Source organism: Pseudomonas sp. MYb185, from assembly GCF_002979975.1.
Classification (GTDB): Bacteria; Pseudomonadota; Gammaproteobacteria; order Pseudomonadales; family Pseudomonadaceae; genus Halopseudomonas.
In genome coordinates, this window is record NZ_PCQD01000002.1 from 228,903 (window position 1) to 344,245 (window position 115,343).

The following is a 115,343-nucleotide window of genomic DNA, read 5'->3' on the forward strand; positions in this document are numbered from 1 at the left end:
ATCGAATCCACCGGCATCTCCGAGCCACTGCCGGTGGCCGAGACCTTTACCTTCCGCGACGAGCAAGGTCGCAGCCTGTCTGATCTGGCGCGCCTGGACACCATGGTCACCGTGGTCGATGGCGTCAACTTCCTGTGCGATTTCCATGAATCGCAGAGCCTGGCCAGCCGTGGCGAGACCCTCGGGGAGGAAGACGAACGCTCGATCACCGACCTGCTGATCGAGCAGGTAGAGTTCGCCGATGTGATTCTGATCAGCAAGATCGACCTGATCTCCAGCGCCGAACGCGAGGAACTGATGGCGATCCTGCGTGGCCTCAACACCCATGCGGAGATCCTGCCGATCAGCATGGGGCAGGTGCCTCTGGAGAGAATCCTGGATACCGGCCGCTTCGATTTCGAGCGTGCTGCACAGGCACCGGGCTGGCTCAAGGAATTGCGTGGCGAGCACGTGCCGGAAAGCGAAGAGTATGGCATCGCGTCCACCGCCTACCGTGCCCGCCGGCCGTTCCACCCACAGCGCTTCTACGAGTTCCTTACCCGCCCCTGGGATAACGGCAGGTTGCTGCGTTCGAAGGGCTATTTCTGGCTGGCCAGTAAATACCGCGACGCCGGCAGCTGGTCTCAGGCCGGTGGCCTGATGCGCCATGGCCTTGCGGGGCGTTGGTGGCGCTTCGTACCGAAGGCACAGTGGCCGCAGGATGACGAGGGATTGCAGACGGTCCTCGAACACTGGCATGACCAGGCCGGCGACTGCCGGCAGGAGCTGGTATTCATCGGCCAGAACATCGATTTTGCACAACTGACCAGCGAACTGGATGCCTGCCTGCTGGATGACCAGGAAATGGCCGCAGGTGTGCAGGCCTGGGAGCAGTTGCCCGATCCGTTTGGTGCTTGGCACGACAATACCGCCTGATACGGTCCTCATCATTGCAGACTCGCCAGTCACCGCTATCTTGTTACACTGCCAGACTGCGCCGGTTCTGCCCGGCTGACTTCAACCGATGAGGACTCTTCAATGAGCGAGCTGGTTTCCTACAGTTTTTCCGATGGTATCGCCCGGCTGGGCCTGGACAACGGCAAGGTCAATGCCCTTTCGCCGGCCTTGTTCGAGGCCTTCCATGCGGCGCTGGACCGGGCCGAGCAGGATCGGGCAGTAGTGGTGATCAGCGGCAAGCCAGGCATCTTTTCCGGCGGCTATGATCTGCAGGTGATGACCTCCAGCCCCGCAGCCGCCAGGGAGCTGGTCGCCACCGGCTCGACCCTGTCCCGCCGGCTGCTGGCCCATCCGTACCCGGTGGTGGCGGTCTGTACCGGTCATGCAATTGCCAAAGGTGCCTTCCTGCTGCTGTCGGCCGATTATCGCATCGGTGCGGAAGGTCCATTCAAGATCGGCCTCAACGAAGTGGCCATCGGCATGACCATGCACCACGTCGGTATCGAGCTGGCCCGCGCAAGACTGACCCACAGCGCCTTCACCCGTTCGGTGATCAATGCCGAGCTGTTCTCGCCGACCGATGCGGTTACCGCAGGCTTCCTGGACCGGGTGGTGGCTGCCGAGGAGCTGGAAAGCGAAGCCATGGCCATGGCTGCTCAGTTGACCAAGCTGAACATGACCGCCCATCGCAACACCAAGCTGAAAAGCCGGCGTGCGCTGCTGGAGCTACTCGATCAATCCATCACTGAAGACAAGCAGCACGATCTCTGATGGATTCGATCACCCAGGCGGTGCTCGGCGCCTCGGTCCAGGGCGCCCTGCTGGGGCGCTGGCAGGGCCGGCGTGCGCTGCTGTACGGCGCCATGCTGGGCACACTGCCGGACCTGGATGTGGTGTTGGATTATGGCGACGCGGTGGCCAACATGACCTACCACCGCGGGTTCAGCCATTCGCTGCTGGTGACCAGCCTGCTCAGTGTGCTGCTGGCCTGGCTGATCCGGCGCTGGCGGCCGCACCCGGGCTATAGCGCCTTGCGCCTGTGGTTGTGCATCTGGCTGGTGTTGACCACGCACATCGTGCTGGATGCCTTCACCGCCTATGGCACCCAATTGCTGTGGCCCTTGCCAACATCGCCGGTGGCGATCTCCAGTATTTTCATCATCGACCCGCTGTATACCCTGCCGCTGTTGCTGGCGGTGGCTGCCGGGCTGGTGATCGGTCTGGGCAAGCGCGCCGGTGTGCGCCTGCAATATGCCGCCCTGGCCCTCAGCAGTCTGTATCTGCTCAGCACCCTGGCCGGCAAGCACATGGCCGAGCAACGACTGGAACAGGCACTGGCCACGACCGGCATCCAGGCGCAGGCCACCTTCAGTTCACCGACGCCCTTCAATACCGTGCTGTGGCGCGTGGTGGCGGTGGATGGCGACGATTACTACGAGGGACTGGTGAGCTGGTTCGATACCCAGCCACCGACGCTTGAGCGCTTGCCACGGCGGGCCAGCGAAGCGCACAGCGCCTTGCGGGACTCGCCCCAGCATCAGCGCCTGCGCTGGTTCAGTGGGGATCTGCTGCGCTATGACCTGATCGATGATCACTGGGTGGTAACCGATCTGCGCCTGGGCATGACCGGTTATCATCCGTTCCGCTTTGCCCTGGCAGAGTTGCAGCCGCAGGCAGCGCAGCCCCAACTGATCGACGTCACCGAGCTATGGCCAGTGCCCAAGGCAGACCTGTCCGCTCTTGGCCTGCTGCACCGCCGGGCACTGGATGAAAGCTACCCGGTGTCCATGGGCCGGCTGGCCGAAAGCCTGGCGCTGTCTCCCGCAACGCCCTGACCCTCTGCCAGCGATGGAGCCAGGCTAACGTGATCGCTGGCTGCTGATCAGCACGGTGGCGGTATCGCCCTCGTGCACCCACTCGCGCCAGATGGCGAGCAGCAATGCCATCAGTACCGGGCCAACGAACAGGCCAACCAGCCCCATGGTCGTCACCCCACCGATCAGACCGAAGAAGGTCAGCAGGAACGGCAGCTTGATTGGACCACCAACCAGCGAAGGGCGAATGGTCTTGTCGACAATGAACAGCTCGACAGAGCCCCAGATGAACAGCCCGACCCCGGCCACGGTACTACCGCTGCCCACCAGATACAGCGACACCAGGGTGAAGGCCAGCGGCGCACCGCCGGGAATCAGCGCCATGACACCGGTGATCAGCCCCAGGGCCACCGGCGACGGCACCCCGGCCACCCAGTAGGCGATGCCCAGTATAATGCCCTCACCAATGGCGATCAGGCCCATACCGATCACCGTGGCGGTAACGGTGGCCGGGACCATCCGCGAGAAACGCTGCCAGCGTGTCGGCAGCACCTCTTCACCCACGCGGTCGATCTGCGCCACCAGCAGATGCCCGTCACGGTACAGGAAGAACAGCGTTATCAGCATGAACAACAGCGCCAGGGCCAGGGAAAAGGCCTTGCCGCCCATGGTCATGATCACCCGGGAAATATTGCCCAGGTGCTGACCACTGGCCATCTGGATGATCTCGCTGATCGCATGCGGGTGGTTCAGGTACTCATTCCACTGTTCTGCCAACCAGCTGCCCACCAACGGCAGCGCAGCGATCCAGCCCGGTACGGCGGCACCATCGCGATTGGCCTCCACCAACCAGGCCATCCAGCTCTGGGCCTCCTCCAGGGCAAAGGAGAAGGCCATGGTCAGCGGTACGATCAATACCCCCAGAATCAGCAGGATGGCGATCGCCGCCGCCAGGGTCCGACGCCTGCCACACAACTGCAGCAGACGCTGATACAGCGTCCAGGTGGCGAAGGCGATGATCAGTGCCGCCAGCACCGGCACGATGAAGCCATGGAAAAAATAGATCCCGGCGATGATGACCAGGAATAACAACCAGCGCGCCGTAGAATGGGACGGCATGATCGATGGGGGTGGGGTTGTACTCATAGGCTCCCTTCATTGTCCGTTGATAGCCTCGGCCTGAAGTCCGCGATGCTTGCCCATCATAGCAGTACGTTGCGCACCGGCAGCGGGAATACTTTTACAGGCTGTAATATCGCGCCGTCGCCGCGCCAGCCATAAGCCCGCCTGATACTCGGTATGGCGCGCATCCTATCGCATCCTCTGCAATAATGGCGCGGTTTGCCCGCTACCAGGATATTCGACCCGATGGCAGTCCCTACCCAGAAAATCCGCGTTTCTCTCGCCATGGGAAGCTGCCTGCTGGCGATCTTCACCACCATTCTCGCCAGCCATATGCCGACGCCGCTGTATGCGGTCTGGCAACAGAGCTGGGGGTTTTCCGACACCGCGCTGACGGCGGTGTTCTCCGTGTATGTACTGGGCGTGGTGGTGACGCTGCTGAGCATGGGCTCGTTGTCTGACCAGTTGGGCCGGCGGCAGATGCTGGTGCCGGGGCTGCTGTTCATCCTGTCCGGGTCGATCACCTTCATGCTGGCCAGCGACATCTATCAATTGGGGACCGCCCGGCTGTTGACCGGCATCGGCACCGGCATGGTCACCGGCGCGGCGACCGCGGCGGTGATCGAGCTGGAACCGGATGGCAACTGGACCCGCAGCGCCGCCCTGGCCGCACTCGCCTTCACCCTGGGCGCAGCCACCGGCCCGACCATCAGCTCCCTGGCGTTGCGCTGGACCAGTCATGCCGAAGCCTGGCCCTTCCTGGTCGTGGTGACGCTCTGCATCCTGTGTATCACCCTGCTGCTGCGCGCGCCCTGGCCGGCCGGTCTGGGGCAGCGCCAGCATGACTTTCGTCTACGGGCCTGGCGACCGACACCGCTCAAGGTGCCGCGTCCGCTGCTGGGCACCTTCTTCTTCGCCGCGGCAGCCATCTGCCTGGCCTGGTCCACCGGCAGCCTGTATTCCTCGCTGGGGCCGTCCATGGCACGGGAGCTGGTCGGGGTCAGCGACCGGGCACTGGCCGGACTATTCGCCGCTGGCTGGCAACTGGTCGCCGGGATCAGCCAGTTTGCCTGCCAACGCCAGCCGCTCAACCGCCTGATCCTTGCCGGGCCGGGTCTGCTGATCGGCGGCCTGGCGGCCATGGCCGCCGCCGTGCTGCTGGCGTCGGTCTGGTTGTTCATCCTGGCGACCCTGGCCACCGCCATGGGTGCCGGCGCCATCGGCGTGATCGCCACGGTGACCATTGCCCGCTCGGCACCACCTGCCGAACGCGGCAGCATGACCTCGGCATTCTATCTGGCCGCCTACCTGACCATGGCCACCGTGGTACTGGGGATAGGTTTTGCCAGCGATTACGTGGGTCTGGTGAACAGCATGCTGGGCTTCACCGTACTGATATCGCTGGCCGCACTGGGCCTGATGCTGGCGCGCCGGCGGACTCAGCCATAGCGCCAGTGGCAGATTGCGGAGCCGTCAGAGGCTGACATAGCGGCTGATCAGCGCCCTCAGCGCCGCCGGCTTCACCGGCTTGGGCAGATAATCCAGGCCGTGCAGGCGAATCCGCGTAACCAGCTCATTACGGCCATCGGCACTGATGACCACCCCAGGCAGGTCCGGGTTGATCTGCTCCCGCAGCCAGGCCATCAGCTCCAGGCCGGTATCGCCGTCATCCAGGTGGTAGTCGGCCAGCACCAGCTCCGGTGTGAACCCCGCCGCCAGCACCGCCTCGACTTCACTGCGGTCACGGGCCACCGCGACATTGCACTGCCAGCGACTGAGCAGGCTCTGCATACCGGTGAGGATGGTCGCCTCATTGTCGATGCACAGCACCTGCGCGCCGCTCAACATCGGCGCATGGGACTGGTGCGTAGCGCGCGGATGGCGATCGTAGCGGGCGATCGGCACCGTCACACTGAACACACTGCCATGCCCAGGCCAGGAGCGTACCGACAACTCGTGCCCGAGCACACGGCACAGACCGTCGGCAATCGCCAGTCCCAGCCCCAACCCCTTCTCGGCCTGGGTACGATGGTTGTCCAGGCGCTTGAACTCCTCGAAGATGGTCTGCAGCTTGTCCCGCGGAATACCCGGGCCCTGATCCCATACCTCGATACGCACGCTGTCCGGCAGGCGGCGCATGCCCAGTACCACCCGGGAGTTGCCGGCATAGCGGAAGGCGTTGGTGAGGAAGTTCTGCAGCACCCGGCGCAGCAGGCGGATATCGCTGCGCACCCGCAGGCGGCTGCTGTGTACCCGCAGATCCACGCCCCGCTCGGTGGCCAGGGCGCCGAATTCGATGCGCAGCGGCTCGATCAACTCGGTCAGCACGAAATCGCTCCACTCCGGGGTGAAGCGTCCTGATTCCAGGCGCGACAGGTCGAGCAGATCCGAGATCAGGTCCTCCGCCGAACGCAGCGAAGTATCCAGATGGCGCACCAGCTCCTGGGCTTCGGCCGGCAGATGCGGCTGGTGGGCCAGCGACGCCGAGAACAGCCGGGCCGCATTCATCGGCTGCATCAGGTCATGGCTGACAGCGGTCAGAAAGCGGCTCTTCGACTGGCTGGTCTGCTCGGTCTGGGCCTTGGCCTGGAACAGCGCCTCGTTCAGTTCGGACAATTCCCGGGTACGCTCGACCACCCGCTGCTCGAGCCCCTCGTTGGACTCCTTGAGCGCCCGCTCGGCTTCGCGGAAGGCGGTGATGTCGGTGAAACTCATGACAAAGCCGCCGCCGGGCATCGGGTTGCCGATGATCTCGATCACCCGGCCATTGGGGAACAATCGCTCGGAGCGGTGCGCAGTGCCCCGGCGCATCCAGTTGACCCGCTTGTCCACATGCATCTGCGGGTTACCCGGGCCACACAGGCCACGCCGCGCGTTGCACAGGATCAGATCGGCGATCGGCCGACCGATGGTGATCAACCCTTCCGGGTACTGGAACATCTCCAGATAGCGGTGGTTCCAGGCCACCAGGCGCAGTTCCTTGTCCACCACGCTGATGCCCTGGGTGATGTTCTCGATCGCCCCCTGCAGCAACCCACGGTTGAACTGCAGCACCTCCGAGGCCTCGTCGACGATGCGCACCACATCCTCGAAGTGCATGTCCCGGCCTTCGATCGCCGCCTTTACCACTACCCGCGCCGAGGACGCGCCCAATACCCCGGCGAGCAGGCGCTCGGTCTGGGTGATCCAGCTGCTGTCGGCCACCTGCCCCGGGTTGAAGGCCACATCCTGCGCCTCGGCAAAGCGCTCGAAACCAGCCCTGGCACGCTCTTCACCGACGAAGCGCGAGGCCAGCGTCAACAGGTCGTCCACCGTGACCCGCAGCATCGCCCGGCTGGGACCATCGTCCCACTGACCACCATCCAGGCTGACGAAACGACTGGCCTGCCAGTGTTCCAGCACCCGGGTGCGACTGAACAGCGATACCAGCACGAACACCATGAAATTGCAGCTCAGTGCAATGATACTGCCCAGCGTCAGGCTGTCGACCGGCAGGCCGAACGCATCGTCGTACATGCCCCGCAGCACCGGCCAATCGGTCACACCGACAATATCCAGCAACGGCAGAATCAGCAGGTAGCACCACAGACTGACGCCCACCAGCAGACCGGCGAACACCCCACTGCGGTTGGCCTGCTTCCAGAACAGCGCGCCGAACATGGCCGGCGCCAATTGCGCGATGGCGGCAAAGGCGATCTGGCCGGTATTGGCCAGGCTGCCGGCCGACCCGATCATGCGATACACCACATAGGCCAGCAGCAGGATGATCAGGATACTGCTGCGCCGCACGTTCAGCATCCAGCCACGGAATTCCTCATAGGAACGCTCGGGCTGGTTCTTGTTGCGCAGCAGCAACGGCAGTACCACGTCGTTGGAGACCATGGTGCTCAACGCAATCGCCGCGACGATGACCATGCCGGTCGCCGCCGATGCTCCACCAAGGAAGGCCAGCAGTGCCAGCACTGGCCGGCCCTCCATCAGCGGCAGGTTGATGACGTAGGAGTCGGGCAGCAGCGTGGTACCGAAATTCAACTGCCCGGCCAGGCTGATCGGTATCACGAACAGCCCAGCCAGCAGCAGGTAGGCAGGAAACACCCAGCGCGCTACCCGCAGGTCACCCGACTGGATGTTCTCCACCACCGCCACCTGGAACTGCCGCGGCAGGCAGATGAACGCCAGAATCGCGATAAAGGTCTGGAACAGCAGGTTGACATGCATGGTTTCGCGCTGCCAGTAATCGGCCAGCTCGGGGCTGTTGCTCGCCCGCTCCAGCAGATCGGTGATACCACCGAACAGGCTGAAGGTAACGAATACGCCAACGGCGAGAAACGCGAGCAGCTTGACCAGCGACTCGAAGGCGATGGCCAGCATCATGCCCCGGTGGTGCTCGGTGGCATCCAGGCTACGGGTGCCGAACAGGATGGTGAACAGCGCCAGCACCAGGGTCACCACCAGCGCGGTATCTTCGGCACTGTGCGCCCCCTCGACCAGCGGCTCGGCGCCTGCGCCGGTCAACAGATTGAACCCCAGTACGATGCCCTTGAGCTGCAGGGCGATGTAAGGCAGCACGCTGACCAGACACAGGGCCGCCACTATCACGCCCAGGCTTTGCGACTTGCCATAACGCGAAGCGATGAAGTCGGCGATGGAGGTGATGTTCTCCTGCTTGCTGATCGCCAGCATCCGGGCAATCAGCCGCCAGCCGAGGATGAACAGGATCATCGGGCCAATGTAGATCGGCAGGAAGTCCCAGACCTGGCCTGCGGCCATGCCTACTGCGCCAAAAAAGGTCCAGCTGGTACACCAGACCGCAAGCGACAGGCTGTATACCCAGACCCGCAGGCGCGGCCCGAATTCACCGGTCTGCCGATCGCCCCAGAAGGCGATAGCAAACAGACAGGCCATGTAGATCAGGAATGTGGACGCAACCAGCCCACCGGAAAGCATCATTGACGGCAATCATCTCGGTATGAAGAATGCGTAGTCTGGCAGGCAGCGTCTCCTTTGCACAGACGCAGCGGCTCATACCTAAGTCGAAGCGCGGCTCAGTTGCCTGTCAAAGCTGCGATGGCTGACGCTCCGACTGGGCCAGCTCCATGTGCTGCAGCGCCATGGCCGCCTGGGTGCGGGTGCGCACACCCAGCTTGCGAAAAATCGCGGTCACATGCGCCTTGACGGTAGCCTCGGAGACACTCAGCTCATAGGCGATCTGCTTGTTCAGCAGCCCATCGCAGACCATGCTCAGCACCCGGAACTGCTGGGGAGTCAGGCTTGCCAGCTGGGCGCTGATGGTCTCCTCCTCCATGGTCAGTGGGGCGGCATCCTCATGCACCTGCGCCGGCCAGCAGACATCGCCATTGAGCACGTCCCGCACCGATTGCTGGATATTCTCCAGGCTGGAGGATTTGGGAATGAAGCCGCTGGCACCGAAATCCCGTGCGCGCCTGACTACCGCCGCCTCTTCCTGGGCGGAGATGACCACCACCGGGACGTGCGGATACTGGCTGCGCAGCAATACCAGGCCGGAAAAACCGTGAGCGCCGGGCATGTTCAGATCGAGCAGGACCAGATCCCAGGCACTGCGCTGCTCGAGCAATGATTGCAGTTCGGCAATGGATCCGGCTTCTGTCAGCTTGATATCAGCGTCCAGGCCAATGCTCAGTGCCTGGAACAGCGCGCTGCGAAACAGCGGATGATCATCCGCAATCAGAATCTCATAGGTTGGCCCCATGCCTTGCTTCCTGCCGCTTGTATGTTATGTATCGAGATGAGTCATATCGCAGCGGTACAGCCTGACACTGGTCGTCGCATCAGTCAATTTTGTTTGCCGGAACCTTTACCCCGCATGTCTGTCTTTCTCAGGTTCGGTGGCGCATAATTCGCCTTTTTCTCCGGCAGCACAAAGGTTTGCATGAACCGCCACATCTATCGGGCCGACGCCCTGATGCTCTGCGGCATGCTGGTGGCCCAACTGGTGCCGATCTATCGGCAACGCCGGCTGGGCCGCGCCAGGGCTCAGCCGCAACCGACCACCGGATGCTGAATAAAAATCCTTGTGATTCCAGAACCAGCGCCGGCAACGATGGTCACACATGTATCCTGACAGAAGCACACCGCACGGTGGAGACCTTATGCGTTACCTGATTGTATTGACCGCACTATTGATCGCCATGCCTAGCCAGGCTGTGTCGCTGCGTGACATCCGCCTCGAGGAAACCCTGAAGAATGTCGCCCAGCAGAGCAGCAAGGACACCCCGCGCCAGATCAACGCCAATATCGTGGATGAAGGCTTCAGCGCCGAAGGCAAGGAGCTCATCAACCACCTGACCGTGGATACCGAATATGCCGCGCGCATGCAAGGCGATCCGCTGATTGTACGCAGCCAGCTGCAGAGTAGCGTGTGCGCCGACCAGCGCTTCCGCCGGCTGCTGGACATGGGCGCGACGCTGACCTACCACTTCGTGCTGGCCGACTCCAGCCAGCCGGTACTGACCCAGAGCTTCGTGGCTGATCATTGCCAGTCCATGTGAACGGCACCCTTCTCCGCATCCCAGCTCCGCTCTGACGCATTCCCGCCCCTCATGGCTCCTGCCAGGCTGTGTCCGATCCATAGTAGACTGCTGTATCAGCGTGCCGCAGTCGGAGCAACGCTGGTTTGACTCGAGGAGAAAGGCATGTCAGAGGATACCCGCGCCACGGATTATCTGAGCCGGCATTGGCAGACCGGTAGCAGCGGTGTGCAGCAGAAGGTCGATGAATTGCTTGCCCTCGCTCACGGCGGCGGTGAGAACACCCCGCTTTACCGCGATATGCTGCTCAGCGTGGTGCGCATGGCTCAAGCCGATCGCGATCGCTGGGATGCCAAGATCATGCGCCAGACCCTGTACGAACTGGAGGAAGCCTTCTCGCGCCTGGAACAGTTCAAGCGCCGGCGCAAGGTCACCGTCTTCGGCTCCGCGCGCACTCCCCTGGATCGCAGCCTGTATGCGCTGGCCCGGGACATGGGCAAGGCACTGTCGGAGCATGACTACATGACCATCACCGGGGGTGGTGGCGGCATCATGGAAGCTGCCCACGTCGGTGCCGGGCTGGACAACAGCCTGGGCTTCAATATCACCCTGCCCTTCGAGCAGAAAGCCAACCGGGTGGTCAGCGGCACCAGCCACGACCTGTCGTTCCGCTTTTTCTTCCTGCGCAAGCTGTTCTTCGTCAAGGAGGCCGATGCGCTGATCCTGTGCCCCGGCGGCTTCGGTACGCTGGATGAGACGCTGGAAGTGCTGACCCTGATCCAGACCGGCAAGAGCCCAGTGGTGCCGGTGATCCTGCTGGATGAACCCGACGGCAACTACTGGAAGGGATTGACCAGCTTCTTCCGTGACCAGTTGCTGGCCGAAGGCTACATCCTCGAGGCCGATCTGAATCTGCTGCAGCTGGCCAACTCACCGCAACAGGCGATGCGGCATATTCTGGCGTTCTACAGCAACTATCACTCCTCGCGCTGGCTGCACGATGAGTTCGTGCTGCGCCTGAATCGGCCATTGAATGACGCGGCACTGGCACGGTTCAACGAGAGCTTCGCCGACATCTGTGCCGGTGGTGGCTTCGTCCAGCAACTGAGCGGTGATCCGCAGGGCGACGAGCCCGAACTGCAGTCATTGGCCCGTCTGACCTTTCCCTTCAATGGCCGCGCCCAAGGGCGACTACGGGCACTGATCGATGCGGTGAACACAGCGGAAAACCTGCTGTAACCAACCCGCTGTTCCAGCCGGGCTGCGATTACTACCAGCTCGATGACAATTGCAATCGGTCCTATCCGTTCCGTCATTGCGAGCCACGCCGTGGCGCGGCAATCCAGCGGGCTGAGGCATCCACGGGGCCTGGTCAACTGGTATCTGCCGGCAGGCATGGTGTCATGGATTGCTTCACCCTGCGGGTTCGCAATGACGGGAAGGGAAAGGAGGGAGAATGGGGGTAACGTGGCGGTGTCGTGGCCGTTGTCAGCGAGGAAAATGGCCACCAAAACCGCGATACTGCATGAAGCGCTGCTGCCGGGCCCGTTCTTTCAGATCCTCGGCCGGCCCCTCGGGAAAGCGCTTGGCAAACGCCGTTTGCGCCAGCGCACTCCAGTCCCAGGCCGCATCCTGCAGCACCTGGTCGATCAGACTCTCGGCCACGCCACGCTGGCGCAATTCCTCACGCAGGCGCACTGGGCCATAGCCGCGCTGGCTGCGGGAATAGACGTAGGCTTCACAGAAACGCGCATCACTGAGCAGCCCCTCACTCTGCAGCCGCTCCAGCTCGATCTCCGCCATCTCGGCGGCTGCGCCACGCTGGCGCAGCTTGCGCAGCATTTCACCATAACAGTGTTCGCGCCGGGCCAGCAGGTCCAGAGCGGTCCGGCGGATGGCCGCCGGAGTATCCAGGCTGCGCTTGGCAAACATGCTTCAGGCGCCCGGCTCAGCCGTCGATATCGGCATTCTCTTCGACCGCTGCCGCGGTCTTGCTGCTCGGCTTGGGCAGCAGCTCGTCGCGAATGGCCTTCTCGATCTCGTCGGCAACCTCCGGGTTCTCCGCCAGGAACTTGGCCGCATTGGCCTTGCCCTGACCGATCTTGCTGCCCTTGTAGCTGTACCAGGCACCGGACTTCTCGATCTGGCCGATCTGTACACCCAGGTCGATGATCTCGGCATTGTGGTAGATACCGGTACCGTAGAGGATCTGGAACTCGGCCTGGCGGAATGGCGGCGCCACCTTGTTCTTCACTACCTTGACCCGGGTTTCGCTGCCGATCACCTCGTCACCTTCCTTCACCGCACCGGTGCGGCGAATGTCCAGACGTACCGAGGAGTAGAATTTCAGCGCGTTACCACCGGTGGTGGTTTCCGGGTTGCCGAACATCACACCGATCTTCATGCGGATCTGGTTGATGAAGATCACCAGGCAGTTGGCGTTCTTGATGTTGCCGGTGATCTTGCGCAGCGCCTGGGACATCAGGCGGGCCTGCACGCCGACGTGGTGGTCACCCATGTCACCCTCGATCTCGGCCTTGGGCACCAGGGCCGCCACCGAGTCGACGATGATCACGTCAACCGCATTGGAACGCACCAGCATGTCGGTGATCTCCAGCGCCTGCTCGCCGGTGTCGGGCTGAGATACCAGCAGGTCATCCACGTTCACGCCCAGCTTGCCGGCGTATTCCGGGTCCAGTGCGTGCTCGGCGTCGACGAAGGCGCAGGTGGCACCGTTCTTCTGCGCCTGGGCGATGACCGACAGGGTCAGTGTGGTCTTGCCGGACGACTCGGGGCCGTAGATCTCGACGATCCGACCCTTGGGCAGACCGCCCAGGCCCAGCGCGATGTCCAGCCCCAGCGAACCGGTGGAGATCGACGGGATCGCCTGGCGCTCGTGATCGCCCATGCGCATGACCGCGCCCTTGCCAAATTGACGTTCAATCTGACTCAAAGCCGCCGATAGCGCCTTTTTCTTGTTGTCGTCCATTGTGCATCCTCTTGGTATGGCGGGTACGCGAACGTCCCGGATAAGATTAAGTACTGTATATATGGTCAGTATTATTTCACAGTTGTCCGGGCGCGCCTACCCCCTCATGCAGCATTATGCCGAGCGGTTCACAGCCAGCTTCTCGGTCTCGGCGATCAGCCCCTGCAGGCCGTGCAGTACCGCTTGTGCGCGCACATCACGGCGGCTGCCCTGGATGCGTCGGCACTGGGTGAGCACACCCCGGTCACGCACCGCCCAGGCGAACCAGACGGTACCCACCGGTTTGTCCGGCGTGCCGCCGTCAGGCCCGGCGATACCGCTGACCGCCACCGCCAGATCCGCCCCGGCCGCCTCCATGGCACCCTCGGCCATGGCCCGAACCACCGGCTCGCTCACCGCGCCGAACTGCAGCAGATCCTCCTCGGACACGGCCACCCAGCGTACCTTGCTGTGATTGGCGTAGGTGACGAAACCGGTATCGAACCAGCCGGAGCTGCCGCTGACGCGGGTGATTGCCTCGGCAATACCGCCACCGGTACAGGATTCAGCCGTAGTGACCCGCAGCCCCAGCTGGCGCAGGGCATTGCCCAGGCGCGCGGCAGCGGAATCGATCAATGGGTCATATTGCGACATCTGCATCTCCTTCAGTATCTTGCTTAAAAGATGGCACCGCTTTGTTAGACTATGCCGCCTCTTGCACTATTCAGATTATCGAACCAGGAACCTCCATGAGCCGCGCCGAGAAATCCGTTACCCATACGCCGATGATGCAACAGTACTTCGGCATCAAGCAGCAGCACCCCGATCAGCTGCTGTTCTATCGGATGGGCGATTTCTACGAGTTGTTCCATGATGATGCAAAAAAAGCCGCACGTCTGCTGGATATCACCCTCACCGCCCGGGGCAACTCCGCAGGCCAGCCGATTCCCATGGCCGGCATCCCCTTCCATGCCGCCGAGGGCTATCTGGCCAAGCTGGTCAAGCTCGGCGAATCGGTAGTGATCTGCGAGCAGATCGGCGATCCGGCCACCAGCAAGGGGCCGGTCGAGCGGCAGGTAGTACGCATCCTGACCCCCGGCACGGTCAGCGATGAAGCGCTGCTGGATGAGCGACGCGACAACCTGCTGGCAGCACTGGTCGGCAGCGAACGGGCCTTCGGTCTGGCCACGCTGGACATCAACAGCGGCCGTTTCACCGCCATGGAGCTGAAAGGCTGGGAAACCCTGCTCGGCGAACTGGAGCGGCTGGCCCCGGCGGAGCTGCTGATCCCCGACGACTGGGAAGCCAATACGCCGATCGAGCGTCGCCGCTCGGTGCGCCGTCGCGCGCCCTGGGAGTTCGACCAGGACAGCGCGCACAAGGCGCTGACCCAGCAGTTCGGCACCAAGGATCTGGTCGGCTTCGGCTGCGCCGACCTGAGCCTCGGCCTCGGTGCAGCCGGAGCCCTGCTCGGTTACGCCAAGGAAACCCAGCGCACTGCCCTGCCCCACCTGCGCAGCATCGCCCAGGAGCGCTTCGAGGACAGCGTGGTGATCGACAGCGCCAGCCGGCGCAACCTGGAGATCGACTGCAACCTGGGTGGTGGCCGCGACAATACCCTGCTCGATGTGCTGGACCACACCGCCACCGCCATGGGTAGCCGCCTGCTGGCCCGCTGGCTGAACCGCCCGCTGCGCAGAATGGCGACCCTGCAGGCCCGCCAGGACAGCATCGCCGGGCTGATCGAAGACTACCATTACGAGACCATCCACCCGGTGCTCAAGGGCATCGGCGATATCGAGCGCATCCTGGCGCGGGTCGCCCTGCGCTCGGCCCGACCGCGGGATCTGGCGCGACTGCGCGACGCCCTGGCCGCGCTACCGGAACTGCAGAGCACCCTGGAGCCGGTGACCACCTCGCATATCCGCGAGCTGGCCGAGTCAGTGTCCACCTACCCGGAACTGGCGCAGTTGCTGCAGCGGGCGATCATCGACAACCCGCCAGCGGTGATCCGCGATGGCGGCGTGATCAAGGAAGGCTATGACAGCGAGCTGGACGAGCTGCAGAACATCAGCGAGAACGCCGGCCAGTACCTGATCGACCTGGAAACCCGCGAGCGCGAGCGTACCGGCCTGTCCACCCTGAAGGTCGGCTACAACCGCGTGCATGGCTATTTCATCGAGCTGTCGCGCGGCCAGTCGGCACAGGCTCCGGCCGACTATATCCGCCGGCAGACGCTCAAGGGCGCCGAGCGCTTCATCACCCCAGAACTCAAGGAGTTCGAGGACAAGGCGCTGTCGGCCCGCAGCCGCGCCCTGGCACGGGAAAAACAACTGTACGACGAGCTGCTCGATCGCCTCAACGAAGACCTGGCCCGCCTGCAGGACAGCGCCGCCGCGCTGGCACAGCTGGATGTGTTGAGCTGCCTGGCCGAACGCGCCATCAGCCTGGACTACTGCCGACCGCAGTTTGTCGCAGACAGCGGGCAGCTGTGCATCGAACAGGGCCGCCACCCGGTGGTGGAGAAGGTGCTCGACAGTCCCTTCGTCGCCAATGACCTGAGCCTCACTCCCGAAACCCGCATGCTGGTGATCACCGGTCCGAACATGGGCGGTAAGTCGACCTACATGCGCCAGACCGCGCTGATCGTGCTGCTGGCCCATATCGGCGCCTTCGTTCCGGCAGCCAGGGTCGAACTGTCCCCGGTCGACCGCATCTTCACCCGTATCGGCTCCAGCGACGACCTGGCCGGTGGCCGCTCGACCTTCATGGTCGAAATGAGCGAAACCGCCAACATCCTGCACAACGCCACCGATGCCAGCCTGGTGCTGATGGACGAGGTGGGGCGCGGCACCAGCACCTTCGACGGACTGTCACTGGCCTGGTCCGCCGCCGAATACCTGGCCAGGGTGCGTGCCTTCACCCTGTTCGCCACCCACTATTTCGAACTGACCGCCCTGGCCGACAGCGACCCGACCGTGGCCAACGTGCACCTGAACGCCACCGAGCACAATGAGCGCATCGTGTTCCTGCATACCGTACTGCCCGGCCCGGCCAGTCAGAGCTACGGTCTGCAGGTGGCGCAACTGGCCGGCGTGCCGCGGCCGGTGATCGAACGCGCGCGCCAGCACCTGGCCAACCTGGAACAGCAGAGCCTGAACCAGTCCTCGGCCAGCCATGCCGCCAGCAGCCAACCAGTGCAGAACGACCTGTTCGCCACCGCCGCCCATCCACTGGTGGAGGCCATGCAACAGCTCAAACCGGACGAGCTGACTCCCCGGCAGGCACTGGAACTGCTATATCAATGGAAAGCGGAACTGGCGTGAAACACCACAAATGATATTCATTATCATTAAACATGCTCAGATATGCCGCAAACGTGGTAAAAGTTGCATGCTCGCGCTGCACCAATATCGAAACATCTGGTAGAATGCGCGCCATCTTTGTGACGCGCCTTTCTGGGAGAGACCTGCCATGACCTTTGTTGTGACCGACAACTGCATCAAATGCAAGTACACCGATTGCGTTGAGGTCTGCCCTGTCGATTGTTTCTACGAAGGTCCGAACTTCCTGGTCATCCATCCGGACGAGTGCATCGACTGCGCCCTGTGCGAGCCCGAGTGCCCAGCCAACGCGATTTTTGCCGAAGATGAGCTGCCAGAAGATCAGCAAGGCTTCATCGAACTGAACGCCGAGCTGGCCGATGTGTGGCCGAACATCACCGAGAAGAAGGATGCCCTGCCCGACGCCGAGGAGTGGGATGGCGTGCCGGACAAGCTGGAGCATCTGGAGCGCTGAGTTCAGAAGTTTTCAGTGTGAATGAAAAAGGCTGACCCGCGGGTCAGCCTTTTTTGTGGCGCTTCATTTACAGGAGCGCTCAGCGCGAGCGTGGCATGCCCAGCCCGAACTGGGCAATCAGCTCACGCTGAATCTCGTTAGTACCCCCGCCGAAGGTCAGCGTGACGCAGGCACGCACATCGTACTCCAGTTCGCCCTGCAGAAAGGCTGCGGCGCTGCCCTCACGGACCAGTCCGTTGGCGCCTACCACTTCACTGAGCTTGCGCAGAATATCGACTACCGACTCGGAACCGAACACCTTGGTGGTCGAGGCCAGCGCCACGTCCATCTGTCCCTGGTCCAGACCAGCAGCGATGCGGAAGTTGATCAGACGCATCGCCTCGATCCGGGCATAGCACTCGGCAAGCAGGCTGCGCACCCAGGCCTGATCCATGGCGCGTCGTCCCTGTTCATCCTCGGCCCGGGCCCACAGGTAGACCTTGCGGAAGATACCCACCACCCGGTCCGACCAGGAGCCAAGCCCCAGCCGCTCATGGTTGAGCTGCGCAGTGACCAATTGCCAGCCCTTGTTCAACTCGCCTACCAGCATGTCCTTCGGTACCCTGACGTTGTCATAGTAGGTCGCTGCAGTCGGGTTGCTACAGGTGGGAATCAGCGTGTGTGAGAAGCCTTCGGCGTTGGTATCGACGATCATGATCGAAATACCCTTGTGCCGAGCCTCATCCGGGTTGGTGCGCGCCGCCAGCCAGATGTAGTCCGCCGAATGCGCACCGGAGGTCCACAGCTTGTTGCCGTTGACCACAAAATGATCCTCCTCCACTCGGGCCGAGGTTTTCAGCGTAGCCAGGTCGCTGCCGGCACCCGGCTCGGAATAGCCGATGGCGAAATGGATCTGGCCAGCAGCAATACCCGGCAGAAACTGCTCCTTCTGCGCCTGGGTACCGTGCGCCATCAACGCCGGCCCCACGGTACTGATGGTGACGAAGGGCAAGGGCGCACCCGCGATATTGGCCTCCTCGAAGAAGATCAGCTGCTCGGTCGCGCCGTAGCCCTGGCCACCGTATTCCTTCGGCCAGCCCACCGCCAGCCAGCCGTCCTGGCCCATCTGCCGGACCAGTCGGTTGGACGTCTCAGACCCCTCCGCACCGCGCAGTTCGCAGCGCAGTTCATCGGTCATCAGGTTGTTGAAGTAATCGCGCACTTCAAGGCGCAGTTTTTTCTGTTCCGCGGTCAGATCGACATACATGCTGCGCTCCTCAGGCCACGCCCAGAATCAGGCCGCTGGTCGGCACGCCGGTGCCGGCGGTAACCAGTACGTTTTCCACATTCGGCACCTGGTTCACCGAGCTGCCACGCACCTGGCGTACGCCTTCGGCGATACCGTTCATGCCATGGATATAGGCCTCACCCAGTTGCCCGCCGTGGGTGTTGATCGGCAGACGTCCGCCGCGCGCGTGATGGCCGGCACGGATGAATTCCTTGGCTTCGCCCCGGTCGCAGAAGCCGAACTCCTCCAGCTGCGGCAATACGAAGGGGGTGAAGTGGTCATAGATCACCGCGGTCTGAATCGCATCCGGGCCCAGGCCCGACTGGCGGTAGATCTCCTTGGCCACCACGCCCATCTCCGGCAGACCGGTGATGTCGTCGCGGTAGAAGGAAGTCATGCTCTGCTGACCTGCGGCAATCCCCTGGGACGCGCCCTTGATGATCACTGGTGTGTGCTGCAGATCACGCGCCCGCTCGACCGAGGTGATGACCATGGCCACTGCGCCGTCGGACTCCTGGCAGCAGTCGAGCAGGCGCAGCGGATCGCAGATCCAGCGCGAGTTCTGATGGTCTTCCAGCGTGATCGGCTTGCCGTAGAAGAATGCTGCCGGATTGGTTGCCGCGAAGTCGCGTACCGCTACCGCAATACGACCGAAGTCCTCGGTGGTTGCGCCATAGGTGTGCATGTAGCGACGAGCGAACATGCCCACCCAGGAGGCCGGGGTATGGAAGCCGTGGGGCATGTACCAGCCGTAGTTGACGTTGTCGAACAGCGGCGTATCGGCGAAGCCGTAGCTGCCGGTACCGAAGCGGTACCAAGAGCGCTCGTTCATCGCCCGGTACACCACCACGGTTTTCGCCACCCCGGTGGCCACCGCCATCGCTGCGTGCATCACCGGGCCGCAGGCGGCGCCGCCGCCATGCGGTACCTGGGAGAAGAATTTCACCTGCTCGCAGCCCAGCAATCGGGCAATCTCGTATTCCGGGACCTTGTCCACCGAGTAGGAGCTGAAGCCATCGACATCCTTGGGATCGATACCGGCATCGGCCAGCGCCGCCAGCGTCGCCTCCATCGCCAGGCGCAGTTCGGTACGACCGGAGTTCTTGGAAAACTCGGTGGCACCCAGGCCGGCAATCGCTGCCTTGCCGGAAAGCAATGCATCATTCATGTTCGCGTCTCCGTTATGCGGGCAGAACCAGGCTGACCGTACCGGCCGCGTGGTTACCCATGGAATTCTTGCCCTTGAGGGTGATGACCACTGACCGCTTGGCCTCGTCCCGCTCAGTCACTTCACCTGAGAAGGTCATGGTGTCGCCCGGGTAGTTGGGCACGCCCAGCTTGATGCGGATATCGCCGAAACTGACCAGCGGTCCGGCCCAGCCCTCGATGAAACGCTGCACCAGCGCGGTAGTGGTCAGGATGTTCATGAAGATGTGCGGCGAACCCAGCTCACGGGCGGCGTCGACATCATGGTGCCCGGGAAAGTAATCACGGGTGGCGATCGCACCGCCGTTGATCAGGGTCACGGTGACGGGAATCGCCAGCTCGGGCAGTTGCTCGCCGAGGCTGGTTTCAGCAAAGGTTCTGGTTTTCATCGAGGTCATATTTCCATCCAAGCTTGTCATTGTTGGCCAGCCAGTCACCGAGACGCTCGAGAGTGGCAGCGGAACCGCCCAGCACCAGGCTCAGGTAACGGCTCCAGTAGAGAAAACGGTGGATCGGATAGGTCAGGTCGACGCCGATACCGCCGTGCACATGCTGGGCCTTGTGGCCGATCAGGTGCGCGGCTTCGGTACCCAGGAAGCGGGTGGCGAAGGCTTCCGAGTCACTGGGCAGGCCACTGTCCAGCCGATAGCACAGCTGGTACAGCGAGGTGCGCAGGCCCTCGATGGCGACATGGCAATCCGCCATGCTCATCTGCACCGCCTGAAAGGTGCCAATCGCCCGACCGAACTGCTCGCGCTGGTTGACGTATTCCACGGTGCGCCGCACCTGTTCCTCACTGACGCCCAGCTGCAGCGCAGCCACCGCGGCAATCGCCCGCTGCTCGAGCCAGGGCAAGGCCGCAGCCGGCAACAGCTGCGCAGGCGCGACCAGCACATTGCGGCACAGCACATCGGCCACCGCCAGCCCGTGGTTGGCGACGCCTGCCACCAACTCCAGCCCTTCGCTGTGCGGGTCAAGCAGCACCAGGCGGGGGCCTTCTGCGGTCTCGACAGCCAGCAGCAGTTGGTTTGCCTGGGCAGCCACATCCACCGCATTGGCTCGGCCCTGCAGCAACAGACGGCCATCCTGTTCGGTCAGTCGCAGGCCCAGGCCATGACTGGACGCCATCCCCTGCAGGGAGAAACTCAGCAGCGCGCTACCGGCGGCAGCCTGTTCAATCAGCTGCCGCTGGCTATCGGCAGCGTATTCGGCCAGACAGGCCGCCGCCAGTTGGTGCTGCCACAGCGGCACCTGCCCCAGACCAGCGCCCTGAGCCTTGAGCACGCAATACAGATCCGTGAGGCCCATGCCGCTGCCACCGAAGGCTTCGGGAATGGCCAGCGCGTGCAGGCCGGTTTCGATGCAGGTCTGCCACAACGGCTGCATGAACGGCTGCGCATCCAGGTCGAACTCGCGCATGCGTTCATCGGTGCAGTAGTCGCGGAACACGCTATCCGCCATCTCGGCGATGGCGCGCTGGTCGTCACTCAATGAAAAATCCATGGCACGCCTCCTGTCAGCCCACCGGGCGGAATAGCGGCAGGGTCTGCCGGTCGTCGAAACGCTGGAATTCCACCTGCAGACGCTGGCCGATTTCCAGTTGATCCGGTTCGATACCCACCAGCCCGGCGATCAGGCGTACACCCTCATCCAGCTCGATAAGACCAATCGGATTGGGGTAGTCGAACGGGGGGACTTCCGGGTAGTGCATCACCACAAAGGAATACAGGCTGGCCTTGCCGCTGGCCTCCAGCGTGTCCCACTCGAAGCTGTGGCACTTGATGCACACAGGTGCCGGCGGATGGCGCAGGGTCTGGCAGTCGGCGCAACGCTGAATCAGCAGCTTGCCCTGCTCGCAACCCTCCCAGAAGAAGCGGCTGTCGTCACTCTTGCCCGGCAGCGGACGCTTGGCTTTGGGCGCCTCTTTTTTCGTCTCAACCGGTTTGGCCGCGTCGGGCCGTTGGGCCGGCTTGAACTTGAATACGCGGAATAGCTGGCGCCCCACCTCTTCATCGCTGGCGCCATTCTCCCCTTGGGAGAAGTAGGTCATCAGCACGGTAACGAAGAAACCGGTACCCAGCGGGGTGGTCTTCTCCTCGCTGACACTGTCCAGCTTGCTGGAGAAGTACAGCCGCTCACCGGCGACAATCGGTCGGTCGAAGTACAGGTCCGAGTTGACCGCCACCACCGCCGGATAGCCGTAGGGCTCGATGACCTTGAGCACCTCGAAGTTGTTCTCGGTGCTGGAGCCTTCGGGGAAATTCTCCTGATCCAGCCCACCCATGCCCCACACCTGCAGCATACCGGGCGGCGCGACCACATCCGCATGGCCCTGGGCACGAGCGAAATCCGGGTCGGTGTACAGCGGATTCTGGATACCCATGATCTCGCACCACTGCCGGATCATGGGCGCGTTCACCCGATCCCAGGCGTAGACACGGCCATATTCGCGTCCGACCATGGCCTGCACCTTGTCTATCAATTCTTGATCAGCCAAGTTCATCTCCTGATAGTTCTCTCGGACAATACCGGTAGCGGCATCATCGGGTTTCGTCACGCCTTGCCCGCGGTGGAGGCAGCCAGAAATGCCGGCCGTTCGCCGCCGCCGTGCAACAGCAGGTTGGTACCACTGAAATAGGCCGCCATCGGCGAGGCGGCATACAGACAGGCATTGGCGATGTCCTCCGGCTCACCCATGCGCCCGGCGGGGATGCCCGCGCCGACCGCAGCGATGCCGGCTTCGTCGCCATAATGCAGATGGGATTGCTCGGTACGGATCAGGCCGGGGCTGATGGTCAGTACCCTGACCTTGGGTCCCCACTCCACCGCCAGCGAGCTGGCCAGGGCCACCACACCGGCCTTGGCTGCGCCATAGGCGGCGGTACCCGGGGAGGGCCGCGACGCGCTGACCGAGCCGATGAAGATGATCACCCCGCCCTCGGCCTGCTGCTGCATCAGCTGATTGGCCTGCTGGGCGATATTCAGCGGTGCCAGCAGGTTCAGGCGGATGATGCTCTCGCTGAAGCGCGGCGAAGCGGTGGCGGCGTCGGCATGCGGGCTGCCACCGGCATTGTTGACCAGCACATCGAGACGACCGGCCTGCTGGTGAATCGCTGCGAATACCCCAGCCATGGCATCCACGTCACGCACATCCGCGGCAAGAAAACCTGCCTCGTTGCCTGCCGCCTGGGGCAATTGCTCGGGCGGCTGGCGACCGCAGACGAATACCTGGGCACCGGCAGCCAGGAACGCGCAGGCGATGCCGGCACCGATGCCCTTGGTGCCACCGGTGATCAGGACCACCTTGCCGCGGTAATCCAGTTGGCTGGGAAACTGCATACACCACCCCTCATTTGAAATCATGGCCTCACTCTATTTGCTCTGCCACCCCCGCCACTTCGTCTGAACGGACGATGAAGCACACCAGTGCCAGCCCAACAATCGACCTCGTTCCCTTTTTATCCGCATGCAAAGGCCCACCATGTCCCCATCCGATCTCTCCTGCGTCCTGCTCGATATGCCCGCACCAGGCGTGGCCAGACTCACATTGAACCGCCCGACGGTGACCAACGCCCTCAGCCTGGAGTTGCAGGCACTGCTGGCCGAGCAGTTCACCCAACTGGCCGCCGACCCGCAGGTTCGCTGCATCATCCTCACTGGCGGCGACAAGGTATTCGCCGCCGGTGGTGACATCTCCAGCATGGCCGGGGTCGGCCCAATCGATATCCTGCAACGGCACACCGAGCGCACCTGGGCGCCGATCCAGCACTGTCCCAAGCCGGTCATCGCCGCGGTGTGCGGTTATGCCTACGGTGGCGGCTGCGAACTGGCGATGCATGCCGACATCATCATCGCCGGGCGCGGCGCACGCTTCTCCCAGCCGGAAATCCGCATCGGCATCATGCCGGGTATCGGCGGCACCCAGCGGCTGGTACGCGCCGTCGGCAAGGCCAAGGCCATGCAGATGGCACTGACCGGGCGCCCGATCAGCGCCGAGGAAGCCCATATCGCCGGGCTGGTCAGCGAGGTAGTGGAAGATGACCTGGTACAGGCGACCGCACTGGAACAGGCCAGCCTGATCGCCGGCATGCCGCCCCTGGCGGCCGAGCAGATAAAGGAAGTGATCCTCGCCGGCATGGATGCCTCGCTCGAGGCTGCCCTGGCACTGGAACGCAAGGCCAACGCCCTGCTGTTTGCCTCGCAGGATCAGAAGGAAGGCATGCAGGCGTTCATCGAAAAGCGCCGACCGCATTTCACAGGTAACTGACAACAACGAAGAGGTGGATTCATGAGCGAGCTGTTTTCCCTTGAGGGGCAAGTGGCCCTGGTCACTGGCGCCGGACGCGGCATGGGCCTGGGCATCGCCGAAACCTTGGCGCGGCTGGGCGCGACCGTGGCGATCAATGACTTTTATCCCGAACGCGCCGAGGCGGCGGTGCAGCAGTTGACCGAGCAGGGTCTCAAGGCAATCGCCGCCCCGGCCGATGTGACTAACTACGAAGCCGTGCAGGGCATGGTGGCGGAAATCGAGGCACAGGTCGGCGGGATCGACATCTTCGTCTCCAATGCCGGCGTCCCGGTGGATGGCATGGGCTATCGCAAGTTCATCGAGTCATCCCGCGAGGACTGGACGCGTTTCGTCGACCTGAACATGTTCGGCTTGATGAACGCCTGCCACATCATCGTGCCCGGCATGATCGAGCGCGGTTATGGCCGCATCGTGGCCATCACCTCGGAGTCCTGGCGAGCGGGCTTGCCCATGGGCATCGCCGCCTACGCCGCCTCCAAGGCCGGCGCGGTCGGCTTTATCCGCCACCTGGCGGCGGAGACCGGGCGCAAGGGCATCACCGTCAACGCCCTGTCACTGGGTACCATGAACAACTGGGACTCCGACGAACTGGCGAAGAAGACCTGCTTCGTCCCGCGTGCCGGCTCACCCCAGGATGTTGGTGCCGGCGTGGCCTATTTCGCCTCGCGCGAAGCCAGCTGGGTCACCGGTCAGGTATTGCCGCTCAATGGCGGCAGCCTGACAGCCTGATTCCTGCTGAAACATAGAAGGGGCTGCAGTAGGCAGCCCCTTCATCTCAACGTCCCATGGCCCGTAATCGGTCCGGCGTAAACATGCTGGCCGGCATATCGCCCCTGTTCAGGATACCGGCACGCTCTCGCTCATTAGCCAGCGCGTAGCCTATATAGCCGCCACTATTCAGGTCATGGAAGAACGAGGTGCCGGACATCCAGGCACTGATATCCGGGTGGTAGTAATAGTTGAGGATGGCATGCTTCCACAGCACCCCCCGGCTGTCATAGTTATCCGCCATCACCGCATGCCAGGTATCCTCATCCAGATACAGCCGGCGCTTGCCATACAAATGCCGTGCACCGGCCTTGACCGTGGCTTCCAGCACCCAGACCCGGCGCAGCTCGTAACGCAGGAACTGTGGATCGGGATGATTGGGCTGCAGCAACTGGTCATAGCGCACCTCCTTGCCCTGCAGCTTATAGCCGTTGGCCGGAATATAGATTTCCTGCTTGCCGACCAGCTTCCAGTCGAAGCGATCAGGCGCGCCATTGAACAGACGATCCTCATCAATGGTCATCAGCCCGTTGCTGCCACCCAGGGGCTGGTCGTAGCCATAGCCCGGAGCCAGCCGCACCCGGCGCGTCCCGGTATTGTACGACCAGGCGGTACGCGCACCCTGGCGGTAGTTGTAGGGTTCATGAGCCAGGGAGATATTGCCACGCTCGGTCTGCGGTAACAGAGTCTCGGTAATGCAGTAGGCCGATACCGGATCGCTGGTACTGGAGCGCACGCCTGGACTCAGGTCGTTGGACGGCGACAAGCAGCGCCCCCGTGCCCTGCCCCAGCCAATCGAACCACTGGCGGTGACCGCGGCGATATCACGGATCTCGTCCTGGGTCCACTCACGGAAAGGCAGCTGATGGTTCCACAACACTTCCATGGCATTCTGCGGGATCGGGAAGGGAATGAAGCCCAGGCCACTGTAGCCCAGACCATCATCGACAATCTCGGCATTCAGAGCATTCCACTTGGCCCGCTCGCAGACCTCCTCGGGATAGGTAAATTCGCGCCGGCCTTCATACACTTGCATACGATAGCTATCGGGGTAGCGTTTGAACATCGCAAGCTGACCCTCGGTCAGATGCTGGGCGTACTGCTCGACGTTCTGCGCAGTGATGATCAACCTCGGCTGGTCAGCGGCGTAGGGATCGATCGGATGGGCACCACTGTGTGGTTCGGCATTCCAGCCCGGTACCTCACCGACATACAACCCCTTGTACTCGGGAATGGTCCCATCGGCATTACCGGCGCGCTCGGCACCGACACAGGTCAGGTCCCGTCCCAGGCGTTCGGCCTGCTCCGCCGTCACGGCTGCCTGGGCAGCATGGGTGGCCGTCAAGCCCAGGGCAACAGCCAGCGCTAATGCTATATTGTGTTTTCTCATTATTGTTCTCTCTCTATGACACTGTCCGCTGCCAATCAGAACGGATACTTGGCTGAAAACGTAAGGAAATCACGGTCGGACATATCCCTTCCTCTGGCCGGGTCCGCCGAGGACAGGAACGCGGTATAGGTGGTTTCCAGCTGTAGCTTGCCCAGGTAGGTGAAGCTGGCACCCACCGACAGGCGCTTGTCGCCCTTGCCACCGGATAGCGCACCCTGGATGGGCGTATTGCCGGCCACCACATGGGACCAGTTGACCGGTACATCCATATCCCAACCGGAAAACACTCCCGGGTAGGACAGCACCCCTACCAGCGTATAGGCCGTGCTGGAGCGGGTCTGCCAGCCGTCCTCGCCCTTGAAGGTGAAGTCCTTGCTGCCATTCATCCGGTCCACACTGTTGGCCCGAACATGCACCAGCTCACCGAGTAATATAGTGGAGTTGGCCCAGGGCATGTCCCCCAGTGCATGCATGAAACTGGCCTGTATCTGCTGACCCGAGCCACGGGTTACATCGCCGCTTTCCAGCTGGATCGGCACACCGGTGCGATAGGACCATTCACCGCTGACCTGAGTATCGCCAACGCTGGTGGACATGCTCATACCGGTCAGCTTGATATCCTCGAAGATCTCGATCTGGAAGTGCTCGAAGGTATCATCGAAGGAGAAAGTCGCCGGGTTGCGGTCGTGATAGCGCACATGGAAAAAACCCAGCTCGGTGGCGGGTACCGGCCGGTACATGGCGCGTATACCATACTGACCGCCGGAACGTGGCTCGTTGGTTCCGGCATACAACACCTTGTGATCCGGCCAGCCGGGAGCGGTGGGAATGCGCAGCATTTCCCGACCAGGGCCGGTGACATCGGAGCTGGACATATAAGCACCGACCGGATTCAGTTCGTTGCCCTTCCACTCATATTGTGTGTAGGCCGACAAGCCCAGTGACGGGCTGACCTCCCAGTTAGCCGACACCTGCCCCACTGGCAACAGGATATCCTTGACCTCGATGCCCGGCAGGTCCGCATTGACCACGTTGACCGAGCCCTGCACGCCGTTCACCCCAGGGTAGAATACCCCCTCCCCCCAGGCCACCACATGGCGTCCGGCCTTGAGATTGAGACGCTGCTCGTTGGCCAGGTCAAAGTCGCCGAACACATAGGCATCCAGGAAGCGGCTCCTCCCCCCGGCATACTTCCTGGCATCGCTGGTGAACCGGTCGTGGGCTCCTTCCTTGCTGACCGTTCCAGGGGAATTGTTATCATTCTTGCGATGATAGACATCATCATAAAAAGTACTGCCACGCAGCACTGCACCATAGTTGTCCTTTTGCCAAACCAATTCGCCCAGCGCCGTGAGCCGGTGACTGGTCAGACTGTGGCGCTTGAAGTTGTGGTTGCCGTCATCGGCGTTGGCATCACTGAGCAGCTTGGCATCCTGCCCGCGCATCCGTATACCCAACCCGTAGGTGGTGACCACCGACCAATCCAGGGTGGAGCCATCATTGAAGCTGATGGTTTCACCGGCGTGTGCCGGGCTGGACATGGCACTCGCTACCGCCAGGGCCAATGCGCCGGGCACCATTCTCAGCACTTTTCGGTAATTATTATTCTTGTATCCCATACCGTCCCCACTATATGAGTCAATTGCGTATTATTGTTGTTAGTTGCACAGGGCAGTTCTCAACCTTCGAACAGCTAACTGTTAACTCTCCCTGCGCCGTTACCCATCAGCTTGTATACAACCCTCCCTTCACGACTCTTTCATCCAGAATAAAGTTAGCTCCGGTCGCCTCGGCAAAGGCCGCAACATAAGCTTCGGCATCCAGGCAGATCTCTGGGCTGAGCAGCCCCTGACCGGTTATCTCTCCGCGGATATAAGCCTCCAGAACCAGCCGTGCGCAGGTCGGCGTCGGGTCGGCAGACCCTGCTTCCTCAGCACTGGTCGGCAGCTTTATGTGGTATTCCATGACGCTGGTGATCTCAGCATCGTCGCGCTGGCCTAGCACTTCGATGCGAAACGCTACACTGCGCGGCGCTGTGGACAGGTCCACCGCCAGAGCCTCAGCCGCTACCGAGCTGGAGAAGTACTGCGCCATGAACTGCATGGGAGAAATACCCAGGCCCTCGATCTTGTCGGTGGCAGCAAAGCCCAGATCGATAAAGGAGCGCCAGATCTGGTTACCGCGGTCGGGGAAGAAGCCGATGCGGTTACTGACCTCCTGCACCCCCTTGATGTAATGCGGCAGGGTGATGGTTTCACCATGCCCGATCAGGTATGCGCCCATTTCCCCGAATGGCGCCTTGTACTCCACATCCCGGCGTCCGCTCCAGCCCGGCTTGAGGCAATACTGGCCCTGCTCGAACTGGGTGACGCCGCCACTGGTGATATGCAGCATATGGTCGACCACTGCAGGTGACAGCGATTGCGGCGAGAACGGCACGACGGTGGAGAGGTGAATGGCATGGGTCTGGTCCAGCCGGTCGGCCAGCAACCGGGCCACCACGTTGGTCAATCCGGGGGTGGAGCCGCAGCCGATGATGATGCGGATACCGGCGGCCAGTGCCCGTGCGTGGTAGTCGCCCTTGAGCAACAGTGCCTCGGCCACATCGTGGTCATCGTTGATGTCGATATAGTCGACCCGGTTACGCAGCGCGGCCTCGACCACCGGCAGCGCGCTGCGGTAGAAGGGCCCAACCGCATTGAACACCAGTTGCACGCCATCGAGGGCGGCATCCAGCTGCTGCGGCTGGTTGATATCGACGCGCATGGCCCGCGCCGCCGAGCCGACTTCAGTCGCCAGTGCCGTGGCGGTATCGGCGTTGATATCGGCAATGACATATTCCACATCGGGATTGCCCGCCACTAATTGCCTGGCGACATTCGCGCCGACATTCCCGCAACCCAGCAATAGAATTTTCATGATTTTTCCCATTATTGTTTTAACTTGTCGCCGAGTACCCGGCAGATAGTTGCATCCCGCAACCGTTCTCTACCGGGTAAACAGCACTGAAGCAGCAGACAGCTACAACCCAGGCAAGGGAGTAAAGTCGAGAACACGATAACCAAGCGTCCAGACCGCCCACCAGTACCAGGCGGTACTGCGGTAACCAATAAGGTTGCAGATAAAAAGCAGTGAAAAGAGGCAATAACAACAGGGCCGCACAAACAGCGGAAGGAGTTAATAAATGGGGTATTTCAAAGAAAACTACTGCAGTAACGGAAAACTTCTGAATACCAGCCTGACAAGGTCGCTCTGTCCTCTTATACCCAGCTTGGCATAGATGTTTTTCGAGTAGTTACGCGCAGCCGACACGGCCACCTGCAGCTTATCCGCCGCGTCGGCCAGCGAACAACCAGCGGCCAACTGCATGGCCAGCCGCCCTTCCTGGGGTGTCAGGCCGAACAGCTGCGAAATGGCCGCACAGGCTTTGTCCGCATCGCTCATTTCCCCGACCCACAGGCCGCCGAACTCGGCGATATAGACTATGATACTGGGCACCCGCTTGCCCTGGAAGGTCGGCTCCAACACCGTGGGTGCTACCAGTACACCGAGAAAGCCCTGCCCTGGCGAGTTGAGGTTCAATAGGCTTTTGCCCGAGCCGACGGTAGGCGCCCGGGTGCGCGCCAGCAATGCCCGCTCCACCGCCCGCATCAGCTCGGACTGGGCGGCGGCCTCCCTGAACAGCAGGCGATCACTGATGCGTACCGCGTCATAACCATTGATGATCTCCGCCGCTGCCCGGTTCAGGCTGATCACCCGCGCCTCATCGTCCAGCAGCACACAGCCCAGGTGCATGTGGTTGAGACTGCTCTCGAAGATGCTGCGCTCAAGCATACACTGCTGCAACCGCACATACAGGCCAAGCGCCCTCGCCAGGTGTGGCAACAGTTGTTCGAACAGCTCCGCAGTTTGCTGTTCGAACAGGACGCTGCTGTTATCCGCCCCCTTGACTACATCCAGCCAACAGGACATGACCCTGTCAGGATCGGAAAAGCCCGCCCGGAACGCACCCTGAATACCAAGGCTGCGAATATAGGCCAAGCCTTCATCGCCGAGAAAGGCAGGTTCGGAGGTCAGCCCGGCACCCTTGATCTGTTGCTCGGGGTACAGCGTCTGCTCACCATCCAGATAGGTACGACAGACCCGCTCAACTTCCAGCCAGTCAATCGTGTCATCCGGCGCCACCGCACTGACATGCACATCACCCATCAGTTTCGGCGAATGGTGCAGGGTGATGAACACCGCCTTGGCCCCCAGCAACTGACGCACCCTGTCCACCAGTGACTGCCAGGGTGGCGATTCGTTGATACCCTCGTATATCAGTGCAGTTAGATCCAGCAATCGCTCTGATCCACCCACGGCTGTCCCGCTCATCCCCTCTCCCCTCGCCCACAGTGCATATCTGTCACCTTGACCGTGTCGGTACGTCCAGGCAACAAGCCAATCAGCGGCAATGCCAGCACGGTGCAGGCAGCACATAGCAACAAGGCAGGCGCATAGGATTGAGTAACATCCAGCAGATAGCCAACCAGCCAGGGGCTGAACGCTGAGCCTACCCCGGCGATCAGACTGCCGATACCCAGCAGAGCGCCGAAGTGCCGCTCTCCGACCATCCTGGCCATCAGCATCGGCGAGAACTGGTTGACCAGGTTGAAGGTAGCTCCCCAGCCCAGGGCGAAAACCGTGATGGCGACATACCCTACCCAGCCAGCGGACACCGACAACAATGCCAGAATACCGATGACGCCGGCAATATTGACTACCAACAGGATCCCCCTTGCATCCCAGCGGGTGCTGAGAAAGCCGAAGACAAAATGACCAATCAGCGCACAGATGCTGGTTACCGAAAACACCCCTGCCGCCTGCGCTGGGGTATAGCCGGTGTGAATCAGGTAAGGCACGACGTTGATGAAGATCCCCAGCACACTGAAGGTCAGAAGTATCTGCATACCCACCCAGAACCAGAAGCCTGGTAGCCGGAGGGCGGCAGCAAGCGGCGCCCCGGCCAACTCAACAGCACGCATGCCCTGTTCGCCAATAGCCGTCTGTTGGGGCAAGCGCGCCAGCCACAACAGCACCGGAACCACGATCAACAGCATCATCGCGCTGATCAGTTTCATTGCGCCATGCCACTGATGCTGCTCCATTACCCATGTCAGAAAAGGCGGGAAGCAGATCGCCCCCAGTGACCCACCGGACAATACCAGCCCCACCGCCAGCCCCTGACGCGGCAACGCGACCCAACGCAGCACCACGGCAATAGCCGGGACGTAGGTGGATATGCCGATACCAACCCCGCTGATCGCTACCCACATTGCCAGACTGCCGATATCCTGACTGAGCGCAGCGAGAAAATACCCGGCGCTCGCCAGGGTGGCGCCAGTGACCATGACCAGACGCGGTCCGAGCCGATCCAGCAACCAGCCGCCCACGGGCATCGCCAGGGTCATACTGAGCATGAAGAACGATGGAATATTCGCCACTTGCTCATTACTTGCGGCAAAAGCCTGCATCAATGGCATAGTGAATACACCGAAGGAACTCAGAGTCGAGCCAAACAATATACCCAGTGTCATCGCCATACCGGCAACCACACACCAGGCCTGGCGTTGATCCGGCATCAGATCACCCCCAGCCGCTGCGCCAGTCGCGCTGCCGGGATAAGCAGCTTGCGCACCAGCAGCTCGTGCTTGCCGGCAAAGCTGACCGCTTGCGGACGCTGCACCGGAAACGACAGGCTGGCCAGATCATCGGCGGCCAGCGCCTCACCCAGCAGCTTGCCGAGCAGCGGTGCCATGACGTTACCCCAGGCATTGAAGTGCATCAGGCCATATACCCCCGGCTGCACTTCATATATCCCTGGGAACTGTTGATCACGCATCGCTACTCGCCCGGTCCAGTAGGCCTGCAGCTCCAGCGGAAAGGCGCTGGCCTCGGGCCAGGTGCGATGAATCCATCGTAGGTGCTGCCGGAAATGCCAGGCCGCATCGTGCGGGCGCCGGGCACTGGGTATCGAAGCGGTAACCAACCGGTGCTGCTCATCGATAACCAGCGGATGCAGGTCCATTGGCACCTGGGCCAACGTCTGGCGTCCGGGCATGATGATCTCGCGCAGCGGCTCGGGTAACGGCGCCGTAGCCAGCGCATAGGCAGTCAACGGGTAATAGCAGTTGGTGAAGGCCGGCACTATGTTGGTGGGATAGGCATTGGTACAGAATATGACCCTTGCAGCTGTCACCTCCCCCCTGGCGGTGATCACCTTCCAGCGCTGCCCGACCGGTTGAATAGCAAGCGCCTCAGTATCGCCGTATACCCTGGCACCATGGCCGACTGCGGCATTGGTCAGGCCATTGCTGAACAACCAGGGGTTGATACGCCCACCGGAGGCATACAGCACGCCATGAGGGTAGCGCGCCGAGCCGGTCATACTCCGCATCTCCTCCGCACCCAACTCGTATATCTGCTGGCGGCCCTGCCAGTGGCGCATGCTGGCGTTGAAACGCTGTAACTGGGTGGGCGTCTGCATCGCATTCAGATAGCCGGACTGCACGGCATCGCAGTCGATTGCGTATTCACGTGCCAGCTGAAACGGCAAAGTGTGCCACTCATCGAACAGTGACAGAAAACGCCTCCCCCGGTCCGGAAAGCGCTCGAACACCTGAAGATTGCGCAACGTCGGCAAGACATGACCCGCGTTACGGCCAGATGCACCCCAGCCGGGCTGCCGCGCCTCAAGCACCACCACTGCAACCCCCTGCCTGGCCAGATGCAGTGCAAGACTGCTGCCGGCCAGCCCCGCGCCAATCACCACGTGGTCGGTGTCCAGTGACTCCTCCAGTGAGGGCCAACACTTGACCTGCCTGCCGGTCAGGGTCCAGCCGCTGTGATGAATACCGATATCACCGCTGCCCCAGCCTTCTCGGCCCGCTTGCTTGTTCTCCAATACAGTATTACTGGCAGCTATCACGCACCAGCCTCCGGTTTTCTTATTGTCGGGAGTAGCATGGTGACCGTCCAACAATACGGCAATCACCATGACATTGAACATACGTGGAAGACCAGCGACGCAGCCAGTGCCAAATGGCATCGGCCCAGCCAGTTGGGCAGGAACGGAAAACAGAGATGATAAAAGACAGCGGGGCACCGCCCTCACTGACAGATACCAGCGAAACCGATATCCATCTGTGTGCGAGCGAGCCCCGCAATACTGCTGACGCTCAGACGAGCCTTGTTCAGCGACCGGCGCGGCGGGCAGCCTCAGGACCGAAATCACGGGACGACAGCCCGCCCTGGTTGAGGAGATAGCCCCTGGGCTGCTCGTTGACCAGGTTGAACGCCAGGTGGCTGCGCGCCTGCAGATCGTGGTACAGACCCGCACCCGCCTGCCAGGTCTGGGCTTCCGGCGCGTAGTAGTAGTTGACCATCGAGGTGCGCCACAGACCGCCACGGGCGTCGTAGTTGTCCCCCATGACCATCAGCCAGCTATCCTCGTCCACGTACATGTGCCGCTTGGTGTACAGGTGCCGGTAGTTGTCCTTGATGTTGGCTTCCAGCACCCATACCCGCCTCAGCTCGTAGCGCATGTACTCGGGGTTGACATGGCCGGGTGTCAGCAGGTCTTCATATTTGACCTCCGGCGAGTGGATGCGATAGGCGTTGGCCGGTACGTACATCTCCTGCTTGCCGACGATCTTCCAGTTGTAGCGCTGGCCCGAGCCGTTGAAGATCCGCACCTCGTCCACGGTGATGGTGCCGCCGGAGCCGGGGAACTGCATGTCAAAACCGTATTCCGGCGACTGGCGCACGCGGCGGGTACCCGGGTCGTAGCGCCAGCTCTGGCGCGGCTCCTTGGTATGGTCGAAGAACTCGATGCCGGTGTTGATTTCACCCCGGTCGCGCTGGGGCAGCAGCGTCTCGTTGCGGTAATAGGACGAGGCCCCCGTGGTGGTGCCGATCTTGCCCGGCTCCAGTGGCGGCGCCAGGTTCTTTGATGCCACCTGGCCCCAGGTGATGCGGCCGTTGCTCAGCACATAGGCGTTATCCGATACCAGTTCCTCGGTCCAGGGGCGGTAGGTGAAGAAGGACGAGGTCCACATCAGCTCGAGGCCGGTTTTCGGGAAGGGGAACAGGATGCCGCCGGTGGTGGCCTCGACCCCCTCGCCATCGCTGACCAGCCTGGCCGACTTGGCATTCTGCAGGGTCGCCTCGCAGACGCTGTCCGGGAAGCGGAAGTCCCGGCGGGTTTCATATACCGGAATGGCAAAGGTGTCCGGATAGGCCTCGAACAGGGCCTTCTGACCCGCCGACAGGCGCTCGGCATGCTCGGCCATGTTCGCTGCGGTAATGGTGAACAGCGGCTTGTCATCGGGATAGGGGTCTACCGGATGCTGGCCGGGAATCGGCGCTTCCATGTGATCCGGCACGCCCAGCCATTTGCCGGTCCACTCGGTGATGCTGCCGTCGGCGTTGCCGGCCTTTTCGGCGCCCACGCAGGTAAGGTCCTTACCCAGGCGGGCGATTTCTTCGGGCGTGGCCGCAGCCTGCGCCAGCCCCGCACCGAGCAGCATGTTGGCGGCAACCACGGCCGCGCCCAGAGGTTTGATCATGCGCATGCAGTTAGCTCCCTCAGAATGTGTACTTGACGTTGAATGACAGGTAGTCGCGGTCGGCCATCAGGCGGCCGTGCTCGACGTCCGGCGAAGACAGGTAGTTGACCCAGGTGGTGCCGACCTCGAAGTTGCCCATGTAGCTGAAGTCCGCGCCCAGCGTCAGGGTCTTCTCATCACGGCCCAGGCCCTGGTAGGCGCTGCCGTCGAGGTTTTGCTGCCAGGTGCCCGACAGCGCCAGGTCCCAGCCGGTGAAGATGCTCGGGTAATCGAGAATCACGCTGAAGCCGGCCAGAGTGCTGGAGCGGGTCTGGGTGCCGTAGGTGTAGTCGTCGTCGGTGGAAATCACCCCGCCGGCGTCCATATAGAGCGTGTCGACGTCCATGATGCGCTGATTGACCACCTCACCCATCACCGTGGTCTGGTTGGCCAGGCTGTTGGGACCCATCATGTAGACGAAGTTGGCGCTGGTCATCAGCAGCTCACCGGTAGTCGGCGCACCGCCGGCCAGCACCACGGGTGCGTCCTGGCGCAGGCTGATATCCGAGCCGATCTGCACATCGCCCACCTTGGAGGTCAGGCTCAGGCCGGTCAGCTTGATGTCCTCGAAATAACCGAACTTGATCACCGGGCCGGCGGCATCCAGGTGGTCGATGCTGTCCAGCGACGAGTAACGGGTGGTGCCGGTCATGTCCAGGAACATGGAGGCCACGCGGTCGTGGTAGCGGTAGTGGTAGAGGCCGACTTCGGTGTTGAAATCGATGTTCCAGCGCACCCCCAGACCCCACTGGCCTGAGTCGCGCGGATCGCGGTCACCGGCACTGGCCACCACGGCGCCATCCGGCAGGCTGTCGATCACGCCCGGAGCAAAGCGCATGAACTGCGCGCCGGGGCCGAAGAAGTCGGTGGTGCTGAAGAAGTCACCCACCGGGTTGAGGCGGGTCTTTTCCCACTCCAGCTGGTAGAAGCCGGTGAACGCCAGGCGATCATTCAGCGCATAGGTGAAGGAGAACTGGTTGACCGGCAGGTAGGCATCCTTGGCTTCGGTGCCCGGTACGTTGAACTTGGTGGCATCCACCGGGGCCTGGCCCTGGCTGATGTTGGTCCAGAACAGGCTCTCGCCCCAGGCCACCAGGTGGCGACCCAGGTTCATCGACAGGTACTGTTCCTCGCCGATCGGCCAGTTGCCGTAGACATAGGCATCAAGCAACTGGAAGCGGCTGCCGCTCTCGCTGCGGGTCTTGCTGATGAAGTGCTGCTCAGCGCCGCCCTGGCCTACCAGGCGGTTGACAGTGGCGGCGGAGTCGTTGTCGTTGGTGCTCTTGTACACATCGTCGTAGAAGTGACTGGCGCGCAGCACCGCCCCGTAGTTGTCCTTGGTGGCGAGAATTTCGCCGAACAGGCTGACCCGGTTGTTCACCGGTGCATAACGGTCGAAGTTGCGGGTGCCGTCATCGTTGTTCAGTGCTTCCAGGTAGCGGCTGTCAGGGCTGCGGGTCCGGAAGGAATAGGTGTAGTTGGCGGTAATCTGCGAGTCGATGCTCAGTCCGTTACTGAAATCCAGCGAGGGCAAGGCGGAGGCCGTCGGACTGCTCAAGGCAAGCGCGACGGCCGTGGCCAGGGGCGAACTTCGCACTGCAAGGCGCGCGAGAGGGGTTTTCTTGTTATTCACTGTCTGCTCCTGATGTTGTTGTTCGCACAGTGGTTGCGAACCTGAAGTATCAGAATGCCAACAGCGAACCGCATACCTCATACAGAGTATGAAGCGCTTTCTTCCTCCTGCAGCTGGCGGGCCAGCAGCAACTTGTCCACCTTGTTCGAAGCGTTGGTGGGCAACTGGTCAAAGAACTCCACCCGCCGCGGCACCTTGTAGTTGGCCATCCGCTCCCGGCTCCAGGCGATCAGCGCCGGTGCGTCCAGGGCCTCGCCCTGGCGCAGCACCACGCAGGCGCAGCCAACCTCGCCCATACGCTCATCCGGCACGCCCAGCACCGCCACCTGGGCGATGGCCGGATGCTCGCTCAGGGCCGCCTCGATCTCCGCCGGGTAGCAGTTGAAGCCGCCGACGATGAACATGTCCTTGAGCCGGCCGGTGATGCGCAGGTTGCCCTGCTCGTCCAGGCTGCCGATGTCGCCGGTGTGCAGCCAGCCCTGCTCATCAAAGGTGCTGCGGGTGGCCTCGGGGTCGCCGAAATAGCCCTGCATCAGGTGGAAGCCACGCAGGCAGATCTCGCCGTTGTGCCCCGCTGCTACCGGCTGTCCCTGCGGGTCGAGGATCGCCAGCTCGGTACCGGGAATCGGCCGGCCGCTGGTGCCGGCAATGATCTCGGCCGAATCGTCCGGGTCGCAGATGGTGGCCAGCCCACCGCATTCGGTCAGGCCATAGGCGGTGGTGACCACCGCGCAGCCCAGCCCCTTGCGGATGCGCTGGATGAGCACCGGCGGGATGGTCGAGGCGCCGGTCACCGCCACCCGCAGGCTGGACAGGTCCTTGCGCCCCAGCTCGGGGTGATCGAGCATCGACAGGTACAGGGTCGGCGGCCCGGGCAGCACGGTGATGCGCTCCTCGGCCACCCGCCGGAACACCTCGTCGGCGTCGAATACCGGCTGCGGCAGGATGGTCGCCCCGCCAAGCAGGCAGGTCAGCCAGCCTGCCTTGTAGCCGAAGGAATGGAAGAACGGATTGACGATCAGGTAGCGATCCCCGGGCACCAGCCCGATGATCCGTACATATTCATTGAAGGCGCGCAGGGACGGGCCATGGGCACACATGACACCCTTGGACTTGCCGGTGGTGCCCGAGGTGAACAGCAGGTCCGACAGGTCCGTGGGGGCAATCGACCGGGCACTGGCCAGCGCCTGCTCCAGCGGCACCTCATTGGCTGCGGCAAGAAAGTCCGCCAGACTCTGGTCACCCGCCCGCTGCGGCTCGGCATCCAGTACCACCAGGCGCTCGAGGGTCGCCGGGCGGTGCTGGTTGAGCATCGCCGGGTAATCGGTACCGAGGAACTGCCCCTGCACGAAGGCCAGCCGGGCACCACTGCGGGCCACTATGTCCGCCGCTTCGGCGCCCTTCATGCGGGTATTGAGCGGCACCAGCACCGCCCCGGCGGCCTGCAGGCCGACCGCCAGCACCACCCAGTCAATGCTGTTGGGCGCCCAGATCACTACCCGGTCGCCCTGGGTGATGCCGGCTGCCAGCAGCGCCCGGGTCACTCGCAGCATGTGCTCGGGCAGCTCGGCGTAGCTGATCCGCCGCTCACCGTCTTCCAGCGCCAGGCGCTGGCCATGGCGTTCGGCCGCTTCCAGCACCAGCGCCGGGATGGACGCGGGCAGATCTTCAAAGCTCGGGAATACACTGGCCATGACTCGTTGTCTCACTTGTTCAGTCGGGGAAACGCAGGTGCACCCGGTCGCTGGTGGCTACCGCCTGGCAAGCCAGGGTCCAACCCTCGTTCAACTCCTGCTGGTCGAGCGCGTCGTTGTTCAGCAGGTCCACGGTGCCGTCGACCAGGGTGCACATGCAGGAAGCGCAGGAACCGACCAGGCAGGAATGCGGCGGCTGCAGCCCTTCCCGGCGCATGGCAGCGAGCAGCAACTCGCCCTGCTCGCAGTCGATTTCGTGGGTACTGCCGTCCAGCTCCACCACCAGCCGGGTGGCCGCAGCGCCGAGGTGTTCCACCACGGAAACGCTGGGCTGCTCGCTTTCGCTGGGCAGGGAGACAAAGCGCTCCACGTGTACCGCCCGGCTCGGCAGACCGGCCACGCCGAGGGCCTCGACGCAGGCATCCATGAAGGGCCCAGGCCCGCAGATGAAGGCCTCGGCGTGCTCGAAGCCGGCCGCCAACTGGGCCAGCTGCGGCACGCTCGGCAGGCCCTGCACGCTGTTCAGCCAGTGCACCACCTGCAACCGCTCGGGATACTCGCGTACCAGCCCCTGCAGCAGCTCGCTGAAGATCACCGATTTTTCGTCGCGGTTGGCATAGACCAACCGGATGCGGCCCTGGGCCTGACTGAGCACCGAGCGCAGGATCGACAGCACCGGGGTGATGCCGCTGCCGCCGGCAAACAGCAGGAAGTCGCCGTCCAGGCTGCGGGGCACGAACACCCCTGCGGGCGCCAGCACCTGCAGCCGATCGCCGGGCTTGACCTGATCGCACAGCCAGTTGGAGCCGCGCCCGTCGTCGACCCGCTTGACCGTCACCCGCAGGTTTTCCGCGGCAAAGGGCGAGCTGGACAGCGAGTAGCAGCGCGGTAGCCAGTCCTCGCCATGGGGAATGCGCAGGGTCAAAAACTGCCCAGGGCGATAGCGGAAGCGCTCGGCCAGTTCCGGTGGCACTGCCAACTCGAAGGAGCAGCTGTCATGGGTCTCGGCGATGACCGCGGTCACCGTCAGGGAGATATAGTCGGGCGTTGTCATATCAGATACTCATCACGAATTGTCCACTGTCGACCCGCAGCTCGATGCCGTTGACCGCGCGGGCCTCGTCCGCTGCCAGGTACAGCACCGCATCGGCCACATCCTCGGGCAGGCAGGCACGGTTCATCGGGTCGTGGTCGATGGTCAGCAGGACCGGATCAATGCCCTTCGGATAGCTACCCCGAGTCATGGGTGTCATGACGCCGTCCGGGTGCACCGAGTTGCAGCGGATACGGTACTTCTGTCGCCGGCAATGCACCGCCACGCTGCGCGTCAGCGCCGCCACCGCGCCCTTGCTGGCACCGTAGGCCATATAGTCGTCGCGGGCCGCCAGCGCGGCGATCGAGGAAATATTCACGATCGAGCCGCCACCACCGCTTTCCTTCATCAGCGCGATGGCGGTCTGGCAGCCGAGGAATACGCTGTCGGCATTGACCCGCAACAGCTTGTGCCACTGCTCCAGGGTCGCATCCTCGATGCTGCCAGGGATCAGGATGCCGGCGTTATTGACCAGCACGTCCAGACGCTGGAAGCGTTCACGCACCAGCTCGGCCAACGCCTGCCAGTCGGCCGGGGCGCTGACGTCCTGGCGCATGAACAGCACACTGGCGCCCAGCTCTGCAGCGACGCGCTCGCCATCAGTGGCATTCAGGTCGGTCATGATGACCCTCGCACCCTCGGCGACGAAGCGCCGTACTGTGGCCTCGCCGATACCACTGGCGGCGCCGGTGACCACCGCCGTCTTGTTGATCAGTCGATTGCTCATCCACGTCCTCCTCATTATTGCTGCGCTGCATGCAGCGCAGCAACGTAGCCGAATGTCATGGCCGGCCCCAGGGTGCCGCCGGCACCGGGATAGGTAGTGCCCATCACCGAGGATGAGGTATTGCCGATGGCGTACAACCCGGCGATCGGCTGGCCGGACTGGTGCAGGACCTGGGCCTGGGCATTGGTCAGCAGCCCACCCTTGGTGCCGATGTCCCCGGCATACATGGGCATGGCGTAGAAGGGCCCTTTCTCCAGCGGTGCCAGACAGGGGTTGGGACTGACATTGCTGTCACCGTAATAGCGGTCGAAGACGTTGCCACCCCGGTCGAAGTCCTCGTCCTTGCCGCTGCGGGCAAAGCCGTTGACCCGCTGTACCGTGGCCTTGAGGCCGGCGGCATCGACACCGATCTGCCCGGCCAGCTCATCCAGCGAGTCAGCCTTGTAGTAGACGTTGTTCAGCCAGTTCTTGCGCAGGCGGCTGTCGGGCATGATCTGCGCCGGCATCAGCGGCCCCATGGCATAGTTGAAGCGAAACTTGCTGTCGAAGACAACCCAGCCGGGAATGCTCTTCCCGCCCGTTTCAGCCTGATCACGGTACATGGCATCAACGAATTCCAGGTAGGCTATCGCCTCGTTGACGAAGCGCTTGCCCTGTTGGTTGACCACGATCGCACCGGGGAAGGCGCGCTCGGCGAATACCCCGCGGGCGCGGTCTTCGCCAGGCACCAGCAGGCTTGGTGCCCACCAACCCCAATCCATCAGGTCGGTAGCCGCACCCAGTTGCTGGGCCGCCTCCAGCGCTGCGCCAGTATTGCCACCGGCGGGTGTGGCGCTCCAGGTCACCTTAGTCGGCTGCGGCAGGTACTTGTCGCGCAGCGCCTGGTTCTGCTCGAAGCCGCCAGCACCGAGTATCACGCCCTTGCGCGCCTGCAGGCGCTGCAACTGTCCATCGCGCTCGACCACCACGCCGCAGACCCGACCATCCTCCTCGACCAGCTCGCGGAAGTCGGTATTCAGCCACAGGGGCACCTTCCTATCCAGCAGAGAGGCACGCAGGCTGGCGACCAACGAGCTGCCCAACGCCGCCCGGCGATCACGCTTGCTGTTGGTCTTCTTGCGCCAGCCGAAATCCAGCTTGTAGCGCAGCATCATCCACAACACCATCAACCGCCAGCCCCGGGTCTTGGACATGGCCTTGTGCGCATCCCGGGCAGTCCAGGAAATACGCCCCATCAGCAGGTTGCCCGGCGAGGCTTCACGCAGGTTCGGCAGTTCATCGCCAAGCTGGCTGAGATCGAACAGCTCCGGGTCCAGGCTGCGCCCACCCGGCAGCGCGCCCGGCAGGTGCTGGTAATAATCCGGATACTTGTCGGCCACGGCGTAACGGACGCGGCTGTGCTTTTCCAGCCAGCGGATCATTTCCGGTGCCTTGTCCAGGTAGGTACGCAGGCGCTGCTCGTCCACCCGGTCACCGACCGCCGCCTTGAGATAGGTCCAGGCCAGCTCTTCGCTGTCGTTACCGCCGATGGCCTTGAAATAGTGGTTGTTGGGAATCCAGATACCCCCTCCCGACAGCGCCGAGGTGCCGCCGTACTGTGCACTCTTCTCCACCACCAGGACCGACAGTCCCTGGTCGGCGGCAACCACCGCGGCAGTCATCGCACCGGCGCCCGAGCCCACCACTATCAGATCATATACTGCGTTGAAATCATTGTTGTTATGCATGTCGACACTCGCTGTTGCGGTCCGTGGGAAGGCCGCCGACCCGTTGGTCGGCGGCGTCCTGGTTCAGACGTAGGGGTCGGGGTTGGGCAGTCCCAGCTGCACGGCGCCATAGGCACGGGAGAAGGCCGCCACGTTGTTGGAGATGTGCCCGCGGGCCTGGTGCAGGTCGCGGAAGGTCCGCGCCACCGGATTGGTGTTGTACAGCCCCGAAGCCGCCATGCAGCGCAGCAACTGGTCGACCTTGTCGGCACAGATATTGGTTACATAGGCCGACTGGTAGCGATACAGCAGGCGGGTTTCCTCATCGGGGAACTCATCACGTTGGGCCAGCCCCATCAGGTGGTCGAAATTGCGTTCCAGCACCAGCTTGAGCTGATCCAGAGTCAGGGTCGCATCGGCCACCACTTCCTGCGCCAGGGGGTCTTCAGCGGTCTTGCCGCCATGCTTGCCGACATGGCGCTTGGCGTTGTCGCGGAACTCGTTGATCGCCCCCTGCAGCGCTCCCAGGCAGGAGCTGGAGACCGCGCGGGTGAACACCTGGGCGAAGGGAATGCCGTACAGCGGATTGGTATTGACCAACCGCCCCGGCGTGGCCTCCATGCTGGTGTTGTTGGTGCGTTGCACCCGGTGGGCGGGCACAAAGGCGTCTTCGACCACGATATCGTGGCTGCCGGTGCCACGCAGGCCCAGCACGTCCCAGTTGCGCTCGATGCGGTAATCGCTGGCCGGCACCAGGAAAGTACCGTGCTCGACACCCTCGCCGTTGGCGTCCGGTGGGATGATGCCGCCCAGCAGGGTCCAGCTGCAGTGCTCGCTGCCGCTGGAGAAGCCCCAGCGACCGCTGATCCGGTAACCACCCTCCGCAGGTGTCACCTTGGCCACCGGCATATAGGTTGAGCCGACCAGCGTATCGGGGTTCTCACCCCATACATCTTCCTGGGCCTGCAGTGGATAGCGGGCCAGTTGCCAGGGATGCACGCCCATCACCCCATAGATCCAGGCGGTGGACATGCAACCCTCGGCCAGCGCCATCTGAATATCGAAGAATCCGCGCGGATCCAGCTCGAAACCGCCGAAGCGCTTCGGCTGCATGGCCCGGAACAGTCCTGCTTCCTGCATATCGGCAACGGTCTCGACCGGTACCTTCTGGTCCCGGTCGGCCTGCTCAGCTCGCGCCTTCAGCGCCGGGATCATCTGCCGCGCGCTTTCCAGCAATTCGCGTTCTTTTTCACTTCGTTCGCGAGTGACACCCATCATTTGGTCCTCCAGAGACTCTCCGCAGCGCCTCTATGCGCGGCTGTTCCTGATTATCTGGAGCGACCCTCAACTACTCATCGTCAAAGCGGACTATGGTTGAAGTCAGGAGTGAAAAGAGCCTGGCAAGCAGACGGCGTCGAGAGCGCTCGCCGGATTGCAGTGCCGCGATGCACGCGCCTGCATTACCTGAACTGCCGTCGTCGGCGAGCAGGCGCTCGCCAACCCGGGAAGGTAGCGGGGTGTAGCGCCCCGGTCCGCGCTCGGGCGCTACGCCTGCGGCTGATGGTCGTCGGCGAGCGGGGCTCGCCAACCCGAGACGGGGTGTAGCGCGCCCGCGCTACGCCGGGCCGTGACTATCGGCGAGCAGCTGCTTGCTCTTGCCCTTCCATCAACTGGTGCGAAAATGTTGGGCCATGCGTTCCAGTTCACCGGCCAGGCGTTGCAGCTCGGCGGCAGCGGCCGCACTCTCGGCGGCACTGCCGGACATTTCCTGCACACCACTGGAGACCCCCTCGACACGCACCGCTATTTCTCTGGTAGCGGCGGACTGGCCCTTGAGCACCTCGGTAATCTCGTTCACCGCGATGATCACCTCACCGGTACCGGCACGGATCTGCGCCACCGAGCCGTCAGCCTCGCGCGCCAGCTCGACACCCGCCTGCACCCTGCCGACCGTCTGCTGCAGGCCGGCGGCCACGGCGCGGGTACCACTCTGCACCTGCTTGACCGTCTCGGCGATTTCCAGGGTCGATTGCGAGGTCCGTTCGGCCAACTGCCGCACCTCGGTGGCCACCACGGCGAATCCCCGTCCCATGTCACCGGCTCGAGCCGCCTCGATGGCGGCGTTCAGCGACAGCAGGTTGGTCTGTTCGGCCACCTCGTTGATCACCTGGATCACGCTGCCGATCTGCGCCGAGAAGCGCTCCAGATCCTGCATGTGCTCGGCGGTCTGCTGCACGGCACCGGCGATATCGGTCATCTCTGCGGTCATGCGCTGGATCAGCGCCTCGCTCTGGCTGGAGCGCGCCGCGGCCTGCTCGGTGATCTGCCGCGTCGCTTCGGCATGGCTGCCCACCTCATCGATGGATACTGACAACTCCTCCACCGCCGAGGACATGCTGATCACCGCATCGGACTGCTGCTGCGCCATGCGTGAGGCGCCATCGGACAGACCCGACAGGCGTACCGAGGAACTGCCAAGCAGTGTCACCTGCTCACGCACGCCACCAATCAACTGCCGCAGGTTGCCCTGCATGCGCGCGAACTCGGTCATCAGGTCGGCGATCTCATCGCGGCCACTGATCCGCACCTCGGCCGTCAGATCACCCGCGGCAATCGCCCGCGCATGCTCCGATACCGTACCGAAGCCCCGGCGCAGGCGGGCCAGGGTGAGCACCCCGGTAATGCTGCCAAGCACCAGCCCGACAATGGCCAGGGTCAGATAGATACCCACCGTCACCCGGTAACGCCGTTCAGCCAATAGAAAACCGGCCTCGGCCTTCTGCTGCTGGTGGGTACGCAACGCAGCCAGCGCAACCCGCGCCAGGCGCCCTTCCTCGGCCCCCACCTGGAGGAAGGCGCGCATGCCATTGACGCGGAAGTCCTCGATTTCCAGCAGTGCCAGCATGGCGTCCAGGTCTTCCAGCCAGAGCTGGTAATGCTCCTCGAACACCGCCAGCAGCTGCTGTTCCTGCTCATCCAGCGGGCGCCGGGTGAAAACCGCACGCCGCTCTTCGATCCGTGCGCTGTTGGCGCGGATTTCTTCCAGATATACGGACATGGCCTGGTCATGGGCAATCGACAGCTTGCCATCAGGGTCATACTGGAAGGCGATCAGCACCAGACGCCGGTTGTCATCCAGCAGGTGTTCGATCTCGGTGGTCTGGCCGATCACCGTCAATTGCTCGGCCTGCACCGCACGCAGGCTGTCACGGGAAGACTGCAGGCCGTACCAGCCCAGGCCAACCGCGGTATAGAACAGGGCACTGGCGAGCCCGGCCCAGAGCAGCAAGCGGGCGGCAATAGTCATACGCAAATGAATTCGGGGCATGGTGTGGCCTCCCAGCCAGGCATGCACAGCTCCCCTGTCCAGGGGAGCCGGAAGGTCAGAACAGCGAAATCAGCGGGTGATCTGGGCCTGCATCACTCCGGTGAAACCGGCGTGATAAGGGGGCAGCATGCCCCATTCGGCGCGCGGATCGACCGCCGCAGCCTTGAATACCGTGCGCACATGACTGAATTCGAGAAAGCCCTCATGACCATGATAGCGTCCCATACCGGAGGCACCGACGCCGCCGAACGGGGCGTTCTCCATGGCCGCGTGCATCAGCGCATCGTTGATACTCACGCCGCCGGACAGGGTATGCCCCAGCACGTAGTCCTGTTCGGACTGGTCGGTGCCGAAATAATACAGTGCCAGCGGTCGCTCGCCCTGGTTGATCTCATCGACCACATGGTGAATATCGCTGTAGCTGAGCACCACCAGTGCCGGCCCGAAGATCTCCTCGCGCATGATGCGGCTGTTCAACGGCGGATTGATGACCAGACTCAGCGGACGCTTGCCCGAGCCGGCATCGAAGACCACATCCGGGCATTGCACCACTTCCACGCCCATCTCGCGAACCTCGGCCAGATAGCCATCCAGCCGCTGCAGGTGCCGCTGGTTGACCACGCTGACCAGATCCGGATTGTCCGACACGCCGGGATACAGGCCGTTGAAGGCCTCGGCGAGCTGGCGGATGAACTCCTCCCGTTGCGCCACCGGCACGAACACCCGGTCCGGGGAAATGCAGATCTGCCCACCATTGGTGCCCTTGGCAATCGCCAGTCGGCGAGCTGCCTCGGCGATATCGGCGCTCTGGCCAATCACCACCGGCGACTTGCCGCCCAGCTCCAGGGTCACCGGCACCAGATTCTCCGCCGCCCGGCGCATGATGTCACGACCGACCTCGGTGCTGCCGGTGAATACCAGATGGTTGAATGGCTGGCTGGCAAAGGCCTGGCCCACCTCGACTCCGCCGGTGATGATCGCCAGCTCCAGCGGATCGAAGCGCTGGTCGATCAGTTGCGCCAACAGCTCGGCGGTACGTGGGACGATCTCCGAGGGCTTGAGTACCGCCCGGTTGCCGGCGGCCAAGGCGCAGGCCAGCGGGCTCAACAGAGTGAACAACGGCGCGTTCCAGGTACCGATGATGCCGACGCTGCCCTTGGGCTGATACTGCACCCAGCCCTGCGCGCCCAGCTGATCGTAGGGCGCGAATACCTGGCGCGGCTCATCCGGCATCCAGGCTTCCAGGTGGTCGCGGGCATGCTTGAGCGAGCCCAGCGATCCCAGTACATCATTCATCAGGCCAAAGCCGGGATGGCGGCCGCCGAAGTCGGCGTCCATGGCTTCGGCCAGTTGCTGATGGTGATCCACCAGCAGGTCGATCACCTGCTGGATGCGGCCACGCCGCAGCTCGGCGCTGACCGGCCCCTGTTGGTCGAAGGCGCTGCGCTGGGCAGCCAGCAAGGAAGGTAGTTGATCAATGGATTGCAGATGGGCACGCATGCAGCGGTCTCCTTTTTTGCCTGATCCTGCCTGTTCCAGGCGCTATTTTTGTAGTGTCCCGCACGATAGATGAGCCTCTCTGCCCTCACCTCGTCCATATGGACCAGTAGCCCCACCGCGCGTTAGTCCATAAAGACGATGACCCACCGCCGCCCCCGGCGAATACTGCAGCCACTGAACCTGGATGATACGAGGCAGACATGACTGCTCAGGCAAGCTTCAACCCCAAGGCGTTTCGTGACGCCCTGAGTACCTTCACCACCGGGGTGACCATCATCACCACCCGGGCGGCGGATGGCTCTCCCATTGGCATCACCGCCAACAGTTTCAACTCGGTGTCACTCAACCCGCCGCTGGTGCTGTGGAGTCTGGCCAAGTCCGCCTACAGCCTGGACGCCTTCTCCTGCACCAAGCACTGGAACGTCCATGTGCTGTCGGTGGAACAGGAAGCCCTGTCCGGTCGCTTCGCCTCGCGTGGCGAGGACAAGTTCGCCGGTATCGAACTGGATCGCGGCATCAATGACATTCCGCTGTTGCACAACTGTACCGCGCGCTTCCAATGCCGCACCGCCTTCATGTACGAGGGTGGCGACCACGTGATCTTCGTCGGCGAGGTACTCGGCTTCGACAAGAGCCACCTGCCGCCGCTGGCGTTCCAGAGCGGCCAGTATGCACTGACCGCACGCAAACCGCGCGAGGGCGTGCGCCTGTCACAGATAGAGCAGGTCGCTCCGGAATGCAGCTATACCGAAGATCTGCTGGGCTATCTGGCCGGGCGGGCGCATTACCAACTGGTCGCCTTTCTGCGCACCCTGCTGCAGAACCACAAGCTGGATGAGCATGCCTTTTTCGTACTCTCGGTACTGAGCATCCAGGACAACCTGACACTGGAGCAGATCAATCACTTCGTCGCCTACACCGGACGCGAGGTAACCCTGTCGATGCTGTTGTTCCTGCAGAAGCAGGGCTACATAGTGGCAGACGAGCAGTCCGGACAACAGCGCTTCGTTCTCACCGGCGAGGGGCGCGAAGTGTCACTCGAGCATGTGGCCCTGGCCAAGGCGGTGGAGGAAGAAGTCACCGAGAAGCTCGGCAGCGGCGATACCCAGGCGCTGAAGTTCCTGCTCAAGCGTCTGATCCAGGCCACCGATCCCGGCCTGCCCGATCTCTGGGCCACCGAAGGCCCGGCCATGAACGACTATCAACAGGTCTGAGGATTACCAGTATGTCCCTACTCGAACGTTTCACCCTGAAAGATAACGTAGCGCTGGTCACGGGTGCCGGCAAGGGCATTGGCAAAGCCATCGCCCTGGCCTATGCCGAAGCCGGTGCCAGCGTGGTCTGCGCCGCGCGCACCCAGGCCGATGTGGAAGCCGTCGCCGAGCAGATCCGCAGCCAGGGCGGCCAGGCCATCGCCGTCAGTTGCGACGTCAATGACGCCGTCCAGCGCGAGGCAGCGGTCGGCGCCACACTGGAGGCCTTCGGCAAGCTCACCCATCTGGTCAACAATGCCGGCGGCGGCGGTCCCAATAGCCCGCTGAAGCTGAGCTGGGAAGAGTTCGACCGCGCGCTGCACTTCAACGTCACCAGCGCCTATCACCTGATCCAGCTCTGCGCGCCGCACATGCTCGAAGCCGGCCAGGGCAACATCATCAATATCACCTCTGGCGCGGCGCGCTACATTCAGCGCAACTTCAGCCGCTACGCAGCAGCCAAGGCGGCGCTGACCCATCTGGGCAAGATGCTGGCCCAGGACTTCGCTCCGGTCATTCGCATCAATGCCATCGCTCCCGGGCCGATCATGACTGACGCCCTGGCCGGGGTGATGACTGACCAGATCCGCCAGATCATGGAAGACAACACGCCCCTGCGCGCCCTTGGCGAGGTCGAGGATATCGCCGCGGCCGCGCTGTATCTGGCTACGCCCGCGTCGAAATGGGTGACCGGCAAGGTCATCGAAGTCGATGGCGGCGCCGAATCCAGCGTCTTCCCCACCTGAACGGAACAGCATGATGGATGACCACCTGATCAAGGCGCTGGGCGATGAATTGCATGCCGCCCTGCGCGAGCGCAAGCCGCTGCAGCCGCTGACTGGCCGCCACCCCGAACTGACCCTGGACGATGCCTACCGGATTTCCCTGCAGTTCCTGCAACGCCGCGAGGCGCTGGGCGAACGGGTCATCGGCAAGAAGATTGGTGTTACCAGCAAGGCAGTGCAGGACATGCTCGATGTGCACCAGCCGGACTTCGGCTTTCTCACCGACCGCATGCAGGTCGCCGATGGCAGCGCCGTCAGCCTGGCCGAATACCGGCTGATCGCACCACGCGCCGAGGGCGAGATCGCCTTCATCCTGGCCGAGGATCTGAGCGGCCCCGGCGTCACCGCCAGCGATGTGCTGGCGGCCACCGAGTCGGTGGCCCCGTGCTTCGAGATTGTCGATTCGCGCATCGCCAACTGGCAGATCCGCATCGAGGATACCGTGGCAGACAACGCCTCCTGCGGCGTATTCGCCCTCGGCGAGGCGCGCATCGATCCACGCCAGCTGGATCTGGCCAGCGTCGAACTGAACATGCACCTCAATGGCCAGCCGGCCGGCAGCGGTCTGGGCTCTGCAGTACAGGGTCACCCCTGCGCGGCGGTGGCCTGGCTGGCCAATACCTTGGGTGAGCTGGGCATTCCCTTCCGTCGTGGCGAGATCATCCTGTCCGGCGCCCTAGCCCCGCTGGTGCCGGTCACTGCCGGCGATCAGATCGACATGCATATCAGCGGACTGGGTAAAGCCAGCCTGCGTTTCACTGACTAACGCCCGGAGAACACCATGAGCAAGAAGATCCGCTGCGCCCTGATCGGGCCAGGCAATATCGGCACCGACCTGCTGTACAAGCTCCAGCGCAGCGAGGTGCTGGAGCCGGTCTGGATGGTCGGCATCGACCCCACCTCCGAGGGCCTGAAACGGGCCGAGGAAATGGGCCTGAAGACCACCAGTGATGGCGTCGACGGCCTGCTGCCGCATGTCCGCGAAGATGACATCCGTATCGCCTTCGACGCCACCTCGGCCTATGTGCATGCCGAGAACAGCCGCAAGCTGAACGAACTGGGCGTACTGATGATCGACCTCACACCGGCCGCCATCGGTCCCTTCGTGGTGCCGCCGGTGAACCTGCAACAGCATGTCGGCGAGCCGATCCTCAACGTCAACATGGTCACCTGCGGTGGCCAGGCGACCATTCCCATGGTCGCCGCGGTATCCCGGGTCCAGGCAGTGGAATATGGCGAGATCGTCGCCACCGTGTCCTCGCGCTCGGTCGGCCCAGGCACGCGCAAGAACATCGACGAGTTCACCCGCACCACCTCCGGCGCCATCGAACAGGTTGGCGGCGCGAAGAAGGGCAAGGCGATCATCGTCATCAACCCGGCCGAACCGCCGCTGATCATGCGCGACACCATCCACTGCCTGACCACCGACACCCCGGACCAGGCGCGCATCACCGACTCGATCCACAGCATGATCGCCGAGGTGCAGAAGTACGTGCCCGGCTACAAGCTGGTCAACGGTCCGGTATTCGACGGCAACCGCGTCTCGGTATTCATGGAGGTCGAGGGCCTGGGTGATTTCCTGCCCAAGTACGCCGGCAACCTGGACATCATGACCGCCGCCGGTGCCCGCACCGCCGAGCTGTTCGCCGAGAAGATGCTCGACGGCAGCTTCGACCCCGACGCCATTGCCGCCAACCTGTGAGGAGCCGCCCATGAACCTGCAAGGCAAGAAGATCACACTGCACGACATGACTCTGCGCGACGGCATGCACCCCAAGCGCCACCAGATCAGCCTGGAGCAGATGCAGACCATCGCCCGGGGCCTGGATGCCGCCGGCATTCCGCTGATCGAAGTGACCCATGGTGACGGCCTGGGCGGCAGCTCGGTGAACTACGGCTTCCCCGCGCATACCGATGAGGAATACCTGTCGGCGGTGGTACCGCTGATGAACAACGCCAAGGTCTCCGCCCTGCTGCTGCCCGGCATCGGTACCATCGACCACCTGAAGATGGCCCGGGAGATCGGCGTCAATACCATCCGCGTGGCCACCCACTGCACCGAGGCCGACGTCTCCGAGCAGCATATCAACCTGGCGCGCAAGCTGGAGATGGATACCGTCGGCTTTCTGATGATGGCACACATGAACAGCCCCGAGGGTCTGGCCGAACAAGCCAGGCTGATGGAGAGTTATGGCGCCAACTGCGTGTACATCACCGATTCGGCCGGCTACATGCTGCCGCATGACGTCAGTGCGCGTATTAACGCGGTACGCGCGGCGCTACAGCCAGATACCGAAATCGGTTTCCATGGTCACCACAACCTGGCCATGGGCGTGGCCAACTCGATCGCCGCTATCGAAGCCGGGGCGACCCGCATCGACGCCGCCGCAGCCGGTCTGGGTGCCGGTGCAGGCAATACGCCGATGGAGATCCTGGTCGCGGTATGCGCCCGCATGGGTATCGAGACTGGCGTCGATGTGTTCGGCATTCAGGATGTGGCCGACGACCTGGTAGTGCCGATCATGGACTTCCCCATCCGCAGCGACAAGGATGCCCTGACCATGGGCTACGGCGGGGTCTACGGCTCCTTCCTGCTGTTCGCCAAGCGTGCCGAGAAGAAATACGGTGTGCCGGCACGGGAGATCCTGGTGGAAATGGGCCGCCGCGGCATGGTCGGTGGCCAGGAAGACATGATCGAGGACACCGCACTGACCCTGCTCAGGCAGCGCCAGGCACAGGCCTGACGCCTTCCCTACCGGCAGCATGCTGCCGGTAGTCTTTTTCCGATTCCGGAGGTAGACCCATGACCTCGGCAGTCAATGCCAGACCGGTCGGCAGCAGCCATGCGGTACTGGCCCTGCTGGTTGGCGGTTATGCGAGTATTTTTCTCGGCCGGCAGATCATGGCGGTGATGATCGAGCCGATCAAACTGGAGTTCGGCGCCAGCGATACCGCCATGGGACTGATTTCCGGATTGGCCTTCGCCGGGGCCTATGCGCTGATGGGACTGCCCGCGGGTGGTCTGGCCGACCGCTACTCCCGGGTTCGACTGTTGGCCCTGTGCGCCGCACTCTGGGCACTGACCACGCTGCTCTGTGGTTTTGCCGTCAGCTTTCCCATGCTGGTCATCGCGCGCATGCTGGTCGCCGTTACCGAGGCGCCGGTCACCCCCGCCTCGCTATCGTTGATCGCCGACCTGTACCCCCCGCGCAACCGCTCGTTGGCGATCAGTTGCTTTACCGCAGCACCGACGCTCTCGGCGATCGTCGGGCTCAGCCTGGGCGCCTGGGTGGTCGACCAGTACGGCTGGCGTACCGGCTTTCATATCATCGCCAGCGCACCGTTGCTGATATCGTTATTGCTGGCCATCGCCGTGCATGAGCCATCCCGCGGCCGCTTCGATGCTCCGCTGCATGGCAGCGCACCGACCCTGAACCTGTGGCGCTCGGCCCGCCAACTGCTGGGCAACAGCCACTATCGCAAGCTGGTCGCCGCCTGTGCCTGGTTCAGTTTCAGTGGCCTGGCCTTCGCCATGTGGAATACCCCGTTTCTGATTCGCTCCCACGGTCTGTCGCTGCAGAGCGCCGGCATACTCGCCGGGGTGGTGACCGGTTGCAGCGCAGCACTGGGCGGTCTGTTCAGTGGCTGGCTGAGCGACCGGCTGAACCTGCGCAGCCAGGCCTGGTTGCTCGGATTGCCGCTGATCGGCACCACCCTCACCCTGCTCAGCCTGTTGCTGTACATACTCTGGCCGCCGGGTATCGCGTTCACTCTTGGCGGCGTGGAGGTACCCACCGCCATGCTCTGGTGCGCGACCATGGGCTTTTTCACCATGTGGTGGGTGGCACCCTGCTTCAATCTGCTGACTCAACTGGTCAGCCCCTGGCAGCGCGCCACCGCCATCGCCCTGCAGACCATCTGCACTACCCTGGCCGGTGTCGGCCTCGGCCCACTGCTCACTGGGGCATTGAGTGACCTGCTGGTGCCCTGGAGCGGTACCGAGTCACTGCGTTATGCACTGCTGCTGGTGCATCTCAGCCTGCTGGTGCCGCTGGCATTGCTGTTGCAACTGTACCGGCAACAGGCTTTTGATCTGCCCTCCCCTGCATTGCAGACAACCTGAGTGAGCGACGCACCGGCGGCCCTGGCTCCCTGACCCGACCTCCTGGTCGGGCGCAGGTATACGCCCGGCCAGTGTCAGAGGGTCTCAGACATCAACGAAAGCCTGTTTGATCATCGGCTTCTGCAACTTGCCCATGACGCTGCGTTGCAGGGGGTGCGCCGAAAACCAGATACGCTTGGGCAACTTGTAGGCGGCCAGCCGCTGGGCCATGAACGCCCGGAGTTCCTGCTCACTGACCTGGACACTACAGTGCGCCACCATTCCCACGGCCTCACCCATCTCACTGTCGGGCAGCATGAACACCGCCGCCTCCTTCACCGCCGGATGCTCGGCCGCACAATGCTCGACCTCCACCGCGGAGATGTTTTCGCCACCGCGGATGATGATGTCCTTGATCCGGTCGGTGATGTACAACATTCCGTGTTTATCCAGATAGCCCACATCACCAGTGAAATACCAGCCTTCACGCATGCTCGCCCTGGTCTCTTCCGGATTATTCCAATAGCCATCCATCAGCGCCGAGGTCCGAATCCAGATGGGTCCGCAGTCGCCTGCCGCCACCTGCTGCTCCGGCGCTTCCCCGATGACCACATCCACGATCGGCATGGGCCAGCCGACAGAATCGGGGAAGGCCATGAACTGCTCGCCTGAGAGCGCGGCGCAGATACCGTTTCCTTCGGTCATACCGTAGCCGTTACCTGTCATTGCCATCGGCTTGGCTTCAAGCAACTTGCCCAGCAATGCCTTCGATACCGAGCTGCCGCCCAGGCCAAGTGCAAACAGGGTGGCGGTATCGTCACTGACAAAGCGCTCATGGAAGATCAGCTGCTGCATCATGGTCGGGACGCCATTGAACTGGGTGATCCGTTCCTCACGAATCATCTTCAGGGCGTCATGGATATCCCACTTGTAGAGGATGACCAGGCGCTTGCCACCGCGCAGCGCACTGAGAAACTGTGAAAGCAGACCACTGACATGAAATAACGGATAGGCCAGCAGTGCCGTCGGCTGCAGGCCGGACTCCATGATCGGCCTGATACGCTCCGCCGAGGTCATGGCGGCAAAAGCCCCCTGGAATTCCAGGGCATGGATGGCCTGACAGACAGCTCGTTGGCTGGACACTACCCCTTTCGGTCGACTGGTGGTACCCGAGGTATACAGGATCAGCGCAGGATTCTCTGGCTGGGTCTGCACCAGGGTAGCCGCCGCTGGCATATGCTCCAGCAGGGCTTGCCACTGGTGCACATGCGCGTGCTCCTGCACCGGATCAACCGTCACCAGTTCAACCTTCCCCGCCAACTCGACCAGATCCCGGTAGCGTGGCTCATCGCAAAATGCCACCCTGACGCCGGCATCCTGGACAACGTAGAGCAGCTCCTGCCTGGTGCTCCAGCTGTTGACCGCCACCGGGATGGCTCCAGCCTGAACTACAGCCATGAAGGCAATCATCCACTCCGGGCGATTACGCATGCCGATAGCGACACGATCACCCGGCTGAATGTTCAGGTCCAGCTGCAGGGCAGCTGTCAGGCTATCGGCAGCGGCGAAGAAACTGGCGAAAGTGTGGCTCTGGCTCTGCCATTTCAGGAAGGGTCTGTCGCCGTACTCACGCGCTGTCTGCAGAGCCTCACCCAGTGTGGAAGGTGCCTGTGTGAACACCTTGCGCCCTTGCTCATCAACCGCGACCGCAAAGGGCGAAGGTTCACAGATGAGTTGGTTCCAGGCGGTTCTCCAGGCATCAATCGAGTCCTTGGTCATGCTGCCATCCCTTGCGTTGAGGCCGCTCCGATATCGGCAGTGGGCGCAAGGGCAAGCTGATCGTTGCCGGGTTGCAACCCGGCGCTAAAGCGACCACTCATCAGCGCCAGCCAGTTCGTCGCCACCGGCCCGGACGCGGCTACTGTCGCCCAGGAACGGGAACGCTTCCGCGAGATGCTGGCTTTCCTGTTCTCGACACCGGCCTACCGGGCCAGTCTGGAGCTGTTTGGTTGGGGGGAGGTTGGAGATGCGCTGCAACAGTTGACCCGTGAGCAACGCTGGAAGGAGATGCCGGGCATCCTTACCGACGAGATCCTCGATACCTTCCTGATCACCGCCGACTATGAGCAGTTGCCCAAGGCCATGGTGTCACGCTTCGGTGGTCTGGTTGATCGCGTCACGCTGACAGTGCCGAACGACCCGGCACATGACAGCCTGTGCGCCCAAGCCATCAAGGCGATTCGCGAAGAGGCCCGCAGCGCCAGAGCGGTCCGCTAACGGGACCGGGCTTCGTATCAACGAAGCCCTTGACTGCTTCTCCGTTCCAACCAGAGGGGTGTACTCAGAAACGGCTTGGGCGCACCATCGCGTCCATGCCGCCATCGGTGAACAGCACGGTGCCATGGATAAAACTGGCCTGCGGCGAGAGCAGGAAGCGGATCACCTCGGCCAGTTCCCCAGGCTGACTGCCGCGCCCCAGCGGCGCAACGAAGTTGCGGGTCGCCTCGCCATAACGCGGATCCTCGGTGGAGGCCTGATACAAGGGCGTCTCGACCACCCCCGGTGCCACCACATTGAGCCGCACTCCCCGCTTGGCCCACTCATGCACCTGACGCCGCACCAGCACACTAACCGCGTACTTGGAGCCGGCATAGGCCATGCTCGGATTGTTGGCCTGGTTCGCTGCATCAAGGGCCGCGGCCTCGTCAGCGGCCAGCATCAGTTCGACAATCGGCTGCTTGTCCGCACCAGGCTGCACCGAAGCGACCGAGCCAACCACCACCGCCGACGGCTGGCTGCCCTTGCCGAGCGCCTCCGCCAGCCCGTCGAGCAGGCTGCTGACAGCAAAATAGTTGACCGCCAGAATCAGCCCGCAACTGGGTGCGGTAACACCGACACCGGCGCACAGTACCAGGTGATCGAGCACGCCATTGCAGCGCTCGAGCACCTCGCTTACCGCCTGCTGGCGACCAGCGGGGGTGGACAGATCGACATTGATATCACTGTTGGCGCGATCGATACCGATCACATCATGGCCGGCGTCACGCAGTTGCTGGCACAAGGCGGCACCTATTCCAGAGGCGGCACCGGTCACGGCAGTAATGGGCATGGTTGAACTCCTGTCATGGCTTGTCTGGAGGGCTGGCCGATTATCGGCCAGCCCGGTATCTGTTCCGTGGCCGGGATGCGCACTCAGATCGGCGGCAGCCGGTCGAACCACGGCCTGGCCTGCTCCAGCTGGCCGGCCAACCGCAGCAGGGTGCGCTCGGCGCCGAAGCGCCCGGCGAACATCACTCCGATCGGCAACCCCTCGGCGCTCCAGTACAGCGGGACCGACATGGCCGGCTGGCCAGTGATGTTGTACAGCACGGTGAATACCGAGCTACGGGTGGCCACAGGACCGAAATCCTCCAGCGGCAGATCCATGTCCACCACGCCCAGCGGCGGCGGTGCCCAGGTCATGGTCGGGCTGAGAATCAGGTCGTAGCCTTCCATGAAGCGGGCCATGTCGCGACCGGTCTGGCGCAGCCCTTCCTGGGCGCGCATGTAATCCACCGCGCTGACCTGCCGGCCCCAGCCCAGCATCTCCATGTTCACCGGCTCCAGGTCATCGGCGGTCACCGCCCGACCCAGTTGCGCCTCACGCACAGCGATGCGTTCAGCCAGGCTGGTGACACTGAGAGTACCGGAGGCCTGCATGGCCGCCTGCATATCCACCTCGGGAACCGCCTCGACCACCTCATGGCCCAGTTCGGCACACAGTCGAGCCGCATCCTCCAGCGCATCCAGGCATACCTGATCGACCGGCATATCCAGCAGCGGCTGGCGCATCAGGGCGATGCGCAGGCGTCCCGGCGCCTGCTGCAACTGGGCGAAATAGGAACCCTGCCCGGCACCCTCGAAACCCTGCCCCGGATTGTCCCAGGCCAGCGCATCGAGCAGTGCCGCCGAGTCGCGCACGCTGCGGCTGATCACATGCTGCGCTGACAGCAGGCCACGCGCTTCGCCTGCAGCGTTGCCGATCGGTACCAGATCACGGCTCGGCTTGAGACCGAACAGCCCGCAGGACGATGCAGGCAGGCGGATCGAACCGCCGCCATCGCTGGCGTGCGCCACCGGCAGGATACCGGCGGCGACCGCAGCCGCCGCACCACCGGATGATCCGCCGGCGCTGTGTTCGAGATTCCAGGGGTTGTGCGTATCGCCGAACAGGGTACCTTCGGTGGAGGGGCTGTTACCGAATTCGGGGCTGTTGGTCTTGCCGAAGATCACCAGCCCGGCCTGGCGCGCCTTGCGTACATAGGGGTCATCCGTGGCCGCTTTCGCCTCGCGGAAGAAACGCGAGCCGTGGGTAGTGACGGTATCGGCCATACTGATGCCCAGGTCCTTGAGCAGGAACGGCACGCCGCGGAACGGGCCTTCGGGAATGCTCGCACTGGCCAGCTTGCGCGCAGCCTCATAGTGCTTGATGACCACCGCATTGATGCTGGGGTTGACCTGTTCGGTGCGAGCGATCGCCAGCTCCAGCAATTCGGCCGCGCTGACCTGCCCGTCGCGGACGAGGCGTGCCAGCTCAAGCGCGTCGCAGCGCCGGTACTCTTCGAAACTCATGCCACTTGCCGCCATCGCGGGCGGCAGGCGCAGATTGAATGCCAGGCCGGCGGCCAGGCAGGCGGAACCTTGCAGAAAATGCCTTCGCGTCATACCGGGCATCGGTTACTTCCTCATTATTGTTATCAGGGTTGAAAGGCGACGAAGCGCTCCTGCAACTGGCTTGGGGCTGTGCTGCTGCGCACCAGCCACAACTCATGCAGCAATCCGGGCAGCTCGTTCAGCCGGGCCGGCACCGCCTCGCGACGGTCGAGCCAGTCCAGCCACAACAGTGCATTGCACGGAAAGGGTCGCTGCGGATCACTATGCAGCAGGTCCAGGCGCATTGCGTGAAGATCAGGCCGGGTGTCAGCCAGACGCCGGGCCAATTGCTCGACCACCGCTCGCAACGGCTGTTCCTCCAGTTGCAGCAGCAGAACCTGGCTTTCCAGTCGCTCTGCCGGCACCTCGGCAGCAGGCACGATCAACGGGTATTCCGTGGCGGCAGCGATGCGGATGCGGCTTTGATCCATGAACTGCTGTTCATCGTCCAGAATCAGCTGGCGCGAGCGTGAGGCCATCAGATCGTACTGGCTCAGATCCTCGGCCAGCTCGAACTCGCTGATGCAGTCGAAGTCCAGCTGCGGCTGATCCAGTACATGATTGCGCACATAGCGACGAAAGGGAAAGTGCTGCATGGCCAGCCAGCAATGGGTGTTTTCATAATAGTGGCGAAATTCGGTACGACCGAGGTCCGCCCGGCGCGATATCAGCGACACTGCTTTCATTGCATACCTCTACTCGGAAACAGGTTCAGTCGCGGCGTCCAGGTGCCTGCTCACCGGCACCGTGATACCAGCCCACCAACACCAGATAACGGTCCACCCGATGGATCAGCGCGGTCTTGTCTTCGACCTGCTGGGTAGCCGGGTTGCGCCAGCGGTAATCGAACTCGCCGGAATCACGCCCCTGCATCCGCTCGAGGATAGGCGCGCCCAACGGCTTCCCGGCATGGTCCTCGACATTGTCGAAGCGGCTGCCGACCAGCCCGCGGTTATAGCCATGGGCAACGAAGCGGCGGGTTTCGCTGTCGATGATCACTGGATAGGTGTCATCCTGATAGAACTGGCTATCCAGCCGGTTGATCTGTTCGATGGTCTGTTCGGGGTCATCGGCCAGCGCCGCCGACACCCTTTCCAGCATGTTATGCGCCTCGGCGGGATCGGAACGGGGAATGTAGTAACCGACCGCCAGAATGGCCTGATCGAATACCCGGTAGAAGGCCTTCTTGCGCTCCACCCTGCCCTGGCGCCAGTTGATCCAGCGGTACTCGCCCTCCAGGATATCCTCACTCACCGGATGTTCGAGAATCGCCTGGAAGCCGGTACGCAACTGATCATCAAGCAGCGGTGAGATGTCCCGGCCAATCAGCTGGCGCGAGGGACCACCGCTGGCCAGCATGATGCCGTCGCGGTCCACCACGAACACATACAGGTCATCCTCGGTGAACTGCCCCAGGCGGCTGAAGGCAGCGAAGGCACGCTCGCCTTCCTGCTGATAGTGGGTCGCGGCCCGTTCGAGCAACGCACGGGCCCGCTGCTCGTCATCCTGCTCCGCCGCCAGCACCAGGCCAGGCAGCAATAGGCAAGCCAGCAGACTGGCCATCAGTCCTTTTATCCACAATCTCATCAGCGCCTCCGTTTCGGTGCCTTTGGGGTCAGCCCCACGGTAGGCGAGCCGGTCGCAGCTCACATCGTCCGTTCGGACGGGCGCGCAACGCAAAAGCCGCCCGAAGGGGCGGCTTTTGTATAACCAACAGCGCTTATTTGTTATCAACCACAATGAACTCGCGGAGTTCCTGCATCTGCGCTGGTACCTCAGCCTCATCGATATAGAACTGACCGTACCACTCGCGCAGCTGATAGATGGGGCCATCCCCTTCAGCCAGCACCGGGTTGTCGACCGGACGCTTGGTGCTCCAGATATCCACGTCCTGATAGAAGGAGGTGCGGTTCTGCTGCACATAATCCAGTGCCAGCTGCTTGTTCTGCTCTTCAGTCCAGCCAGGGACCTTCTTCACCAGCACACCGAAACGCAGCTCGAACTGGTTCGGGCCGATCGGCACGTGGCAGTTGAGAAGAATGGATTCCACGACCAGGCCGTCGTACTCCGCACGCATGCGAGTGAGGTGGGTAGCCGGGCCGTAGTAGGCCGAGTCCGCCACCAGGTCACCGCCCAGACGCTCGGAGTCCCCGTGGAACTCCTGGGTGCCGATATGCCCTTTGAAAGTATTGCGGAAGTACTTGGTCGGTGCACCATGCACCGGACCGAAATGCTGGGCGTCGACCAGGTTATCCACCAGCTCACGGGGGTGGGTGTCGATGATCATCAGGTCCAGGTGCCAGTCGTCGTCCCACTCGTCGCTGTCGATCTCCGGCAGGTAGGGAATCTCGACACCTTCGGCCGGAGGCAGGCCTTCCGGGTTGTGCCAGACGAACAGCAGGCGGTTGACCTCGCAGGTCAGCCACTTGCGGGTCTTGGCCTTGGGCGGAATGCGCTTGCAGTAGGGAATTTCGGCACAGCGGCCACTGGCGTCGAATTGCCAATGATGGAATGGGCAAACCACCTTGCCATCAACCAGCTCGCCCTGGGACAGGTCCGCACCCATGTGCGGACAGTAGGCATCCAGCACGGCAATTTCATCGTTCTTGCCGACGAAGGCCAGCAGACGGGTACCGAAGATGTTCAGGGTGTGCAACTTGCCATCGCGATAGGTCTTGGTCTCACCAAGACAGTGCCAGCCGCGGGCATAGCGGTACTCCGCCGTTTCCGCCACCGGTTTGACTTCGATCATCTGATTCATGATTCTGATCCTCACTGAGCGTTGTTATAGTTTTCTGCACGGCTCGGTCCAGCCACTATGCCTGCGCCACTCGATGCGGGGGCGTGAACCTGTCGGAGAAACCACGTCCGATGTACGGTATCTTCGCGTCAAGCCGGGACGCCGGCATCCTTCACTTGGACTAGGGGCCGTTGACAGGCGCGGTATGCGGCTGGGCAGCCGGCGGCCGCCTCAGTCCAGGGTCCAGTCCGGGACGATGCCATGCTCCAGGGCAAAGGGTTGCGCGTGCACCGTTCTCTTCTGGTGCAGGCCCTGCGCATCGCTGACCGCCAGCCAGCACATCACCGCCGCCGGCACTGGCGGCGGCGCAGAGCCGGCACCGAGCGCGCGTACCCCCGCCTCGCCGATGGTGGCCTTCAGCGCCTCGGTGGTGACCACCCCGGGGTTGACCGTATAGGTACGCAGGCCGCGACCGCCCATCTCCGCCTTGAGCACCCCGGACAAGCGCGACACTGCCGCTTTACCCGCGCCGTAGGCATACCCCCAACCACCCTTGTCGGCGGCCACCGGCGGATTGCTCTCGCCGGCACCGGAGGTGACATTGATGATCACCCCTTCGCCCTGCTCCAGCATCGGCACCAGTAGCCGCTGGGTCAGCAGTACCGGGGCCAGGATATAGCCGCGATACATGCGCTCCAGGGTCTCTGCGCTCAGTTGCAGGAAGGTCGAATTTAGGTCTTTGCCCTGGTACACCGCATTGTTGACCAGCACATCGATGCGCCCGGCCTGCTGCAGCAGGCTGTCGGCCGCAGCCAGCACCGAGTCGGTATCCAGCAGGTCCATGGGAATGCACCAGGCCTGGCGGCCAAGTGCGCGGATTTCGGTAGCCACCGAGGCCAGGCTGCCCGGCAAGGGCTGGCCATCGGCACCGGTCAGGCTGTGATCATGCCGCTGGCCGTCTTCCAGTGTCCGCGCACTGACGGCCACATCGAACCCGGCCCGGGCGAAGGCCAGCGCGGTTTCCCGACCAATGCCACGGCTGGCGCCAGTGACCAATACCACCTTGCTCATGTTCTGCTCCTGAATTGCCTGAGGCTATGCTGGGAAACAGTATCGGAGGCCACGACGCCACGTTCATCGTCTGCGCAGACTAGGATCGGCGGCAAGGGATGGGGCAGGTTTGCATCTATTCAGGGATATGCATGCGCCTGGAAGGTCGAGGTCCATCTCGACCAACGGAGCAGCATGGAACACTGCTGGCAGGGATGGAACCCGGCCTTCCTCGTTCAGCGGCTCTGCAGCGAGCGCAGCTGGGGCTGGGCGATCACGGCCGTGCGGCTGCCCAACGGGGTGACATTGCCGCGTCCCAGGGTTACCACGCTGTTGAGCATGACCCGCACCAGTTCCGCCTGGCGGCGTACGCCGGTCTTGGAGAAGATCGCCCGCAGATGGGCCCGGGCGGTGTTACGCATGATGCCGAGGTTCTCCGCGGCTTCCTCCAGAGACAGACCATTGGCCAACTGCAACGCCAGCATGGTTTCCGCCGGGGTGAAATTGAACAGCTCCTTGGCCACCCGGTTATCCACCTGGGATTTGCCCACAGCATCGCGGATATACACCATCACCGCGGGCTGGCCACGGCCCTCGGCCCATTCGGCGCCGGGAATGGGTTCCACCACCACACCCAGGCTGACCTCACCCGACGGCCGGGCGATCGACAGCGCTTCGCGGGTTTCCCGCGGTTGCGACGCATCCTTGGACTCGACCGCATCCCTGATCAGCTTGTGCAGCTCACGGTTGTCACTCGGATAACTGGCTTCCAGTCGCGAGCCAACCAACTTGAGGCCATCGGTATGGCCGAGCAGCTCGCGGGCGACATCGTTCAGTTGCAGCACGCTACCGGTCTCGTCCAGCACCAGGGTCGCCACCGACAGGCGATTGACCGCTTCGGCATACAGATTGCCCAGCGATGCACTGCGGCCCAGCAGGTTGTGTACATGCAGACTGCGCCGCAGATGCGGTACCAGTCGCGAACACAGCGCCTTGTCACTCTCGGTGAAGGCCGGTTGGGATTGACCGCGGGTGATGCGAAAGCGCAGTACCCCCGAGTCGGCAGTGGAGATGTCCGCTCCCATGACATGGTAGACATCGTTCAGTTTGCTGTAGTCGCGGTAGTAGGCGCAGTTCTCCCATTCCTGGAAGCTCATCACATCATCCACGGTGAAAACCCGGTCCGCCGGCATGTTGGAGAATGGCGTATCGCCATGCAGGTAACGGAAATAGGTCACCTTGCCACTACCTTCCAGATCTCCGGCGACCAGCATGAGACCCACGTCCTCGACGCCGGGAATACGCAGGATCAGGGTAACGTAGTTGGCCTGGAACAGGCCGCGCAGCTCCTCAAGCGCCTCGGATAGGTGCTCGGTCTCCAGCGCACCATCATGGATCCGTCCGATAATCCGGTCGTAGTCATCCAACGACAACCCGTTCTCGATCGATTGAAAATGCATTGTGCTTATTGTTGTCATGGTTGCAACCTCATGCCTTCGGCTTCGGTGAAGCTCGCGTTCTTATCGTTATCAGGCGCTGCTCGAGCAGGCTGTGCCTATAGTTGCTCACTACGGGCCGCTCAAGCCAGCCGTTTCTGCATCAATATGACGAACTGATCTGTCACAATTTCTTACCCTGATCATGACTGCCCCAGGGTTACCACACTGTTGAGAATCAACCGCACCAATTCGGTCTGGCGGCGCACCCCGGTCTTGGAAAAAATCGCCCGCAGGTGCGCCCTGGCCGTATTGCGCCGGATACCCAGGGAGCCAGCCGCTTCCTCCAGCGACAGCCCGTTGGCCAGTTCCATCGCCAATGCCGACTCCGACGGAGTGAAGCCGAACACCTGGCGGGTGACCGACGTGCTGAGCAGGGACTGCCCGACCGCATCGCGGCAATAGATCACCACTGCGGGCTGGCTTTCACCTTCGTCCCAGTCCTGCTGCGGTACCGGCTCCACGACGATGCCGAGGCTGACCTGACCGGAGGGACGCGCGATCGACAACGCCTCGGCCAACGCCACGCGGCCACTGGTCGAGCTGGCCGCCGCGGCGCGAATGGACTTGTACAGGCGCTTGTTGTCCCCCGGGTAACTGGCTTCCAGGCGACCGCCGACGATCTTCAGTCCATCGCCGGCAGCCAGCATTTCCCGGGCTACCTGGTTGGTTTCCAGCAGATGGCCATTGCCATCGAGAATCAGGGTGGCGATCGACAGCCGTCCCATCGCCTGGGCATACAGTGCGCTCAGCGAATGCTTGTGACCAATCAGGCTGTGGATATGCAGGGCCCGGCTCATGTGCGGGATAAGCGCATCACATAGCGCCCGGTCGGTCGCAGAGAAGTCCTTCTGGGTCTCCGGGCGAGTCACCCGGAAGCGGAAAATACCGCCACTGGGTGGCGCGATATCCACCCCCATCACATGAAAGACATTCTGGTGCGTGCAGTAGTGGCGGTAGTATTCCGACTCCCGCCAGCTTTCCAGGCTCATCAGGTCGGTGACGGTGAACACCTGGTTGACCGGGCAGTTGACGAAAGGGGTCTCCGAGCCCGGATAGGTGATGTAGGAGATGATGCCCTGCCCTTCGATATCACCAATGACCAGCATCAGCCCCTTATCCGAATCCTGCGGAGCCCGCAGGATCAGGGTCACGTAGTTGGCCTGGAACAGCTTATGCAGGCGCGTCAGGTAGCGGCTCCAGCTGTGGTCGTCCATGGCGGCATCATAGAGTTCACCCAACAGCAGATCGAAGGATGAGGTCTCCATGTCCAGGCGTCGCCGGTCAGCGTTCATGATGCGCTCAATGACTGCCGGCCGCAGCCAGGTTGGTAGCCGGGCCCGGCTCCGCCTTGACCCGCACCAATGGCTTGCTGCGATTGAACCAGGCGGCCAGGCCCGGCAGCAGGAAGATCGCACCGAACACGTTGACCAGGAACATGAACGCCAGCAGCACACCCATGTCGGCCTGGAACTTCAGCGGCGCGAACACCCAGGTACCGACCCCCACCGACATGGTGAAGGCAGTGAACAGTGCCGCGGTGCCCCGCTGGCACATGGCTTCGTAGAACGAGGTGCGCACATCCTTACCCATCGCCAGCTCATGCTGCATGCGCTCGTACAGATAGATGCCATAATCCACGCCCACCCCCACGCCCAGGGCCATCACCGGCAGGGTGGCAACCTTCAGGCCGATGCCGAATACCGCCATCACCGCATTGCACAGGGTGGCGACGATCGCCAGCGGGATCAGCAGGCACAGCACCGCCCGCCCGGAACGGAAGGTCAACCAGCAGAACAGCGCCACCGCCAGCAACAGGGAGCCATGCATCTGCACCTCGGCCTTCTGCACCGCCTCGTTGGAAGCCGCCATGACGCCGATATTGCCGCCGGCCATCTTGAACTCGACCTTGGGCTCGTTGATGTTGGCGATGATGTGCTCGACCTGCTCGGTTACCCGGGCGACGGTGTCGCCTTCATGATCGGTGAGGAACAGCAGTACCTGCATGGTCTGGCAACCATCGACCACCAGGCCGTGGGAGCTGGAGTAGGCCCGCGAGCCCGGCATCAGGCCGCGGGACGAACCCGGAATCGCCGACCAACGCGGATTGCCCTCGTTGTTGCCGGCAATCGACACCTTGCCCATGCCGGCCACACTGTGCACCGAGTTGACCCCTTCGATGCTGCGCGCATGGAAATCCAGCTCCTCCACCGCCCGCATCACATCGGCATCGAGACAGGCTTCCTCAATATCGTTTTCCAGATATACCGACAGCACATCCAGACCGATCGAGTAACTGCGGGAGATCTGCGCGTTATCCTGGTTGTAGCGTGAACTCTCGCGCAGCTCCGGGGCACCGACACCGACATCCCCCACGATCAGGTCGCGGCTCTTCCAGGCGCCGGCCACCAGCAGCACCAGGCTGATGGCGAACACGCCCAGTGCGGCCTTTGGCGTCGCCAGTACCGACAGGCTCCACCACAGGCGGTGCTTGCCGTCCGCACCCAATGACCGCTGGGCATAGGCGCGCCGGTCCAGCCTGAGATAGGAGAGGATGATCGGCAGCATCATCTTGTTGGTCACGATCATCAGCAACCCGCCGATACACGCGGTGAGACCCAGCTCATACACGATCGGGATATCGATCAGCATGATCACACCGAAGCCCAGTGCGTTCATCAACAACGCCAGCGCACCGGGGATGAATATCTTGCAGAACGACACCTTGGCCGCCTCGAAGGAGTTGTGCCCGTCGAGAATGTCCTGTTTCCAGGCGTTGGTCATCTGCACAGCGTGGGATACACCGATGGAGAAGATCAGGAACGGCACCAGGATCGACATCGGGTCGATACCCATGCCGATCAGCGGCAACACCCCGAGCAGCCAGATCACCGGCACCAGTGCCACCAGCAGCGCCACCACGGTCTGCACCATGGAGCGCGAATAGAACCACAGCATCAGCGCGGTGATGATGAAGGCAATGACGAAGAAGCCCATCACCATGAACAGGCCATCGATGACATCCCCCACCAGCTTGGAGAAGCCAACGATACTGATCTCGATGTTGTCATTCTCGAAGCGGGTACGAATATCTTCCAACTGGGCGGCAATCTCGGAATAGGACACCCGCTCGCCCGTTTCCGGATTGAACTCCTGCAGTTCGGCGTTGACGATGGCCGCGGTCAGGTCATTGGCCACCAGCCGACCGATCTCGCCGGAACGGGCAGTATTGCTGCGTACCTGTTCCAGATCCTCCGGAGTACCGGAGAAGTGCGGCGGAATCACCACATCCCCGACGAAGCCGTCCTCGGATATCTCGACATAGCGCACATCCGGAGTGAACAGCGAGCGCACGCTGGCCCGGCGCACACCGGGTATGAAGAACACCTCGTCGGTAACCTGACGCAGCACGTCGAGGAACTCGGCGTTGTAGATATCCCCTTCACCGCGCCAGTTGACGCTCACCAGGATGGTATTGGCACCGCTGAAGGTATCGCTGTAATGGAGATAGTTCTCCATGTACGGATGGGTGATCGGAATCTGCTTGTTGAAGCCCGGGTCCAGCTTGATCTGCGTAGCGCTGTAGCCCAGCCCCAGGGTGATCAGGATGAAGATCGACAGGAACAGCTTGCGGTTGCCCAACAGGCCATCGGCCATGGCCTCGACCCAACGATCCACCCAACGACGATTATGCTTGGCCATGTTACCCCCTTATTGACCGATGACAGCGAGATAACCACGATCCTGCTGCAGCAGACCGCTCTGGCCGGCGACAAACAGGTCGCCGTCAGGCAGGACTACCGCGGAGGTCAGGGTTCCCAGCCCGCGGAGGTAGCCCGAATCGGTAAGCTCGCCCTCATGCGAGAGATTGACGTAGGCGCCGCCGGTACCGACGATCACCAGGCCGGAGTCATCCTTGGCATGGCCATACAGCGGCAGGCGATGGGCGATATCGACCTGCTTCCAGTTCAAACCATCATCCTTGCTGACGAACACGTGACCGCGCATGCCGTAGGTAACCCAGACGTCATTGCCCATGTACGCCACGCCGAACAGCGAGCCACGGTAGAAAGGCTCGATGCGTTCCCAATTGGTACCGTAGTCCTCGCTACGCAGTACCAGGCCCATCTCGCCGACCATGATCTGCAGGCGCTGCCCGTCGCCGTCCATGTCATTGAGATGTTCACCATGAATATCCAGTTCGCGTTCCTCCCAGCTGCGGCCCTGGTCGCTGGAGCTGAGGAACTTGCCGAAGCTGCCGTAGGCGAAGATCCGCTGTCCGTCCGCACTCCAGGTACCCAGCAGCGGCTCGCCCAGTTCCTCGTCCTGCATCAGCACTTCCCAGGTCTCACCAGCGTCGCCACTGTGCATCAGCACCGCATCGTGACCCACCGCCAGCAGGTCATCCCCGCCCAGCCAGTTCACCCCGGTCAGGGTCACCGGCAGTTCGGCATCACCATGGGTCTGGCGCCAGGAATTCCCCATGTCGTCGCTGACGATAATGGTGCCGCGCTCGCCTACAGCGATGACCCGCTCACCGAACTGAACCAGGTCATTGATCTGCAGACGGGCGAGGTTGAGCTGAACCTGCTGGTCATCGAGCCCATGACGCGGTGAGAAGGCAAAGCCCACCAGCACCGCGACAACAAGACAGAAGGAGTAGCTGATCAATTTGCTCATGGCGCAATTCCACCCTGTGGGCGGCCTGTTCCAGGCCACCTGTTGTTTTTATGAATCTGCAACTGTTCATGCCCGAGACACAAAGGCAGCACAGAGAGTGGCTTGATGTTGTTCCAGCGCCGCTTGGCAAACATCGTCCAAATGGCTTACGTCCGCGCAAAGCGGCGATACAGAGCCACAACACCTACCCCCAGAAAAGCGCAAGCCCGCACGGGGGCGGGCTTGTGGTGGGTCAGTTCCATATCGTCAATCGGTCATACCTGCACTGTCATTGCGAGGCCAAAGGCCGTGGCAATCCATGAGTTCGGATTAACCGGCCAGCACGGGATTGCCACGTCGGCGGTAACCGCCTCCTCGCCATGACGGAGGGGTGGGGTGTCGCCTACCCTCCACGTTATGGAACCTATCAGTCCAGCTCGAACAACCCCGCAGCCCCCATACCACCGCCGATACACATGGAAATGACCACATAGCGCACACCACGGCGACGCCCTTCGAGCAGGGCATGGCCGACCATCCGGGCACCGCTCATGCCGAATGGGTGGCCGATGGAAATGGCACCGCCATTGACGTTGAGGCGGTCATTGGGAATGCCGAGGTGATCACGGCAGTACAACACCTGACTGGCAAAGGCCTCGTTGATTTCCCACAGGCCGATGTCCTCGACCTTGAGATTGAAACGCTCCAGCAGTTTGGGAATGGCGTACACCGGCCCGATCCCCATCTCCTCCGGCTTGCAACCGGCCACGGCGATCCCACGATAGGTGCCCAGCGGCTTGACCCCACGCCGCTCGGCCTCGGTCCGGCTCATCAGCAGACAGGCCGCGGCGCCATCGGAGAACTGCGAGGCGTTACCGGCGGTGATGTGCTGGCCCTGCTTGATCCACTGGCCGTCCTTCCATACCGGCGTCAGCCCCTGCAGCCCTTCCAGGGTGGTGGATGCGCGGTTGCACTCGTCACGGTCAGCGCTTACCTGCTCGTGACCAGCGGGTTTGCCTTCCTTGTCGAACAGCAGCTTGCTGGCACTCAGTGGCACGATCTCCTCGGCGAACAGCCCGGCCTGCTGCGCCGCAGCGGTGCGCTGCTGGCTCTGCAGGGCATACTCATCCTGGGCCGCACGACTGATACCGTAACGTTCAGCAACGATTTCCGCGGTCTCGATCATCGGGATATAAGCCGCCGGCGCCACCTCCATCACCGCTTCGGAACGCGCCCGATGGGCGTTCTTGTGCTTGGTCTGGGTCAGCGACAGCGACTCGACGCCACCGCCGATGGCCACATCCAGCTCGCCGGTCATGATCGCCTTGGCCGCCTCGCCGATGGCCATCAGGCCGGAGGCGCACATCCGATCCAGCGCCATGCCCGGCACCGATTCCGGCAGTCCGCCGGTATAGGCGCACAGGCGGCCGATGTTGTAGCCCTGGGTACCCTGCTGCACCGCCGCGCCCATGATCACATCACCCACATCCGCCGGATCGATGCCGGCGCGCTCGACCACGGCCCGCACCACATGACCACCCAGTACCGGAGCCTCGGTGTCGTTGAAGGAGCCGCGAAATGACTTGGTCAGAGCGGTGCGCGCGGTAGCGACGATGACTGCTTCTTGCATGATGGTATTCCTCAAACTGTCTGATTGAAGGTGTAGCGACTGATGGTGTCCACCACACAGCCCGGGCGGTCACTGCCCTCGACCTCGACGCTGACCCGTACAACCACCTGGACAGCACCGTTGGCCAGGGTTTCGACCTGGGTAATCTCGCCATTGCCACGGATACGCGCACCCACCCGCACCGGCGCCGGGAAACGCACCCGGTCACAGCCGTAGTTGACGCCCATCTGCAGGTTCTCCACCTGCATCAGCTGCGGCAGGAAGTAGTTGACCAGCGACAGGGTCAGATAGCCGTGGGCGATGGTGCCGCCGAACGGGCCGGCCTTGGCTTTCTCCGGATCCACATGGATCCACTGGTGATCGCCGGTGGCGTCGGCAAAGGTATCGACACGTTGCTGGTCGATGGTGATCCACTCGGTTACCCCGAGACTCTGGCCCACTGCCTGTTCCAGGGCGGCGGCGTTGTTGAATGTGGTGGTCATGGTGTGCTCCTCGGTATATCTCTTGTTCGTTATCGGATTGCTTTGTGCATGGTCGGGTCCGAGGCACCTACCTCAGACACGCCGTGAATCCATCCATGGAGGCTCGCGGTTGCCATCCCTGGCAACCGACGGTCTGAGGTAGGTGCCTCGGTCCCGCCCTCGCGATCACCGTGCAATCCGCACCAAAACCCAAAAAAGTTCTGGCTAACTTGGGAACGGCTTTTTCCTGCAGCCGGCACATTGCCTATTGAGCACGCTTGCCGGTGGGCTACTGCGGACCGTCGGTTGCCAGGGATGGCAACCGCGAGCCTACAGGGACGTACTTGCGGCGTGTCCGCAGTAGCCCGCCGGCAAGCGTGCAAGCTCCGAAACACACCGCCGCAACCCACCCACAACATCAAGCCTGCTGCGAACTCACAGGCACAATCTCACCCGTCATATAACTGGAGTAGTCACTGGCCAGGAACATCATCACGTTGGCCACCTCCCAGCACTCGGCACCCCGACCATAAGCCTCTCGGGACTCCAGCTCCTTGAGCAGCGCCTCAGGTGCGGACTTGCGCAGCATCGGGTGTACCGCCAGCGATGGCGCCACGGCATTGATGCGTACATTGAGTTCGGCAGCTTCCAACGCCGCACAGCGGGTCAGCGCCATCACCCCGGCCTTGGCCGCGGCGTAGTGCGCCTGCTCCTTCTGCGCCCGCCAGCCCAGAACCGAGGCGTTATTGACGATCACCCCGCCCTGCCCGCGCGCCTTCATCACCTGCAACATATAGCGGGTCATGCGCATGGTGCCGTTGAGAGTGACGTCGATGACCTTGTTCCACTCGTCATCCTCCATCTCGATCAACGCCTTGGTGGTACCCAGCCCAGCGTTGTTGATCAGGATGTCGATGCCCTGCAGCTTGTCCTCGGCAAAATCAACCAGTGCCCGCACCTCGGTTTCATCGGTGACGTTGCACAACTTGCCCCATACCGCAGAAAGGCCGGTTTCCTGCTTGAGCTTGTCCACCGAGGCATTCAGCCGCCCCTCGTGTACATCGCTGATGACGATGCCGCGGCAACCTTCCTCCACCGCCTTGGTCGCGGCAGCGAAGCCGATGCCGGCACCGGCGGCGGCGGTGATCAGTACCGACTTGCCCTTCAGCAGGCCGTGGCCGGGTACATATTCAGGATTCTTCAGATCATTCATGGTTATCTGCCTTTGGCTTCCTTGGGCATGCCGAGACCGCGTTCAGCGATGATGTTGCGCTGAATCTGGTTGGTGCCGCCGTAGATGGTGTCCGAGCGGGTGAACAGGAACAGGGACTGCAACCGCGTCAGTTCATAGGGTGCTGCATCGATGATGTCCGCTTCGGGGCCGAGTACGTCCATCGCCAGGGCGCCGAGATTGCGGTGCCAACTCGACCAGTGCAGCTTGTATACCAGCGCAGAGCTGTCAGGCTGGCCCCGCTCGCTGCCCGAGAGCATGCGCATGGCGTTGTAGCGCATCAGTCGCAGGCCGGTGTGGGCCTCGGCGATGCGCTGGCGGATGCTCGGTTCGCTGGCCGCACCATTGGCCTTGGCGATGCGAATGATGTCATCCAGTTCGTTCTGGAACTGCATCTGCTGGCCAAGCGTGGAGACACCGCGCTCGAAGCCGAGCAGGCCCATGGCGACCTTCCAGCCATCGCCCGGCGCGCCGACGATATCGGCGGCCACGGCATCGTCGAAGAACACTTCGTTGAATTCCGAGGTGCCGGTCAGCTGTTCGATCGGCCGTACGGTGATGCCCGGCTGGTGCATGGAAACCAGGAAGAAACCCAGCCCACGATGGGCCTGGGAATCGGGGGCGGTGCGGGCGACGACGAAGCACCAGTCCGATTCATGGGCCAGCGAGGTCCAGACCTTCTGACCGCTGATCAGCCACTTGCCGGTGGCCGAATCCAGCCGGGCGCGGGTGCGCACGTTGGCCAGATCCGAGCCGGCACCGGGTTCGGAATATCCCTGGCACCAGAGTTCGGTGCCGGACAGGATGCCGGGCAGGTAGCGCTGTTTCTGCTCGTCGCTGCCGAAGGCGATCAGCGTGGGGCCGGCCAGGCCTTCGCCAATATGGCCGACACGACCGGGACCGCCGGCGCGGGCGTATTCCTCGAAGAAGATCACCTGCTGTTCGATCGAGGCGCCGCGACCGCCGTATTCCTTCGGCCAGCCGACGCAGGTCCAGCCGCCGGCGGCCAGGTGCTGCTCCCAACGCTTGCGCTCTGCCGGGAACATGTGTTCGTCACCGGGGCCGCCACGGAACTTCAGGTTGGCGAACTCACCGGTGAGGTTATCGCGCAGCCAGCCGGCGATTTCTTCGCGGAAGGCTTCGTCGGCGGCGCTGAATGTCAGTTTCATGATGGCTTCCTCAGTCCAGCAACAGCGCCGCGATCAGCTCGCGCTGCGCTGCACCGTTGCCCAGGTAGAGTTCACTGGCCTTGGCCCGTTTGAAATACAGATGCACGTCGTATTCCCAGGTGAAGCCCACACCGCCGTGCAACTGGAGGGCGGTGCCGGCGTTGAAGAACAGGGTGTCCGAGCAGTAGCCCTTGGCCATGGCGGCGGCTTCCGGTAGTTCGGCGGCGAGCTGGCTGTCCCCTTCCGGGCTGAGCGCTTCCTGGGCGACGCAGGCAGCGTAGTACACCGCCGAGCGCGCCACTTCGCATTTCAGTTGCATGTCGGCGGCCTTGTGCTTGAGCGCCTGGAAGCTGGCGATAGCGCGGCCGAACTGCACCCGTTCCTGCATGTAGGCAACGCTCATGTCCAGCACCTGCCGGGCGGCGCCCATCTGCTCGGCGGCCAGCGCCACCTTGGCCAGGTCGATCAGTTGGAGCAGTGCCGCGGCGCCCTGCCCGGCCTCGCCCATCAGCGCATTGGCCGGCAATTGCACCTGGTTCAGTTGCAACGCGGCCTGGTGGCGGGTCTGGTCCATGCTCGGCAGCCACTGGCGTTCGATACCAGGGGTATCGGCCGGCACGGCGAACAGGGCGATGCCGTCGCCGCCGCTGCTGCCCGGTGCGCGGGCGGCAATGATCAACAGGTCGGCACTGTGGCCGTCGATGACATAGCGCAACTCACCCTGCAGCTCGAAGCCTTCGGCATTGCGCTGCCAGGTGGCGCTGACCGCCTCGCAGCCCCACTGGCCTCCACGGCGTGCCGCCTGCGGGCCGGTCCAGGCCAGGGTAGCGGTCAGGCTGCCATCGACGATGGCCGGCAGGTACCGTTGTTTCTGTTCTTCACTGCCCGCGACCAACAGGCTGTTGACGCCCAGGCAGACGGTGCCGAAGAACGGCGAGCACAGCAGTACCCGGCCCATCTGCTCCAGCACCGCACAGAGTTCAACGTAGCCCAGGCCCATGCCGCCGTACTGCTCCGGCACGCTGATGGCCTGGAAGCACAGTTCCTGGCAGATGCGCTGCCACAGTTCAGGGTCATAGCCCGCTTCAGTGACCATGGCCTGGCGTACCGCTGCCGAGCTGGATACATCCTGCAGAAAGGCCTGCGCGCTGTCGCGGATCATCTGCTGCTCTTCGGTGAAACGGAACTCCATGGCGACTCCTCCGGGTCAGGCGCCGTAGACCGGCTGGGCCGGGACTTCGCTGGCCAGCAGGGCCTGCATGGCTTCGCCGACTTCCGCCGGTTGCCAGCGGGCACCCTTGTCCACGCCGGCGGTGGTGCGCCAGCCGTCGGCGATGGAGATCCTGCCGCCTTCGGCTTCGAATACCCGGCCGCTGATACCGGCTGCCTGTTCGCTGGCCAACCAGGCCAGCAGTGAGCTGACGTTTTCCGGGGCCCAGTAGTCGAAACTGCCATCGCCTGGCTTGGCCATGCGGGTGGCCATGGATTCCACTGCGGTGGTCATGCCGGTGCGCGCGGCCGGGGCCACGGCGTTGGCGGTGATGCCGTAGCGGCGTAGTTCGGCGGCCTGGTTGAGGGTCAACGCGGCGATGCCGGCCTTGGCCGCGGCATAGTTGGACTGGCCGATGGAGCCCTGCAGGCCAGCACCGGAGGTGGTGTTGATGATGCGCGCATCGACCTTGTTGCCGGCCTTGGCCTGGTCGCGCCAGTAATGCACGGCATGGGAACTGATACAGAAGTGGCCCTTGAGATGCACCGCCATGATGGTGTCCCACTCGGCCTCGGTCATGGAGGCAAACATGCGGTCGCGGTTGACCCCGGCGTTGTTGACCACCACGTGCAGGTCGCCGTAGGTCTCGATGGCCTGCTTGACGGCGTTCTCGCTGTCGGCGTAGCTGGTGATATCCGAGGTGTTGACTACGGCACGCCCACCGGCGGCGACAATCTCGTCCACCACCTTCTGCGCGGCGTCACGATTGATATCATTGACCAGCACGCAGGCGCCTTCGCTGGCAAATACCCGTGCATGGGCTGCACCCAGCCCCCCACCGGCACCGGTAATAATGACCACTCTGTCGTTAAGAATTCCCATCTCTGTTCCCCTGTTCGTTTGCTGGAGCAGCCATACGGCGCTGTCAGGCGTGGGGAATGATTGTTGCCAGCGGCTCCTTTGCAATCATCGTCCATAGAGACTAAAGGGCCGAGGAACACGGATTGCCACGGCCTTCAACCGAGCAACGACGCTGGGCGGTGAGCCGATGGCGGGGTTATTCATCCGGCGTGAAACGCTGCTCCGGCTGGATAATCACTGGCACGGGGCGTTTCTCCAGCTCGACGACCTGGCCCAGCCCAAGGGAAACGATACTGTTGAGCAACACCTTGACCAGCTCGGCCTGACGCTTGATGCCCGTCTTGGCGAAGATGGAGCGCAGGTGGGCGCGGCCGGTATTGCGTGTTATACCGAGCTTTTCCGCGGCTTCCTCCAGTGACAGGCCGTTGGCCAGTTGCAGGGCCAGGGTGGTTTCTGCCGGTGTGAAGTTGAACAGTTGCTGCGCCAGCTCGCTGCTCATCTGCACCCCACCCATGGCGTCACGCACATAGATCATGACCACGGGCAGGCCCTGTCCCTCAACCCAACCGCTATTGCGGATCGGCTCTATCACCACCCCCAGTCCCACCTGGCCCGAGGGTCGAGCGATGGACAGGGCCGCGGATACAGGCTCGGAACCCAGGCTGGCACGGGACTCGGCGGCATAGCGGATAAACCGATACAGCTCACGGTTATCGCTGGGGTAACTGGCCTCCAGACGTGAGCCGACCATCTTGAGTCCGTCGGCCCGCTCCAGCAACGTGCGCGCCACGGAGTTGAGTTGCAGCACATGCCCAGCCTCATCGAGCACCATGCTGGCGACCGACAGGCGATTGACCGCCTCGGAATACAGATTGCCCATGGATTCCCGGCGATCCAGCAGATCATGAAAGTCCAGACTGCAACGCAGGTGCGGCAACAGCCGGGTACACAACGCCTTGTCATTCGCGGAAAAGGCCGGCAGGCCATGCGCCCGGGCGACCCGGAAGCCGATGATCCCCGACTGCGTGGCCAGATCCGCCCCCATCACATGGTAGACATCACTGGGCCGGGCATATTCGCGGTAGTAACGGCTGTTTTCCCATTCCGTCATGCTCATCAGGTCTTCAATGCAGTACACCTTGTCCACTGGCAAGCGCGCCAGGGGGGTGTCACTGGGGAAGTACTTGAACAGCGCGACCCGCCCCTCCACTTCCTGATTGCCGGCAACCAGCATCAGCGCCACATCCTCGGCATCGGCTACATGCAGGATGAGCGTAACGAAACGGGCCGCAAACAGCAGCCGCAACTCCTCCAGCGCATCATACAAATGCTCTGTGTGCAGAGCGCCGGAGTAGATCCGGCCGACGATGCGGTCATACTCGTCCAGCGACAGTTCCGGAACACGATCTGACATCAGCCTCTTCCTGCAAAGAACCAGCTCATTCATGGATCACTCGGCGGGTTGTCGAGCGGCTCCGGCCGCAACTGGACCGGGTCGCAACCGACTCGACGACAGATTTGGGCAGCACCTGACGCAGGCGCGCTACACCCCGGGCTTGCTGCCGGCGTGCTACATCCGTGGCGCCATGGGAGGCACCAGGCGCCTGTTACAGCCGCTCGATGATGGTCACGTTGGCCTGCCCGCCACCTTCGCACATGGTCTGCAGGCCATAACGCCCGCCCGTGCGCTCCAGCTCGTGCAGCAGCGTGGTCATCAGCCGTGCACCGGTGGCGCCGAGCGGGTGGCCGAGGGCAATGGCACCGCCGTTGACATTGGTTCTCGCCGGATCGTAGTCCAGCTCCTTCTGCCAGGCCATGACCACCGAGGCGAAGGCTTCGTTGATCTCCACCAGGTCGATGTCGGCCATGTTCATGCCAGCGCGCTGCAGTGCCCTACGCGTGGCGGCGATCGGCGCGGTCAGGTGCCAGATCGGATCATCTCCGAGTACCGTCAGGTTATGGATGCGCGCCCGCGGGGTCAGGTTGTAGCGCTTGAGCGCGGCTTCCGAAACCACCAGCAGTGCGGCCGAGGCATCGCAGGTCTGGCTGGACACGGCAGCGGTGATATCCGGGAACTGCGGATCGACCGGTTCCAGCGAGGCCATTTTCTCCAGCGTGGTATCGCGGGGCGTCTCATCCACTGCCAGCCCGTTGAGGGCGACGATTTCCCGCTCGAAACGGCCCTCAGCCGTCGCGCTCAGGGCCCGTCGGTGGCTTTCCAGGGCGAAGGCTTCCATATCCGCCCGGCTGACATTCCAGTGGCTGGCGATGCGCTGGGCGGCGTAGAACTGGTTGACCGGCTGGCCACCGAAGCGCGCCTGCCAGCCCTGGCTACCGGAGAACGGGTCGGGAAAGCCCAGCGGTTGGCCGGCGAGCATGGCCGAGGAGATCGGAATCCGGGTCATGGTCTGTACGCCGCCGACGGCGACCACGTCCTGGGTACCACTCATCACCGCCTGGGCGGCGAAGTGCACGGCCTGCTGCGAGGAGCCGCACTGGCGGTCGACCGTGGTGCCCGGTACGTTCAGCGGCAGGCCGGCGGCCAGCCAACTGGTGCGGGCGATGTCGCCGGCCTGGGAGCCGATGGTGTCGACGCAGCCGAAGATCACATCGTCATAGTCCTCGGCGGGTATGGCATTACGCTCGACCAGTGCCTTGAGTACATGGGCACCGAGGTCGATGGCGTGTACCTCGGCCAGGCTGCCCTTGCGCCGGCCGGTCGGGCTGCGCAGGGCATCAACTATGTAGGCTTGGGCCATGCTCTATTCCCCAAAGGTGAATTGCGGGCCGATGTGGGCATCGGGCGCGAGGATGGCGTTGGCCACCCGGGATTTGTGAAAGGCGCGATCACCCCAGGAGGAGTCCAGCGCCCAGGCGCGTTTCATGAACATCTGCAGATCGACTTCCCAGGTGTAGCCCATGGCGCCGTGGACCTGGATGCCATGGCGTGCAGCCAGCCAGGCGGCTTCGCAACAGGCCAGCTTGGCGTGGGAGACATGCAGGTCAGCGCTGGCTTCGCCATGCGCCAGGGCATGGGCGGCGCGGTACAGCACCGGCTTGGCGAACTCGATCTTGCCGGCAACGTCGGCCAGGTGATGCTTGACCGCCTGGAAGCTGCCGATCGGCTTGCCGAACTGCTTGCGCTGCACGGCGTAGTCCACTGACAGGTCGAGCATGCGCTGGGCCAGGCCGAGGCTTTGCCCGGCCACCGCCAGCGCACCACGGTTGAGGGTCTCGGCCCATACAGCGCGGCCCTGTTCGGCATCAAGGATCAGGCTCTGGGCGCTGGGGGTGAAGCTGACCCGGCTCAGGCGCCGGGAGCTGTCGATGCTCGGGTTGCGTTCGTAGCCGATGGCGTCGCGGCGCAGGCTGTGTACTTCGCCCTGATGTTCCAGCAGTACCACGTCGGCCAGGTGCACGTCGGCGATCAGCGGGTTGACGCTGTGGCCGACGGCGATGCGCACATTGCCTTCGGCGATGCGCCCAAGCATCTCCTCACGGCGCGCCGTGCCCTGCGGCAATGCATTGAGCAGGCCAGTGGCGACATAGGCGGTATCGGCCAGGGAGTCGGCGATGGCGTAGTAACCCAGCTCCTGGGTCAGCAGCGACCAGGCAATGTCGTCCATGCCCAGGCCGCCCTGTTCTTCGGGCACCGACAGCGCGGTCAGGCCCTGCTCGGCCATCTTGCCGCGTAACTCCGGGGAGCGACCATCGTCGGTATCCCAGATTTCGCGCAGCATTTCCGGCGGCGCTTCGGTCATCAGGAAGCGGCTGATCGCTTCGCGGAAGGCCAATTGGTCTTCGGTAAAGGTAAAGTCCATGTCGGCGTCCTCAGGCTTTCGGCAGACCGAGCATGCGCTCGGCAATGATGTTGCGCTGGATCTCGTTGGTGCCCGCGTAGATCGGGCCGGCCTGGGCGAACAGGAAGCCTTCCAGCCAGTTGCCGTGATCCACTGCCTCCGGTGCGTAGCCGTTCAGCTCACCGAACGGGCCAAGGATACGCATGGCGGTCTCGTGCATCTTCAGGTCGAGCTCGGACCAGATGACCTTGTTGATGCTGGCCTCGGCCCCGATCTTCGCGCCCTTCTCCACCAGACCGACGGTGTGATAGGCGGCCTGGGCATAGGCTTCGGCACCCATCCAGCTTTCGATCACCGCATCACGCACCCCGGGGTCACGTTCAGCGACCTGCGGGTTGGCCTGGTAGAGTTCAACCAGGCGTTTGGCGGTCTGCTGGAAACGTGCCGGGGAGCGCAGCAGCAGGCCGCGCTCGAAACCGGCGGTGGCCATCGCCACGTGCCAGCCCTGCCCTTCGGCGCCGAGCAGGTTGCTCGCCGGCACCCGCACGTCGTCGAAGAACACTTCGGCGAACGCTTCCTTGCCGTTCAGCGCCTTGATCGGGCGCACGGTGACGCCGGGGCTGTCCAGCGGCACCAGCAGGTAGCTCAGGCCATGATGGCGGCTGCTCTGCGGGTCGGTACGGAACAGGCCGAAAATCCAGTCGGCGAAGATCGCGCGGGTCGACCAGGTCTTCTGGCCGTTGATAACGAAGTCGTCACCGTCACGCAGCGCCTTGCTGCGGATCGCTGCCATGTCGGAACCGGCACCGGGTTCGGACCAGCCCTGTGCCCACATATCCTCACTGGAGGCGATACGCGGCAGGAAGTGGCGTTTCTGCTCCTCGGTGCCGAATTCCATCAGCGTCGGCCCCAGCAGCAACTGGCCATTCTGGTTGACGCGCATCGGCGCACCGGCGGCGTAGTATTCCTCTTCGAAGATCAACCATTCGATCAGGTCGCAGCCCCGTCCACCCAGGTGTTCCGGCCACATGACCATGGACAGCCGGCTTTCATACAGTTTGCCTTCCCAGGCACGGTGTTCCTCGAAACCTTCGCGGGTGTCATAGCTGGCCAGCGGCTGGCTGGGCACATTGGCCTGCAGCCAGGCGCGTACTTCAGCGCGAAAGGCTTGTTGTTTGGCGGTATAGGTCAGTTGCATGGCATGCTCTCAGAAGCTGGCTTCGCGCTTTTCAACGAAGGCGCGACGGGTCTCGGCGGAGTCCGGCAGGGTGTAGGCTTCCAGCGTGAAGCCCTGCTCCCAGCGGTACTTGTCTTCCAGGTTGCCGTCCTCGATGCCGTTCAGCGCCTCCTTGGCGATGCGGATCATGGCCGGGCTCTTGGCGGCGATGCGGCTGGCGATATCACGGGCGGTGGCGGCCAGCTCCTCGCGTTCGACCAGGCGCTCGATGAAGCCGTACTGCATGGCGTCCGGTGCGGTGACCGTCTCGCCAGTGAAGAACATGTAGCGCACCTTCTGCACCGGGAACAGGCGTTGCAGGTGGGCGCCGCCACCCATGGCGCCCCGGTCCACTTCCGGCAGGGCGAAGGTGGCGCAGCGCGAGGCCACCACGATGTCCGCCGCACCGGTCATGCCGATGCCGCCGCCAAGAACGAAACCGTGTACCGCGACGATCACCGGTACCGCGCAACGATGAATCGCCTTGAAGGTGGCGTAGTTTCCGGCGTTGACCTTGACGATCAGTTCCGGGTGCGCGTCCAGTTCCTTGATATCGACGCCGGCGCAGAAGCCACGCCCTTCGGAACGGATGATCAGCACGCGGACTGCCTCATCGGCGCCCAATGCGTCGATCTGCGCCGCCAGCGCCAGCCACTCGCTGCTGTCCAATGCATTGACCGGGGGCTTGTTGATCACCAGCTCGGCAACGCCCTGATTGATTTCCACCTTGAATGCGGTAGTCATGCTTGGGTTCTCTCGTGTTGATCGGCGGCCTGCTCCGCCGGGGATTGTTGCGATTGCTGCATGCGTTGGCACAGGCGCAGCAGACAGGCCTCGGCCTCGTCAGCGATTTCGTGGATGATCTGCTCGCAGCTCTGCAACTGGTCGATGGCTGCGGCCACCTGGCCACTGGGCAGGATGCCCTCGTCCGGGAAGCCCTCGACCATCGAACGTTGCAGCAGCACCGGCTGGTTGGCCGCCATGATCACCTGGGACATGGCGCCCGGGTCGTCCTTGATCGCCTTGAAGAAGGTCCTGATCATGTGCCCGGTGGTCATGCCGGTCTGCGCCTTCCATTTGCGCGCACTGTTCAGCGCGATCCACAGCCGGCCGACCGGGCCGGCCGCTTCCAGCTTGTTGATGAAGGGGTTTTCCACCATGCGGTGGCGCATGCCATCGACCGCCAGGGTGACGCGGATCTGCTGGGTATCCCTGGTTGCCAGATAGCGCTGCAGGGTGGCCTTCGGCGTCGGCGAGTCACTGCTCATCATGAAGCGGGTGCCCATGGCGATGCCCTCGGCACCAGCGGCCAGCGCCGCGGCCAGGCCGCGACCGGTGGAATAGCCCCCGGCGGCAATCACCGGCACCTCAACGGCAGCCAGTACCTGCGGCAGCAGGATGGTGGTGGGCACACCGCCGGTATGACCGCCGCCCTCACCGCCCTGGATGGTGATCATGTCCGCGCCCAGCTCGACCGCCTTGAGCGCATGCTTGAGCGCACCTACCGTCGGAATGCACAGCACGCCGGCATCCTTGAAACGCTGGATGGTGTGCTTGTCCGGGCCGCGACCGTAGCTCACCGCACGCAAGCGGTACTGCACGGCCAGATCGACACACTGGGCAGCGTTATCCTGGAACATATGGAAATTGAGACCGAAGTTGCTGCCACCGGTGGCGGCAATCACCTTCTGGATCTCACCCTCCAGTTGCTCGGCGGCGATGGTCGCCCCAGCCAGAAAACCGAAGCCGCCGGCGCGCGTGGTGGCGATCACCAGGTTGGCGTCCGAGACCCAGCCCATCGCCGTCTGCACGATCGGGTAACGGCAGCCCAGGGCCGCGGTCAGGCGTGTGTGCAGGGCGCTCATCAGCCGCGCTCCCCGGCCTGGGCCTTGTTCGCCGCGGCCATCGCCTTGCCGTCGAAGCCACCCAGCTTGTCGCCGGAGACCTGCTCGTTGTGCACGTGGGCGAAGTGGTGCCAAGCGAACACCGCTTCCATGCCGGTACGCTTGCCCTGCAGATCCTCGATATGGTTGACCGCCTGCTTGGTCAGCGCCAGGCCCATGCGCGGCTGCTGGGCGATGCGCTGGGCGATGTCCAGGGTGGCGCTTTCCAGTTCCTCACGCGGCACTACCCGGTTGACCATGCCCAGCTCGTAGGCACGGGCAGCCGGCATGCGGTCGCCGAGCATGAGGAATTCCTTGGCGATACGCGGGTGCATCTCGAAGGCGTGGGCGAAGTACTCCACGCCGGGGATGCCCATGCGCACCACCGGGTCCTGGAAGAAGGCGTCGTCGCTGGCGACGATCAGGTCGCAGACCCAGGCCAGCATCAGTCCGCCGGCGATGCAACCGCCCTGGACCATGGCGATGGTCGGCTTGGGCATCTCGCGCCAGCGCCGGCACATGTTCAGATAGACTTCCTGCTCACGCACATAGAGAAACTCACCACCCGGCTTGTTGGTGTGATCCCACCACAGGTGCTTGTGCTCGAAGGATTTGGTCACATCCCGTCCCGGGGTGCCGATATCGTGCCCAGCCGAGAAATGCTTGCCGGTCGAGCACAGCACGATGACCTTGACCTCATCATCATTGATGGCACGGCGAAAACAATCGTCGAGCGCGTAGGTCATCTGCGAGTTCTGCACGTTGTTGTACTGCGGGCGACTCATGGTGACGATCGCCACGCCCTGCTCCACCCGGTAGGACACCGGCTGTTCGGTCTCATAGACCGCCGTGTCCTCACGCTCGACGAATTCGCTCATCCACGCACCTCCTCTGCCGTGCGGATACCCGCCGGGTTGCCCTTGAGCTGGCGGGCACGCAGGTTGTGCGGGTCCATCCGGGCAATGATCGCCATTTGCTCGGCGGTCGGATGCGGGGTTTCACCCAGGTTATCGACCTTGAGCAGCGGGAAGCCGGTACGCTCCTGCACCAGCTCGAAGTCCACGCCCGGATGCAGCGACAGCACCCGCGCCGCATGATCCGGGCCGTTGAAATCCATCACGCACAGGTCGGTAATCACCCGGCCAATACCCATCAGGTCATTGCGCATGCCCGGTGCCCAACGCTCGGGATTGAAACCGACCCCGGAGACCATATCCACCTCCCCTTCGACGAACACCCGCTTGCTGTGGTTGGGGATGAAGAAGGAGTTGAGATGGTTGATGCTGTTGCCCGGCAGGCCGCGCACACCGAGCATCGCCACCTTGGGCTTGGCGTAGTCGCCGATCACCGACAGGTTGCTCTGCGCCCAGCGGTCGACCTGGGTTGGCCCAACCATGGCGTGGCGGCGACCATGCCAGACGCAGTCGAACACCCGCTCGAAGGGCAGATAGCCGGAATACTTGGGCACATAGTCGCCACGCGGGCCAACCGGAATCGGCTCCTCGACCAGAAATGCCTCGCTGTCGGTCATCAGCAGTTCGGGGCTGTGGCTGATCTTTGCCAGACTGGCGCCCAGCCGCGGAATGATGCCCAGGCCCGAGGCCAGCAGCTCGCCATTGTCGCGCCAGGCTTCGGAGGCAGCGACGATCATCAGTTCAGCCAGGCTGAAAGGGGTGGAACTCATGGTCTTTACTCCTCAGAACGTCGGCAGGGGCAGACTGGCCATGCGCTCGGCACCGCCGTTGCGCTCGCAGTAGTCGGCTTCGCTGCAGTTGACATAGGTATCCAGGTAACGCTGCCAGCCGTTGTCTTCGCTGGCGCTGTCGCTGTAGTCCTTCAGGTGCTGCATGTCCCAGCCGTAGGCCGGACCACAGGCGGTGGGGTGCGCACCCAGCGGCGCCTCGACTACACCGGTGACCATGGAACGCTCGAAGGTCGCAAAGCGCGCGGTGGCGGCATCCAGTTCCAGGCGCTCCTCGACCACCTCGGCGGAGACGAAGCACTGTTTGGAGGCGCGTGCCACATGGTGATCGAAGTACACGTCGTTACCGGTGATCAGGGTGTTGCCCAAACGGTCGGCACGATTGACGTGGACAAAGGCCACATCAAGCTCCAGTGCCGGCATCGCCAGCAGCACTTCACCATCGGCATAGGGTGAGCTGATCAGTTTCAGCTCCGGATTATGGGTCAATACGTCGGTGGCCAGACCAGCGCGGGCCGGCAGGAACGGCAGGCGCATGGCAGCAGCCTTGAGCCCCCATTGGAACAGACCTTCATCCAGCTCCATGACATCCAGCGTCCCGGCTTCGCGGGCCTTGCGGAAATAGGGTTCCAGCGGAATGGCGTCCATGGTGGCGAAACCGAAGATCAGCTTCTTGACCTTGCCGGCGGCGCACAGCATGCCGACTTCCGGGCCGCCATAGGCGACTACCGTCAGGTCCTTCACGTCGCTGCGCAGGATCTCACGCACGATTGCCATTGGCTTGCGCCGTGGCCCCCAGCCCCCAAAACCGATGGTCATGCCATCGCGCAATTGGCCCACTGCATCGGCCGCGGTCATCAGCTTGTTCATTACTGCTCCTCCTGACGGCCAGCACCGAAATCGTGTCCCCAGATGCTGACCTTGGTGAATTCAAAGGCGGTGTGCTGGTCCCAGTCGACCTGCAGGCCACCCCAGCCATATTCCAGATCGAAACCGGAAGGGGTCTTCATGTAGAAGGACGTCATGCGGTCGTTGAGATGCTGGCCAAGGGTCGCCGACAGCGGCACGCCATGGGCCACGCGCCGGTCATGGGCGCGGCCGACCTCGGTCATCGAATCGACCTCGACCATCACGTGCACGCACTTGCTCGGCACCTCGTACTCGGCAATCGCCAGGCTGTGGTGCCGGGCATTGCCGCAGTGCAGGAAGTGGATACGCGTGGCAGGCGCGTCGGGGACGGGACGGAAATTGAAGATGTCGGAAATCTTGAAGCCCAGCACATCCTGGTAGAACGCCGCGCATTCATCGAAGTTGGGCGTCGGCAACACCGTATGGCCCAGTCCCATGTCGCCGGTGAGGAAACGCGGTACGCCCTGCGGCGAGACAAAGGGCTCGCAGTCAGACAGATAACCCCAGGTCAGCTCATGCTGGTTGCCCGCAGGGTCCTGCAGCAGTGCGGCTTCGTTGACCTTGCGCTGAGCGCAGAACTCGGAATCTGCCAGCTGGTACTCGACACCGGTGGCGTCCAGCTTGGCCAGCATGGCGTCGAAGGCCGGCTTGCTGCCCAGCGACCAGCCCGAAGCCAGGTAGCGCTCCTCCGCACCTTCGACAACGAGCATACGGAAAGGACGGTCATCCATCTTGATGTACAGCCCGCCGCCGGGTGCCGGGCTGGTCATCATGCCCAGCACATTCTCGGCATAGTGCTGCCACTTCTGCACATCGCCGATCTGCGCAACGAAATAGCTCAACGCTCGAATCTCACTCATGCCGCCACTCCTCATTCAGGGCCTGTAAAGCATGAATGGATTGTTGCGCGCGGCCATGGCGCATTCATCGTCCATTGAGACTAAAGGGGTTTTGGTCAGGGCAACGGGCAAAAAAAAGGTCGTCCATGGCTACCCAGGGACGACCAAACCGAACCTTTACGGTATCGGACAGCACAACATATGCATTACATGTACAGGATCACCAGCTCATTGATCACCGCCGGGCGCTCCTGGCCGACGACGTGGATATTGCACTCCAGCACCAACTGGGTCCCACGCGGCAGCGCCTCCACCGACTTGACCCGGGTGCGCGAATGCAACAGCGAACCAGCCGGTACCGGACTCGGAAAACGCAACCGTTCGGAGCCATAGTTGACCATGTTGGTGAAGCCGGTGACCTCGAAGGCGAGCGGCACCTGCATACGTGACATCAGCACCTGCACCAGCGCACCGTGGGCGATGGTGCCGCCGAACGGGCTTTCCTTGCGGGCACGCTCGGGATCGGTGTGGATCCAGTAGTCGTCGCCGGACAGCGCGGCGAACTGGTTGATCAGCTCCTGGTCCACCAGGATCTGGTTGCTCCAGTCACTGAACTGATCAGAGACCAGCGCCTTCAGCGCGGCGATGTCCTTGACATCGATCTTCTGTCTGGCCGGCCCGGCATCCGCCGCTGGAGCGGGCGGCGCCTTGGGTACTTCGTCCCGCTGCTCCAACGCGACGTCAACGCCGGTATAACGCAGCAACACACTGCCATCGTCCCTGACCCGGGCCCGTACCGGCTTGACTCGCATGCCCACCTCGATCTGCTCGGGGTCGAGGCCGATCAGGGTAGTGTTCATGCGCACCCCTTCATCCAGCTCCACCACCGCCAGGATCTGCGGCTCGGCGCTGGCGAATTCAGGCAGCGTCGGCACACGTGCCACGGTATAGGTGTACAGGGAGCCGGCCCCGGAAACCTCTTTCCAGGTCAGATCATGTGACCAGCAATGGCTGCAATGGCGCCGCGGATAGAACACCCACTGCTGACAGCTGTTGCACTGCTGCAGCATGACTCGGCCATCCTTCAGGCCATCCCAGAAAGGTGCGGAAATCGCTGTCGGCAGCGGCATAGGTTTGTTGCTCATGCTCAAGCTCCCTGAAGAATCAATGCGCCCTGCTCGCTCATGACACCACCTGTGCCAGAAACGAACACCTGATCGCAGACCTTGAGCTGGCGGTCACCGGCCTTGCCGGCCACCTGCTGATAGGCCTCGACCACCTGCGAGAAACCACCGGCTGAGCCGGCCTGACCGAAACTGAGCTGACCACCATGGGTATTCATCGGGAAATTGCCCTTGTAGGTCAGGTCGTTCTCCAGGATGAAACGCATGCCCTCGCCCTTGGCGCAGAAGCCGGCATCCTCCAGGCTGAGCAGCACGGTGATGGTGTAGCAGTCATAGATCTGCGCCGCCTGCACATCGGCGGGCTTGAGCCCGGCCATGGCGAAAGCACTGCGCGATGCCGGGCCGACCGGGGTCTCGGTCATGTCCGGCGAGTAACTGGGTGATTTGTAGCCCAGCCGCTCACCGAAACCGGTCACATAGGCCGGGCGTCCCTTGCTACGCATGGCCAGTTCCTTGGAGGCGACGATCACCGCCGCACCACCGGCCACCGGCATGACGATCTCGAGAATGTGCAATGGGTCGGCGACCATCTTGCTGTTGAGTACATCCTCTATGCTCAGGTTCTGACCACGGAAAATCGCATCCGGGTGGGCCTGGGCGTTGAAGCGCTGATCCACGGCGATCTTCGCCATGGCCCGCTGGTCATAGCCATACTGCGCCGCATAGCGCTGGGCGATCATTGCGTAGCCGGTATTCTGCCCCATATGTCCGTAAGGCAGATCGAACTCGGCCTCCGGCGCACCGTACTGGGTGCTGTGGCCACCGAAACGCATGGCCCGGGCCATGGCCGAAGGGTCATCGTCCGGCCCGAACGGTGCCATGCGCTGTGGAATCACGCAAAGCACCGCCTGGCAGATACCCAGCTCGATGGCGGCTGCCGCACGCCAGATCATGCCGACTGCGGTGGTGCCACCCAGGTCGACCACCTCGGCGAAGTTGACCGCAATCCCCAGATACTCGGCAGCCATGGCTGGCACGAAACTGGAGGCTTCATGGAAATGCGGCCCATTGATGCACAGGCCATCGATATCGCTGGCCTTGAGCCCCGCATCGGCCAATGCCTGCGCCGCCAGGTCCGCCACCTGCTCCAGATGGAACATCTGCGGCGCCGTGGCGTATTTTTCAGGCTTGTATTGTGCGGCGCCGACAATGGCGGCCGTCCCTTTCAGACCCATGGTTGTCCTCCCATCAGGCGGTTGCACTCGGTTGCGTTTCATTGTCAGAGTCAGCCTGACCTGCTTCATCGTCCATAAGGCCTACATTGGAGCATTTTCCTCCAGACCGCTGGCCAAACGGACTAGGACGCTGTCGCCGTTTTATCTGATCATCGGCGCCGGCTGGTCTGCATTTACCTGCGTTGCGCCGGATCGATGCAACGTACCGGAGGTCATCGCCAGGCAGTCCCGGCCAGATAGTTGACCATTACAAGGACGCCACCATGATAAGAAGAATATCCCATGGCCTGCTGCTCAGCGGTCTCGTGCTCGGCAGTTGCGCCCAGGCTGCCCTGCCGGACAATGTCCAACTGCAGCGCGACACCCTGCGCTCGCTGACATTGACTCTGCAACTACAGGCTGAAGGCATGTACTCACTGCAGCGCAAGGAATTGCAGCAGGATATGCAGCAACTGCAACAACTGCTGACCCAGGCCGGTCATACTCACAACGGCTACCCCGAAACCCTGAAGCTCACCCTGAGTGCACTGGAAAAGGGCCACCCACCGACCACCGAGGACCTGGACCAGCTGCATGAACAGGCGATCATCCTGATCGACAACTGGCACAACCCGGATACCGACGCTCCCTACCTGCCGCTGCTGGCTGCGGAGTATCTGGCCATGCGCTATGCCTTCAGCAGCTATATCGGCAATCCGTCGCCCAACTCCCATGAACCGGGCCGCTATTACACCACCGATACCCATGAGCTACTGCCGCAACTTGACCAGCAACTGGCGGACATTCTGGTCGGCAGCGACGACAACAGCCTGTCGGCGCGCTGGGTCATGCTGCACCACGCGCTGTCCGATACCCACGACGGCTGGACCCGTACCCGTTCAGGCAATGCTTTCGCGCCCATCGTACTCATTCGCAACGCCAGAGCCTTCGGTGATCAACTGAGTCGAGTGCTGGATACCTCGGACAACGTTGCCGAGCAATAGAATAGCCCTAGAATATCCTGCAAAAAAAAGCCGAGTCGCATTATGCGACTCGGCTTTTTATCAATGCGACTGCAACCAGCGTAATGCGATTGCAGTCAGTCTCCTCACATCACCTCAACGGCCCATCGCCCGCAGACGGTCAGGAGTGAACTGGGTCGGGTCCATTTCCCCCTTGTTCAGGATCGCTGCGCGCTGGCGCTCATTGGATAGCGTGTAACCGACGTACCCGCCACTGTTCAGATCATGGAAGAACGCTGCACCCGCCTGCCATGCCTGGGTATCGGGATGGTAGTAGTAGTTGACGATCGCATGCTTCCACAATTCACCTCGACTGTCGTAGTTATCTGCCAGTACCGCGTGCCAGGTATCCTCGTCGAGGAACAGCTTGCGCTTGCCGTATACGTGGCGACTACCGGACTTGACCGTGGCCTCCAACACCCAGACCCGGCGCAGCTCATAACGCAGGTAGTCCGGATTGGGATGATTGACTGTCAGCAGTTGGTCATACTTCACATCCTTGCCATGTACCTTGTAGGCATTGGCGGGCACGATGACTTCCTGCTTGCCGATCAGCTTCCAGTCATAGCGGTCGGGCGCGCCGTTGAACAGACGGTCCTCGTCGATGGTCATCAGGCCGTTACTGCCACCCAGCGGCTGATCATAGCCGTACCCCGGAGCCAGACGTACCCGCCGTGTGCCGGTGTTGTAAGACCAGGCCGTACGCGGTGCGGTCTTGTAGTTGTAGGGCTCATGGTTGAGCGAGGTGTTACCCCGCTCGCGCAACGGCAACAGCACCTCGGTGGTGCAATAGGCCGATACACCATCGTCGGTATGCGGACGCAGATTCGGATCCGGATCCATCGGCGGTGCCAGGCATCGACCATGCGAGCGGCCCCAACCGATACTGCCGTTGGCGGTTACCGAGGCAATATCGCGAATTTCATCCTGGGTCCAGGCACGGAACGGCAGTTGGTGGTTCCACAGCACTTCCATAGCGCTTTTCGGAATCGGGAAAGGTACATATCCCAGACCGGTATAACCGAAACCGTCATCCACGATCTGGGCATTCAGCGCGTTCCACTTTGCCCGCTCACACACCACCTCGGGGTAGGCGAACTCGCGGCGGCCTTCATAGACGTTGATCTTGTAGGTATCCGGGTAACGCTTGAACATCGCCTGCTGACCTTCGGTCAGTTGCTCGGCATGTTCAGCCATGTTGGCAGCGGTGATCACCAGGATCGGCTGATCCGCCGCATAAGGGTCGACCGGATGCGCACCACTGTGCGGCGGCGCATCCCAGCCAGGCACCTTGCCCACATACAGGCCCTTGAACTCGGGAATGGTGCCGGCGGCGTTGCCGGCACGTTCGGCGCCGACACAGGTCAGATCCTGACCCAGGCGTTCCGCCTCTTCTGGTGAAACCGCGGCATTGGCAAGGCCTGCAAACGCCATGCTGATGGCGGCGGCCAGGGAAACTACTACACCATGTCTACTCATTATTCTTATCTCCACAGGGTAAGCGCGACCTTCATCCATTATTGCGTCAACAGCTATCGGCTCATCGTCTGATCAGACTAAACAGCCGACAGGCTGGCGCTGAAAGTCGCTTTCGTATTCATTCAGAAAGAGTACTTGGCCGAGAATGTCAGATAGTCACGGTCAGCCAGCATGCGGTTGCGGCCCGGGTCACCCGAGTACAGGTACGCTGTATAGGTCGTATTCAGCTCCAGGTTACCCAGGTACTTGAAGGTCGCCCCCAGTGACATGCGCTTGTCACCCTGACCTGCCGAGATGGTGCCCTTGAGCGGCGTATTGCCCTCGACCACATGCGCCCAGTTCACCGGTATGTTCAGATCCCAGCCGGAGAAGACGCCCGGGTAGGACAATACCGCCTGCAGGGTGTAGGCCGTGGAGGTCTTGGTCTGCCAGGAGGTATCGGTCTTGTAGGTGTAGTCCTTGTTGTCGCCGACCTTGTCCACGTCATCGGCGCGCACGTGCACCACTTCGCCCATCAGCGTGGTCGACTTGGCCCAGGGCATGTCACCCAACGCGCGGATAAAGCTCAGTTGCATCTGCTGACCGGAGCCGGTGGTCAACTGGTTACCGGCCAGCAGGACGGGTGCACCAGTGCGGTAGGACCATTCACCGCCAACCTGGGTATCACCGACGCTGGTGGAGAAGCTCATACCGGTCAGTTTGATGTCTTCGATATATTCAATTTCATAGCTCTGGAAAGTCGGAGCAATGGTTACACCGGCAGGATTGCGATCATGATAGCGGACATGGAAGAAGCCCAGCTCGGTGGTCAGCGTCGGTCGATACATGGCTCGAATACCATACTGGCCACTATCGCGCGGCTCATTGGTACCAGCGTATGCCGCATTGAAACCTGGCCCAAGGATCATGAACTCACGCCCCGGCCCGGTCACATCCGAGGTCGACAGGAAGGAACCCACCGGGTTCAGTTCATTGCCCTTCCACTCATACTGCACATAGGCGGACAGACCGAAGTCCGGATTGACCTCCCAGCTGGCCGATACCTGGCCAACCGGCAGCATGATGTCCTTGACCTCGATACCCGGCTGACCGGCGTTGACCACGTTCACCGGGCCCTGTACCCCATTCACCCCGGGATAGAACAGACCTTCACCCCAAGCCACCATATGCCGGCCGGCCTTGACTCCCAGACGCTGGCGGTTGGGCAGGTCGAAGTCACCGAATACGTAGGCATCCAGAAAACGGCTGCGGCCACCAGAGTATTTCTTCGCATCGCTGGTGAAGCGGTCGTGCTCGCCATCCTTGTTGACCGTGCCGGGCGAGTCATTGTCGTTCTTGCTATGGTAGACGTCATCGTAGAAGGTACTACCGCGAAGCACCGCACCGTAGTTGTCCTTGCGCAGAATCAGTTCACCCAGCGCGGTAGCCCGGTGAGTAGTCAGTGAGTGACGGTCGAAGTTGCGGTTGCCGTCATCGGCGTTGGCCTGGCCATCCAGCAGTTTGGAGTCGGCATTCTTCATGCGAATACCGATACCGTAACTGGTAGTCACCGACCAGTCGATAGTCGCTCCGTTGTCAAAGCGGAATGTCTCGCCGGCTTGTAGGTCTTGGGAAGAGAATGCGGCGATGGCGATGGCCAGTGAGGCGACCGCAAACCCTGTCGAGCTCCGCTGCATGACCTTCTTGTTATTGTTCTTCATAACGAACTCCTGCGTTCAGGTGAAACAACTTGCCTGTTGTTTTTTGTTAAACATGGATGTCTTCAGTTGCTACAAACGTCTGTCCCCCACTGCTGGACAGGCCGAAGCGCCAGGCTTCGCCGTCCAGAGTGCGGGTCAGCACTCCCTCGTCCCTGAGGAAATTGATGTGGGCCAGGGTTTCCCCGATGGCCATCAGCAGATCGAAACTGCCGCGAATTCTTGGAAACAGCACCGGGCGCAGCTCGGCCACTGTCTTCGGCCGATCCAGCGCCGCCACCAGCGCTTCCAGATGGCTGTCATGATGCTGCTGCAACTGACCCAGCCGATGGTGCAGGCCGTGGAAGGGCCGCTCGTGGGCCGGCAGCACCAACACCGAGTCGGGTAGATTGCGAAAGCGCCGCAGTGAGGCCAGCCAGTCACCCAACGGGTTGGCTTCCGGTTCGCTGACATTGACGCAGACGCTGGAAGTAATGCGCGGCAGGATCTGGTCACCAGCAATCAGCAGTTGGTCGTCTTCGTTGTAGAGACAGGCATGCTCGGGTGAATGCCCTGATCCGATGACGATCCGCCAGCAACGATTGCCGATCTTCAGCAGGTCGTTCTCGCGCAACCGGCGGAAGCTGGTGGGTGCGTCGATGTCATAGGACATCTGGCTGAGCATGGGTTGGAACTCGGTCACCTCCTGCTCGCTCAGGCCGCAGCGCTGATAGAACTGTGAGAATGCCCAGTTCGGCTCATCCCCCTTGGGTGGGACAACGAACATCGACTGGTACTCACCGAAGCTCATGTAGGCCGGGCATTGGAAGCGGTCCACCAGCCAACCGAACAGGCCGCTGTGGTCATAGTGGAAGTGCGTGACGATGACTGCCAGCACCGGCGCACCGGAGAACACCTCGGCGAACACGCTTTCCCAGACCTGCTTGCTCTGCGGCGTGTTCAGCCCGGTATCCACCACCACCCAGCCATGCTCATGACGCAGCAGGTACAGGTTGATGTGATCCAGGCCGAACGGCAGCGGCATGCGTAGCCATAGCACACCCGGCGCCACTTCCTGGGTATGTCCCGGCTGTGGCGGTTCGGGCCAGGGAAAGCTCAGGCTATCCCTGACATCCTGTTGGTGCAGATCCAGGCCGCTCATCAGGTTTCTCCGACGAATGCGGGTAGGCCGGCCCGGGCCAGCGCCTCGGCATCGAATGGCACATAGCTGCCGGCCTGGTCATCCTTGATGAACAACGGATCGTCGAACAGCTCGGGGTTGTAGCCCTGGCGTTGCAGGTCGATCTTGCGCAGCTTGAAGGTACTGGTCATGTCTGCCATGGCCGATACCCGCACGAACACCGGCACCGCGTAGTGCGGCAGGCGTTGGCTGGCAAAGGCGAAGAAGGCCTGCGGGTCGAAATCCTGCCCCGGCTGCATCAGCACCGCGGCCATGCCGGCACGGCCTTCGTGTTGCGGCACCCGCACTCCGTAGATATTGATCAGTTCCAGACCTGGGAAGTCGCCCAGCGCATCGGCCACTTCCAGGGTCGAGACGTTCTCGCTCTTCCAGCGGAAGGTGTCACCGATGCGGTCGACGAAATAGCAGTAGCCATCCTCGTCGTAACGCAGCAGGTCGCCGGAGGCCCACCAGGCATCCCCGTCGCTGAATACATTGCGCAGGATCTTGCCTTCGGTTGCCTCGGCCGAGGTATAGCCCTCGAAGCGCCCGGCGCCGATGTCCGGCAGGTTGATGATCATGCCCACTGCCTCGCCGACTTCTCCCGGCTGGCAGTGGATATAGCGCCCCTCGGCATCACGCAGGTGGGTCTGCGTGCCAGTGTCGTACTTGAGCAAACGCAGATTGGTCTTGTCCCAGAACGGCACCCGACCGCAGGAACCGACACGGTTATCGACGTTCAGTACCGCAGCATTGGCCTCGGTGGCGCCCCACCCCTCGAACACATCCAGCTCGCCGAAACGTTCGATCCAACGGCTCCACACATCCTTGCTCAACCCGGCACCGAGCATGCAGCGCAGACCATGGGAGCGGTCGTCCGGCTGCGCCGGCTTGTTCAGCAGGTAGCGACAGATCTCACCGATGTACTGGAAAATGCTCACCCGGTGCTGGCGAATATCCTGCCAGAACTGGCTGGCGCTGAACTTGCGGCGGAACACGATCGATGCGCCAGCGGCCAGCGCGGTGGAGGTCACCGAGGTAGCGGCGGCACCGTGGTACAGCGGCAGGCAGCAGTAGAAGATATCCTCGGGGGTGACTCCCAGGGTCACTTCCATGACATCACCGGAAGTCATCCAGCGCATATGACTGTATTTCGCCGCCTTGGGCAGCCCGGTGGTACCCGAGGTGAAGATGTACAGCATGTCATCCTCGGCCTTGATGCCGGCACGCAGGGCGACGTCCGGACGCTCACGCGAAGCATCCATTACCTGGGTATGGAACTGCTGATCCAGACTTGCCGGCAGCGCGGCGCGATCCACCGGCTTCTCCGTGTCGGTCACCAGCCAGCGCGGATAGTCGGCGGTCTGTTCGGTCTCGAGAAAGCCACCCAGGCATTCTTCACCGATCACCACCGCCCTGGCCGCGGTGGACTGCAGCGCGTGCAGCAGGGCCCGGCCATTGAGGTGGTAGTTGAGGAAGGCCGTGACGGCGCCGATCTTGGTCAGGCCAAACCAGCAGAAGAAGAAATCCGGGCGATTCTCCATGGCCATGGCACAAACATCACCGGGCTTGATGCCGCGGGCCAGAAAGGTATTGGCATACTGGTTGGCGCGCTCGTCCACCTCGCGGTAGCTGAAGCGCTGCTCACCATAGACCAGAAAATCCCGCTCGCCGAAGCGCTCCACCTGGGTCTCCAGCCGGTCTGCCAGCGTGTAAAGCTGCGTCGGCTTGATGCGGCTGGCCGCTACCGAGCGCAGGTCCAGCTTGGCCTGGGTCTGTTCGCGCGTGGGCAGGCTGTGGCTGACCGTTTCTTGTTGTTGTGCCAGGGATGTGCTCATGACAACTCCTCCAGAGAGCGTGCGTCCGCAGTGGGGTAATCGATGTATCCTTCGGGGCCGGGGGAATACAGGGTGTGGCGGTCGAATTCAGCCAGCGGCAGATCGTCCCGAATGCGCGCCACCAGATCCGGGTTGGCAATGAAATGGCGACCGAAGGACACGGCGTCGGCCAGGCCATCGGCAACCATCTGCTCGGCGCTGTCAGGCTCGAAACCATCATTGACGATCAGTGGTCCGCGGAAGGCGGCACGCGCCACGGCGAAGGCATCGATCTTGCGGGTATGCGCACGCATGATGTGCAGGTAGGCCAGCTGCAGGCCGTCCAGCCCACGCAGCAGCGCATCCAGGGTTGCCGCCGGATCGCTGTCGGCGATGTCGTTGAACTTGTTGCCGGGACAGAAGCGCACGCCGACCCGGCCCGGCCCGATGGCCTCGGCCATGGCCTGCAGCACTTCCAGCGCAAAGCGCACCCGGTTGTCGACGCTGCCGCCGTATTCATCGGTGCGCAGGTTGGCGTTCTGCGACATGAACTGCATCGGCAGATAACCGCTGGTGCAATGCAGTTCAACACCGTCGAAACCGGCCTCGCGGGCGTTCAGCGCCGCCTGGCGGTAGTCTTCAATGACCTGGCGGATATCCTCACGGCTCAGCGCGGCGGGCATATCGGTATCGGCCATGCCCACCACATCGGTGAACAACTGGGTCTGCGCCGGCACCGCCGAGGGTGCCACGGTACGACTGCCAGCGGGTTTGTTGTGGTGTGTGGCCACGCGTCCGCAGTGCATCAACTGCAGCACGATCTGACCGCCGGCGGCATGCACCGCCTCGGTGACCTGGCGCCAGGCATCGATCTGCGCCTGGCTGTAGATCGCCGGGGTGCGGCAGTAGCCCAGGCCATCGGCCGAGGGTGAAGTGCCTTCGGCGACGATCAGGCCGGCCGATGCGCGTTGTGCGTAGTATTCGACCATGACCGACGTCGGCACTGCCTCGCTGTCGGCACGGCTGCGGGTCATCGGTGCCATGACAATGCGGTTGGCCAGTTGCAGCTCGCCGAAATGGGTGGGTTGCAGTAATGGATTCATGCGCCCACCCCCTCAGCGAACACGGATCTTCGGCGCCGGGGTATCAGCCCGCATGCGCCGCAGGAAATGTTCGACCGGGGCCGGCTCCGCCACCTCTGGCAATGTCTCGCGCTCGGGGGCGTTGGCCCAGAATTGCTGCCACGACGGGAACAAGGCCTGGAAGGTACCGTAGTAGGGCTCGCGGCCCGGCCAGCGCATCTTCATGTCGCCGATCGGCGGCTTGTTCAGATCGGTCGCGTACCAGTAGCAGGGCAGCCGGCGGCGGAAGAACCACTCGCCATCGACACGTTCGTAATCGTCCCAGTAGAGCATCTGCATGATCACCCACTCGGCGCCGGTTTCATGCTCGTTCTTCGAATACACCACGCCAACGGCATGATCGACATCGACGAACTCGATGATGTGCTGCCCAACATGATGGGAGGTGCCAGTGAACTGGTGACGCAGGGTGTCATCGACCCAGCTCTTGAGATGGGCGCGACCGACCTTGCCACCGCCAACCCGGATATCCGGCGCGAACAGATTGACGTGGGCATCCAGGTCGCGCATATCCAGCGACAGGGAGTACTTACCCGCCAGTTGACGGATGGCCTCGATCGACTCCAGTCGATCCAGGCGCTGTGCAAGGGTGTTCTGATCCATGGTATTGCCTATAGGGTTGAGGGTGAGTCGGGCCCGCAGGCCCGCGCTTCATTCCAGGACGGTGTACAGGTCGGAGCTGCGGCCACCATCCACGGCCAGGCTGGCACCGGTGATGTAGGAGGCCTCGTCGGAAGCGAGGAAGAACACCGCATTGGCCAACTCCTCGGCCTCGCCTACCCGGCCCATGGGGATCAGCTTTTCGGTGTTGTTGCGCGTCTTGTCATCGCCGAGCATGCCGGCGGTGGCGGGTGTGGCGACCACGCCGGGAATCACGGTATTGCAGCGCACCTTGAATGGCGCACCCTCGGAGGCCACCGCACGGCTGAAGTTGATCACCGCCGCCTTGGCTGCGGAGTAACCGGACATCCACGCCGTGCCGAATACGCCGCAGATCGAGGCGATATTGACAATGGCGCCGCCGCCCTGCTCCTTCATCAGCTGCATGGCGGTACGGGTACCCCAGAAGGTGCCGTCCACGGTGGTGCTGAAATTGGCGTGCCAGTCCGCGGTACTCATGCTGTCGACACCGCCCCAGGTGTAGGCCATCGCGTTGTTGACCATGATGTCCAGGCGGCCATGCTCCACCGCGGTGGATTTGATGGCGTTGACGAAGGACTCCTCGTTGCTCACGTCGGCCACCCGGTAATCGGCCTTGCCGCCGGCGGCGCGGATCTGCTCAACGACTTCCTGCAGTGGCTCCGCACGGCGCCCGCAGATGACCACGGTGGCGCCTTCGGCGGCCATCTTGAGCGCGGTGGCCGCGCCGATTCCCGAACCGCCACCGGTAACGAAGGCGACCTTGTTGTGCATACGTGCTGTCATGTGATCTGCTCCTCAGATGAATGCCGAACCGCCGTTGACGGTGATGTTCTGGCCGGTGATGAAGCTGGCGTCGTCGCTGGCGAGGAACACCACCGCCCGCGCCACTTCGTCAGGCTGGCCGAGGCGGCCAAGCGGGATCGCAGCGACCATCGCCTGCATCCATTCATCGGGAATGCCAGCCATCATCGGCGTGTCGGTGGGGCCGGGAACTATGGTGTTGACGCGGATGCGGCTGGGCGCCAGTTCGCGGGCAAGGGCACGGGTCAGGCCCATGACACCGGCCTTGGAGGCAACGTAGTGACTGGGACCCTCACCGGTGAGCGCGCCGGTGCTGGAGAAATTGATGATGGTGCCAGCGGTTTCCCTGGCGACCATCAGCCGGGCCGCTTCGCGGGCGCAGAGGAAGGTGCCCTTGAGATTGACGCCCAGTACCCGCTCCCAGTTTTCCACCGGCGTGTCCAGGAAGCTGTCCACCGAACCGGTACCGGCGTTGTTGACCAGTACATCGAGGCGACCGGCCTCGTCACTGATGCGCTGCATGGCGGCCTGCACGGAGGCCTCGTCCATCACGTTGCACACCACCGCGCGGGCCCGGTCGCCGAGTTCGGCAACACTGGCCTCGATGGCCTCGGCGTTGATATCGGCGGCATAGACCAACGCACCCTGTTCCACGAACTGACGAACGATGGCGGCCCCCATGCCTTGAGCGGCACCTGTCACAAAGGCAATCTTGTTTTCGAGTTTCATCGCTGCTCCTGTTGGCCGATCGCAGTCGACCCATTGACGGTTGCAGCTATGATTCATTCGCGAACAGGGACCAACATCGTCCGTTGAGACTAACCATCGAACTCACCCCACCCGCGCCTTCGACAGCATCCAGACACTGGTCTGAATGGACGATGTTGGGGGTCCTCGGCGGGGTGGATGATCGAACAACCGAGAATAAACACAATGATCCGGAGCATGCCGTGAACTCGTCAGCCATCCCTTGCCCGACTCAGCGCAAAATCACCTGGCATACCCATTACGCCCTGCTGATGCTGGCGCTGATCTACATCTTCAACTACATAGACCGCCTGCTGGTCTCCATCCTGATCGAGCCCATCAAGCTGGAGTTCGGCGTCTCCGACACCCTGATCGGCCTGCTTTCCGGGGTTGCCTTCGCGCTGTTCTATACCGTGTTCGGCCTGCCGCTGGGGCGTCTTTCCGACCGCATCGGGCGCAAGCCGGTGATCGCCCTGGCCTGCATTGCCTGGAGCCTGATGACCATGCTGTGCGGCGTGGCTACCAGCTTCGCCATGCTGCTGCTGTTCCGGATCGGGGTGGCGATCGGTGAGGCTGGTGGCTCGGCGCCCTCGGTGGCCATGGTCGCTGATCTGTATCCCCCCAGCCATCGCTCCCGGGCACTGGCGGTATTTCTCATGGGCCCGGCGCTGGGTGCGGTATTCGGCCTGGGCATGGGCGGCTGGATCGCCGATATGTATGGCTGGCGCTGGGCATTCATCCTGATCGGTGCACCGGGTGTGCTGCTGGGATTGATCCTGGCCTTGACCGTACGCGCTCCGCGCCATCAGGTTGCCTCGGCACGCGAATCCCAGGAAAGCTTCGTGAAAACCTTCCTGTCGCTGGCCAAGACCCCGTCCTACGCATTGATTGTCGCGGCCGGCAGCCTGGCGGCGATCGCCGCCTATGCGGTCGGCACCTGGACACCGAGCTTCCTGATCCGTTCCCATGGCCTGAGCCTGACCGAAGCCGGTGCGCTGCTGGGTATCGGCGGCGGCCTGATGTCCGTGGTTGGCACCCTGACCTGCGGCTGGGCCACCGACCGCCTGGTACGGCGTAACACCGGCTGGCAACTGGGCACCGCCCTGTTTGGCACCGCGATGAGCATTCCCTTCGGCCTGCTGTTCTTCCTCTGGCCGGCAGGCTCGGTGTTCAGCCTGGGCGAAATGACGATACCCACACCCGTCCTGCTCTATCTGGGCTTCGCGTTTTTTGGTACCTGGTGGTCGGTACCCTGCTTCGGCGCCATGACTCACCTGTTCCCAGCCTCGAAGCTGGCCCAGGGCACCGCCATATTCCTGATGGGCGTCACCCTGCTTGGTGTCGGGCTCGGCCCGCTGGTGGTCGGCATACTCAGTGATTTCTTTGAACAGGCCATTGGTGCCGAGGCCCTGCGCTACGCGATGGCCAGCACCATGGTCATCCTGCTGCTGCCCTGCGTCTGCCTGGCCTGGGCCATCCCTCGCTATCGCCGGCAGGTCGACGGCACCGACGTCGATTCCGCCGCGGAATCCCCCCTGCTTGAAGGAGCTTGAATGTGAATACTTCCCATACCGCCGAACTGCCACTGCCTACCGGCTGCTACGCCACCCTGGACAACGGCCTGACCCTGCATTATCTGGACATCGGCAGCGGCCCGGTGGTGGTCTGGCTGCATGGCAGCGGCCCTGGTGCCAGCGGCTTCAGTAATTTCAAGGGCAACTACCCCGTATTCGAGAAAGCTGGCTACCGCAATATCGTGCTGGATCTGCCGGGTTTCGGCCGTTCCGACAAGCCGACCGATGTGAACTACGATCTGGCCTTCTTCGTCAGCAGCCTGCAGGGTTTTCTCGACAAGGTCGGCATCGACCGCTGCACCCTGCTCGGCAACTCCCTGGGTGGCGCCATCGCCCTGGGCGCCGCTTTGGCCTATCCCGAGCGCGTGGAAAAGCTGGTGCTGATGGCGCCTGGCGGCGTGGAAGAACGCGAAACCTATTTTCAGATGGAAGGCATAGTGCGTATGGTCGAGGTGTTCGGCCAGGGCCCGATGGGCGTCGAGGAAATGCGCCAGGTCATGAGTCTTCAACTGTTCGACAGCAGCCAGCTGGATGAAAATCTGCTCAAGGAACGCGCTGCGGTGGCGGTGACCCAGCCGGCCAATCTGTTCTCCACCATGCTGGTGCCCAACATGACCGAACGTCTGGGCGAGATCCAGGTGCCGATCCTGGGTTTCTGGGGTACCAACGATCTGTTCAATCCCCCGGCCGGTGCACTGAAAATCCTCGACAATGCCCCCCATGCCCGGTTCATCATGCTCAACCGCTGCGGCCACTGGGTGCAGGTCGAGCACCAGGCGCTGTTCAACCGGGAATGCATCGCTTTCCTGAATGATGAATGACACGTCAGGGCAACCCCGGTTGCCCTGCCCTTGAGGTTTCCCGCATGAGTTATTCCCACCTGTTGCAACCCGCCGCCATCGGCAAACTCCAACTGCGCAACCGCATCATCATGGCCCCCATGGGTTCCAACTTCGCCGAGTCGGATGGCACCTGCGGGGAGCGCATCCAGGCCTACTACGAAGCGCGCGCCGCCGGCGGTGCCGGCCTGCTGATCATGGGCGTCGGCGCCATCGCCTTTCCCGCCGGCACCGCCGAGCCCTATCAGGTCGGCCTGTCGGATGACCGTTTCCTGCCTGGCCTCAGCCAGTTGGTGGAGCGTGTGCACAAACATGGCGCGAAGATCGCCATCCAGCTGCAACACGCCGGCAAGAGCTCCGTACGCGACCTGACCGAAGGTCGCGAATTGTGGGTACCAAGCCTGCCGCCGCCGTTCAAGACCGACATGATGGATTCGCTGACCCGGGAAGAACTGGGTGCTTTCATCAGCTCCGGCAGACCGAAGAACAAACCTCGGGTGCGGGTACTGGACAAGGATGATATTGCCCAACTGGTGAGCTGGTTCGGCGCGGCTGCCGAACGCGCCCAGCGCGCCGGTTTCGATGGTGTTGAGATCCATGCGGCGCATACCTATATCATCGCCGGGTTCCTCTCACCCTATTACAACAAGCGCGAGGACGAATACGGTGGCAGCCTGGAAAACCGCGCACGCCTGATGCTCGAGGTGATCCGCGAAGTACGCCAGCGCACAGGGGATGATTTCGGTGTCTGGCTGCGGCTGGACGCCCAGGAACTGCGCCTCGACGGCGGCATCACCCTTGAGGAATGCCAGGCCTTCGCGCAGATGGCCGAGGCCGCCGGTGTCGACGCCGTATCAGTGTCCGCCTATGCCGCCACCACCACCGGCGTGGCCTTTACCGAAGCGCCATTGGTACAGAAGCCGGCAGGCTTTCTCGACTGGGCCGCCCAGGTGAAAAGCGTGGTCAAGGTGCCGGTGATCGCCGTCGGCCGGCTGGATCCGACCACTGCCGACCGGGCCATCGCCGAGGGAAAATGCGATTTCATCGCCATGGCACGCAAGCTGCTGGCCGACCCGGAGCTACCCAACAAGCTGATCAAGGGTGACCCGGCAGCGATCCGCCCGTGCATCTATTGCTATGTGTGCGTCAGCCAGATTTTCGTCAACGAACGGGTCAAGTGCGCCGCCAACCCCTTCACCGGTCATGAATACCAGAAGGTCATTGTGCCGGCAGCGCAACCGCAGCATATCGTGGTGGTCGGCGGCGGGCCGGCGGGGCTTGAGGCCGCACGACTGGCCTGCCTGCGTGGCCACCGAGTGACCCTGCTGGAGCGCAGCAGCCGACTGGGTGGCACGCTGTTCTTCGCTGCCCTGGCCTACCCCGAGAACGGTGCGCTGCTCGACAACCTGGTGCATCAGGTCAGCCAGCTACCCATCGATGTACGCCTGAACACCGCCGCCACCCCCGATCTGCTGCGGGAGCTGGGTGCCGATCAGGTGCTGGTAGCCAATGGCGCACGCCGCGCCGCGCCGGATATTCCCGGTGCCGAGCTCAAGCATGTGTGGAGTGGCGATGAGCTGCGCCGGCTGATGACCGGCGATCGGGCCGAGGAAATTGCCAAAGCCAAGCTGTCACTGCCCCAGCGCACGATGATGAAAGCCGGCAGCCTGACCGGGGCGACCAACAGCACCGATGCCATCAAGCAACTGTCGAAGCTGTGGATGCCCCTGGGCAAGCAGGTGGTGATCATCGGCGGCGGACTGGTCGGCTTGGAGCTGGCCGAGTTTCTGGTCGAGCGTGGCCGCCGGGTAACCGTGCTGGAACCGGAGGCCAACCTGGGTCGCGAACTGTCGATCGTGCGCCGCTGGCGGGTACTGGACAATCTGCGCCAGCATGCTGTTCCCCTGCTGACCCAGGTGCAGATCGACCGCATCGATGGGCGTGCCGTACATTACCGCACCCAGGACAGCGACAGCCTGCAGGTGGCAGCCGATTCCGTGGTACTGGCGGTGGGAGCCGGCCCGGACCCCAGCCTGGCCGATGAACTGGCCAGCAGTGGCCTGCCCATCCACCGCCTCGGCGACAGTCACAACCTGGGCTACATCGAAGGCGCCCTGCGCTCGGCTACCGACCTGGCATTGTCACTCTAGAACCATACCCCAGAGCGGGGCGCTCCCTGGCGGGTCGAGGTCTACCTCGACCCGCCAGGGAGCCGGAAACACCGCGGGCCGGGATGGAACCCGGCCCTTCCAGGGGAGCAGGCTCTGGTCGTACCGTCTCATCTACCCCGGGCATAGAAATGCGGGTTGTCCAGGCCCGGTTTGCCGTAGCCCAGCGGCTCGTTCTGCAGGGTCAGTATCTGTCCACCGGCTGCCAGCAGCACCGCGTGGCCGGCGGCAATATCCCATTCCATGGTACGGCCCAGGCGCGGGTACAGGTCCGCTTCGCCAGCGGCCACCAGGCAGATCTTCAATGACGAACCGGCGCTTTTCAGCGAACGGACCTTGCGCCCGGCCAGAAAGGCATCCAGCGCCTGGGCATCTCCATGGGACCGACTGGCCACCACCTCCAGCCCCTCGGACGAAGGTTCGCGGCATTCGATGGGCTTGCGCATACCAGCCTCCTCGACAAAAGCACCGCACCCCCTGGCCCCGGCGAACAGGCGGCCCAACGCCGGAGCCAGTACCACCCCCAGTACAGGTTGGCCAGCTTCGATCAGGGCGATATTGACCGTGAACTCACCGTTGCGACTGATGAACTCCTTGGTGCCATCGAGCGGATCCACCAGCCAGAAGCGCTGACCCACCTCGGGCACATGCCCCGCAGCGGCGGCCTCTTCGGAAATCACCGGATCGGCGGGCACGCACTGCTCCAGGGCCCGCAGGATCAGAGCCTCGGCCCGCTCGTCGGCCTCGGTCACCGGTGAAGCATCATCCTTGCCGCGCACTTCGAAATCGGAGTGATAGATCTGCAGCACCTGTTCACCGGCAACACGGGTGATATCGATCACCTGCTCAAGCAGCGCTGACATGGCTTCGTTCATAGGTTTCCCCTTTTTTTTCAGATTGGTCCAAACGGCCTATGCGTCTTTTTTCCCTACCCGCAAGAGTACAGGGACCGACTATCCCCCCAATCAGCAATTGGATATTTAAAGGAGCGGTCATGGCACGTGGCAACCGCCTGCCCATCGAGCAGCTCAATACTCTGCGCATCCAGGCCGTAAGGCTGCGCCTGGCGGGCAATACCCTGAAGACCATCAGTGCCGCCACCGGGCTGTCCTCGCCGACCATCATTGCCGCGCACAAGGCCTGGCAGAACGGTGGCTGGCAGGCGGTACCCATCCGCGAGCGTGGCCGCAAGATGGGAGAAGGACGTACATTGAGCGCCGAGCAGGAGCTGGAGATGTATCAGACGCTGGTCGCCACCACGCCGGAGGCCCATCAGTTGCCCCACCTGCTCTGGCAGCTCGACGCCATGCAGGCGCTGATCCATAAGCAGTATCGGATCACCATTCCCGACCGCACCGCGGCACACTACCTGCAACGCTGGCGGCTGAATGCCGAGCGGCCGGCCCGACGCATCGCCAACGCCCCCCTGAGCGTCCAGCGGTGGCACCAGAGCACCTATCAACAGATCGCCTCCCAGGCCCGGGAAGAAGGTGGTGAGATTTTCTGGGTCGACGATTTTGGCGCACCGAGCCCCGGCAAGAAGCTGAGGCATGGCGTACTCAGGGCCATGAGCAACCGCGGCAAGGTGCTCTGGCTACCCTACGATGGCGGCTTGCGTGCGCCCCATCTGGAGAACTTCTTCGACCGCCTGCAGCGCAGTACCGGGCGCAAGCTCTTCGCCCTGCTGTCGGGCATGCAATGGCAGCGTGCAGCCACCTTCAGCGCCTGGGCCAGCAAGCGCACCGAGCAATTGCAGCTGTTTCACCTGCCCGAAGCCACCGACATGCTGAACGGCGCCCAGCAGTTGGCCGAGGATATCCGTCACCACAGCCGACGCCCTGTGGACATGGGCAGCACAGGCGGAACAGAGCCACCCGCCGGACCGCCCGACAATCCAATGCTGTTCATGCTGCAACGCATATTAAAACTTCAACTCGCGCATAGCTCGACGAATCAGCCCCGATACGCTGAGCGCCGACAACAACAAAAGTCGAAGGAAAACGCTATGACGTTGACGCACCTGCAGAAACTGGAAGCCGAAAGCATCCAGGCCATGCGCGAAGTAGTGGCCGAGGCCGACAATCCGGTCATGCTGTACTCCATTGGCAAGGACAGCGCGGTCATGCTGCACCTGGCCATGAAGGCCTTCTACCCAGCCAAGCCGCCGTTCCCCCTGTTGCATGTCGATACCACCTGGAAATTCCAGGACATGTATCGCTTCCGCGATCAGATGGTGGCCAAACTGGGCCTGGAGCTGATCAGCCACGTCAATCCCGACGGGCTGGCAATGGGCATCAGCCCGTTCAAGCACGGCTCGCAGATCCATACCGACATCATGAAGACCGAGGGTCTCAAACAGGCGCTGGATCAATACGGCTTCGATGCAGCCTTCGGTGGCGCACGTCGTGACGAGGAAAAATCCCGCGCCAAGGAGCGCATCTTCTCCTTCCGTTCCGACCAGCATCGCTGGGACCCGAAGAACCAGCGACCGGAGCTGTGGCACCTGTACAACACCCGCAAGAACAAGGGTGAGTCGATCCGTGTATTCCCCCTGTCCAACTGGACCGAGCTGGACATCTGGCAGTACATCCATCTGGAAAACATTCCCATCGTTCCCCTGTATTTCGCCGCTCCGCGTCCGGTAGTCGAGCGCGACGGCATGCTGATCATGGTGGACGACGAACGCATGCCGCTGAACCCGGGCGAGGTCCCGATGCTGCGCAACGTGCGCTTCCGCACCCTGGGCTGCTATCCGTTGACCGGCGCGGTCGAGTCCGATGCCGACACCTTGCCGAAGATCATTCAGGAGATGCTGCTGACCCGCACCTCGGAGCGCCAGGGCCGAATGATCGACCATGACGCCGCCGCATCGATGGAGAAGAAAAAACAAGAGGGGTATTTCTGATGGCTCACGTATCCGACCTGATTGCCGACGATATCGAGGCATATCTCAAATCCCATGAACGCAAGAGCCTGTTGCGGTTCATTACCTGTGGCAGCGTCGACGACGGCAAGAGCACGCTGATCGGGCGCCTGCTGTATGAAGCCAAGATGCTCTTCGAGGATCAGCTGGACGCACTGGAAGCCGACTCGAAAAGGGTCGGCACCCAGGGCGGCGAACTGGACTTCGCCCTGCTGGTGGATGGCCTGGCAGCGGAGCGCGAACAGGGCATCACCATCGATGTAGCCTATCGTTTCTTCTCTACCGACCGTCGCAAGTTCATCGTCGCCGACACACCCGGCCACGAGCAGTACACCCGGAACATGGTCACTGGTGCCTCCACCGCCGATGTCGCCATCGTGATGATCGACGCCCGTCGCGGCGTGCTGACCCAATCCCGGCGTCATTCGTTCCTGGCCTCGCTGATCGGCATTCGCAAGGTGGTGCTGGCGGTCAACAAGATGGATCTGATGGACTACTCGGAAAAGGTCTTCAACGAAATCGTCGAGGAATACCGCGAATTCGCCGGCAAGATCAACCTGCCCGAGATCACCGCCATCCCGATGTCGGCATTGCGGGGCGATAACATCACCGAGCGCACCGAGCATATGCCGTGGTACCGCGGCACCACGCTGATGGGCTACCTGGAAACCGTCGAGATAGACGAGTCCCACCAGCAGAAGCTGCCCTTCCGCATGCCGGTGCAGTGGGTCAACCGCCCGAACCTGGACTTCCGCGGCTTTGCCGGCACCGTCGCCGGCGGCGTGGTGCAACCGGGCGACCGTGTGCGTATTCTGCCAGCCGGCCGGGAAACCCATATAGCTCGTATCGTCACCCAGGATGGCGATCTGCAGCAGGCCGTGGCCGGCCAGTCGGTCACCCTGACCCTGAGCGACGAAGTGGATTGCAGCCGCGGCGATGTGATCGCCACCGCCGACGAGCCGCCGAGCGTAGCCGACCAGTTCCAGGTCACACTGGTCTGGATGCATGAGCAGCCCATGCTCGGTGGCCGCCCGTACCTGATGAAGATCGGCGGCAAGACGATTCCGGTGACGCTGGCCGCGCCGAAGTACAAGATCAACGTCAACACCCTGGAGCACCTGGCCGCCAAGGAGCTGGCACTCAATGAAATCGGGGTCTGCAACCTGTCGAGCAGCCAGCCGATCGCTTTCGACAGTTATCAGAGCAACCGCGAAACCGGCAGCTTCATCCTGATCGACCGTCTGAGCAACGCCACGGTGGGCGCCGGCCTGATCGACTTCTCACTGCGCCGCTCGCAGAACATTCACATGCAGCATACCGATGTGAACAAGAAGGTACGTGCCGAGCAGTTGGGGCAGAAGCCGGTACTGCTGTGGTTCACCGGACTGTCCGGCGCAGGCAAGTCAGCCATCGCCAACCTGCTGGAAATCCGCCTGTACGCCCGCGGCCGCCATACCTACCTGCTCGATGGCGACAATGTGCGCCACGGCCTGAACCGCGACCTGGGCTTCACCGATGCCGACCGTGTGGAGAACATCCGCCGCGTCGCCGAGGTCGGCAAGCTGTTCGTCGATGCCGGCCTGATCACCCTGACCGCCTTCATCTCGCCGTTCCGCTCGGAACGGGAAATGGCCCGCCAGTTGCTGGGCGACGAGGCGTTTCTGGAAATCTTCATCGACACTCCGCTGGCGATAGCCGAAGAGCGCGATCCCAAGGGTCTGTACAAGAAGGTCCGGCGGGGCGAGTTGAAGAACTTCACCGGCATCGATTCTCCCTATGAAGCGCCGGTCAACCCGGACATTCATATCGAGACCACCCGGATGTCGCCCGAACAGGCCGTGGACAGGATCATCGCCACCCTGATCGAGCGCGGTCACATCGAGTGAAAGCAGGCAGTCCTGCTGGAAAAACAGCAACAAGTTGAGGGCCTGTTCGCAGGCCCTGCTAACCCGGAGACAGACAATGACAACAAATACCTCTCATCCCGCCCTGGTCAGCGGCCAGGCCTGGTCGGACTTCTGCGATAACCTCAAGCGCTGCGGCGAGCAGATCCTCCGTCCGGAAACCCCGACCGACGCCGCCACCCGCGCCGAAGGCTTCCGCTACCTGACCCGCCTGCTGCGTATCGGCCTGGAAATGCATGTCGAGTTTGCCGACCCGGCATTTCCCGGATTCTTCAAGACCTCCCATGAAACCGCGAAGATCGGCGCGGACAACCCCGACAACCTGTATGAGTACGCACGCCTGGACGGCAACCTGGAATACCGTATCAAGGGCAACCGTGGTTCGGTCTACTACCTCAGCTTCGGCACCCAGAAAGGCGGCTATGAAACCGACGGCAAGATGATCCAGACCGGTTTCATCGATGCCAGCACCCTGGAGACCGATCAGGACGGCAACTTCGAGATCGTCATCAGTCGCCACCCGCAACCGGGCAACTGGCTGAAGGTGGAACCGGCCAGCAACTCGGTACTGGTGCGCCAGACCTTCCTCGATCGCGACACGGAAGTACCGGCGCAGTTGTCCATCGAACGTATCGGCGCCGATGCCAAGCCCGGTCCACTGGACCCCGCCACTTTCGAACAGTCTCTGCAGCGTGTCGGCAGCTTCGTGGAAAACACCGCCCGGCTGTTCGCCGACTGGACGCAGAGCTACCTGGCGCACAGTAATCAGTTGCCTCCGGCCGACCAGGCCCTGTGCCAGTCGGTGGGTGGTGACCCGAATATCTACTACTACCACTCGCACTGGGCGCTGGCCGAAGACGAAGCGCTGGTGATCCATGTACAGAAGGTACCCGAATGCGATTTCTGGAACCTGCAGATCAACAACTACTGGATGGAGTCGCTGGATTACCGCTACCACCGGATCTGCTTCAACAAGCACCAGGCCGAATATGACCAGGATGGCGGAGTCACCCTGGTGCTCAGCGAGCGCGACCCGGGGGTGGCCAACTGGCTGCAGACCGCCGGTATTCGCCAGGGCACGCTGTGCCTGCGCTGGGTCGGCGCCAGTCAGCAGTGCCACCCCACCACCCAGGTGGTCAAGATCGACCAATTGCAGGAGGCAGTATGAACATGACCACGCAAACCACACGCCAGGCGCTGGATATCGACCAGTTGCTCAGTGAGGCCAGCCAGCGGGCCAACGGACTCAGTCACTTCGGCGATGACAATTATCGACAGGCCCTGGAGGTGCTGGTCGACGCACTGGATCGCGAAGCCAAGCTGTCGGATACCGGCCGCTACCTGATGCGCGAGCGGCTGGTCGGCCAACTGTTCAACCGGCTGGTGATGGAGGACTACCTGCGCAGGTTCCCGGAAATCACCCGGATAACCATCGATGATCCGCTGGTCATCGTCGGTCTGCCGCGCACCGGTACTACCATGCTGCAGCGCACCTTGGCAGTGGACCCACGCTTCCACTCCGCCGCCTGGTGGGAAACCCGCTACCCGGCACCGCTGGAAGGTGAAACCCTGGCCGCGCCCGAGCAACGCATCAGCCGGGCCAAGGCCGAGGTGCAACAGACCATCGAGGCCATCCCGCAGATCCTCTCGATTCATCCGTTCGATGCCCTGCTCTGCGATGAGGAATTCATGCTCATGGAGCATTCGTTCCTGTGTGCGATGGACGCCTACGCCGACGTACCCAGCTATACCCGGTGGCTCGACCAGCAGGACCAGCGCCCCGTCTACACCCAGCTGAAGAAGATGCTGCAGTTCCTGCAGTGGCAGAAGCAGCAACGCGGAGAAACCGGCGGCCAGCGCTGGCTGCTCAAGGCACCCCAGCACCTGCATACCATCGACCTGCTGCTGGAGGTGTTTCCCCGGGCACAGGTGATCCTGACCCACCGCGAACCGGCGCAGACCATTCCCTCGATGGCCAGCATGGCACACACCCTGTGGCAGATGTACAGCGATCAGCCCGATCCCAGATCCGCCGGCATCCAGTGGAACCGTCGCATGGCCCGGGGTATTCGCCACACCATGCAGGTGCGCGACCAGCATCCCCTCGACCGTTTCCTGGACATCCAGTTCGCCGACACCGTGGCCAGGCCGATGGAGGTGCTGGAGCGCGTGTACAGCTTCGCCGGCATGCCCTTCACCGACAAGGCGCGCGCCGATGCCGAACAATGGCTGGCGAAGAATGGCCGGGAAAAACGTGCCAGCCACGACTACAGCCTGGAGCGCTTCGGTTTGAACGAAGCCCAGATGACCCGCGACTACATGGAATATCGCGCCCGCCATCTGAGCGCCAATCACTGAACGCAGGCAGGAGGAATCATGGAAAAACTCATGTTGAGTTTGTGGAAACCGTCACAACACAACGTCGAGCAGTGGCGCCAAGCCCTGCTCGGCCTGCGCGACGACCTGGCTACCGTCGGGGCACGGAACATCCGCGTCATGGTGGTCGATGAGGCGGTAGCCGCCGCGTCCGCCCAGCGCATCACCAATAGCGCCACCCCCTTGGATGGGATGCTCTCGCTGTGGCTGGACAGTGCCTCACAATTACCTTCCATCAAGGATCTCCTGGCACCCTTGACCAGCCGCCTGGAGGCGTATCTGGTGCTGGAGTCCGAGCCCTACCCCGAGCAGCGCCAACAGCGTGCAGCCGAATACCAGGTGCCGGTTGGCCAACGCACCCCCGGCATGAATCAGGTGGTGCTGCTGCACAAGCCACATCGGATGAACTACGAACAGTGGTACGACGTTTGGCGCAACGAGCACGGGCCCAAGGCCTATCCACTGCAGTCGATCTTCGGCTACCGACAGAACACCGTCGTCCGCGCGCTTACCTACGGTGCGCCAGTGCTGCACGCCATCGTCGAAGAGAACTTCCCGCCCGAGGCCATCGGCAATCCGGAGGGATTCTTCGCCGCCCTTGGCGACCCAGACAAGTGCGCGCAGCGCCAACAGGCCATGTACGAATCGACCAGCAAGTTCATCGACTTCGAGAAGATCGACTGCATTCTCACCAGTGAATACCGGCTCAGTGTCTGAGCAGCCACAAGGAGGCTTCCCATGTTGGATCTAGAAGCAATCGAGCTGATCAAGCAGCTCAAGGCGCGCTATTTCCGCGCCATCGACACCTGCAACCTGGACATGCTCAGGGCCATGTTGACCGAGGACGTCAAACTGGCTTTCAAGAGCCCCGCCTACCAGTTCCACCTCGAGGGCCTGGAGCCGGCGCTGGAGTTCTACCGGACTTCCTTCACCGCTACCCGCCTGGCCACGCATAACGGCCATACCCCGGAAATCGAGGTCGACGGCAACCAGGCTACAGCGCTGTGGTACCTGAGCTACATCTTCATCAACCTGGAAGAAAACACCCACATGCATGGCAGCGCGATCTACCAGGATCGCTACGTCAAGCGCGACGGCCAGTGGCTGATCGCCGAGACCGGCTACCAGACGCTGCTGGAAACCGTCGAGCCGCTGCCTGAACAGCTGCAGATCACCTCCAAACCCATCAACTGACAACAACAAGAAGGATATCGACATGACCAAAGCCGCAAACCTTGTCACCTCGATCAAGGTCGAGATCGACGCCCCGGCCAGCGTGGTCTGGGAGGTACTGACCGATCTGGACAAATACGAGGAGTGGAACAGCTTCTGCTTCAGCATCCGCTGCGGCATGCGGATCAACGACCCGGTGGAGATGCTGGTACGCCCGCCGGGTACCGATACCGTGGTACCGGTCAATGAATACCTGGTCGCCTGCGAGCCGGAGCAACTGCTGTCCTGGGAGCAGCGACCAGTACCAGAAAACAAGGACGCCGCCCGCCGCGATCAGTATGTCGAAGCCATCGACAGCGAGCGCAGCACCTACTTCACCACCGATCAGTTCCTCGGCATCAATGCCGACACCATCATGGCGGAACACGGTGCCTGGGTGAAAGAGGCCTTCGACCAGGTAGCCCGCGATCTCAAGCAGCGCGCCGAGGCTCTCTACGCCAGCCGCCGCTGAACACGCCACACAACAACAAGAGAGGTGCTCCATGCTATTGAAAGACAAGACCATCATCATCTCCGGGATCGGCCCGGGGATGGGCATCAAGCTGGCGCTGCGCGCCGCCGAATATCAAGCCAAGGCCGTGGTGCTGGCAGCCCGCACGCCAGCCATGCTGGATCAGGCCGAAGCCGCCATCCGCGAAGCCGGCCATGGCTGCGGGATCCTCAAGCTGCCGACCGACATCACCCAACCCGAGCAGTGCGAGACACTGGCCGAGCAGACCGTCGAGCACTTCGGGCGCATCGACGCGCTGATCAATTCCGCCTATGCCCACGGAACCTGGGGCTCGTCCAGTAACTCGCAGATGGATGACTGGCGCAAAACCATGGAGGTCAACCTGTTCGGCAGCATGAACATGACCCAGGCGGTGGTGCCACAGATGAAACTGCAGAAGTCCGGCAGCATCGTCATGGTCAATACCATGGCCACTCGCCGACCGAATCAACTGGAGTCCGGTTATGCGGTATCCAAGGGGGCATTGAAGACCGCTGTGCAATACCTGGCCGAGGACCTGGGGCCGTTCGGTATCCGCGTCAACAGCACCTTCAATGGCTGGATGTGGGGCACGCCGGTGATCCAGTATTTCAAAAGCGAAGCCGAGCGCCTGGGCGTCAGCGTTGAATCCCTGGTCGAGCAGATCGCCCAGCAGATCCCGCTGCGTCAGATTCCGGACGATGCCGACTGTGCCTCCGCCGCCCTGTACCTGGCCAGCGACTATGCCAAGGTGATCACCGGTGCTCAATTGGATGTCAATGGCGGGCATTACCTGCCCCATTGATAGCCCGCTTCTTTCCCGATTAAAGGACAGACCATGCAAGAGCTGTATGACATCGAGCAGATCAAGCAACTCAAGGCCCGTTACTTTCGCGGCATCGATACTTGTAATCTGGAACTGCTGCGCGGCGTTCTGGCGCAGGATGCGCTGATCACTTTTGACAGCCCGACCTATCAGTTCGAGATCAATGGCATGAACGAAGCCATGGATTTCTATGCCAGCTCCTTCACCAACCGCCGCTTCGGTATGCACAACGGCCATACTCCCGAAATCAGCGTCAATGGCGATGAAGCCGCTGGCCTGTGGTACCTCAACGATCTGTTCATCAACCTGGATGAGGGCACCATCCTGCACGGCAGTGCCATCTACGAAGACCGCTATATCAAGGTCGACGGCCAGTGGCGGATCCTGCGTACCGGCTACAAGCGCTTGCTGGAAATGATCCAGCCGCTGGATAGCCAGTGCAATATCACCTCAAAGCCGATCAACTGACCCCTGCCATATCTGAACGGCCCGCTATGCGGGCCGTTTTTTTTAGCGCGAGACAGCCGTTCCGACGCCGGATACCGCCTGCACATCCGCCCTGCGCCCAAGAAACGGCGTCAACGCCAGGGCCAGCACCAACAGCCCGGTGAGCAGATAGCCGACACTGCTGATCGCCCCGCCCAGCGAGGCAACGGTAATACTCTCCAGTACCTGTTCGACCCCGGCACCGGACTCCAGTAATGCCGCTGTCAGCTCGGTGCTCATTTCGGTGCCCCGCACCGTGGCTGCCCTTAGTAACTCAGCGGCGTGGACCTCGCCCAGCTCCAGTTCGGCGGCGGTCTGCTCGGCGACCCGTCGGGTATGGAAACTCGAGGACAGACCAAAGATCGCCAGCGCCAGCGATGACCCGGTCGGCAAACCGAGATCCCGCAGCATGCTGAACAGGCCGGAACCTGCACCGGACTTATGCTGCGGCACTGCACCCAGCGCCAGTTTCATCAGCGCCGGGCTGTTGGCACCCAGCATCAAGCCGATAAACCCCACCAGCAGCAACACCGATACCAACGGCACCGAGGTATCCATCTGCGAAAAAAGGATCAGTGCAGCCAGGCTGCCGAACAGGGACAGCGTCGAGACCCGGCGTGGCTCGACACGGTCGATCAGTTTGCCTGCGATCGGCGAGGCCAGCATGGTACTGCCATACAGTGCCAGGGTGACCATGCCGAACTGCGCGGCACTGCCACCAGGCCGGGTATTGATGAAGAATGCCAGCGAATAGACCACGCCGCTGCTGAGGAGCATCTGTATCCAGTAGATGGCACTGGGGATGGCAAAGCGCCGATCCTTGAGCAGTGACACATCCAGTATCGGCGCAGCCTGGCGACCGCTGTGTCGCCATAGCCACAGTAGGCTGACAACACCCACCACGACGACAGTCCAGGTAACCCAGGAGTCCCGGCCAAAATTGGCCGCCCAGGTGGGCAGTGACAGCAGCGCAGTGATGGTCGATAGCAGCAGCAGTGCGCCAAACCAGTCAAAACGCCCCTCCGCCACAGCCCCACGGCTCTCCGGCACCCAGACCAGCAGCGGAATCAACCCCAGCAAAGCCAGCACGCCGCTGATCAGGTAGACACTCTGCCAACCGAAAGCGTCGATCATCAGCCCACCCAGCAGGCCACCGCTGGCTGCACCAAAGGTCATGACGAACATCATGACACCCAGCGCCATACCACGCTTGTCCTCGGCGAACAGTCGGTTCACGTAACTGAACACCGCCGGGAAGATACAGGCCACGCCCAACCCCTGAAGGAACCGCGCCAGCAGAAAAAACCAGAAGCTGGGAGCCCAGGCGGCCATGAACTCGGCTACACCGAACACCACCAGCCCCAGGCTGATCATGCGCCGGCGCCCATACTGGTCGCCGAGCCGCCCCATCATCGGCGCGCAGACCGCCACGGCGATGAAGTAGAAAATCAGGATCAGCGCGGCCAGATTGATCGGGATGGCGAAGTGCGCAGCGACGCTGGGCAGCACCGGTGCCTGGAAGGCAGCGGCTTCGATGGTGACAAAGGTGGCGAACAGCAGGGCGATGAAACTGACCCAGGGATTGGCGATGTCTTTATTCATCGGACCCTCGATTGCGTGATGTCAGGATGGAAAAACGGCTGGGATCAGGATTTCAGCTGCGGCGCCCAGTGCACGCCGTTGATATGTGCGCCGCCATCGACGAAGAAGGTATTGCCGGTCACGTACCGGCAGTCATCGCTGCCGAGAAACACCGCCACCGGACCGATGTCATGCAGCGGATCACCGATGCGCCCCATGGGGTTGGCCTGCTCCATGGCCCTGGCATTTTCCGGACTGGCGGCGGCGAAGCGCCGATAGGCTTCGCTGGCGGCACCGGGGCAGATGATATTGCAGCACACCTGATCCGCCGCCCATTCCCGCGCTGCGGTACGGGTCAGGCTGCGCAGCGCTTCCTTGGCGGCGTTGTAGTCGGCACTGTACATGTGCGCATTGACCCCGTTCAGTGAGCACAGGTTGACCACCCGCCCCGCCCCCAACCGGCGAAATTCCGGCAATGCCGCCTGCATGGCCCAGAACGCCGCCATCACCGCCATGTCGAAGGCACCGCGCAGTTGCTCGTCCGTTTGCTGCTCCAGGCGCGCCAGCCCGGCGCCCTTCCAGGCATTGTTGACCAGGATGTCCAGCCGTCCGAAGTGCTCGACGGCAGCGGCCACCATGGCCTGGACTTGCTCCTTGCAGGTCACGTCCGCCTGGTAACCAAGCACCCGCCCCGGCTGCAACGCCTCCAGCTCGGTCATCGCCTGTTCGATGGCGTCGTTATTGATATCACTCAGCAGCACGCAGGCGCCGGCGTTGATGTAAGCCTCGACGATGCCACGGCCGATGCCCTGGGCTCCACCGGTGACGATGGCGACCTTTCCATGCAGGTTGCTCATAGTGATCTCACCCTTAAGATGTTCAAGCGAGTCCTACGGCCTGTCTGATTTGTGGTTTCTGCAGTTTGCCCGTCGCGTTGCGCGGCAGCGGCTGATCGGTGAACCAGATACGGCTGGGTAGTTTGAAGGCCGCCAGCCGACCGGCCATGAAGCTGCGCAAATCCTGCTCGCCGATGTCATCACGCACATGCACTACCAGCGCCACGCACTCGCCCATTTCCGCATCTGGCAAGGCAAAGGCAGCAGCCTCGACCACAGCTGCATGGGCACCGGCGCATTGCTCGACTTCCAGCGCGGAAATATTCTCGCCACCACGAATGATGATGTCCTTGATCCGGCCGGTGACGTAGAGCATGCCATGCTCATCGAGATAGCCGACATCACCGCTGTACAGCCAGCCATTCTGTAATGCCTCGCCGGTCTCCTCGTCACGCTGCCAATAACCGTCCATCAGGGTGACTGAACGCAACCAGATCGGCCCTTCCTGACCTGCAGGCAAGGGTTGCTCCGGTGACTCGCCAATAACCAGGTCCACCAATGGCAATGGCCAACCGGCACTGCCAGGGAAATGCACGAACTGTTCTCCGGAGTGCGCAGCACCTATGCCGTTGCATTCGGTCATGCCGAAACCGGCACCCACCATGGCGTTGGGCTTGACCGCAAGCAGTCGCTCCAACAACACCTCGGAGGACGCCCCGCCGCCCATGCCGAGGGCGAACAGGCTGGCGGTAGCCGGGCTGTCGAAACGTGGATGGTTGATCAGTTGCTGCATCATCACCGGCGCACCGTTGAACTGGGTGCAACGCTCAGTTTCGATCAGCCGCAACGCTTCTTCAACATCCCATTTGTACATGATCACCATGCGGCGGCCGTTGCGCAGCATGCTGAGAAACTGCGATTGCAAGCCGCTGACATGGAACAGCGGAAAACTGATCAATGCTGTGGGTTGCAGGCCGGACTCCATGATCGGTTTGATCCGCTCTGGCGACGTCATGCCAGCGAAGGCCCCCTGGTAGTCCAGCGCAAACAGCGCCTGGGCAACAGCTCTATGGCTGGACACCACGCCCTTGGCACGACTGGTGGTGCCGGAGGTATAAAGCACCTGGGCGATATCATCCGGTTTGGGCTGAATCAACTGCATGGGAGCCAGTTCGGCATCCAT

General features: G+C 62.7%; 99 protein-coding genes (2 of these 99 cut by a window edge). 31 read left to right on the forward strand and 68 right to left on the reverse strand.

Annotation, left to right across the window (positions count from 1 at the left end; all coding sequences use genetic code 11):
* The 3 genes from zigA to CQ007_RS03625 all read left to right on the forward strand — a co-directional run.
* On the forward strand, positions 1-915 hold the 3' portion of the coding sequence (gene zigA, locus CQ007_RS03615; RefSeq protein ID WP_105643551.1) for a zinc metallochaperone GTPase ZigA. 291 nt of this gene lie to the left of the window's left edge; 915 of the gene's 1,206 nt are visible here — the last part of the coding sequence; its start codon lies beyond the left edge, outside the window; the stop codon is at positions 913-915.
* A gap of 102 nt (positions 916-1,017) precedes the next feature.
* A complete protein-coding gene (locus CQ007_RS03620) occupies positions 1,018-1,707 on the forward strand; it encodes a crotonase/enoyl-CoA hydratase family protein (protein ID WP_105643552.1) in 690 nt (229 codons plus the stop codon).
* Positions 1,707-2,771 carry a metal-dependent hydrolase gene (locus tag CQ007_RS03625; RefSeq protein WP_105643553.1) on the forward strand — a complete coding sequence of 355 codons (1,065 nt, stop codon included), beginning with the start codon at positions 1,707-1,709 and terminating at the stop codon, positions 2,769-2,771. Before CQ007_RS03620 ends, CQ007_RS03625 begins: the two co-directional genes overlap by 1 nt.
* A gap of 24 nt (positions 2,772-2,795) precedes the next feature.
* Here CQ007_RS03625 and CQ007_RS03630 read toward each other — a convergent pair whose 3' ends face one another.
* Complete coding sequence (locus tag CQ007_RS03630) at positions 2,796-3,896, reverse strand: AI-2E family transporter (protein WP_105643554.1); 1,101 nt, start codon at positions 3,894-3,896, stop codon at positions 2,796-2,798.
* A gap of 222 nt (positions 3,897-4,118) precedes the next feature.
* On the opposite strand from CQ007_RS03630, the gene CQ007_RS03635 reads away from it, so the two are divergent.
* Positions 4,119-5,321 (forward strand): MFS transporter, encoded by a 1,203-nt coding sequence (locus CQ007_RS03635; RefSeq protein ID WP_105643555.1) that lies wholly within the window; start codon positions 4,119-4,121, stop codon positions 5,319-5,321.
* 24 nt (positions 5,322-5,345) lie between these two features.
* Here the strand turns inward: CQ007_RS03635 and CQ007_RS03640 are convergent, their stop codons facing one another.
* The gene (locus tag CQ007_RS03640; protein WP_105643556.1) at positions 5,346-8,822 is read right to left on the reverse strand and encodes a PAS domain-containing hybrid sensor histidine kinase/response regulator; all 3,477 of its coding nucleotides are present in this window, start codon (positions 8,820-8,822) and stop codon (positions 5,346-5,348) included.
* A 106-nt stretch (positions 8,823-8,928) separates the two neighbouring features.
* Entirely contained in the window at positions 8,929-9,603 is a 675-nt protein-coding gene (locus CQ007_RS03645; RefSeq protein WP_105643557.1) for a response regulator transcription factor, read from the reverse strand.
* Between the two features lie 180 nt (positions 9,604-9,783).
* Here CQ007_RS03645 and CQ007_RS19150 point away from each other — a divergent pair, with 180 nt between their 5' ends.
* From CQ007_RS19150 to CQ007_RS03655, 3 genes are all read left to right on the forward strand, one after another.
* Positions 9,784-9,915 (forward strand): hypothetical protein, encoded by a 132-nt coding sequence (locus tag CQ007_RS19150; RefSeq protein WP_256582191.1) that lies wholly within the window; start codon positions 9,784-9,786, stop codon positions 9,913-9,915.
* Between the two features lie 88 nt (positions 9,916-10,003).
* On the forward strand, positions 10,004-10,402 hold the full coding sequence (locus tag CQ007_RS03650) for a PA3611 family quorum-sensing-regulated virulence factor (RefSeq protein WP_105643558.1): 399 nt from the start codon (positions 10,004-10,006) through the stop codon (positions 10,400-10,402).
* 144 nt (positions 10,403-10,546) lie between these two features.
* A complete protein-coding gene (locus CQ007_RS03655) occupies positions 10,547-11,620 on the forward strand; it encodes a TIGR00730 family Rossman fold protein (RefSeq protein WP_105643559.1) in 1,074 nt (357 codons plus the stop codon).
* A 249-nt stretch (positions 11,621-11,869) separates the two neighbouring features.
* On the opposite strand, the gene CQ007_RS03660 is transcribed toward CQ007_RS03655, so the two are convergent.
* From CQ007_RS03660 to CQ007_RS03670, 3 genes are all read right to left on the reverse strand, one after another.
* Positions 11,870-12,313 carry a regulatory protein RecX gene (locus tag CQ007_RS03660; protein WP_105643560.1) on the reverse strand — a complete coding sequence of 148 codons (444 nt, stop codon included), beginning with the start codon at positions 12,311-12,313 and terminating at the stop codon, positions 11,870-11,872.
* Positions 12,314-12,329: 16 nt separating this feature from the next.
* Positions 12,330-13,370 (reverse strand): recombinase RecA, encoded by a 1,041-nt coding sequence (recA, locus tag CQ007_RS03665; protein WP_105643561.1) that lies wholly within the window; start codon positions 13,368-13,370, stop codon positions 12,330-12,332.
* Between the two features lie 114 nt (positions 13,371-13,484).
* The gene (locus CQ007_RS03670) at positions 13,485-14,003 is read right to left on the reverse strand and encodes a CinA family protein (protein WP_105643562.1); all 519 of its coding nucleotides are present in this window, start codon (positions 14,001-14,003) and stop codon (positions 13,485-13,487) included.
* 95 nt (positions 14,004-14,098) lie between these two features.
* Here CQ007_RS03670 and mutS point away from each other — a divergent pair, with 95 nt between their 5' ends.
* Entirely contained in the window at positions 14,099-16,675 is a 2,577-nt protein-coding gene (gene mutS, locus CQ007_RS03675; RefSeq protein WP_256582192.1) for a DNA mismatch repair protein MutS, read from the forward strand.
* Positions 16,676-16,823: 148 nt separating this feature from the next.
* Complete coding sequence (fdxA, locus tag CQ007_RS03680) at positions 16,824-17,147, forward strand: ferredoxin FdxA (protein ID WP_105643563.1); 324 nt, start codon at positions 16,824-16,826, stop codon at positions 17,145-17,147.
* Positions 17,148-17,226: 79 nt separating this feature from the next.
* Here the strand turns inward: fdxA and CQ007_RS03685 are convergent, their stop codons facing one another.
* From CQ007_RS03685 to CQ007_RS03710, 6 genes are read right to left on the reverse strand one after another with little or no spacing between them, the layout of a single operon-like run.
* The gene (locus CQ007_RS03685; protein ID WP_105643564.1) at positions 17,227-18,393 is read right to left on the reverse strand and encodes an acyl-CoA dehydrogenase family protein; all 1,167 of its coding nucleotides are present in this window, start codon (positions 18,391-18,393) and stop codon (positions 17,227-17,229) included.
* Positions 18,394-18,403: 10 nt separating this feature from the next.
* Complete coding sequence (locus tag CQ007_RS03690) at positions 18,404-19,582, reverse strand: lipid-transfer protein (protein ID WP_105643565.1); 1,179 nt, start codon at positions 19,580-19,582, stop codon at positions 18,404-18,406.
* 13 nt (positions 19,583-19,595) lie between these two features.
* Positions 19,596-20,018: a MaoC family dehydratase gene (locus tag CQ007_RS03695; RefSeq protein ID WP_105643566.1), complete on the reverse strand. Its 423-nt coding sequence runs from the start codon at positions 20,016-20,018 to the stop codon at positions 19,596-19,598.
* Entirely contained in the window at positions 19,987-21,123 is a 1,137-nt protein-coding gene (locus CQ007_RS03700; RefSeq protein ID WP_105643567.1) for an acyl-CoA dehydrogenase family protein, read from the reverse strand. The genes CQ007_RS03695 and CQ007_RS03700 overlap by 32 nt, the downstream gene beginning before the upstream one ends.
* A 13-nt stretch (positions 21,124-21,136) precedes the next feature.
* Positions 21,137-22,117: a bifunctional MaoC family dehydratase N-terminal/OB-fold nucleic acid binding domain-containing protein gene (locus tag CQ007_RS03705; RefSeq protein ID WP_177424269.1), complete on the reverse strand. Its 981-nt coding sequence runs from the start codon at positions 22,115-22,117 to the stop codon at positions 21,137-21,139.
* A 56-nt stretch (positions 22,118-22,173) separates the two neighbouring features.
* Positions 22,174-22,959 carry an SDR family oxidoreductase gene (locus CQ007_RS03710; RefSeq protein WP_105643569.1) on the reverse strand — a complete coding sequence of 262 codons (786 nt, stop codon included), beginning with the start codon at positions 22,957-22,959 and terminating at the stop codon, positions 22,174-22,176.
* Positions 22,960-23,101: 142 nt separating this feature from the next.
* Between CQ007_RS03710 and CQ007_RS03715 the strand changes: the two genes are divergently transcribed.
* Together CQ007_RS03715 and CQ007_RS03720 are read left to right on the forward strand one after the other, a co-directional pair.
* Positions 23,102-23,887, forward strand: a complete 786-nt coding sequence (locus CQ007_RS03715; protein ID WP_105643570.1) for an enoyl-CoA hydratase — start codon at positions 23,102-23,104, stop codon at positions 23,885-23,887.
* A 21-nt stretch (positions 23,888-23,908) separates the two neighbouring features.
* Positions 23,909-24,658, forward strand: a complete 750-nt coding sequence (locus tag CQ007_RS03720; protein ID WP_105643571.1) for an SDR family NAD(P)-dependent oxidoreductase — start codon at positions 23,909-23,911, stop codon at positions 24,656-24,658.
* A gap of 46 nt (positions 24,659-24,704) precedes the next feature.
* Here CQ007_RS03720 and CQ007_RS03725 read toward each other — a convergent pair whose 3' ends face one another.
* The 15 genes from CQ007_RS03725 to CQ007_RS03795 form a co-directional block, all read right to left on the reverse strand.
* The gene (locus CQ007_RS03725) at positions 24,705-26,087 is read right to left on the reverse strand and encodes a DUF1329 domain-containing protein (RefSeq protein ID WP_105643572.1); all 1,383 of its coding nucleotides are present in this window, start codon (positions 26,085-26,087) and stop codon (positions 24,705-24,707) included.
* Between the two features lie 35 nt (positions 26,088-26,122).
* Positions 26,123-27,706 carry a DUF1302 domain-containing protein gene (locus CQ007_RS03730; protein WP_105643573.1) on the reverse strand — a complete coding sequence of 528 codons (1,584 nt, stop codon included), beginning with the start codon at positions 27,704-27,706 and terminating at the stop codon, positions 26,123-26,125.
* A gap of 106 nt (positions 27,707-27,812) precedes the next feature.
* On the reverse strand, positions 27,813-29,006 hold the full coding sequence (locus CQ007_RS03735; RefSeq protein ID WP_158256717.1) for a saccharopine dehydrogenase family protein: 1,194 nt from the start codon (positions 29,004-29,006) through the stop codon (positions 27,813-27,815).
* Between the two features lie 285 nt (positions 29,007-29,291).
* Positions 29,292-30,461, reverse strand: coding sequence for a helix-turn-helix transcriptional regulator (locus CQ007_RS03740; RefSeq protein WP_146114537.1), 1,170 nt, complete (start codon positions 30,459-30,461; stop codon positions 29,292-29,294).
* Positions 30,458-31,708 (reverse strand): MFS transporter, encoded by a 1,251-nt coding sequence (locus CQ007_RS03745; RefSeq protein ID WP_105643576.1) that lies wholly within the window; start codon positions 31,706-31,708, stop codon positions 30,458-30,460. The genes CQ007_RS03740 and CQ007_RS03745 overlap by 4 nt, the downstream gene beginning before the upstream one ends.
* Positions 31,708-33,054, reverse strand: a complete 1,347-nt coding sequence (locus tag CQ007_RS03750) for an FAD-binding oxidoreductase (RefSeq protein ID WP_158256718.1) — start codon at positions 33,052-33,054, stop codon at positions 31,708-31,710. The genes CQ007_RS03745 and CQ007_RS03750 overlap by 1 nt, the downstream gene beginning before the upstream one ends.
* A 265-nt stretch (positions 33,055-33,319) precedes the next feature.
* A complete protein-coding gene (locus tag CQ007_RS03755) occupies positions 33,320-34,699 on the reverse strand; it encodes a DUF1329 domain-containing protein (protein WP_105643578.1) in 1,380 nt (459 codons plus the stop codon).
* Positions 34,700-34,712: 13 nt separating this feature from the next.
* Complete coding sequence (locus CQ007_RS03760; protein ID WP_371919789.1) at positions 34,713-36,365, reverse strand: DUF1302 domain-containing protein; 1,653 nt, start codon at positions 36,363-36,365, stop codon at positions 34,713-34,715.
* Positions 36,366-36,442: 77 nt separating this feature from the next.
* Entirely contained in the window at positions 36,443-38,059 is a 1,617-nt protein-coding gene (locus tag CQ007_RS03765; RefSeq protein WP_105643580.1) for a FadD3 family acyl-CoA ligase, read from the reverse strand.
* Positions 38,060-38,078: 19 nt separating this feature from the next.
* Complete coding sequence (locus tag CQ007_RS03770; RefSeq protein ID WP_105643581.1) at positions 38,079-39,113, reverse strand: ferredoxin--NADP reductase; 1,035 nt, start codon at positions 39,111-39,113, stop codon at positions 38,079-38,081.
* 1 nt (position 39,114) lies between these two features.
* Complete coding sequence (locus CQ007_RS03775) at positions 39,115-39,879, reverse strand: glucose 1-dehydrogenase (protein ID WP_105643582.1); 765 nt, start codon at positions 39,877-39,879, stop codon at positions 39,115-39,117.
* 14 nt (positions 39,880-39,893) lie between these two features.
* Positions 39,894-41,606 carry an FAD-binding protein gene (locus CQ007_RS03780; protein WP_105643583.1) on the reverse strand — a complete coding sequence of 571 codons (1,713 nt, stop codon included), beginning with the start codon at positions 41,604-41,606 and terminating at the stop codon, positions 39,894-39,896.
* A 63-nt stretch (positions 41,607-41,669) separates the two neighbouring features.
* Positions 41,670-42,860, reverse strand: a complete 1,191-nt coding sequence (locus CQ007_RS03785; RefSeq protein WP_105643814.1) for an acyl-CoA dehydrogenase family protein — start codon at positions 42,858-42,860, stop codon at positions 41,670-41,672.
* 391 nt (positions 42,861-43,251) lie between these two features.
* Positions 43,252-44,913 carry a methyl-accepting chemotaxis protein gene (locus CQ007_RS03790; protein ID WP_146114538.1) on the reverse strand — a complete coding sequence of 554 codons (1,662 nt, stop codon included), beginning with the start codon at positions 44,911-44,913 and terminating at the stop codon, positions 43,252-43,254.
* Between the two features lie 69 nt (positions 44,914-44,982).
* Positions 44,983-46,413 (reverse strand): coniferyl aldehyde dehydrogenase, encoded by a 1,431-nt coding sequence (locus CQ007_RS03795; protein ID WP_105643585.1) that lies wholly within the window; start codon positions 46,411-46,413, stop codon positions 44,983-44,985.
* Positions 46,414-46,613: 200 nt separating this feature from the next.
* Between CQ007_RS03795 and CQ007_RS03800 the strand changes: the two genes are divergently transcribed.
* From CQ007_RS03800 to CQ007_RS03825, 6 genes are read left to right on the forward strand one after another with little or no spacing between them, the layout of a single operon-like run.
* Positions 46,614-47,627, forward strand: coding sequence for a flavin reductase (locus CQ007_RS03800; RefSeq protein WP_105643586.1), 1,014 nt, complete (start codon positions 46,614-46,616; stop codon positions 47,625-47,627).
* 11 nt (positions 47,628-47,638) lie between these two features.
* Complete coding sequence (locus CQ007_RS03805) at positions 47,639-48,412, forward strand: glucose 1-dehydrogenase (protein WP_105643587.1); 774 nt, start codon at positions 47,639-47,641, stop codon at positions 48,410-48,412.
* Positions 48,413-48,425: 13 nt separating this feature from the next.
* On the forward strand, positions 48,426-49,217 hold the full coding sequence (locus CQ007_RS03810; protein WP_105643588.1) for a fumarylacetoacetate hydrolase family protein: 792 nt from the start codon (positions 48,426-48,428) through the stop codon (positions 49,215-49,217).
* Positions 49,218-49,232: 15 nt separating this feature from the next.
* On the forward strand, positions 49,233-50,153 hold the full coding sequence (locus CQ007_RS03815) for an acetaldehyde dehydrogenase (acetylating) (protein ID WP_105643589.1): 921 nt from the start codon (positions 49,233-49,235) through the stop codon (positions 50,151-50,153).
* A 10-nt stretch (positions 50,154-50,163) separates the two neighbouring features.
* Positions 50,164-51,195, forward strand: coding sequence for a 4-hydroxy-2-oxovalerate aldolase (dmpG, locus tag CQ007_RS03820; protein ID WP_105643590.1), 1,032 nt, complete (start codon positions 50,164-50,166; stop codon positions 51,193-51,195).
* Positions 51,196-51,254: 59 nt separating this feature from the next.
* Positions 51,255-52,574, forward strand: coding sequence for an MFS transporter (locus CQ007_RS03825; protein WP_105643591.1), 1,320 nt, complete (start codon positions 51,255-51,257; stop codon positions 52,572-52,574).
* Between the two features lie 84 nt (positions 52,575-52,658).
* Here CQ007_RS03825 and CQ007_RS03830 read toward each other — a convergent pair whose 3' ends face one another.
* Positions 52,659-54,332 carry a class I adenylate-forming enzyme family protein gene (locus CQ007_RS03830; RefSeq protein ID WP_105643592.1) on the reverse strand — a complete coding sequence of 558 codons (1,674 nt, stop codon included), beginning with the start codon at positions 54,330-54,332 and terminating at the stop codon, positions 52,659-52,661.
* A 63-nt stretch (positions 54,333-54,395) separates the two neighbouring features.
* On the opposite strand from CQ007_RS03830, the gene CQ007_RS03835 reads away from it, so the two are divergent.
* Entirely contained in the window at positions 54,396-54,830 is a 435-nt protein-coding gene (locus tag CQ007_RS03835; protein ID WP_177424271.1) for a hypothetical protein, read from the forward strand.
* A 64-nt stretch (positions 54,831-54,894) separates the two neighbouring features.
* Here the strand turns inward: CQ007_RS03835 and CQ007_RS03840 are convergent, their stop codons facing one another.
* The 28 genes from CQ007_RS03840 to CQ007_RS03975 all read right to left on the reverse strand — a co-directional run bounded on the left by CQ007_RS03840 (position 54,895) and on the right by CQ007_RS03975 (position 86,460).
* Positions 54,895-55,662: an SDR family oxidoreductase gene (locus tag CQ007_RS03840; protein ID WP_105643593.1), complete on the reverse strand. Its 768-nt coding sequence runs from the start codon at positions 55,660-55,662 to the stop codon at positions 54,895-54,897.
* Positions 55,663-55,745: 83 nt separating this feature from the next.
* Positions 55,746-57,257, reverse strand: a complete 1,512-nt coding sequence (locus tag CQ007_RS03845) for an amidase (RefSeq protein WP_158256719.1) — start codon at positions 57,255-57,257, stop codon at positions 55,746-55,748.
* 32 nt (positions 57,258-57,289) lie between these two features.
* The gene (locus CQ007_RS03850) at positions 57,290-57,931 is read right to left on the reverse strand and encodes an EthD domain-containing protein (protein ID WP_105643595.1); all 642 of its coding nucleotides are present in this window, start codon (positions 57,929-57,931) and stop codon (positions 57,290-57,292) included.
* A gap of 25 nt (positions 57,932-57,956) precedes the next feature.
* Positions 57,957-58,832: a cache domain-containing protein gene (locus CQ007_RS03855; protein WP_158256720.1), complete on the reverse strand. Its 876-nt coding sequence runs from the start codon at positions 58,830-58,832 to the stop codon at positions 57,957-57,959.
* Between the two features lie 133 nt (positions 58,833-58,965).
* Positions 58,966-60,006, reverse strand: coding sequence for a Rieske 2Fe-2S domain-containing protein (locus tag CQ007_RS03860; protein ID WP_105643597.1), 1,041 nt, complete (start codon positions 60,004-60,006; stop codon positions 58,966-58,968).
* Between the two features lie 210 nt (positions 60,007-60,216).
* The gene (locus CQ007_RS03865; protein ID WP_105643598.1) at positions 60,217-61,056 is read right to left on the reverse strand and encodes an SDR family NAD(P)-dependent oxidoreductase; all 840 of its coding nucleotides are present in this window, start codon (positions 61,054-61,056) and stop codon (positions 60,217-60,219) included.
* A gap of 215 nt (positions 61,057-61,271) precedes the next feature.
* Positions 61,272-62,495 (reverse strand): helix-turn-helix transcriptional regulator, encoded by a 1,224-nt coding sequence (locus CQ007_RS03870; protein WP_105643599.1) that lies wholly within the window; start codon positions 62,493-62,495, stop codon positions 61,272-61,274.
* Between the two features lie 179 nt (positions 62,496-62,674).
* Entirely contained in the window at positions 62,675-63,826 is a 1,152-nt protein-coding gene (locus CQ007_RS03875; protein WP_105643600.1) for a helix-turn-helix transcriptional regulator, read from the reverse strand.
* A gap of 7 nt (positions 63,827-63,833) precedes the next feature.
* Positions 63,834-66,233 carry an RND family transporter gene (locus CQ007_RS03880; protein ID WP_105643601.1) on the reverse strand — a complete coding sequence of 800 codons (2,400 nt, stop codon included), beginning with the start codon at positions 66,231-66,233 and terminating at the stop codon, positions 63,834-63,836.
* A 9-nt stretch (positions 66,234-66,242) separates the two neighbouring features.
* A complete protein-coding gene (locus tag CQ007_RS03885) occupies positions 66,243-67,211 on the reverse strand; it encodes a YCF48-related protein (RefSeq protein ID WP_105643602.1) in 969 nt (322 codons plus the stop codon).
* A gap of 406 nt (positions 67,212-67,617) precedes the next feature.
* The gene (locus tag CQ007_RS03890; RefSeq protein ID WP_105643603.1) at positions 67,618-68,820 is read right to left on the reverse strand and encodes an acetyl-CoA C-acyltransferase; all 1,203 of its coding nucleotides are present in this window, start codon (positions 68,818-68,820) and stop codon (positions 67,618-67,620) included.
* A gap of 11 nt (positions 68,821-68,831) precedes the next feature.
* Positions 68,832-69,302 carry a MaoC family dehydratase gene (locus CQ007_RS03895; protein ID WP_105643604.1) on the reverse strand — a complete coding sequence of 157 codons (471 nt, stop codon included), beginning with the start codon at positions 69,300-69,302 and terminating at the stop codon, positions 68,832-68,834.
* A 397-nt stretch (positions 69,303-69,699) separates the two neighbouring features.
* Entirely contained in the window at positions 69,700-70,494 is a 795-nt protein-coding gene (locus CQ007_RS03900) for an SDR family oxidoreductase (RefSeq protein WP_105643605.1), read from the reverse strand.
* A 2-nt stretch (positions 70,495-70,496) separates the two neighbouring features.
* Positions 70,497-71,681 (reverse strand): acyl-CoA dehydrogenase family protein, encoded by a 1,185-nt coding sequence (locus tag CQ007_RS03905; protein WP_105643606.1) that lies wholly within the window; start codon positions 71,679-71,681, stop codon positions 70,497-70,499.
* 10 nt (positions 71,682-71,691) lie between these two features.
* The gene (locus CQ007_RS03910; RefSeq protein WP_105643607.1) at positions 71,692-72,873 is read right to left on the reverse strand and encodes an acyl-CoA dehydrogenase family protein; all 1,182 of its coding nucleotides are present in this window, start codon (positions 72,871-72,873) and stop codon (positions 71,692-71,694) included.
* Between the two features lie 15 nt (positions 72,874-72,888).
* Positions 72,889-73,773, reverse strand: coding sequence for an SDR family oxidoreductase (locus CQ007_RS03915; RefSeq protein ID WP_105643608.1), 885 nt, complete (start codon positions 73,771-73,773; stop codon positions 72,889-72,891).
* Between the two features lie 175 nt (positions 73,774-73,948).
* Positions 73,949-75,166, reverse strand: coding sequence for a helix-turn-helix transcriptional regulator (locus tag CQ007_RS03920; RefSeq protein WP_146114539.1), 1,218 nt, complete (start codon positions 75,164-75,166; stop codon positions 73,949-73,951).
* 193 nt (positions 75,167-75,359) lie between these two features.
* The gene (locus tag CQ007_RS03925; protein WP_105643609.1) at positions 75,360-76,511 is read right to left on the reverse strand and encodes an acetyl-CoA C-acetyltransferase; all 1,152 of its coding nucleotides are present in this window, start codon (positions 76,509-76,511) and stop codon (positions 75,360-75,362) included.
* Positions 76,512-76,514: 3 nt separating this feature from the next.
* Entirely contained in the window at positions 76,515-77,573 is a 1,059-nt protein-coding gene (locus tag CQ007_RS03930; protein WP_105643610.1) for an acyl-CoA dehydrogenase family protein, read from the reverse strand.
* Between the two features lie 10 nt (positions 77,574-77,583).
* Complete coding sequence (locus tag CQ007_RS03935) at positions 77,584-78,750, reverse strand: acyl-CoA dehydrogenase (RefSeq protein WP_105643611.1); 1,167 nt, start codon at positions 78,748-78,750, stop codon at positions 77,584-77,586.
* A gap of 9 nt (positions 78,751-78,759) precedes the next feature.
* Positions 78,760-79,512 carry an enoyl-CoA hydratase family protein gene (locus tag CQ007_RS03940; RefSeq protein WP_105643612.1) on the reverse strand — a complete coding sequence of 251 codons (753 nt, stop codon included), beginning with the start codon at positions 79,510-79,512 and terminating at the stop codon, positions 78,760-78,762.
* Positions 79,509-80,633, reverse strand: coding sequence for a nitronate monooxygenase family protein (locus tag CQ007_RS03945; protein ID WP_105643613.1), 1,125 nt, complete (start codon positions 80,631-80,633; stop codon positions 79,509-79,511). The genes CQ007_RS03940 and CQ007_RS03945 overlap by 4 nt, the downstream gene beginning before the upstream one ends.
* Positions 80,633-81,529, reverse strand: a complete 897-nt coding sequence (locus tag CQ007_RS03950; protein WP_105643614.1) for an enoyl-CoA hydratase — start codon at positions 81,527-81,529, stop codon at positions 80,633-80,635. Before CQ007_RS03950 ends, CQ007_RS03945 begins: the two co-directional genes overlap by 1 nt.
* On the reverse strand, positions 81,526-82,335 hold the full coding sequence (locus CQ007_RS03955; RefSeq protein ID WP_105643615.1) for a CoA-transferase subunit beta: 810 nt from the start codon (positions 82,333-82,335) through the stop codon (positions 81,526-81,528). Before CQ007_RS03955 ends, CQ007_RS03950 begins: the two co-directional genes overlap by 4 nt.
* A 12-nt stretch (positions 82,336-82,347) precedes the next feature.
* Complete coding sequence (locus CQ007_RS03960; protein ID WP_105643616.1) at positions 82,348-83,223, reverse strand: CoA transferase subunit A; 876 nt, start codon at positions 83,221-83,223, stop codon at positions 82,348-82,350.
* Positions 83,223-84,122 (reverse strand): VOC family protein, encoded by a 900-nt coding sequence (locus CQ007_RS03965; protein ID WP_105643617.1) that lies wholly within the window; start codon positions 84,120-84,122, stop codon positions 83,223-83,225. The genes CQ007_RS03960 and CQ007_RS03965 overlap by 1 nt, the downstream gene beginning before the upstream one ends.
* A 185-nt stretch (positions 84,123-84,307) precedes the next feature.
* The gene (locus CQ007_RS03970; RefSeq protein WP_105643618.1) at positions 84,308-85,246 is read right to left on the reverse strand and encodes an OB-fold domain-containing protein; all 939 of its coding nucleotides are present in this window, start codon (positions 85,244-85,246) and stop codon (positions 84,308-84,310) included.
* A gap of 2 nt (positions 85,247-85,248) precedes the next feature.
* On the reverse strand, positions 85,249-86,460 hold the full coding sequence (locus CQ007_RS03975) for a thiolase family protein (RefSeq protein ID WP_105643619.1): 1,212 nt from the start codon (positions 86,458-86,460) through the stop codon (positions 85,249-85,251).
* 263 nt (positions 86,461-86,723) lie between these two features.
* Here CQ007_RS03975 and CQ007_RS03980 point away from each other — a divergent pair, with 263 nt between their 5' ends.
* Positions 86,724-87,443, forward strand: coding sequence for a hypothetical protein (locus CQ007_RS03980; protein ID WP_105643620.1), 720 nt, complete (start codon positions 86,724-86,726; stop codon positions 87,441-87,443).
* Positions 87,444-87,557: 114 nt separating this feature from the next.
* Here CQ007_RS03980 and CQ007_RS03985 read toward each other — a convergent pair whose 3' ends face one another.
* The 8 genes from CQ007_RS03985 to CQ007_RS04020 all read right to left on the reverse strand — a co-directional run bounded on the left by CQ007_RS03985 (position 87,558) and on the right by CQ007_RS04020 (position 96,927).
* Positions 87,558-88,940, reverse strand: coding sequence for a DUF1329 domain-containing protein (locus CQ007_RS03985; protein WP_105643621.1), 1,383 nt, complete (start codon positions 88,938-88,940; stop codon positions 87,558-87,560).
* A gap of 122 nt (positions 88,941-89,062) precedes the next feature.
* Entirely contained in the window at positions 89,063-90,640 is a 1,578-nt protein-coding gene (locus CQ007_RS03990; RefSeq protein ID WP_105643622.1) for a DUF1302 domain-containing protein, read from the reverse strand.
* Positions 90,641-90,686: 46 nt separating this feature from the next.
* Positions 90,687-91,778, reverse strand: a complete 1,092-nt coding sequence (locus tag CQ007_RS03995) for an MBL fold metallo-hydrolase (protein WP_105643623.1) — start codon at positions 91,776-91,778, stop codon at positions 90,687-90,689.
* Positions 91,778-93,634 (reverse strand): long-chain-acyl-CoA synthetase, encoded by a 1,857-nt coding sequence (locus tag CQ007_RS04000; RefSeq protein WP_105643624.1) that lies wholly within the window; start codon positions 93,632-93,634, stop codon positions 91,778-91,780. Before CQ007_RS04000 ends, CQ007_RS03995 begins: the two co-directional genes overlap by 1 nt.
* Positions 93,631-94,716, reverse strand: a complete 1,086-nt coding sequence (locus tag CQ007_RS04005) for an alkene reductase (RefSeq protein ID WP_105643625.1) — start codon at positions 94,714-94,716, stop codon at positions 93,631-93,633. The genes CQ007_RS04000 and CQ007_RS04005 overlap by 4 nt, the downstream gene beginning before the upstream one ends.
* A 12-nt stretch (positions 94,717-94,728) precedes the next feature.
* Positions 94,729-95,358, reverse strand: coding sequence for a nuclear transport factor 2 family protein (locus CQ007_RS04010; protein WP_105643626.1), 630 nt, complete (start codon positions 95,356-95,358; stop codon positions 94,729-94,731).
* Positions 95,359-95,406: 48 nt separating this feature from the next.
* Positions 95,407-96,180 (reverse strand): SDR family NAD(P)-dependent oxidoreductase, encoded by a 774-nt coding sequence (locus CQ007_RS04015; protein ID WP_105643627.1) that lies wholly within the window; start codon positions 96,178-96,180, stop codon positions 95,407-95,409.
* A gap of 12 nt (positions 96,181-96,192) precedes the next feature.
* Entirely contained in the window at positions 96,193-96,927 is a 735-nt protein-coding gene (locus tag CQ007_RS04020) for an SDR family NAD(P)-dependent oxidoreductase (protein ID WP_105643628.1), read from the reverse strand.
* 290 nt (positions 96,928-97,217) lie between these two features.
* Between CQ007_RS04020 and CQ007_RS04025 the strand changes: the two genes are divergently transcribed.
* From CQ007_RS04025 to CQ007_RS04035, 3 genes are read left to right on the forward strand one after another with little or no spacing between them, the layout of a single operon-like run.
* Positions 97,218-98,498, forward strand: a complete 1,281-nt coding sequence (locus CQ007_RS04025; RefSeq protein ID WP_256582200.1) for an MFS transporter — start codon at positions 97,218-97,220, stop codon at positions 98,496-98,498.
* A gap of 2 nt (positions 98,499-98,500) precedes the next feature.
* Positions 98,501-99,340, forward strand: a complete 840-nt coding sequence (locus CQ007_RS04030; RefSeq protein WP_105643630.1) for an alpha/beta fold hydrolase — start codon at positions 98,501-98,503, stop codon at positions 99,338-99,340.
* A gap of 44 nt (positions 99,341-99,384) precedes the next feature.
* On the forward strand, positions 99,385-101,508 hold the full coding sequence (locus CQ007_RS04035) for an NAD(P)/FAD-dependent oxidoreductase (protein WP_105643631.1): 2,124 nt from the start codon (positions 99,385-99,387) through the stop codon (positions 101,506-101,508).
* Positions 101,509-101,636: 128 nt separating this feature from the next.
* Here CQ007_RS04035 and cysQ read toward each other — a convergent pair whose 3' ends face one another.
* Complete coding sequence (gene cysQ / locus CQ007_RS04040) at positions 101,637-102,401, reverse strand: 3'(2'),5'-bisphosphate nucleotidase CysQ (protein WP_105643632.1); 765 nt, start codon at positions 102,399-102,401, stop codon at positions 101,637-101,639.
* Between the two features lie 1,031 nt (positions 102,402-103,432).
* Between cysQ and cysD the strand changes: the two genes are divergently transcribed.
* The 9 genes from cysD (at position 103,433) to CQ007_RS04085 (ending at position 111,725) form a co-directional block, all read left to right on the forward strand.
* Positions 103,433-104,431 carry a sulfate adenylyltransferase subunit CysD gene (gene cysD, locus CQ007_RS19055; RefSeq protein ID WP_218278832.1) on the forward strand — a complete coding sequence of 333 codons (999 nt, stop codon included), beginning with the start codon at positions 103,433-103,435 and terminating at the stop codon, positions 104,429-104,431.
* Positions 104,431-106,335 (forward strand): sulfate adenylyltransferase subunit CysN, encoded by a 1,905-nt coding sequence (gene cysN / locus CQ007_RS04050; protein WP_105643634.1) that lies wholly within the window; start codon positions 104,431-104,433, stop codon positions 106,333-106,335. The genes cysD and cysN overlap by 1 nt, the downstream gene beginning before the upstream one ends.
* A 76-nt stretch (positions 106,336-106,411) precedes the next feature.
* Complete coding sequence (locus tag CQ007_RS04055) at positions 106,412-107,521, forward strand: DUF1214 domain-containing protein (protein ID WP_105643635.1); 1,110 nt, start codon at positions 106,412-106,414, stop codon at positions 107,519-107,521.
* A 2-nt stretch (positions 107,522-107,523) separates the two neighbouring features.
* The gene (locus CQ007_RS04060) at positions 107,524-108,711 is read left to right on the forward strand and encodes a sulfotransferase (protein ID WP_105643816.1); all 1,188 of its coding nucleotides are present in this window, start codon (positions 107,524-107,526) and stop codon (positions 108,709-108,711) included.
* 18 nt (positions 108,712-108,729) lie between these two features.
* Positions 108,730-109,446, forward strand: a complete 717-nt coding sequence (locus CQ007_RS04065; RefSeq protein WP_105643636.1) for an EthD domain-containing protein — start codon at positions 108,730-108,732, stop codon at positions 109,444-109,446.
* Positions 109,447-109,467: 21 nt separating this feature from the next.
* The gene (locus CQ007_RS04070; RefSeq protein ID WP_105643637.1) at positions 109,468-109,923 is read left to right on the forward strand and encodes a nuclear transport factor 2 family protein; all 456 of its coding nucleotides are present in this window, start codon (positions 109,468-109,470) and stop codon (positions 109,921-109,923) included.
* Positions 109,924-109,945: 22 nt separating this feature from the next.
* Entirely contained in the window at positions 109,946-110,413 is a 468-nt protein-coding gene (locus tag CQ007_RS04075) for an SRPBCC domain-containing protein (RefSeq protein ID WP_105643638.1), read from the forward strand.
* Positions 110,414-110,444: 31 nt separating this feature from the next.
* On the forward strand, positions 110,445-111,236 hold the full coding sequence (locus tag CQ007_RS04080; protein ID WP_105643639.1) for an SDR family oxidoreductase: 792 nt from the start codon (positions 110,445-110,447) through the stop codon (positions 111,234-111,236).
* Between the two features lie 33 nt (positions 111,237-111,269).
* Positions 111,270-111,725 carry a nuclear transport factor 2 family protein gene (locus CQ007_RS04085; RefSeq protein WP_105643640.1) on the forward strand — a complete coding sequence of 152 codons (456 nt, stop codon included), beginning with the start codon at positions 111,270-111,272 and terminating at the stop codon, positions 111,723-111,725.
* A 42-nt stretch (positions 111,726-111,767) separates the two neighbouring features.
* On the opposite strand, the gene CQ007_RS04090 is transcribed toward CQ007_RS04085, so the two are convergent.
* The 3 genes in view from CQ007_RS04090 to CQ007_RS04100 are tightly spaced (at most 44 nt apart) and all read right to left on the reverse strand, a layout consistent with a single transcriptional unit that may run on beyond the window.
* The gene (locus CQ007_RS04090; protein WP_105643641.1) at positions 111,768-113,345 is read right to left on the reverse strand and encodes an MFS transporter; all 1,578 of its coding nucleotides are present in this window, start codon (positions 113,343-113,345) and stop codon (positions 111,768-111,770) included.
* Positions 113,346-113,389: 44 nt separating this feature from the next.
* Entirely contained in the window at positions 113,390-114,181 is a 792-nt protein-coding gene (locus tag CQ007_RS04095) for an SDR family NAD(P)-dependent oxidoreductase (RefSeq protein WP_105643642.1), read from the reverse strand.
* 22 nt (positions 114,182-114,203) lie between these two features.
* Positions 114,204-115,343 carry the 3' portion of a class I adenylate-forming enzyme family protein gene (locus CQ007_RS04100; RefSeq protein ID WP_105643643.1) on the reverse strand. The gene runs 531 nt beyond the window's last position, so only the last 1,140 of its 1,671 coding nucleotides appear in the window; the start codon falls outside the window, past its right edge; it ends in the stop codon at positions 114,204-114,206.

Coding starts and splice junctions, on each gene's coding strand:
- CQ007_RS04060 (WP_105643816.1), top strand. CDS start 107,524: ATGACCACGCAAACCACACGCCAGGCGCTGGATATCGACCAGTTGCTC.
- CQ007_RS04010 (WP_105643626.1), bottom strand. CDS start 95,358: ATGGATCAGAACACCCTTGCACAGCGCCTGGATCGACTGGAGTCGATC.
- CQ007_RS03895 (WP_105643604.1), bottom strand. CDS start 69,302: ATGACCACCACATTCAACAACGCCGCCGCCCTGGAACAGGCAGTGGGC.
- CQ007_RS03630 (WP_105643554.1), bottom strand. CDS start 3,896: ATGAGTACAACCCCACCCCCATCGATCATGCCGTCCCATTCTACGGCG.
- CQ007_RS03745 (WP_105643576.1), bottom strand. CDS start 31,708: ATGCCGGATCAACGCCAGGCCTGGTGTGTGGTTGCCGGTATGGCGATG.
- CQ007_RS03725 (WP_105643572.1), bottom strand. CDS start 26,087: ATGAGAAAACACAATATAGCATTAGCGCTGGCTGTTGCCCTGGGCTTG.
- CQ007_RS04090 (WP_105643641.1), bottom strand. CDS start 113,345: ATGAATAAAGACATCGCCAATCCCTGGGTCAGTTTCATCGCCCTGCTG.
- recA (WP_105643561.1), bottom strand. CDS start 13,370: ATGGACGACAACAAGAAAAAGGCGCTATCGGCGGCTTTGAGTCAGATT.
- CQ007_RS03795 (WP_105643585.1), bottom strand. CDS start 46,413: ATGCGTGCCCATCTGCAATCCATTGATCAACTACCTTCCTTGCTGGCT.
- CQ007_RS03710 (WP_105643569.1), bottom strand. CDS start 22,959: ATGCAGTTTCCCAGCCAACTGGATTACCGCGGCAAGGTGGTCCTGATC.
- CQ007_RS04000 (WP_105643624.1), bottom strand. CDS start 93,634: ATGAGCACATCCCTGGCACAACAACAAGAAACGGTCAGCCACAGCCTG.
- CQ007_RS03700 (WP_105643567.1), bottom strand. CDS start 21,123: ATGGATTTTTCATTGAGTGACGACCAGCGCGCCATCGCCGAGATGGCG.
- CQ007_RS03685 (WP_105643564.1), bottom strand. CDS start 18,393: ATGTATGTCGATCTGACCGCGGAACAGAAAAAACTGCGCCTTGAAGTG.
- CQ007_RS03995 (WP_105643623.1), bottom strand. CDS start 91,778: ATGAGCGGCCTGGATCTGCACCAACAGGATGTCAGGGATAGCCTGAGC.
- CQ007_RS03910 (WP_105643607.1), bottom strand. CDS start 72,873: ATGGAGTTCCGTTTCACCGAAGAGCAGCAGATGATCCGCGACAGCGCG.
- CQ007_RS03990 (WP_105643622.1), bottom strand. CDS start 90,640: ATGAAGAACAATAACAAGAAGGTCATGCAGCGGAGCTCGACAGGGTTT.
- CQ007_RS03830 (WP_105643592.1), bottom strand. CDS start 54,332: ATGACCAAGGACTCGATTGATGCCTGGAGAACCGCCTGGAACCAACTC.
- CQ007_RS04015 (WP_105643627.1), bottom strand. CDS start 96,180: ATGACAGCACGTATGCACAACAAGGTCGCCTTCGTTACCGGTGGCGGT.
- CQ007_RS03800 (WP_105643586.1), top strand. CDS start 46,614: ATGACTGCTCAGGCAAGCTTCAACCCCAAGGCGTTTCGTGACGCCCTG.
- CQ007_RS03875 (WP_105643600.1), bottom strand. CDS start 63,826: ATGAACGCTGACCGGCGACGCCTGGACATGGAGACCTCATCCTTCGAT.
- cysD (WP_218278832.1), top strand. CDS start 103,433: ATGCTGCAACGCATATTAAAACTTCAACTCGCGCATAGCTCGACGAAT.
- CQ007_RS03625 (WP_105643553.1), top strand. CDS start 1,707: ATGGATTCGATCACCCAGGCGGTGCTCGGCGCCTCGGTCCAGGGCGCC.
- CQ007_RS03955 (WP_105643615.1), bottom strand. CDS start 82,335: ATGAGTTCCACCCCTTTCAGCCTGGCTGAACTGATGATCGTCGCTGCC.
- CQ007_RS03845 (WP_158256719.1), bottom strand. CDS start 57,257: ATGACGCGAAGGCATTTTCTGCAAGGTTCCGCCTGCCTGGCCGCCGGC.
- CQ007_RS04070 (WP_105643637.1), top strand. CDS start 109,468: ATGTTGGATCTAGAAGCAATCGAGCTGATCAAGCAGCTCAAGGCGCGC.
- CQ007_RS03635 (WP_105643555.1), top strand. CDS start 4,119: ATGGCAGTCCCTACCCAGAAAATCCGCGTTTCTCTCGCCATGGGAAGC.
- CQ007_RS03660 (WP_105643560.1), bottom strand. CDS start 12,313: ATGTTTGCCAAGCGCAGCCTGGATACTCCGGCGGCCATCCGCCGGACC.
- CQ007_RS03840 (WP_105643593.1), bottom strand. CDS start 55,662: ATGCCCATTACTGCCGTGACCGGTGCCGCCTCTGGAATAGGTGCCGCC.
- CQ007_RS03715 (WP_105643570.1), top strand. CDS start 23,102: ATGTCCCCATCCGATCTCTCCTGCGTCCTGCTCGATATGCCCGCACCA.
- CQ007_RS04085 (WP_105643640.1), top strand. CDS start 111,270: ATGCAAGAGCTGTATGACATCGAGCAGATCAAGCAACTCAAGGCCCGT.
- CQ007_RS03780 (WP_105643583.1), bottom strand. CDS start 41,606: ATGCATAACAACAATGATTTCAACGCAGTATATGATCTGATAGTGGTG.
- CQ007_RS03730 (WP_105643573.1), bottom strand. CDS start 27,706: ATGGGATACAAGAATAATAATTACCGAAAAGTGCTGAGAATGGTGCCC.
- CQ007_RS03670 (WP_105643562.1), bottom strand. CDS start 14,003: ATGTCGCAATATGACCCATTGATCGATTCCGCTGCCGCGCGCCTGGGC.
- CQ007_RS03855 (WP_158256720.1), bottom strand. CDS start 58,832: ATGAGATTGTGGATAAAAGGACTGATGGCCAGTCTGCTGGCTTGCCTA.
- CQ007_RS19150 (WP_256582191.1), top strand. CDS start 9,784: ATGAACCGCCACATCTATCGGGCCGACGCCCTGATGCTCTGCGGCATG.
- CQ007_RS03970 (WP_105643618.1), bottom strand. CDS start 85,246: ATGAGCAACAAACCTATGCCGCTGCCGACAGCGATTTCCGCACCTTTC.
- CQ007_RS03890 (WP_105643603.1), bottom strand. CDS start 68,820: ATGCAAGAAGCAGTCATCGTCGCTACCGCGCGCACCGCTCTGACCAAG.
- CQ007_RS03640 (WP_105643556.1), bottom strand. CDS start 8,822: ATGATGCTTTCCGGTGGGCTGGTTGCGTCCACATTCCTGATCTACATG.
- CQ007_RS03940 (WP_105643612.1), bottom strand. CDS start 79,512: ATGACTACCGCATTCAAGGTGGAAATCAATCAGGGCGTTGCCGAGCTG.
- CQ007_RS03870 (WP_105643599.1), bottom strand. CDS start 62,495: ATGCATTTTCAATCGATCGAGAACGGGTTGTCGTTGGATGACTACGAC.
- CQ007_RS03885 (WP_105643602.1), bottom strand. CDS start 67,211: ATGAGCAAATTGATCAGCTACTCCTTCTGTCTTGTTGTCGCGGTGCTG.
- CQ007_RS03810 (WP_105643588.1), top strand. CDS start 48,426: ATGGATGACCACCTGATCAAGGCGCTGGGCGATGAATTGCATGCCGCC.
- CQ007_RS03770 (WP_105643581.1), bottom strand. CDS start 39,113: ATGACAACGCCCGACTATATCTCCCTGACGGTGACCGCGGTCATCGCC.
- CQ007_RS03975 (WP_105643619.1), bottom strand. CDS start 86,460: ATGGGTCTGAAAGGGACGGCCGCCATTGTCGGCGCCGCACAATACAAG.
- CQ007_RS03880 (WP_105643601.1), bottom strand. CDS start 66,233: ATGGCCAAGCATAATCGTCGTTGGGTGGATCGTTGGGTCGAGGCCATG.
- CQ007_RS04095 (WP_105643642.1), bottom strand. CDS start 114,181: ATGAGCAACCTGCATGGAAAGGTCGCCATCGTCACCGGTGGAGCCCAG.
- CQ007_RS03935 (WP_105643611.1), bottom strand. CDS start 78,750: ATGCAACTGACCTATACCGCCAAACAACAAGCCTTTCGCGCTGAAGTA.
- CQ007_RS03690 (WP_105643565.1), bottom strand. CDS start 19,582: ATGAATGATGCATTGCTTTCCGGCAAGGCAGCGATTGCCGGCCTGGGT.
- CQ007_RS03985 (WP_105643621.1), bottom strand. CDS start 88,940: ATGAGTAGACATGGTGTAGTAGTTTCCCTGGCCGCCGCCATCAGCATG.
- CQ007_RS04065 (WP_105643636.1), top strand. CDS start 108,730: ATGGAAAAACTCATGTTGAGTTTGTGGAAACCGTCACAACACAACGTC.
- CQ007_RS04080 (WP_105643639.1), top strand. CDS start 110,445: ATGCTATTGAAAGACAAGACCATCATCATCTCCGGGATCGGCCCGGGG.
- mutS (WP_256582192.1), top strand. CDS start 14,099: ATGAGCCGCGCCGAGAAATCCGTTACCCATACGCCGATGATGCAACAG.
- CQ007_RS03960 (WP_105643616.1), bottom strand. CDS start 83,223: ATGAACAAGCTGATGACCGCGGCCGATGCAGTGGGCCAATTGCGCGAT.
- CQ007_RS03825 (WP_105643591.1), top strand. CDS start 51,255: ATGACCTCGGCAGTCAATGCCAGACCGGTCGGCAGCAGCCATGCGGTA.
- CQ007_RS03930 (WP_105643610.1), bottom strand. CDS start 77,573: ATGGACTTTACCTTTACCGAAGACCAATTGGCCTTCCGCGAAGCGATC.
- CQ007_RS03905 (WP_105643606.1), bottom strand. CDS start 71,681: ATGAAACTGACATTCAGCGCCGCCGACGAAGCCTTCCGCGAAGAAATC.
- CQ007_RS03650 (WP_105643558.1), top strand. CDS start 10,004: ATGCGTTACCTGATTGTATTGACCGCACTATTGATCGCCATGCCTAGC.
- CQ007_RS03860 (WP_105643597.1), bottom strand. CDS start 60,006: ATGAATCAGATGATCGAAGTCAAACCGGTGGCGGAAACGGCGGAGTAC.
- CQ007_RS04075 (WP_105643638.1), top strand. CDS start 109,946: ATGACCAAAGCCGCAAACCTTGTCACCTCGATCAAGGTCGAGATCGAC.
- CQ007_RS03695 (WP_105643566.1), bottom strand. CDS start 20,018: ATGACCTCGATGAAAACCAGAACCTTTGCTGAAACCAGCCTCGGCGAG.
- CQ007_RS03865 (WP_105643598.1), bottom strand. CDS start 61,056: ATGAGCAAGGTGGTATTGGTCACTGGCGCCAGCCGTGGCATTGGTCGG.
- CQ007_RS03735 (WP_158256717.1), bottom strand. CDS start 29,006: ATGAAAATTCTATTGCTGGGTTGCGGGAATGTCGGCGCGAATGTCGCC.
- dmpG (WP_105643590.1), top strand. CDS start 50,164: ATGAACCTGCAAGGCAAGAAGATCACACTGCACGACATGACTCTGCGC.
- CQ007_RS03620 (WP_105643552.1), top strand. CDS start 1,018: ATGAGCGAGCTGGTTTCCTACAGTTTTTCCGATGGTATCGCCCGGCTG.
- CQ007_RS04020 (WP_105643628.1), bottom strand. CDS start 96,927: ATGAAACTCGAAAACAAGATTGCCTTTGTGACAGGTGCCGCTCAAGGC.
- CQ007_RS03765 (WP_105643580.1), bottom strand. CDS start 38,059: ATGGCCAGTGTATTCCCGAGCTTTGAAGATCTGCCCGCGTCCATCCCG.
- CQ007_RS03740 (WP_146114537.1), bottom strand. CDS start 30,461: ATGAGCGGGACAGCCGTGGGTGGATCAGAGCGATTGCTGGATCTAACT.
- CQ007_RS04055 (WP_105643635.1), top strand. CDS start 106,412: ATGACAACAAATACCTCTCATCCCGCCCTGGTCAGCGGCCAGGCCTGG.
- CQ007_RS03850 (WP_105643595.1), bottom strand. CDS start 57,931: ATGAAAGCAGTGTCGCTGATATCGCGCCGGGCGGACCTCGGTCGTACC.
- cysQ (WP_105643632.1), bottom strand. CDS start 102,401: ATGAACGAAGCCATGTCAGCGCTGCTTGAGCAGGTGATCGATATCACC.
- CQ007_RS04005 (WP_105643625.1), bottom strand. CDS start 94,716: ATGAATCCATTACTGCAACCCACCCATTTCGGCGAGCTGCAACTGGCC.
- CQ007_RS03900 (WP_105643605.1), bottom strand. CDS start 70,494: ATGAATGATCTGAAGAATCCTGAATATGTACCCGGCCACGGCCTGCTG.
- CQ007_RS03965 (WP_105643617.1), bottom strand. CDS start 84,122: ATGAGTGAGATTCGAGCGTTGAGCTATTTCGTTGCGCAGATCGGCGAT.
- CQ007_RS03645 (WP_105643557.1), bottom strand. CDS start 9,603: ATGGGGCCAACCTATGAGATTCTGATTGCGGATGATCATCCGCTGTTT.
- CQ007_RS03775 (WP_105643582.1), bottom strand. CDS start 39,879: ATGAGCAATCGACTGATCAACAAGACGGCGGTGGTCACCGGCGCCGCC.
- CQ007_RS03755 (WP_105643578.1), bottom strand. CDS start 34,699: ATGCGCATGATCAAACCTCTGGGCGCGGCCGTGGTTGCCGCCAACATG.
- CQ007_RS03980 (WP_105643620.1), top strand. CDS start 86,724: ATGATAAGAAGAATATCCCATGGCCTGCTGCTCAGCGGTCTCGTGCTC.
- CQ007_RS04035 (WP_105643631.1), top strand. CDS start 99,385: ATGAGTTATTCCCACCTGTTGCAACCCGCCGCCATCGGCAAACTCCAA.
- fdxA (WP_105643563.1), top strand. CDS start 16,824: ATGACCTTTGTTGTGACCGACAACTGCATCAAATGCAAGTACACCGAT.
- CQ007_RS03945 (WP_105643613.1), bottom strand. CDS start 80,633: ATGAGCGCCCTGCACACACGCCTGACCGCGGCCCTGGGCTGCCGTTAC.
- CQ007_RS03790 (WP_146114538.1), bottom strand. CDS start 44,913: ATGCCCCGAATTCATTTGCGTATGACTATTGCCGCCCGCTTGCTGCTC.
- CQ007_RS03950 (WP_105643614.1), bottom strand. CDS start 81,529: ATGAGCGAATTCGTCGAGCGTGAGGACACGGCGGTCTATGAGACCGAA.
- cysN (WP_105643634.1), top strand. CDS start 104,431: ATGGCTCACGTATCCGACCTGATTGCCGACGATATCGAGGCATATCTC.
- CQ007_RS03805 (WP_105643587.1), top strand. CDS start 47,639: ATGTCCCTACTCGAACGTTTCACCCTGAAAGATAACGTAGCGCTGGTC.
- CQ007_RS03785 (WP_105643814.1), bottom strand. CDS start 42,860: ATGGGTGTCACTCGCGAACGAAGTGAAAAAGAACGCGAATTGCTGGAA.
- CQ007_RS03655 (WP_105643559.1), top strand. CDS start 10,547: ATGTCAGAGGATACCCGCGCCACGGATTATCTGAGCCGGCATTGGCAG.
- CQ007_RS03815 (WP_105643589.1), top strand. CDS start 49,233: ATGAGCAAGAAGATCCGCTGCGCCCTGATCGGGCCAGGCAATATCGGC.
- CQ007_RS03720 (WP_105643571.1), top strand. CDS start 23,909: ATGAGCGAGCTGTTTTCCCTTGAGGGGCAAGTGGCCCTGGTCACTGGC.
- CQ007_RS03920 (WP_146114539.1), bottom strand. CDS start 75,166: ATGTCAGATCGTGTTCCGGAACTGTCGCTGGACGAGTATGACCGCATC.
- CQ007_RS04025 (WP_256582200.1), top strand. CDS start 97,218: ATGCTGGCGCTGATCTACATCTTCAACTACATAGACCGCCTGCTGGTC.
- CQ007_RS03915 (WP_105643608.1), bottom strand. CDS start 73,773: ATGGGAATTCTTAACGACAGAGTGGTCATTATTACCGGTGCCGGTGGG.
- CQ007_RS03925 (WP_105643609.1), bottom strand. CDS start 76,511: ATGGCCCAAGCCTACATAGTTGATGCCCTGCGCAGCCCGACCGGCCGG.